Source organism: Rahnella sp. AA, assembly GCF_002834385.1.
Classification (GTDB): domain Bacteria; phylum Pseudomonadota; class Gammaproteobacteria; order Enterobacterales; family Enterobacteriaceae; genus Rahnella.
Genome location: NZ_PITQ01000002.1, coordinates 517,704 through 633,046, shown reverse-complemented (window position 1 = coordinate 633,046; position 115,343 = coordinate 517,704). Strand labels below are relative to the sequence as shown.

General features: G+C 51.3%; 105 protein-coding genes, 6 tRNA genes and 1 riboswitch (1 of these 112 only partly in view). Of the genes, 52 read left to right on the top strand and 59 right to left on the bottom strand.

Annotated elements, in window-relative coordinates; all coding sequences use genetic code 11:
• Window positions 1-540: 540 nt before the first annotated feature.
• The 4 genes from CWS43_RS07675 to CWS43_RS07660 form a co-directional block, all read right to left on the bottom strand.
• Window positions 541-2,163: a methyl-accepting chemotaxis protein gene (locus tag CWS43_RS07675; protein WP_101076311.1), complete on the bottom strand. Its 1,623-nt coding sequence runs from the start codon at window positions 2,161-2,163 to the stop codon at window positions 541-543.
• A 116-nt stretch (window positions 2,164-2,279) separates the two neighbouring features.
• Window positions 2,280-3,356 carry an alpha/beta fold hydrolase gene (locus tag CWS43_RS07670; RefSeq protein WP_101076310.1) on the bottom strand — a complete coding sequence of 359 codons (1,077 nt, stop codon included), beginning with the start codon at window positions 3,354-3,356 and terminating at the stop codon, window positions 2,280-2,282.
• A gap of 506 nt (window positions 3,357-3,862) precedes the next feature.
• Entirely contained in the window at window positions 3,863-4,750 is an 888-nt protein-coding gene (locus CWS43_RS07665; RefSeq protein ID WP_101076309.1) for a DMT family transporter, read from the bottom strand.
• Between the two features lie 56 nt (window positions 4,751-4,806).
• Window positions 4,807-5,829, bottom strand: coding sequence for an iron-containing redox enzyme family protein (locus CWS43_RS07660; protein ID WP_101076308.1), 1,023 nt, complete (start codon window positions 5,827-5,829; stop codon window positions 4,807-4,809).
• Between the two features lie 183 nt (window positions 5,830-6,012).
• A riboswitch (TPP riboswitch) is annotated at window positions 6,013-6,111 on the top strand.
• Between the two features lie 37 nt (window positions 6,112-6,148).
• On the opposite strand from CWS43_RS07660, the gene thiM reads away from it, so the two are divergent.
• Both thiM and thiD read left to right on the top strand, forming a co-directional pair.
• Window positions 6,149-6,955, top strand: coding sequence for a hydroxyethylthiazole kinase (thiM, locus tag CWS43_RS07655; protein ID WP_101076307.1), 807 nt, complete (start codon window positions 6,149-6,151; stop codon window positions 6,953-6,955).
• Window positions 6,955-7,755, top strand: coding sequence for a bifunctional hydroxymethylpyrimidine kinase/phosphomethylpyrimidine kinase (thiD, locus tag CWS43_RS07650; RefSeq protein WP_101076306.1), 801 nt, complete (start codon window positions 6,955-6,957; stop codon window positions 7,753-7,755). Before thiM ends, thiD begins: the two co-directional genes overlap by 1 nt.
• Before the next feature lie 7 nt (window positions 7,756-7,762).
• On the opposite strand, the gene CWS43_RS07645 is transcribed toward thiD, so the two are convergent.
• The 3 genes from CWS43_RS07645 to CWS43_RS07635 all read right to left on the bottom strand — a co-directional run bounded on the left by CWS43_RS07645 (window position 7,763) and on the right by CWS43_RS07635 (window position 10,326).
• On the bottom strand, window positions 7,763-8,611 hold the full coding sequence (locus CWS43_RS07645) for a hypothetical protein (RefSeq protein WP_101076305.1): 849 nt from the start codon (window positions 8,609-8,611) through the stop codon (window positions 7,763-7,765).
• Window positions 8,612-8,730: 119 nt separating this feature from the next.
• Entirely contained in the window at window positions 8,731-9,417 is a 687-nt protein-coding gene (locus tag CWS43_RS07640) for a GntR family transcriptional regulator (RefSeq protein ID WP_101076304.1), read from the bottom strand.
• 81 nt (window positions 9,418-9,498) lie between these two features.
• Window positions 9,499-10,326, bottom strand: coding sequence for an AraC family transcriptional regulator (locus tag CWS43_RS07635; RefSeq protein WP_101076303.1), 828 nt, complete (start codon window positions 10,324-10,326; stop codon window positions 9,499-9,501).
• 280 nt (window positions 10,327-10,606) lie between these two features.
• On the opposite strand from CWS43_RS07635, the gene CWS43_RS07630 reads away from it, so the two are divergent.
• Window positions 10,607-12,016, top strand: a complete 1,410-nt coding sequence (locus CWS43_RS07630) for an MFS transporter (protein ID WP_101076302.1) — start codon at window positions 10,607-10,609, stop codon at window positions 12,014-12,016.
• Window positions 12,017-12,044: 28 nt separating this feature from the next.
• Window positions 12,045-14,021: a glycoside hydrolase family 127 protein gene (locus CWS43_RS07625; protein WP_101076301.1), complete on the top strand. Its 1,977-nt coding sequence runs from the start codon at window positions 12,045-12,047 to the stop codon at window positions 14,019-14,021.
• 73 nt (window positions 14,022-14,094) lie between these two features.
• Here the strand turns inward: CWS43_RS07625 and CWS43_RS07620 are convergent, their stop codons facing one another.
• From CWS43_RS07620 to mdtD, 11 genes are all read right to left on the bottom strand, one after another.
• Window positions 14,095-15,384, bottom strand: a complete 1,290-nt coding sequence (locus CWS43_RS07620; RefSeq protein WP_101076300.1) for an MFS transporter — start codon at window positions 15,382-15,384, stop codon at window positions 14,095-14,097.
• 128 nt (window positions 15,385-15,512) lie between these two features.
• Window positions 15,513-16,526: a Zn-dependent oxidoreductase gene (locus CWS43_RS07615; protein WP_101076299.1), complete on the bottom strand. Its 1,014-nt coding sequence runs from the start codon at window positions 16,524-16,526 to the stop codon at window positions 15,513-15,515.
• An 11-nt stretch (window positions 16,527-16,537) separates the two neighbouring features.
• Entirely contained in the window at window positions 16,538-17,752 is a 1,215-nt protein-coding gene (gene rspA / locus CWS43_RS07610) for a starvation-sensing protein RspA (RefSeq protein ID WP_101076298.1), read from the bottom strand.
• A gap of 194 nt (window positions 17,753-17,946) precedes the next feature.
• Window positions 17,947-18,960, bottom strand: coding sequence for a 3-dehydro-L-gulonate 2-dehydrogenase (gene yiaK, locus CWS43_RS07605; protein ID WP_101076297.1), 1,014 nt, complete (start codon window positions 18,958-18,960; stop codon window positions 17,947-17,949).
• The gene (locus CWS43_RS07600; protein ID WP_101076296.1) at window positions 18,947-20,509 is read right to left on the bottom strand and encodes an MFS transporter; all 1,563 of its coding nucleotides are present in this window, start codon (window positions 20,507-20,509) and stop codon (window positions 18,947-18,949) included. The genes yiaK and CWS43_RS07600 overlap by 14 nt, the downstream gene beginning before the upstream one ends.
• Window positions 20,510-20,755: 246 nt before the next feature.
• The gene (gene yegS / locus CWS43_RS07595) at window positions 20,756-21,652 is read right to left on the bottom strand and encodes a lipid kinase YegS (RefSeq protein WP_101076295.1); all 897 of its coding nucleotides are present in this window, start codon (window positions 21,650-21,652) and stop codon (window positions 20,756-20,758) included.
• Window positions 21,653-22,022: 370 nt separating this feature from the next.
• On the bottom strand, window positions 22,023-23,408 hold the full coding sequence (gene yegQ, locus CWS43_RS07590; RefSeq protein ID WP_101076294.1) for a tRNA 5-hydroxyuridine modification protein YegQ: 1,386 nt from the start codon (window positions 23,406-23,408) through the stop codon (window positions 22,023-22,025).
• Window positions 23,409-23,599: 191 nt separating this feature from the next.
• Window positions 23,600-23,938: a YegP family protein gene (locus tag CWS43_RS07585; RefSeq protein ID WP_101076293.1), complete on the bottom strand. Its 339-nt coding sequence runs from the start codon at window positions 23,936-23,938 to the stop codon at window positions 23,600-23,602.
• Between the two features lie 153 nt (window positions 23,939-24,091).
• Window positions 24,092-24,811, bottom strand: coding sequence for a two-component system response regulator BaeR (gene baeR, locus CWS43_RS07580; RefSeq protein ID WP_101076292.1), 720 nt, complete (start codon window positions 24,809-24,811; stop codon window positions 24,092-24,094).
• Window positions 24,812-26,197: a two-component system sensor histidine kinase BaeS gene (gene baeS / locus CWS43_RS07575; RefSeq protein ID WP_101076291.1), complete on the bottom strand. Its 1,386-nt coding sequence runs from the start codon at window positions 26,195-26,197 to the stop codon at window positions 24,812-24,814.
• Window positions 26,194-27,669, bottom strand: a complete 1,476-nt coding sequence (gene mdtD, locus CWS43_RS07570) for a multidrug transporter subunit MdtD (RefSeq protein ID WP_101076290.1) — start codon at window positions 27,667-27,669, stop codon at window positions 26,194-26,196. Before mdtD ends, baeS begins: the two co-directional genes overlap by 4 nt.
• Before the next feature lie 262 nt (window positions 27,670-27,931).
• Here mdtD and CWS43_RS07565 point away from each other — a divergent pair, with 262 nt between their 5' ends.
• Window positions 27,932-28,885, top strand: a complete 954-nt coding sequence (locus CWS43_RS07565; RefSeq protein ID WP_101076289.1) for an aldo/keto reductase — start codon at window positions 27,932-27,934, stop codon at window positions 28,883-28,885.
• Window positions 28,886-28,976: 91 nt separating this feature from the next.
• Here the strand turns inward: CWS43_RS07565 and yegD are convergent, their stop codons facing one another.
• From yegD to tal, 3 genes are all read right to left on the bottom strand, one after another.
• Entirely contained in the window at window positions 28,977-30,329 is a 1,353-nt protein-coding gene (gene yegD, locus CWS43_RS07560; RefSeq protein WP_101076288.1) for a molecular chaperone, read from the bottom strand.
• Window positions 30,330-30,464: 135 nt separating this feature from the next.
• Window positions 30,465-32,459, bottom strand: a complete 1,995-nt coding sequence (gene tkt, locus CWS43_RS07555; RefSeq protein ID WP_101076287.1) for a transketolase — start codon at window positions 32,457-32,459, stop codon at window positions 30,465-30,467.
• A gap of 58 nt (window positions 32,460-32,517) precedes the next feature.
• On the bottom strand, window positions 32,518-33,468 hold the full coding sequence (gene tal, locus CWS43_RS07550) for a transaldolase (protein ID WP_101076286.1): 951 nt from the start codon (window positions 33,466-33,468) through the stop codon (window positions 32,518-32,520).
• Window positions 33,469-33,850: 382 nt separating this feature from the next.
• On the opposite strand from tal, the gene maeB reads away from it, so the two are divergent.
• The gene (gene maeB, locus CWS43_RS07545; protein ID WP_101076285.1) at window positions 33,851-36,130 is read left to right on the top strand and encodes an NADP-dependent oxaloacetate-decarboxylating malate dehydrogenase; all 2,280 of its coding nucleotides are present in this window, start codon (window positions 33,851-33,853) and stop codon (window positions 36,128-36,130) included.
• Window positions 36,131-36,175: 45 nt separating this feature from the next.
• On the opposite strand, the gene CWS43_RS07540 is transcribed toward maeB, so the two are convergent.
• The 4 genes from CWS43_RS07540 to amiA form a co-directional block, all read right to left on the bottom strand.
• Window positions 36,176-37,123, bottom strand: coding sequence for a nucleoside hydrolase (locus tag CWS43_RS07540; RefSeq protein ID WP_101076284.1), 948 nt, complete (start codon window positions 37,121-37,123; stop codon window positions 36,176-36,178).
• Window positions 37,124-37,265: 142 nt separating this feature from the next.
• A complete protein-coding gene (locus CWS43_RS07535; RefSeq protein ID WP_101076283.1) occupies window positions 37,266-37,715 on the bottom strand; it encodes a YaiI/YqxD family protein in 450 nt (149 codons plus the stop codon).
• Window positions 37,715-38,677, bottom strand: coding sequence for an oxygen-dependent coproporphyrinogen oxidase (gene hemF, locus CWS43_RS07530; RefSeq protein WP_101076282.1), 963 nt, complete (start codon window positions 38,675-38,677; stop codon window positions 37,715-37,717). The genes CWS43_RS07535 and hemF overlap by 1 nt, the downstream gene beginning before the upstream one ends.
• A 113-nt stretch (window positions 38,678-38,790) precedes the next feature.
• Window positions 38,791-39,675 carry an N-acetylmuramoyl-L-alanine amidase AmiA gene (gene amiA, locus CWS43_RS07525; RefSeq protein WP_101076281.1) on the bottom strand — a complete coding sequence of 295 codons (885 nt, stop codon included), beginning with the start codon at window positions 39,673-39,675 and terminating at the stop codon, window positions 38,791-38,793.
• Window positions 39,676-39,954: 279 nt separating this feature from the next.
• On the opposite strand from amiA, the gene CWS43_RS07520 reads away from it, so the two are divergent.
• A complete protein-coding gene (locus CWS43_RS07520) occupies window positions 39,955-40,380 on the top strand; it encodes a GNAT family acetyltransferase (protein ID WP_013574419.1) in 426 nt (141 codons plus the stop codon).
• A 66-nt stretch (window positions 40,381-40,446) separates the two neighbouring features.
• Here CWS43_RS07520 and CWS43_RS07515 read toward each other — a convergent pair whose 3' ends face one another.
• The gene (locus CWS43_RS07515) at window positions 40,447-40,845 is read right to left on the bottom strand and encodes a YgiW/YdeI family stress tolerance OB fold protein (protein ID WP_198555799.1); all 399 of its coding nucleotides are present in this window, start codon (window positions 40,843-40,845) and stop codon (window positions 40,447-40,449) included.
• A gap of 168 nt (window positions 40,846-41,013) precedes the next feature.
• Here CWS43_RS07515 and CWS43_RS07510 point away from each other — a divergent pair, with 168 nt between their 5' ends.
• The 23 genes from CWS43_RS07510 to CWS43_RS07400 all read left to right on the top strand — a co-directional run bounded on the left by CWS43_RS07510 (window position 41,014) and on the right by CWS43_RS07400 (window position 63,362).
• Entirely contained in the window at window positions 41,014-41,457 is a 444-nt protein-coding gene (locus CWS43_RS07510; RefSeq protein ID WP_101076279.1) for a DUF2919 domain-containing protein, read from the top strand.
• Window positions 41,458-41,604: 147 nt separating this feature from the next.
• Window positions 41,605-42,234: an RpoE-regulated lipoprotein gene (locus CWS43_RS07505; protein ID WP_101076278.1), complete on the top strand. Its 630-nt coding sequence runs from the start codon at window positions 41,605-41,607 to the stop codon at window positions 42,232-42,234.
• 106 nt (window positions 42,235-42,340) lie between these two features.
• A complete protein-coding gene (locus CWS43_RS07500) occupies window positions 42,341-43,240 on the top strand; it encodes a Dyp-type peroxidase (RefSeq protein WP_101076277.1) in 900 nt (299 codons plus the stop codon).
• 209 nt (window positions 43,241-43,449) lie between these two features.
• Complete coding sequence (locus tag CWS43_RS07495; protein WP_101076276.1) at window positions 43,450-44,472, top strand: sulfate ABC transporter substrate-binding protein; 1,023 nt, start codon at window positions 43,450-43,452, stop codon at window positions 44,470-44,472.
• Window positions 44,472-45,302 carry a sulfate/thiosulfate ABC transporter permease CysT gene (cysT, locus tag CWS43_RS07490; RefSeq protein ID WP_101076275.1) on the top strand — a complete coding sequence of 277 codons (831 nt, stop codon included), beginning with the start codon at window positions 44,472-44,474 and terminating at the stop codon, window positions 45,300-45,302. Before CWS43_RS07495 ends, cysT begins: the two co-directional genes overlap by 1 nt.
• Window positions 45,302-46,177, top strand: coding sequence for a sulfate/thiosulfate ABC transporter permease CysW (gene cysW / locus CWS43_RS07485; RefSeq protein ID WP_101076274.1), 876 nt, complete (start codon window positions 45,302-45,304; stop codon window positions 46,175-46,177). The genes cysT and cysW overlap by 1 nt, the downstream gene beginning before the upstream one ends.
• Window positions 46,167-47,261 (top strand): sulfate/thiosulfate ABC transporter ATP-binding protein CysA, encoded by a 1,095-nt coding sequence (gene cysA, locus CWS43_RS07480; protein ID WP_101076273.1) that lies wholly within the window; start codon window positions 46,167-46,169, stop codon window positions 47,259-47,261. The genes cysW and cysA overlap by 11 nt, the downstream gene beginning before the upstream one ends.
• A gap of 431 nt (window positions 47,262-47,692) precedes the next feature.
• On the top strand, window positions 47,693-48,043 hold the full coding sequence (locus CWS43_RS07475; RefSeq protein ID WP_101076272.1) for a hypothetical protein: 351 nt from the start codon (window positions 47,693-47,695) through the stop codon (window positions 48,041-48,043).
• A 393-nt stretch (window positions 48,044-48,436) separates the two neighbouring features.
• Window positions 48,437-49,153, top strand: a complete 717-nt coding sequence (locus CWS43_RS07470; RefSeq protein ID WP_157825358.1) for a type IV pilus major pilin — start codon at window positions 48,437-48,439, stop codon at window positions 49,151-49,153.
• 65 nt (window positions 49,154-49,218) lie between these two features.
• Complete coding sequence (locus CWS43_RS07465) at window positions 49,219-50,847, top strand: Tfp pilus assembly protein FimT/FimU (protein ID WP_157825357.1); 1,629 nt, start codon at window positions 49,219-49,221, stop codon at window positions 50,845-50,847.
• A gap of 43 nt (window positions 50,848-50,890) precedes the next feature.
• Window positions 50,891-51,505: a TcpQ domain-containing protein gene (locus CWS43_RS07460; RefSeq protein WP_232776744.1), complete on the top strand. Its 615-nt coding sequence runs from the start codon at window positions 50,891-50,893 to the stop codon at window positions 51,503-51,505.
• 23 nt (window positions 51,506-51,528) lie between these two features.
• Window positions 51,529-53,007, top strand: coding sequence for a type II and III secretion system protein (locus tag CWS43_RS07455; RefSeq protein WP_101076269.1), 1,479 nt, complete (start codon window positions 51,529-51,531; stop codon window positions 53,005-53,007).
• A gap of 6 nt (window positions 53,008-53,013) precedes the next feature.
• The gene (locus CWS43_RS07450) at window positions 53,014-53,565 is read left to right on the top strand and encodes a hypothetical protein (RefSeq protein WP_101076268.1); all 552 of its coding nucleotides are present in this window, start codon (window positions 53,014-53,016) and stop codon (window positions 53,563-53,565) included.
• Between the two features lie 7 nt (window positions 53,566-53,572).
• A complete protein-coding gene (locus CWS43_RS07445) occupies window positions 53,573-54,394 on the top strand; it encodes a hypothetical protein (RefSeq protein ID WP_101076267.1) in 822 nt (273 codons plus the stop codon).
• A complete protein-coding gene (locus CWS43_RS07440) occupies window positions 54,376-54,894 on the top strand; it encodes a hypothetical protein (protein ID WP_101076266.1) in 519 nt (172 codons plus the stop codon). Before CWS43_RS07445 ends, CWS43_RS07440 begins: the two co-directional genes overlap by 19 nt.
• Before the next feature lie 35 nt (window positions 54,895-54,929).
• Window positions 54,930-56,426 carry an ATPase, T2SS/T4P/T4SS family gene (locus CWS43_RS07435; RefSeq protein ID WP_369825853.1) on the top strand — a complete coding sequence of 499 codons (1,497 nt, stop codon included), beginning with the start codon at window positions 54,930-54,932 and terminating at the stop codon, window positions 56,424-56,426.
• Window positions 56,404-57,432, top strand: a complete 1,029-nt coding sequence (locus CWS43_RS07430) for a type II secretion system F family protein (RefSeq protein ID WP_101076264.1) — start codon at window positions 56,404-56,406, stop codon at window positions 57,430-57,432. Before CWS43_RS07435 ends, CWS43_RS07430 begins: the two co-directional genes overlap by 23 nt.
• A gap of 19 nt (window positions 57,433-57,451) precedes the next feature.
• On the top strand, window positions 57,452-58,579 hold the full coding sequence (locus CWS43_RS07425) for a hypothetical protein (RefSeq protein WP_101076263.1): 1,128 nt from the start codon (window positions 57,452-57,454) through the stop codon (window positions 58,577-58,579).
• Window positions 58,580-58,596: 17 nt separating this feature from the next.
• On the top strand, window positions 58,597-59,436 hold the full coding sequence (locus tag CWS43_RS07420) for an A24 family peptidase (RefSeq protein WP_232776729.1): 840 nt from the start codon (window positions 58,597-58,599) through the stop codon (window positions 59,434-59,436).
• 32 nt (window positions 59,437-59,468) lie between these two features.
• Window positions 59,469-60,176 (top strand): M23 family metallopeptidase, encoded by a 708-nt coding sequence (locus CWS43_RS07415; protein ID WP_157825356.1) that lies wholly within the window; start codon window positions 59,469-59,471, stop codon window positions 60,174-60,176.
• Window positions 60,177-60,361: 185 nt separating this feature from the next.
• Window positions 60,362-61,246, top strand: coding sequence for a cysteine synthase CysM (cysM, locus tag CWS43_RS07410; RefSeq protein WP_101076261.1), 885 nt, complete (start codon window positions 60,362-60,364; stop codon window positions 61,244-61,246).
• 102 nt (window positions 61,247-61,348) lie between these two features.
• Entirely contained in the window at window positions 61,349-62,032 is a 684-nt protein-coding gene (locus CWS43_RS07405; protein ID WP_101076260.1) for a response regulator transcription factor, read from the top strand.
• Window positions 62,013-63,362 (top strand): ATP-binding protein, encoded by a 1,350-nt coding sequence (locus CWS43_RS07400; RefSeq protein ID WP_101076259.1) that lies wholly within the window; start codon window positions 62,013-62,015, stop codon window positions 63,360-63,362. Before CWS43_RS07405 ends, CWS43_RS07400 begins: the two co-directional genes overlap by 20 nt.
• Before the next feature lie 82 nt (window positions 63,363-63,444).
• On the opposite strand, the gene crr is transcribed toward CWS43_RS07400, so the two are convergent.
• The 5 genes from crr to cysZ all read right to left on the bottom strand — a co-directional run bounded on the left by crr (window position 63,445) and on the right by cysZ (window position 68,413).
• On the bottom strand, window positions 63,445-63,954 hold the full coding sequence (crr, locus tag CWS43_RS07395) for a PTS glucose transporter subunit IIA (RefSeq protein ID WP_101076258.1): 510 nt from the start codon (window positions 63,952-63,954) through the stop codon (window positions 63,445-63,447).
• A gap of 48 nt (window positions 63,955-64,002) precedes the next feature.
• Window positions 64,003-65,730: a phosphoenolpyruvate-protein phosphotransferase PtsI gene (ptsI, locus tag CWS43_RS07390; RefSeq protein ID WP_101076257.1), complete on the bottom strand. Its 1,728-nt coding sequence runs from the start codon at window positions 65,728-65,730 to the stop codon at window positions 64,003-64,005.
• Between the two features lie 50 nt (window positions 65,731-65,780).
• Entirely contained in the window at window positions 65,781-66,038 is a 258-nt protein-coding gene (ptsH, locus tag CWS43_RS07385; RefSeq protein ID WP_013574433.1) for a phosphocarrier protein Hpr, read from the bottom strand.
• Between the two features lie 402 nt (window positions 66,039-66,440).
• Window positions 66,441-67,406 (bottom strand): cysteine synthase A, encoded by a 966-nt coding sequence (gene cysK, locus CWS43_RS07375; RefSeq protein WP_101076256.1) that lies wholly within the window; start codon window positions 67,404-67,406, stop codon window positions 66,441-66,443.
• A 221-nt stretch (window positions 67,407-67,627) separates the two neighbouring features.
• Window positions 67,628-68,413, bottom strand: a complete 786-nt coding sequence (gene cysZ / locus CWS43_RS07370) for a sulfate transporter CysZ (protein ID WP_101076255.1) — start codon at window positions 68,411-68,413, stop codon at window positions 67,628-67,630.
• Between the two features lie 223 nt (window positions 68,414-68,636).
• On the opposite strand from cysZ, the gene zipA reads away from it, so the two are divergent.
• The 3 genes from zipA (at window position 68,637) to CWS43_RS07355 (ending at window position 71,957) form a co-directional block, all read left to right on the top strand.
• On the top strand, window positions 68,637-69,620 hold the full coding sequence (gene zipA, locus CWS43_RS07365; RefSeq protein ID WP_101076254.1) for a cell division protein ZipA: 984 nt from the start codon (window positions 68,637-68,639) through the stop codon (window positions 69,618-69,620).
• Window positions 69,621-69,691: 71 nt separating this feature from the next.
• Window positions 69,692-71,713: an NAD-dependent DNA ligase LigA gene (gene ligA / locus CWS43_RS07360; protein WP_101076253.1), complete on the top strand. Its 2,022-nt coding sequence runs from the start codon at window positions 69,692-69,694 to the stop codon at window positions 71,711-71,713.
• A 1-nt stretch (window position 71,714) separates the two neighbouring features.
• Window positions 71,715-71,957 (top strand): DUF3820 family protein, encoded by a 243-nt coding sequence (locus tag CWS43_RS07355; RefSeq protein WP_101076252.1) that lies wholly within the window; start codon window positions 71,715-71,717, stop codon window positions 71,955-71,957.
• Window positions 71,958-72,011: 54 nt separating this feature from the next.
• On the opposite strand, the gene CWS43_RS07350 is transcribed toward CWS43_RS07355, so the two are convergent.
• Window positions 72,012-73,001, bottom strand: a complete 990-nt coding sequence (locus tag CWS43_RS07350; RefSeq protein ID WP_101076251.1) for a bile acid:sodium symporter family protein — start codon at window positions 72,999-73,001, stop codon at window positions 72,012-72,014.
• Between the two features lie 100 nt (window positions 73,002-73,101).
• On the opposite strand from CWS43_RS07350, the gene CWS43_RS07345 reads away from it, so the two are divergent.
• Complete coding sequence (locus CWS43_RS07345; protein WP_101076250.1) at window positions 73,102-74,028, top strand: LysR family transcriptional regulator; 927 nt, start codon at window positions 73,102-73,104, stop codon at window positions 74,026-74,028.
• Window positions 74,029-74,061: 33 nt separating this feature from the next.
• Here CWS43_RS07345 and CWS43_RS07340 read toward each other — a convergent pair whose 3' ends face one another.
• Entirely contained in the window at window positions 74,062-74,400 is a 339-nt protein-coding gene (locus CWS43_RS07340) for a FlxA-like family protein (RefSeq protein ID WP_101076249.1), read from the bottom strand.
• A gap of 102 nt (window positions 74,401-74,502) precedes the next feature.
• On the bottom strand, window positions 74,503-75,012 hold the full coding sequence (locus CWS43_RS07335; protein WP_232776795.1) for a nucleotidyltransferase family protein: 510 nt from the start codon (window positions 75,010-75,012) through the stop codon (window positions 74,503-74,505).
• Between the two features lie 296 nt (window positions 75,013-75,308).
• Here CWS43_RS07335 and eat point away from each other — a divergent pair, with 296 nt between their 5' ends.
• The 3 genes from eat to eutC are packed head-to-tail and all read left to right on the top strand — an operon-like array spanning window position 75,309 to window position 78,943.
• The gene (eat, locus tag CWS43_RS07330; protein ID WP_101076247.1) at window positions 75,309-76,718 is read left to right on the top strand and encodes an ethanolamine permease; all 1,410 of its coding nucleotides are present in this window, start codon (window positions 75,309-75,311) and stop codon (window positions 76,716-76,718) included.
• Between the two features lie 21 nt (window positions 76,719-76,739).
• Window positions 76,740-78,122 carry an ethanolamine ammonia-lyase subunit EutB gene (locus CWS43_RS07325; RefSeq protein WP_101076246.1) on the top strand — a complete coding sequence of 461 codons (1,383 nt, stop codon included), beginning with the start codon at window positions 76,740-76,742 and terminating at the stop codon, window positions 78,120-78,122.
• 11 nt (window positions 78,123-78,133) lie between these two features.
• Window positions 78,134-78,943, top strand: a complete 810-nt coding sequence (eutC, locus tag CWS43_RS07320; RefSeq protein ID WP_101076245.1) for an ethanolamine ammonia-lyase subunit EutC — start codon at window positions 78,134-78,136, stop codon at window positions 78,941-78,943.
• 87 nt (window positions 78,944-79,030) lie between these two features.
• Here the strand turns inward: eutC and CWS43_RS07315 are convergent.
• The 4 genes from CWS43_RS07315 to CWS43_RS07300 form a co-directional block, all read right to left on the bottom strand.
• Window positions 79,031-79,106 (bottom strand) — tRNA-Lys (locus CWS43_RS07315).
• 7 nt (window positions 79,107-79,113) lie between these two features.
• Window positions 79,114-79,189 (bottom strand) — tRNA-Val (locus CWS43_RS07310).
• 43 nt (window positions 79,190-79,232) lie between these two features.
• A tRNA-Val gene (locus CWS43_RS07305) sits at window positions 79,233-79,308 on the bottom strand.
• A 46-nt stretch (window positions 79,309-79,354) separates the two neighbouring features.
• Window positions 79,355-79,430, bottom strand: a tRNA-Val gene (locus CWS43_RS07300).
• A gap of 263 nt (window positions 79,431-79,693) precedes the next feature.
• Here CWS43_RS07300 and gltX point away from each other — a divergent pair.
• Window positions 79,694-81,112, top strand: coding sequence for a glutamate--tRNA ligase (gene gltX / locus CWS43_RS07295; RefSeq protein WP_101076244.1), 1,419 nt, complete (start codon window positions 79,694-79,696; stop codon window positions 81,110-81,112).
• 96 nt (window positions 81,113-81,208) lie between these two features.
• Here gltX and CWS43_RS07290 read toward each other — a convergent pair whose 3' ends face one another.
• Window positions 81,209-82,000 carry a formate/nitrite transporter family protein gene (locus CWS43_RS07290; RefSeq protein WP_101076243.1) on the bottom strand — a complete coding sequence of 264 codons (792 nt, stop codon included), beginning with the start codon at window positions 81,998-82,000 and terminating at the stop codon, window positions 81,209-81,211.
• Window positions 82,001-82,353: 353 nt separating this feature from the next.
• Between CWS43_RS07290 and CWS43_RS07280 the strand changes: the two genes are divergently transcribed.
• Window positions 82,354-82,429: transfer RNA gene (locus tag CWS43_RS07280), tRNA-Ala, on the top strand.
• A 72-nt stretch (window positions 82,430-82,501) separates the two neighbouring features.
• A tRNA-Ala gene (locus CWS43_RS07275) sits at window positions 82,502-82,577 on the top strand.
• Window positions 82,578-82,714: 137 nt separating this feature from the next.
• On the opposite strand, the gene CWS43_RS07270 is transcribed toward CWS43_RS07275, so the two are convergent.
• Entirely contained in the window at window positions 82,715-83,902 is a 1,188-nt protein-coding gene (locus CWS43_RS07270; RefSeq protein ID WP_013574449.1) for a NupC/NupG family nucleoside CNT transporter, read from the bottom strand.
• Between the two features lie 416 nt (window positions 83,903-84,318).
• On the opposite strand from CWS43_RS07270, the gene CWS43_RS07265 reads away from it, so the two are divergent.
• On the top strand, window positions 84,319-85,548 hold the full coding sequence (locus CWS43_RS07265) for an Nramp family divalent metal transporter (RefSeq protein WP_101076242.1): 1,230 nt from the start codon (window positions 84,319-84,321) through the stop codon (window positions 85,546-85,548).
• A gap of 68 nt (window positions 85,549-85,616) precedes the next feature.
• On the opposite strand, the gene CWS43_RS07260 is transcribed toward CWS43_RS07265, so the two are convergent.
• Together CWS43_RS07260 and mgrA are read right to left on the bottom strand one after the other, a co-directional pair.
• The gene (locus CWS43_RS07260) at window positions 85,617-86,024 is read right to left on the bottom strand and encodes a DUF2502 domain-containing protein (RefSeq protein ID WP_101076241.1); all 408 of its coding nucleotides are present in this window, start codon (window positions 86,022-86,024) and stop codon (window positions 85,617-85,619) included.
• A gap of 159 nt (window positions 86,025-86,183) precedes the next feature.
• The gene (mgrA, locus tag CWS43_RS07255) at window positions 86,184-87,173 is read right to left on the bottom strand and encodes an L-glyceraldehyde 3-phosphate reductase (RefSeq protein ID WP_101076240.1); all 990 of its coding nucleotides are present in this window, start codon (window positions 87,171-87,173) and stop codon (window positions 86,184-86,186) included.
• A gap of 327 nt (window positions 87,174-87,500) precedes the next feature.
• Here mgrA and CWS43_RS07250 point away from each other — a divergent pair, with 327 nt between their 5' ends.
• Window positions 87,501-89,159, top strand: coding sequence for an alpha-keto acid decarboxylase family protein (locus tag CWS43_RS07250; protein WP_101076239.1), 1,659 nt, complete (start codon window positions 87,501-87,503; stop codon window positions 89,157-89,159).
• Here the strand turns inward: CWS43_RS07250 and CWS43_RS07245 are convergent.
• Complete coding sequence (locus CWS43_RS07245; protein WP_101076238.1) at window positions 89,148-90,035, bottom strand: LysR family transcriptional regulator; 888 nt, start codon at window positions 90,033-90,035, stop codon at window positions 89,148-89,150. The two genes, CWS43_RS07250 and CWS43_RS07245, sit on opposite strands and share 12 nt — an antisense overlap.
• Window positions 90,036-90,168: 133 nt before the next feature.
• Here CWS43_RS07245 and CWS43_RS07240 point away from each other — a divergent pair, with 133 nt between their 5' ends.
• Both CWS43_RS07240 and CWS43_RS07235 read left to right on the top strand, forming a co-directional pair.
• Window positions 90,169-90,642, top strand: coding sequence for a multidrug/biocide efflux PACE transporter (locus CWS43_RS07240; RefSeq protein WP_101076237.1), 474 nt, complete (start codon window positions 90,169-90,171; stop codon window positions 90,640-90,642).
• A 127-nt stretch (window positions 90,643-90,769) separates the two neighbouring features.
• Complete coding sequence (locus tag CWS43_RS07235; protein WP_101076236.1) at window positions 90,770-91,468, top strand: aspartate/glutamate racemase family protein; 699 nt, start codon at window positions 90,770-90,772, stop codon at window positions 91,466-91,468.
• 5 nt (window positions 91,469-91,473) lie between these two features.
• Here the strand turns inward: CWS43_RS07235 and CWS43_RS07230 are convergent, their stop codons facing one another.
• Window positions 91,474-92,727, bottom strand: a complete 1,254-nt coding sequence (locus tag CWS43_RS07230) for an ion channel protein (RefSeq protein ID WP_101076235.1) — start codon at window positions 92,725-92,727, stop codon at window positions 91,474-91,476.
• A 319-nt stretch (window positions 92,728-93,046) separates the two neighbouring features.
• Here CWS43_RS07230 and glk point away from each other — a divergent pair, with 319 nt between their 5' ends.
• The gene (gene glk, locus CWS43_RS07225; RefSeq protein WP_101076234.1) at window positions 93,047-94,012 is read left to right on the top strand and encodes a glucokinase; all 966 of its coding nucleotides are present in this window, start codon (window positions 93,047-93,049) and stop codon (window positions 94,010-94,012) included.
• Window positions 94,013-94,049: 37 nt separating this feature from the next.
• Here glk and CWS43_RS07220 read toward each other — a convergent pair whose 3' ends face one another.
• The gene (locus CWS43_RS07220) at window positions 94,050-94,829 is read right to left on the bottom strand and encodes a LytTR family DNA-binding domain-containing protein (RefSeq protein ID WP_101076233.1); all 780 of its coding nucleotides are present in this window, start codon (window positions 94,827-94,829) and stop codon (window positions 94,050-94,052) included.
• A gap of 94 nt (window positions 94,830-94,923) precedes the next feature.
• Entirely contained in the window at window positions 94,924-96,627 is a 1,704-nt protein-coding gene (locus CWS43_RS07215) for a sensor histidine kinase (RefSeq protein WP_101076232.1), read from the bottom strand.
• A 114-nt stretch (window positions 96,628-96,741) separates the two neighbouring features.
• Here CWS43_RS07215 and CWS43_RS07210 point away from each other — a divergent pair, with 114 nt between their 5' ends.
• Entirely contained in the window at window positions 96,742-97,278 is a 537-nt protein-coding gene (locus CWS43_RS07210) for a GNAT family N-acetyltransferase (RefSeq protein WP_101076231.1), read from the top strand.
• A 120-nt stretch (window positions 97,279-97,398) separates the two neighbouring features.
• Window positions 97,399-98,643, top strand: a complete 1,245-nt coding sequence (gene alaC, locus CWS43_RS07205; RefSeq protein WP_101076230.1) for an alanine transaminase — start codon at window positions 97,399-97,401, stop codon at window positions 98,641-98,643.
• Window positions 98,644-98,707: 64 nt separating this feature from the next.
• Here the strand turns inward: alaC and CWS43_RS07200 are convergent, their stop codons facing one another.
• Together CWS43_RS07200 and CWS43_RS07195 are read right to left on the bottom strand one after the other, a co-directional pair.
• Window positions 98,708-99,550, bottom strand: coding sequence for an AraC family transcriptional regulator (locus CWS43_RS07200; protein WP_101076229.1), 843 nt, complete (start codon window positions 99,548-99,550; stop codon window positions 98,708-98,710).
• 21 nt (window positions 99,551-99,571) lie between these two features.
• A complete protein-coding gene (locus CWS43_RS07195) occupies window positions 99,572-100,198 on the bottom strand; it encodes a YbhB/YbcL family Raf kinase inhibitor-like protein (protein WP_101076228.1) in 627 nt (208 codons plus the stop codon).
• A gap of 239 nt (window positions 100,199-100,437) precedes the next feature.
• On the opposite strand from CWS43_RS07195, the gene CWS43_RS07190 reads away from it, so the two are divergent.
• A complete protein-coding gene (locus tag CWS43_RS07190; protein WP_101076227.1) occupies window positions 100,438-100,956 on the top strand; it encodes a cytochrome b in 519 nt (172 codons plus the stop codon).
• Between the two features lie 51 nt (window positions 100,957-101,007).
• Here CWS43_RS07190 and CWS43_RS07185 read toward each other — a convergent pair whose 3' ends face one another.
• On the bottom strand, window positions 101,008-102,813 hold the full coding sequence (locus CWS43_RS07185; protein WP_101076226.1) for a DUF4153 domain-containing protein: 1,806 nt from the start codon (window positions 102,811-102,813) through the stop codon (window positions 101,008-101,010).
• A 188-nt stretch (window positions 102,814-103,001) separates the two neighbouring features.
• On the opposite strand from CWS43_RS07185, the gene CWS43_RS07180 reads away from it, so the two are divergent.
• Entirely contained in the window at window positions 103,002-103,460 is a 459-nt protein-coding gene (locus tag CWS43_RS07180) for a nuclear transport factor 2 family protein (RefSeq protein WP_101076472.1), read from the top strand.
• 65 nt (window positions 103,461-103,525) lie between these two features.
• On the opposite strand, the gene csgG is transcribed toward CWS43_RS07180, so the two are convergent.
• From csgG to csgD, 4 genes are read right to left on the bottom strand one after another with little or no spacing between them, the layout of a single operon-like run.
• Window positions 103,526-104,359, bottom strand: coding sequence for a curli production assembly/transport protein CsgG (gene csgG, locus CWS43_RS07175; RefSeq protein WP_101076225.1), 834 nt, complete (start codon window positions 104,357-104,359; stop codon window positions 103,526-103,528).
• A gap of 32 nt (window positions 104,360-104,391) precedes the next feature.
• Complete coding sequence (gene csgF / locus CWS43_RS07170; protein WP_101076470.1) at window positions 104,392-104,784, bottom strand: curli production assembly/transport protein CsgF; 393 nt, start codon at window positions 104,782-104,784, stop codon at window positions 104,392-104,394.
• Window positions 104,785-104,844: 60 nt separating this feature from the next.
• Window positions 104,845-105,240, bottom strand: coding sequence for a curli production assembly/transport protein CsgE (gene csgE / locus CWS43_RS07165; protein WP_232776726.1), 396 nt, complete (start codon window positions 105,238-105,240; stop codon window positions 104,845-104,847).
• 4 nt (window positions 105,241-105,244) lie between these two features.
• Window positions 105,245-105,895 carry a biofilm master transcriptional regulator CsgD gene (csgD, locus tag CWS43_RS07160; RefSeq protein WP_101076224.1) on the bottom strand — a complete coding sequence of 217 codons (651 nt, stop codon included), beginning with the start codon at window positions 105,893-105,895 and terminating at the stop codon, window positions 105,245-105,247.
• An 870-nt stretch (window positions 105,896-106,765) separates the two neighbouring features.
• Between csgD and CWS43_RS07155 the strand changes: the two genes are divergently transcribed.
• From CWS43_RS07155 to csgC, 3 genes are all read left to right on the top strand, one after another.
• On the top strand, window positions 106,766-107,254 hold the full coding sequence (locus CWS43_RS07155) for a curlin (protein WP_101076223.1): 489 nt from the start codon (window positions 106,766-106,768) through the stop codon (window positions 107,252-107,254).
• Between the two features lie 49 nt (window positions 107,255-107,303).
• Window positions 107,304-107,774 (top strand): curli major subunit CsgA, encoded by a 471-nt coding sequence (gene csgA / locus CWS43_RS07150; protein ID WP_101076222.1) that lies wholly within the window; start codon window positions 107,304-107,306, stop codon window positions 107,772-107,774.
• Window positions 107,775-107,865: 91 nt separating this feature from the next.
• Window positions 107,866-108,195 (top strand): curli assembly chaperone CsgC, encoded by a 330-nt coding sequence (gene csgC, locus CWS43_RS07145; RefSeq protein WP_101076221.1) that lies wholly within the window; start codon window positions 107,866-107,868, stop codon window positions 108,193-108,195.
• A 12-nt stretch (window positions 108,196-108,207) separates the two neighbouring features.
• Here the strand turns inward: csgC and CWS43_RS07140 are convergent, their stop codons facing one another.
• From CWS43_RS07140 to CWS43_RS07115, 6 genes are all read right to left on the bottom strand, one after another.
• Window positions 108,208-109,233: a HoxN/HupN/NixA family nickel/cobalt transporter gene (locus tag CWS43_RS07140; protein WP_101076220.1), complete on the bottom strand. Its 1,026-nt coding sequence runs from the start codon at window positions 109,231-109,233 to the stop codon at window positions 108,208-108,210.
• A complete protein-coding gene (gene hypF, locus CWS43_RS07135; RefSeq protein ID WP_101076219.1) occupies window positions 109,223-111,544 on the bottom strand; it encodes a carbamoyltransferase HypF in 2,322 nt (773 codons plus the stop codon). Before hypF ends, CWS43_RS07140 begins: the two co-directional genes overlap by 11 nt.
• Before the next feature lie 66 nt (window positions 111,545-111,610).
• Complete coding sequence (gene fdhF / locus CWS43_RS07130; protein WP_101076218.1) at window positions 111,611-113,782, bottom strand: formate dehydrogenase subunit alpha; 2,172 nt, start codon at window positions 113,780-113,782, stop codon at window positions 111,611-111,613.
• A gap of 23 nt (window positions 113,783-113,805) precedes the next feature.
• Window positions 113,806-114,351 carry an electron transport protein HydN gene (hydN, locus tag CWS43_RS07125; protein ID WP_101076217.1) on the bottom strand — a complete coding sequence of 182 codons (546 nt, stop codon included), beginning with the start codon at window positions 114,349-114,351 and terminating at the stop codon, window positions 113,806-113,808.
• Window positions 114,352-114,567: 216 nt separating this feature from the next.
• Complete coding sequence (gene hycI / locus CWS43_RS07120; protein ID WP_101076216.1) at window positions 114,568-115,053, bottom strand: hydrogenase maturation peptidase HycI; 486 nt, start codon at window positions 115,051-115,053, stop codon at window positions 114,568-114,570.
• Window positions 115,046-115,343 carry the 3' portion of a formate hydrogenlyase maturation HycH family protein gene (locus CWS43_RS07115; protein WP_101076215.1) on the bottom strand. The gene runs 182 nt beyond the window's last position, so 298 of the gene's 480 nt are visible here — the last part of the coding sequence; its start codon lies beyond the right edge, outside the window — the gene reads right to left on this strand; its stop codon occupies window positions 115,046-115,048. The genes hycI and CWS43_RS07115 overlap by 8 nt, the downstream gene beginning before the upstream one ends.

The following is a 115,343-nucleotide window of genomic DNA, read 5'->3' as shown; positions in this document are numbered from 1 at the left end:
AATGTAGCCAGCCGAATGAAACCAACCCATCTGCAACCTGAAAGATGACGGATTAAAACGAAGTAAATCGGTAAATATGTTAGTAAGAAAATTAATTTAACAAGCTTGATCCTTATCAATAACTTTAGGGTTAGTATTATGAATATTCTTAATGCGTAATATTTCTGAAAGAGTGTAATTAATTATTTTTTGTTTTAATTGTTTGAATAAAAACGATTTTGTTGTGTGCGTGAAGGTTTTTTAACAGGCGGGATTATGAAGGTGACGGGGTGTTCCGGAATCTATGTGCATTGAGTGATTCGGGTTAAATAATCTCAATAATAGAAATGAAATAAGTTGTAATAATAAGATGCAGCGCTCATTCATACTGGAATTTTTGTTATAGAGAATATTATTCATTAAACACCGGTATGATAAGTGACGGCAATTATCACTGCCTCATGGCTATTTTTATTACCGATGAAGGATCCATTTTGAGGCCGAAATGATGACCAGACCTTAATCCACCAGTATGTGTGACAAGGTCTGGCCGTTTATGCACTAGTTCTGACTAATCAGTAGCATTTCTTGCGCCCCGGCGTTGATCTGACGACCATTTTCCGGCGTAGTTTTTGCGTTTGTCTGGAAACGTTTCACTGACTGCTGCAAATGCACCACCTGATGTTGCAGTGAGCTTGCGGCTGTTGCGACTTCGGAAACCAGAGAGGCGTTCTGCTGGGTCACGCCGTCCATCTGCTGAATAGCGATATTAATCTGGGAAATCCCGCGCGTCTGTTCGCCCGAGGCCAGCATCACTTCATCCATAATATCGACCACTTCTTTCACATCAACGGTGACTTCATTCATCGTGGTGCCGGCCACTTTTACCAGGCCTGCCCCTTGCTCAATACGGCTGAGAGAGTCATTGATCATGGTGCCGATCTCTTTTGCCGCCGTCGCACTGCGCTGAGCCAGCACGCGAACTTCAGAGGCTACCACGGCAAACCCCCGGCCTGCTTCCCCTGCACGGGCGGCTTCGACGGCGGCGTTCAGCGCCAGCAGGTTAGTCTGGAATGCAATGCTGTCGATGACGCCAACAATGTCACCGATTTTGGCTGAACTCACCTCAATCGAATTCATGGTGGCGACCACTTCAGACACCACGTTTGCCCCACGGGCCGCAGAGTCAGACGCTTTGAATGACAGTTTGTTTGCTTTACGAATGCTTTCTTCGTTGTTTTTAACCGTGGCCATAATCTGCTCCATGCTGGAAGCCGTCTCATCCAGTGAAGCCGCCTGTTGCTCGGTCCGGCTGGAGAGGTCGATATTGCCGGAAGCAATTTCTTCCACACCGGTTCCGATGGCATCCGTACTGTTACGGACGACCTGCACCATATTTTCCAGCCCATCGCGCATGCGTTGCACGGCGGCAAAGAGCTTGGCGATCTCGTTTTTCCCTGCGATATCAATGCGTGCCCGCAAATCGCCTTCGGCAATACGGTCGAATACGGTAATCGCATTGTTGAGCGGTTTGACGATCAGATTGGTCATCACTGACCATGCCAGCCCGGCCAGCGCCAGCGCGCAGGCAATCGAAATGTAGAGAACGTATTGCATGCGGTTCAGGCGATTGCTGGAATCATCATAAGCCACGTCAATACTTTTCAGCTTGTAGACCACCAGCGCCTTTGAGGCTTTATCGAACGCGCCATACAGTGCCGTTGATTTCCCGGCAAACTGACGATATTCATCCAGTTTACCGGCTTCCAGTGCGGTAAATGCCGGGCCAATAAACTCTTTCATCAGGGCGTCGCGTGTGGAGGCCATTTCTGCGGCAATGACCCGTTCTTCTTTGGATTGCGGATATTTAAGATAGTCCTGCCATTTCGCACTGGCGCTGTCTATCTTGCCACGGGCACGTTCCAGCGCGGCTTTAGCTTTTTCAGTATCACCGCTGCCCACCAGCGATTCATACAGACGCAAGTCAAGTCGTCCACGAAGCAGGAGTTCTGAACTTTCATTCAGAGCGACCAGCCCCGGCAAGACTTCAGTATCCACATGAGCGAACGATTTGTTCCCCGACTGCACGGCAACCAGCCCCAGAATGCCGACGAAGAGCAGCAATGCAGTCAGTGAGAAAATCATCATACTAAGTGCAGTTCGGATCTTTATTTTACGAAACATTGAATATTCCCTTTTACCGATAGAATCGTGAAATGGAGAGCGGTGTTGAAAGTAAAATCAGCAGAAAAACAAAAAACCAGGAAGCAACCTGCGTGACTTCCTGTCAGCAATGGAGATTAATTCTTTGCGTGCCCGCCAGAGGTGTGGGCTAAAAACGATTTCAGCTTTTCACTGTAGAATTTTGCTGACATCGTGGTGCCATGTCCGCTCGTCTCAGCGCTCGCCGGGATGAGGAACAGTTCAGCCTGTTTTATCTGGTTTAATTCCCCTTTCAGGATCCCTGTTTCGACCGGATTACGTTCGTCATCCGTAGAATTAATGATCAGCATCGGGGCGGTAATGTGGCTTAAGGCCGGAAGGGCATTAAAGTTAGCGGAAGCGTTCCAGATATAAATAAAGTCGTTGGCATCTGCGGTAACGGGGGCTGCGAGGCGCTCGTCAACCAGCTTATCGGCCAGGGCATGGGTGGGTGCTTTATGCTGATAGCCCAGCGTGCCACCGGTGGTAGCAATGCTGAACATAATGTTGGCGGTTTTCAGTGCCGGGGGTTGCTGGTGATAGTTACCGTCCGCCCAGGCGGGATCGTTTTTGATAGATTCGACCAGCATACGGCGCATCATCCAGTTACGGCCCGACAGTTCATTGGGCTGTGATGCCATCGGAACCAGCGCGTCCATCATTGACGGGTATTTTTCGCCCCATAACCAGGTTTGCATTCCGCCCATGGAATAACCCATCACCAGCCGTAAATGGGAAATACCCAGCCCTTCTTTAATTAAACGATATTGAGCGGTAACCATATCGTCATAATCGTAATGCGGGAATGCCATACGTAAACCATCTGAAGGTTTTGATGATTTTCCTGAACCAATACCTTCCGGGATGATAATAAAATATTTACTGATATCCAGTGCCTGTCCGGGGCCGAATAACTCACCGCCGAACCCCTGGGCTAATAAAGCGCTGACGGGCTGATTAGTACCGTGAAGTAATAATACCGCAGGTTTGCTTTTATCTCCGAGGGTAAAATAATGAATGCGCAGGTCATTTAACTTCTCACCGTTATTAAAGGTGAATTCTTTAGCGACCCAGTCGGCCTCTTTCGGGGGCGGAAATGAGCTTGCCGCCTGAACCAAAGGTGACATGGTTAACAGAATGGCGCAGGCCATCCCTGATATCATGCGAATGAACATAATAGAGACTCTTAAGTTATGTGCAGGTTTCGGGAGTTAGATATTAGTTTTAATTGATAAAAAACCCAATAAACATCAATATCATAAATGGAAAACAGCATTTTAAACTGTTTATTTGTCTTTCATGAATATATCATTTATTCAGTTTTTCTTATGTTGGTCTGCCACCCGAATAGATTTAACGTTTTAAGTAAAATGAATAACAAGAGTCTTTCTGCCGGGGTGACCGGAATTTCCATTAATATCTTTTTATCAGATATCGCTGCCTTAGTTGGCTGAAAACCTCGTATTATGTAGTAGTGATATTTGTCAAAGTAAATTCCTGAATTTACCTTAAGGGAAGAAGAAAGTTAATAAGTACAATTATGGTGTGATATAAAGCAAACCGGGGGGGCAGTTCGCTAAGTTAAATTATTCCCGTATCCGCTAAATAAATGGGGCAAGAACAAGACTTTCTTATTGCTGAACCCCGATTTGCTGTTGCAGGTACATCTGCTTTAGTCCCGCTAATTTTTTTTCGCCGAGCAACATACAATCCCGAAAATGATGAGCAACAGGGTGATGATGTGATAAGTCTCAAGCTTATTACCGAGAAAAACGATCCCCATGATACCGCCTGATACAGGGATCAGATGCGTGTAGATTTCACTTCGTGTGGTGCCAATCATCGAAACGCCTTTGCTCCAGAAGACGTAGGATAGCCATGAAGGGAATACGATCAAATAGAGGATCCCGACGATAACCTGTGGCGAGGCCTGGTAAATGACACCGTGGAAATCTTGCGCCAAAGCGGCATGCAATAGAAACATCGGTATCAGAATGAGGGTGCCGATCAGTGAACTAAAGGCGACAAACGAAGTGTTTTTCACTTCTTTATTTTTCAGCCGTAACAACGCGCAATAAAAAGCCCAACTCAACGCGGAAATAATCGTCAGCACATCGCCCCAACCAAACGTCTGTAAGCTGCCTGCACCTCTTGCATTGGAAAAGGCAAGGTAGATCACGGCTGCTGTGCTGGCGACCACGCCTGTAATATTGCGCAGGGAGATTCTTTCATTGAAAATGAAATGATTAATAAATAGCACCAGACAAGGCGTGCTGGATATATAAATAGCGGCATTAAGTGATGTTGTATATTGCAATCCGATGTATAAACTGAGAGGGAAACTGACCTGGCCTAAAAAAGAGAGTAAGGCGTTCATGCCTAAGTGATTACGCAGGGTGGGGAAATCATGAAGGAAGTTTTTCCAGTAAAATGCAAGCATAATAACAGTGGTTCCGCCCCAACGTATCAGGCTCAATCCATAGGGATCGACATATTGTACTAATATATGACCCACAACATAATTACCGCCCCAAAATATTGCTGCTAATGCCAGTAATAAATACGCCACATATCACCTCTTTCATGAATAGATAAAGCCCGGCAATTTTTGTCGGGCCATTTTGATTATTTTAGTGTATTCATTTTTCCCATGAGTTGATCATAGTAACGTTCGGCCGTACGTAATCTGAGCAAACATCCGATATAAAATTCTTTACGCGTTTCCGGGTATTTCTCTGCGATGACGTCAATGACATTGTAAAGCCAGTCGTCGCCGTGCTTGATGTCGATGGTAATATGCTCTGTATAATATTTTACATCTCTGTCTATAAGCCCCAACCGTAAGCACCCGTTCACTAATTTTTCGTATTGCGGCGGGTCCAGCACTTCTGTCATTGCCATGACGCCGAGCAATTTGTAGTAATGCTTACGGTTGACCGAACCGAGCATAAAGGCGTTGTGACCCGCCAATGCCTCGACGCCATACATATCGACATAATGGTTTTCAGGCAGCGTAATATCCTGTCTGGCTAATACATCTTTGTAGAGATTGACGTGAGTAAAAACATTGTCTCCGTGTCCAATCTCATCCCACAGGTTTTCACTGATGGTTCCACGCGTTTCTGGTTGTGAACCAATAAGGGTGTAGGCGACCAGATCAAAAAATATCAGGTTTAACGCACTGTCGCTTTTGAAGAAATAATAAAGCTGTTCAACTGAAGCGTCTTTTTCCAAAAATTCGAAAACCGGGTGGTGTGAAGCTCTGTGCTTATGCCATACCGTTTTTAAAAAATCGCCATAATGCGCAGAACTTTCGACTTCTTGTGGAATACTCAATCCGGAAAATTCATTGTCCAGCCAGCAACATTCAATTTTATCTTTGATCTCAAGTAAATTGCTATCATATTGCCGGGCCGCCGGGGCGGATAAAGGGTGGGCGAGCAGGCTTTGGTAAATAATAAACAGAGTATGTTGGATGATTTGCTGATCAGCGACAGAATTTTTTTGATAAGCGCGTTCAAGAATATAATCAACTTTCTCCTTTTCCGGGAACCTATCACTTTCTCCATTAATATAAGCCAGTAATGCTTTCGTAAACCCGTAATCGTCGTCGGCAAAAACGGGTTCAATTTTTCGAAGATTAAACATGCTATTTTCCTTTGTTAATAGGCTTACTTATTTTGTGGTTATGATGGGGCTGAAATTTGTGATATGTGTCACATAAAGACATTGCCAAATTAACAAAAAGGGCTGTTTCAATACGGTTCCGGAAGAGATACGGGCTTGTGCCAGCCTGCAGGTTCCCTTAATCTGGTCGAAGTAAAAATATTTACTCATGACTCGGGGTGCCCGCTGCAAAGCAGGGCTGAGATTTTACCCGTATTACCTGATCTGGATTATGCCAGCGTAGGGAAGTCAGGTATCTCTGCTCCCGATACCGCCTTCTTTCGCGCCGGTGGGGAGAACTATGAATACCCGACCTTCCGTGTTTCCCGGCGCTTTAGCCGCCACTTCATTGCAACAACTTCGTGCCTCTGCGCCACTGGTCCATTGCCTGACCAACGACGTGGTGCAATCCTTTACGGCAAATGTCCTGCTGGCGCTTGGTGCTTCACCGGCAATGGTGGTTGACTCTGCCGAAGCCGCGCAGTTCAGTTCGATTGCTGATGCTTTGCTGGTGAATGTCGGCACGCTGACACGTCCTCACGCTGATGCAATGCAGGCCGCTATTCATGCGGCGAACCTGTCCGGAAAACCCTGGGTGCTTGATCCCGTAGCCGTCGGCGGTTTGAGCTGGCGTACCGAATTTTGCCTCGAACTTATCAAACTTTCGCCAGCCGCTATTCGCGGGAATGCCTCTGAAATCCGTGCCCTTAGTGGCCTGAGTGCTTCCGGCCGTGGCGTAGACAGCGGCGATGATTCCCTGTCAGCGTTGCCAGCCGCGCAGCAACTGGCGCGTGAAACCGGTTCGATAGTGGCCGTCACCGGTGAAACGGATTACGTCACCGACGGGGAACGCAGCTGGTCGGTTCCAGGCGGACACCCGATGATGACCCGCATCGTCGGTACCGGTTGTTCATTATCCGCCGTCGTCGCCGCGTTTACAGCATTGCCCGGCGAGCGCCTGAATAACGTTGCTGCCGCGTGCCGCGTGATGTCTTGCGCCGGAGAACGTGCGTGCGCCGTGGTGAAAGGGCCGGGCAGCTTCACGCCGGAATTCCTGGATAATTTGTATTTAATGCGCGAAGCGTGGCTGAACGGGGAAAGCATGTGATGAAAAGAATTAATGCGCTGACCATTGCAGGCACGGACCCGAGTGGTGGCGCAGGAATACAGGCGGATCTGAAAACTTTCTCGGCGCTTGGCGCGTATGGCACCAGCGTGATTACCGCGCTGGTGGCGCAAAATACCCGGGGTGTGCAGTCCGTTTACAACATCTTGCCGGATTTCGTTGCCGCACAGCTTGATTCAGTGCTCAGCGACGTGAGGATTGACAGCACTAAAATCGGCATGCTGGCGAACAGTCAGATTGTTGAGGCGGTGGTCGAAAGGCTGAAATATTATCAGCCTCCTTTTGTGGTGCTTGATACCGTGATGCTGGCAAAAAGTGGCGATCCACTGCTGTTACCGGAAGCCGTAGACGCCGTGCGGCGCTTGCTTATCCCACGAGTTTCGATCATTACGCCAAATCTGCCTGAAGCGGCGGCTTTATTGGAATGCCCGGTGGCGGCGAATGAAACCGAAATGCGTGAACAGGGTGAAGCGTTGCTGGCGATGGGATGCGAGGCTGTGCTGATGAAGGGCGGCCATCTGAGCAATGAGGAAAGCCCGGACTGGCTGTTTATGGCGGATTCACGCGAGCGTTTTACCGCGCCACGCGTGAACACCCGGCACACGCACGGCACCGGCTGTACGCTGTCGGCGGCGCTGGCGGCTTTGCGCCCGCGCCACAATAACTGGGCTGATACCGTGCAGGAAGCTAAAGGCTATTTGCAACAGGCGCTGATGCAGGCCGACTCTCTGGAAGTTGGCCACGGCATCGGGCCGGTGCATCATTTCCACCGCTGGTGGTAAAAGCTGGTCAGGCGAGGCGCCGGGTTTCGCTCAGCGCCTCTTCTGCTTGCGTGAATTTCGCCAGTGCCTGCTGCAAATGCACCGCATCAAACGGGTTTAGCGGAAAGAATTTTGTATCTTTACGCGGGCGAAGCATCACACGGATTTTATCCGCTGAAATCCGTTCAAACAGATAACTGGCGATATCCTGATTCTCTTCATCTTTCCAGGAGAGCAGCAACGCAGCATGCTCGCCGCTGCGGCGTCCGATGAACTGCTCATGCAACCAAAGGCCTTCACATTCGCCGTCTTTCTGAAGTTTTTTACCGTTGAACCAGGCGGATTCTGCCACCGTCCATAATGCCTGCGGCGTTATTTGCTCATGCAACTGACGCCATAAAGGCTGGTTGTTATCCATCTGCCAGCAGGCCATCCCGAGATAATCATTCAGTTCACGCCAGTCATTTTCCAGAGACTCTTTCAGCTCTGGCTCCTGAATATGCATAAACTGCTGCAGGCCGGTAGCCTGTTCACCCAGCTTGTTATAGGCGATGACCGTCATGGTCCGTGGCGTGCGGCGGAACGTTATCCATAGCAGCAGTTTGGGGATACGGAACGTAATCGCCTGGACGGTGAGCTTGTAACGATTGCCACGGGACATGACCAGCCCGCTGGAGGTGCCACGCTTGTCCTGATAATTTCTCACCAGCACAACGCTGTTCTGACCCATCCAGCCCGTGACGTAATGCTCTTTTTCGCTTTCCGCCACATCCAGATCGCGCGCGATCTGGCTGATTTTCTCGACATCGAGCTGAGAGAGGGACAGTGACTGATCGGCACTGTAATAACTTTTTTTCAGGGCGGCTGCTGCAGGCATAACGATATCCACGAAATTGATGTGGTTTACAGCTTACCCTAAGTTGTCATACAAATTTTAGGGATCACCCGCAAAATTAGCATGAAGCCCGATATGCGGGGGGATTTGGAACGGGAAATTCATTCTGCATCAAACCAGTCGCTGTTTTGCTCGGCAATGGGGGTGATGGTGGAAATCATTTCCTGCAGATGAATGCGCATGGCTTCTTCAGCGGCATCAGGATCGTGTGCTTTCAGCCCGTCAAAAATGGCATAGTGCTGTGCAATCAGATTCTCGGGCGGCGAAACTTTGCTGAGCGTCAGGAAACGAACGCGATCCATGGTCGCCTTAATATGCTCGACGGTTTCCCACGCCAGGCGGCAGTCAATAATTTGCGCGATGGTGCGGTGAAATTCATCGTCGAGCAGCAGGAATTCCTGTGTTTGCTGGCTTTTAGCCGCCAGTGTCTGGCGCTCAAGATTATGTTCAAGAAGTGTCAGATCTTTCTGTGTTGCCACCATCGCCGCACGACGGACTACCGCGGTTTCGACCGCCTCACGAATGAAGCGCCCGTCTGCAACCCGCCGGGAAGAAATCTTCATCACATAGGTGCCGCGTTGCGGTAAAACCTGAACCAGCCCGGCTTCAGCAAGCTTAATGAAGGCTTCGCGGACCGGCTGGCGCGAAACATTAAAGCGTGTGGAAATTTCCTTCTCCGACAGGAATGCCCCCGGTGCGATGGCACAGGTGACGATATCCTGACGCAAGGTGCGATAAATCTGCTGATTAACCGGCACATTACTGAGAAATTCAAAGGAGTCTGCCATGGGCGAAAATCGTCTTTAAAGTCGGGAAACCTTAATACTAACATGAGTTTTCTCATGTTTTTGAGATTGTTAGCGCAAGAATTATTGAGAGTTAATATGCTCGCGGCAATATAGTTTTTTATAGGCCGCCGGCGTGATACCCAACAGTTTTCGAAATACCCGACGAAAATAGGCCACATCGTTAAATCCCGTCAGACGTGCGACGTCGGCCACGTTTCCGGTATTAGCCAGCAGCAGTTTCTCTGCGCCAGCAACCCGTTGTTTATGCAAAGCCTCTGTCAGCGTCATCTGAAAGGTCAGGCGGAAAACCCGTCCGAGATAATCGGCGTTACAATGAAGCCGTTCCGCCAGTTCCGATGCGCCCAGTGGCAAATGAAATTGTGTGGTGATCAGCTGACGGGCTTTGTAAGCCAGCGCCACACCCGGTCCATCAGGCTGCACGTTATCAGGCCAGGCGCGTGAAACCTCCTGTAAAAGCAAAATCAGAAAAATTTCCAACGAATTGCCGCCGCGCTCCTGCTCATATAAAAATAATCTGAACAGGGTTAACAGGGTTTCACTGTCCCTGACCTTGCAATGCTGTGGAATATTCAGCTGTAAAGAGGGACTATTTTGCTGATGTTTAATTGTTGCCTGATTTTTTACAATATCAAAATGCAGCCAGTAAAACTTTAATTCAGGATCAAACGCCGTTATCCCTTTATGTTCCCTGCCGGGAAACAGAAGTAAGCTTTCCCCTTCACTTAAATCAAAACGGGTATTCTCCTCCTGCAATGAAAGCTGGCCACGGATAACATAAATCAGCTCATGAGAGCTGAGTTTTCGGGTCGGATGTGTGCCCATTCCCCGTGAGATAAACAACCCGCCATTCTGAACCTTTACCGGATAATTTACTGGAAACGTAAGCATTTCTGGCCTCTGTAAAGCACTCTTTCAGGCGGTTAAAGCCTGAAGGTAGCACAAGGTGTGCTGGGCGCCAGCCGTGCGGAAAGAGGTTTTGATCTGCTTCACAGATTCTGTGTATGAGTCGGAATTGTCCCGTTTAACTACTTTTCCCTCCTCTTGTTGGTGTGGTTTTCCTGTGCCAGATTTACGACGTACCTTATTTCTCGAGGGGCTGATGTTCATAGTTAGCCTTATTTAACGAGTTCCTACAGCTTATAAAAAACGATATAAAAGCGAGGAAAAAATGCCAACAGATTCTGTTAATACCGGTTCATCGCCGGTAAGAGGCGAGGGCGGAATAATTTCTGCTAATGCCAAACTTTCTGTCAGTGAAAAAATTGGTTATGGATTAGGTGATGCAGGCGGGACAATAATTACCTGCCTGATCGGCAGTTTTCTGACGTTCTTCTATACCGATGTTTTCGGTCTGACACCGGCTATTGTCGGTACGCTGTTTATTTCGCTGCGCGTGATCGATGCGATTTCCGATCCCCTGATGGGCGTTCTGGCTGACCGCACACAAAGCCGCTGGGGGCGTTTTCGTCCGTGGCAATTGTGGATTGCGTTACCCATCGGCGTGGTGGGTTTCCTGACATTCAGCGTACCGGGATGGAGCGGTGACGCCAAAATTGCCTACGCGTTTTTCACCTATTTCCTGCTGTCCATTTCTTACACCGCGATTAACGTGCCGTATTGTGCACTCATCAACACCATGACAACGGATCACCGCGAGGTTATGTCCTGCCAGTCCTGGCGCTTTGTATTATGCGGTGTGGCCGGTTTTCTGGTATCGGTCGGGTTGCCGTGGCTGGTGCAGGTGTTGGGAAAAGGCAATGCGGCGGTGGGTTATCAGCAGGGCGTCGGGCTGCTGTGTGCGATTGCAGTAGTGATGTTTTTATGGTGTTTCTTCAGCGTGCGGGAACGTCTGCCGCTGGCGCTGCTCGGACAATTCAGCGTCCGCGAGCACATTCGCGGAATGCTGAAAAATGACCAGCTTTTGCTGGTGCTGCTGATGTCTTTCCTGCTGATCAACGTGTTTAACCTGCGCGGTGGCGGCTACATGTATTTCATCACCTATGTGCTGAAAGGCGGCGCGGGTTACGCCTCGATGTTCTTCGGTATGGTGACGCTGGCGTCGATCCTCGGTGCGGTTATCGTCAATCAGCTGACAAAATTTATCGACAGCGTGCGCCTGTACATGATCACTAATCTGGTACTGGCGGTATTTTCCTTATTGCTGTGGTTTGTTCCGGCGGGGGAGCAATATCAAACACTTTGGCTGGGCATCATCTTTGTGCACTGCGTGATCCTCGGTTTCACACTGCCGCTGCACTTTTCCATTATGGCCTTCGCCGATGATTACGGTCACTGGAAAAACGGCATCCGTTCTTCCGGTATGAACTTCGCCTTCAATCTGTTCTTTATCAAACTGGCATGGGCATCGAGCGCCGGGATCATCAGCTTGGTCTTCATTCTGGTGTCTTATCAGGCTGGCGCAGAGCACCAGACTGCCGCATCGTTGGGCGGGATAACTTTGCTGGAAACGTTGTTGCCTGCGGCGATGCACTTGCTGCTGGCGGGCACACTGATGTTCTGCAAACTCGATAACAAGCTTCTCTCACGGATGTCGGGAGATCTGGCCGCCAGAGTTTAATTTTACGACAATAATTTCAGGAGGTTGTATGCCGTTTTCTCCGGTTGATTCTTTAGAAGTGCCATTGCAGAAAGTGAATGTTTCGGACGCTTTTTGGCTTGAGTATCAGCGTCTGGTAAAAGATGTTGTGGTGCCCTATCAGTGGAAGGCGCTCAATGATGAAGTGGCTGACGCTGAGCCGAGTCACGCCATTGAGAATTTCCGTATCGCCGCCGGGCAGAGCGACGGCGAATTTTACGGGATGGTTTTTCAGGACAGTGACGTCGCTAAATGGCTGGAGGCCGTGGGCTATTTACTGGCGAAAACGCCGGACCCGGCGCTGGAAGAAACCGCTGACCGTGTCATCGAACTGGTCGGTACCGTTCAGCAGCCGGACGGTTATCTGAATACCTATTTCACGGTCAAGGAACCACAGCAGCGCTGGACAAATCTGGCGGAATGCCACGAGCTTTATTGCGCCGGGCATCTGATCGAAGCGGGCGTGGCTTACGCCCAGGCGACCGGCAAAACGCGTCTGCTGGAGATCGTGTGTAAGCTTGCCGACCATATTGGTGACGTTTTCGGGCCGGGTGAAAAGCAATTACATGGCTATCCCGGTCATCCGGAAATCGAGCTGGCGCTGATGCGTTTATACGAAGAAACCGGCGAAACACGCTATCTCGATCTCACGCGTTATTTTGTCGAACAGCGTGGGGCACAGCCACATTTCTACGATATTGAATATGCAAAGCGTGGCAAAACCTCGCACTGGAATACCTACGGTCCGGCGTGGATGGTGAAAGATAAAGCCTACAGCCAGGCGCATCTGCCGATAGCGTTGCAGACGACGGCTATCGGGCACGCAGTACGTTTTGTCTATCTGTACGCGGGTGTCGCGCATCTGGCACGGCTGAGCCAGGATCAGGAGAAGCGCGAAGTCTGCCAGCGCTTATGGGAGAACATGACCCAGCGGCAGATGTACATCACCGGTTCGATTGGTTCACAAAGCAGCGGCGAGGCGTTTTCGTCGGATTATGATTTGCCTAACGATACGGCCTATACCGAAACCTGCGCGTCGATTGGCCTGATGATGTTTGCCAACCGCATGTTGCAGCTCGACGCCGACAGCCGTTACGGCGATGTCATGGAGCGTGCGCTCTACAATACCGTGCTGGCCGGGATGGCGCTCGATGGCAAACATTTCTTCTACGTCAATCCGCTGGAAGTGCATCCGAAAAGTATCCCGTTTAACCATATTTATGACCATGTAAAACCGGTCCGGCAGCGCTGGTTTGGCTGCGCCTGCTGCCCGCCCAATATCGCGCGGCTGCTGGCATCACTCGGCCATTACATTTATACCCAACGCCCGGAAGGCGTGGATATCAATTTGTATATCGGCAGCGACGTTGAGGCGACGATTGGGGGAAAACCGCTGCGACTGAAACAATCCGGTGGCTATCCGTGGGCTGAAAATGTGTTGATTGAAGTGGACACTGATGCGCCTCTGGAGGCTACGCTGGCGCTGCGTTTGCCTGACTGGTGCGCCAGCCCGCAAGTGACGCTTAACGGTAAACCGCTGGAGCTGAAAGGACTGACGCAGCGTGGCTATTTACGCCTGACGCAGGAATGGCAGAAAGGGGATCGTATCGACCTGACTTTGCCGATGCCGGTTACGCGGGTGAAAGGCAATGCCCTGTTGCGGCATGTTGCCGGGAAAGTCGCAATACAGCGCGGTCCGCTGGTGTACTGCCTCGAACAGGCCGACAACGGCAGCGAATTACATAACATACGTTTGCCACAGGACGCGCAGTTCCGCCTGATTGCGGGCAGCGGAATATTTGCCGGTAAAACGCTGCTGCAAACGCAGGGAGAACGACGCACCTCAAATCACGCTGAGCAGCAACCGCTTTACCGTTTCAATCCGGCTGCTGAAGAGACCGCGCCACAGACCATGACGTTTGTGCCGTACTTTACGTGGGCTAACCGGGGAGAAGGGGAGATGCGTGTCTGGGTGGATGAAATTTAAGGCAGGATAACGCTTATCAAAAGCCCTCACTCCGGAAGAGGCGAGGGCTTTTGGGCTGAGTTAAATCATGGGATCAGCTATGGGACAGTTTTATCTTTGCGGAATGCTTTGGGGCTTTAATGACAAAGAACACCAGAATCGCGCCGAGTGCGGCAACGCCGCCTGCCAGAATAAAGGCGCTGTCGAAATGGCCGGTGTTTTGCACAATGAAGCCTGTAACAACCGGCCCGACGATGCCTGATACGCTGCCGACCAGATGGATAAAACCGCTGGTGCCGCCAACGCGGGATTTATGTACGACGTCCTGAATAATCGCCCAGTAAATTGCGCCGGTGGTATACAGGAAGAAAATAGAAACAGACATCAGTACCACGGCCGGAACCACGCTGGTGACGATACCGGCCAGCGCGACGCAAATGGCCGCGGCAGACAGGCTGAAGACCAGAATAATTTTGCGCGACAGTAATAAACGGCCGGTAATATTGAAAATTTTATCGGAGATATAACCGCCCAGTGCCAGACCAACGAACCCGACAATCCACGGAATAACGGTGGTCAGGCTCATTTCTTTAATATTCAGACCGTGAGCCTGAACCAGATAAGAAGGGAACCAGCTGAGGAAGAAGAACAAAATATAGTTGTAGCAGAAGAAGGCGAATGCCGTGACAAGAATAATCGGCTGACGTAAATAATATCCCAGCCCATGCGCGGCGTGCGCCAGATCGTCTTCTTCGCTGATATTTTCATTCTTCATCTCATCGACTAAACGTAATTCTTCCGGCGAGACGCGTTTACTTTTCAGCGGGTTATCCGCCACGGTAAAGAACCAGACTGCCATCCAGACAATCCCGATGGCAGCAATCACCATAAAGGCCGGGCGCCAGCCAAAAGACAGGGCCAGATATCCGACGATTGGCCCGGCGACCGCGCCGCCGAGCGGTGAGCCGGCACTAAGCAGCCCCATCGCGGTGGCCGCTTTTTTCTTCGGAAACCAGCCATTGATCATCTTATTGGCGGATGCGCATATCGGGCCTTCGGCCATGCCGAATAATACCCGCAGGATCAGCATGGAATAAAAGCCAGTGGCGATGGCGGTCATACCGCAAAATACAGACCACAGCCCGACGGCTAATCCCATCACCACCGTTGGCCCGAATTTATCGACGGCCAGACCGCCGATGAAATTGAATATGGCATAACCAAAGAAGAAACTGCCGAATATTATCCCGAACTGTTCAGGATTAATGGTCAGCTCTTTTTCTATCATCGGTACCGTAATAGACAGTGCCACACGGTCGAGATAGTTGATCATGTAAACCAGGAACAGCAGGAATACGATGATCCAGCGTAGGTTCTTAAACATAGGTAAGGTGCTCCACTTGGTGTCGTTTTAATAGTGTTGCGTTCTTTGTAGGTAGAATATGAGGTACGGTTTGCGGGAGGATTAAAAAACCCTCCCGCTGTTTCAAACAATTAAAATAAAAACGGTCTTCAGAACGTCAGCAGAACTTTGCAGCAGGATCGCTGATCTTTCTCAAACAGCGTCAGTGCGGCCTCTACTTCACTGGCGGGCATCCAGTGCGTCACTAATTTTTCGGGTGCGATCTTCCCTTGTTCCATCCACTCAATCACCTGCGGGAAGCGGTGGCTGTTGAGGCGTGATGAGAACAGTGAAATCTCTTTGCTGGTAATACTTTGCTGCGTGAGGGAACTCGGTTCGCCCGAGAAGCCCATCATGCCGATACGTGCGGCCGGTGAGGCCAGCAAAATGGCTTCTTGCAAAATCGCCGGATGACAGGCTGCATCAACGATCAGCGTCGGGAGTACCCCCTCCGCGGTCAGCACATCTGCCACACTGCGTTCAGCATTGTTGATGGTCCAGTCGGCACCGCTGTCGAGTGCCATATGCAGACGTTCTTCAATGCGATCCGCGACGATCACCTGCTTCACGCCATACACGCCTTTCAGTACCTGGATCACCGTCAGCCCCATCGGGCCTGCGCCGTAAACCAGCGCAGTGTCCTGAGGTGTCGGTTTTAAAAAAGCGGTGATATTGGCTGCGATAGTAAACGGCTCGACCATGCTGGCGAGTTTGTCTGGAATGGCAGCGGGCACCGCATAGGCATTTTTCGCCGGGGCGCACGCGTAGTCGCTGAACCCTCCGTCACGGTGGACACCGATCACCTGCAATTTCGTGCATACGTTCGGCCTGCCAATAGAGCATGGATAACAGTGCCCGCAACTGACCACCGGATCGATGACCACACGTTCACCGATGCGTGCCGTGTCCACACCTTCGCCGACGCTGTCGATGTGGCCAAAGAATTCATGGCCAATCACCCGTGGGTATTTCGCAAACGGGTTGTGACCGTGGTAGATATGAACATCTGAACCGCAGATGCCCGCATAACTTACCCGAACTCGTACCTCGCCGGCGGCAGGTACCGGCAAAGCACGTTGCTCGATGACTAATTTCCCGGGTTCTTGTATAACGACGCTGTTCATTATTTGTTCCCTTACCAGTTCCACAAAGTACCGTCTTCCAGACGGGCCACCGGCAGATAGGCCGGTTCGTACGGATATTTCGCGGCGAGTTTTTCGTCAAACTCTATGCCCAGGCCAGGTTTATCACCAGGGTGCATATAGCCGTTGTCGAAGGTCCAGTTATGCGGGAACACTTCCAGCATCTGTTCGGAATAGCCCATGTATTCCTGCACGCCAAAGTTCGGTACCCACAAATCGAAGTGCAGGGCGGCCGCCATGCAGACTGGAGAGAGATCTGACGGGCCGTGTGAGCCGGTGCGAACCTGATAAAGCGACGCAAAATCGGCGATGCGGCGCATCCCGGTGATGCCGCCCGCGTGGGTCAGCGTGGTGCGGATATAGTCGATCAGCTGTTCTTCGATAAGCTGTTTGCAATCCCAGATACTGTTGAAGACTTCGCCGACGGCGATTGGCGTGACCGTGTGCTGGCGGATCAGGCGGAAACATTCCTGGTTCTCAGCCGGTGTCGGGTCTTCCATCCAGAACAGGCGATATTCTTCGATGCTCTTGCCAAAACGCGCCGCTTCGATGGGCGTCAGGCGGTGATGCATGTCGTGCAGCAGATGTTCGTCAAAACCGAATTTATTGCGCACGGCTTCAAAGAGTTTTGGTGTGAAATCGAGGTATTTTTCCGTGGACCACAGCTGTTCTTCCGGCCAGTTGCCTTTGGTCGCAGGCTCATAGGCAAGACCTTTACCTTTCGCCATGCCGTAAGTGGTTTTCATGCCAGGCACGCCGCACTGGGCGCGAATCGCCTTGAAACCTAACTCTTTATGTCTGGCGTAATCATCGAGCACTTCGTCAATGGAATGGCCGGTGGTGTGACAGTAAACCATTACGCCGGTGCGCGACGCGCCGCCGAGCAACTGATACAACGGCATATTGGCGGCTTTCGCTTTGATATCCCACAGCGCCATATCGACCGCAGAGATGGCAGACATGGTGACCGGGCCACGACGCCAGTACGCGCCTTTGTAGAAGAACTGCCAGATGTCTTCAATCTGGTGTGCGTCGCGCCCGATAAGCTGCGGGCAGACGTGGTCTTTAAGATAAGACGCGACCGGCAGTTCGCGGCCATTGAGCGTAGCGTCACCGATACCGGTCAGCCCGCTGTCAGTAGTGATCTTCAACGTAACAAAGTTGCGTCCCGGGCAGGTGACAAAAACTTCAGCATTCACGATTTTCATCGGTTACGACCTTTTGCAGTAAAAGTAGGATGCATTTTCTTTGGTTATAAATACGACTAATTGATACTACCATACAAGTATGTTGATCATTTTTTGCCGGAGACGATCACACTTTCTTCGGGGGGAGTTTCGCCGATCCAAAAGAAAACGCCTGTCATTGACAGGCGCTAATCAACCGGCCAGTAGGGAGTGAATCATTCCGCCAGCTGCATCACTTCATCCCATACCGCCTCATCTGCCGGTATGCCAAGGCGCAGGTTTTCCTGACGATTGAGTGCTGCCGTTTGCCCCGGATAACGGACATCCCGGCTGTTTTCAGCAGGTTCTGACTGGTTGACATACTCTGCGACGCCATCGGCCATGCGGTTTGTGAATTCAGCCCCGCCCAGCTGTGAAGGATCAAAAACCATAAAAATCTGGCTGGCACCGGTACAGCTGCCTTCGCCAATTTTGTCGATTTCATGGGTCGGCGAGCCGGCGGATAACAGTGCCGCCATGGCGTCGAGCACGATTGCCAGTCCTGAGCCTTTCCAGTAACCGGTGGGTAAAATACGCATGGAAGCCTCAATCGGGCCGGGTTCATCGGTCAGATGCCCGTCTTTATCGTAGCCGCCGGGGAAGGGGAGTTTTTCATTTTTAAGCCGTGTGACCTGCAGCTTGCCGTAAGAATACTGTGACATCGCCATGTCCAGCACAATCGGGCCTTTGGCTCTGGGAACGGCCATGACAAACGGGTTATTGCCGATGCGGGTATTTTTACCGCCCCAGGCGGGCATGCAGGATTCTGTATTGGTCCAGCAAATTGCGGCCATGCCACGTTCTGCGGCGTACCAGCCATAACTGCCGCCACGCATCCAGTGGCTGCTGTTTTTCAGTGCCACAATTCCCACGCCCTGTTCTTTTGCCATTTCCATCGCTTTGCCGACGGCAAACAGTGCGTTAGTGATGCCGATGCCCCGGTTGCCGTTGTAAATGGCGATGGCGCCGAGTGATTTTTCCAGCTCGGGTTTAGCGTGAATATTAACCCAGCCCTTACGGACATAATCAACAAAGCGCGCCACCCGGTTAAGACCGTGGGATGAAATGCCGTCACAGCTGGATTCTGTATGGATCCGTGCGCAAATCCGCGCACTTTCGTCATCAAGGCCAGCTTTTTGCAAGGCGCGTTGGATTGTCTGTTGCATAAGGCTGAATTCAATTCTTTGCATTGTCGGCTCCGGTGGAAAGTTCAGGTGAGGTCAGCGGGGAATATTCTTCTGTCTGACTAAGAATATTGTTATCGCCCCAACATTTTTCGTAAGGCCAGCCGGTCAGTTGTTCGGCGATTAAACGTGTTTCCGGCGTCACATCATATTTACTGCCACCGGCTTTCAGGCGTTCAATTTCATTGACCAGCAGGGAATGGTTATGGCGGGTAAGGCGAAACTTCATGGAGCTGTAAAGGCCAATCAGCAGGAAAACGACCGAGCCTGCGCCAAATACCAGCGTAATTCCGTATACCGCTTCCGTGGGCTGTGTTGCGCTTTTCGGCGTAAAACCATAATGTTGCAATAACAGGCCTACGGTAAATAACGCTACGGCCTGAACGGCTTTGCGCACAAATGTCATCACGCCAGCGAAAATACCTTCGCGGCGCTTTCCGGTCAGCATTTCATCGACATCAGGAATAAAGCTGTAGATATTCCAGCAGACATAACTGGTCCCGGAACGTCCCACGCCCATTAAAATAACGGAGAGGTAAATCAGCGCCATATTAAAAGGCAGTTGCAGCAGATGAATGGATAAAAATAACCCGACGCTCGCCAGCATAAAAAGTTGTGCTATGCGATACGATGCGCCATTGCCTAATTTCATACACAGGAAAATAAATAAGGCCACGCAGACAAACTGAATCAGCGTCATGAGCGTCATGGCATTAGACGCTGTCACGGCGTTTTGCCCGAGGACAAAAATAATGTAGTAAGCAAGGACTGCCCCGAGGACATCCAGCGCGACGTAGCCGCCCAGATACATCCCGACGTGCTGGCGGAATGTCCGCACTTTCATGGTCGAAACCAGGGATTTAAACAGGTGCTTCATGTCACGGCGAAAAGACAATTTCGGCGTGGCCACATCAACGGGGATAGGACGTTCCCAGGTGTAGAAGTAGAGCAGCAGGATCACCACGGCGAACAGCACGCCAAATATCACGCCCATAATCAGAAATGATGAAGACGAATCTTCCCCGAGATACGCAATAATACGTCCCGGAAGCCAGGCGGCTAATATCGCAGCGCCGGTTGAAAAGAACATTCTGACGCCGGTGAGTTTGGTGCGCATTTTAAAACTGGAGGTCATTTCAGCCGCCAGTGTTTCATAAGGCACAATCGCCAGAGTATAAGCGGCGTAAAATAAAATATACGTCAGCAGGTAATACCAGAATCCCATGCCGCTGACCCACATAATAATGTAGGTCACCATAATCAGCGGGGCACCAAATAAGAAGAAAAACCCACGCCGGCCATACTTTTTACCCAGCGGGTTGCGGTAAAAATTATCGGTGACATATCCCATCAGCGGATCGAAAAATGCATCCAGTAAACGGGCGGAAGCAATAACGGCACCGGCCTCAGCCGGGCTTAATCCGGCGTAGGTGGTATAGAAAAACATAATCCATAAACCTAATACTGCAAAACAACCGCCGCCGAAGAAATCTCCTCCGCCGTAGGCCAGCATATTTTTTACCGATATCGGTCTTTCTTTATGATGGTTAATCATAATGTCCCCAACTTGACGGGTATAAATAAGGGTTTAGCCCACGGAAACTCACGGAGATATAAATACCTCTGGCGAATTACTCAGTGACATCGGCAAAGTAAAATTAGATAACACCTTGCTACCATACAAGTATGCTTATGCCGTTTTATCAGCAGGGATCACAAAAACAAAGGCAGAACACTCCTGTACTGCAAAGCAGATCACAGTACAGAGAATGAACAGGCAGGACAGGAGAAGGGCAGGGGATTAGCCGAGTAATTCGCAGTTTGGTGGTAAACGGCACTGAATCGCGTTAGGGAGAACGTCAATGCGGAACTGTTTTCCGGTCAGCGGCTCGCCGTCGAGATTGAATGTCATATCGTGCGGCGCGTTGATTTCCAGCCACGGCAGGCTGGCGGAAACGATGTTCTTGTTCTCTTCGTTGTTGATCAGGCTGCGCAGGAAAGAAGGCAGCAGTTCTTCGGAGGTCAGCAAACGCAACTGCAATAATCCGTCGTTAATCAGCGCATCCGGGCAAATTTGCTGCCCGCCGCCGGCCTGACGGCCATTGCCTATACCGATAACCAGCGCGTCACCCTGCCAGCTAAAATCCGGCCCTGTGATTTCACAGCTGTCCGCTTTCAGCGTATCAAGGCGCAAAAGTCCGTGGATAAAATAGGAAACCCCGCCGAGTGCGGCTTTCAGTTTTTCCGGCGTTTCGGTGGTGATCCGCGTGCCAAATCCGCCGGTCGCCATATTAATGAAGAAGTGCTGATCGTTTACTTTCGCCAGATCGATATCCACGACGCGACCTTTCACCGCCAGCTGTAAGGCCTGCTCCGGCGCAAGAGGAATATTGCCGGCTGTGGCAAAATCATTCGCCGTTCCCAGCGGTACAATGCCCAGTACCGGGCGTTTCCCTTCGAGTTGCGCCAGCGCACCGGCGACTTCGTTGACCGTGCCATCGCCGCCACCGGCAATCACCGTCTCGCAGCCCAACTCTACGGCTTCTGCCACATAGCGCGCGGCGTCTCCGTGTTCCCAGGTGACGCGCACGCCGAGTTTCACGCCTTCATCCCGCAGCGCGCCGACGGCTTCCCGCAGTTCTTCATTCCCTGCACCTTTTCCGTTTAAGATCAGCAGTGCAGCGCCCGTGTCCGTCATATCATCTCCTTATCATTCATAGACTTTAACAATAGATGATAACAACCGTATTTGACTATCGGATTAATCACTTAATAATTTAATCGCCTGTTAAATAATTACCGTTAAATTTATTCAAAAATGACGTATTTCTCTGATGAGGTTTTATTAAATTGAAGGGAAGAGGAAACGTTATTCTTCTCAATAACAGGAAAAACGAAAGGCGTTTTATACAAAAAGAAAAGCCAGCTCAAGGGAGATTGAGCTGGCCAAGGAGGTGGTTCCTAGTGTAGTCCGGTGCTTTATTTTGCATTCGAAGTAAATTGCGAATGCATATTAGCCAGCTCCACCCAAAATAGATGTGATCGATTTCTTGTTTTAGAAGAAATCCCTATTTCGCGTGCGGATTACGTGTATCGGTTTCTTCCAGGTTTCGCAGCAAAATGGCAAATTCCAGGCTCACGTCCTCCGGTAACGCCACATAAACGATGTGCCCGTTACCCGGCGCGACTTCCGTCGGCTGGCCTTTTTTGTTGCGCAGCGCTTCAAGCTTGAACTGAATATTGCCCTGCGGCGTCATCATTTCGACGCTGTCGCCGACGCTGAATTTATTTTTTACGTCGATTTCAGCCCAGCCATCTACGCGGTTGCCGGTGAATTCACCGACAAATTGCTGACGGTCGCTGACGGAAAAGCCGTATTCGTAGTTTTGCTGTGCGTCATGAGTATGGCGGCGCAGGAAACCTTCGGTATAGCCGCGATGTGCCAGGCCTTCCAGCGTGGACAGCAGTGTCGGGTCGAAAGGTTTCCCGGCAACGGCATCATCAATGGCGCGGCGGTAAACCTGTGCGGTGCGCGCGCAGTAATAGAAGGATTTGGTGCGGCCTTCGATTTTCAGCGAGTGCACACCCATTTTCGTCAGCGTTTCCACATGCTGGATGGCACGCAGGTCTTTCGAATTCATGATGTACGTGCCGTGTTCGTCTTCGAAAGCGCTCATGTACTCGCCGGGGCGCATGGCTTCTTCGAGCATAAACACTTTATCCGTTGGCTGGCCGAGGCCTAAGGTGGGTTCTGCAGTTTCTACCTGTTGCACCGGGATCGGTTCGTACTGATGCACGATATTGCCAATCGCGTCTTCTTTGCCTTCCTGAACCTTATATTCCCAGCGGCAGGCGTTGGTGCAGGTTCCCTGATTAGGGTCACGCTTATTGATATAGCCGGAAAGCAGGCAGCGGCCTGAATAGGCCATGCACAGCGCGCCGTGAACAAAGATCTCGATTTCCATATCGGGCACCTGACTGCGGATTTCGGCGATCTCTTCCAGCGACAGCTCGCGTGATAAAATTACGCGCGTCAGCCCCATTTGTTTCCAAAACTTCACCGTTGCCCAGTTCACCGCGTTTGCCTGCACCGACAGATGGATATCCATCTGCGGGAAGGCTTCACGAACCATCATAATCAAACCGGGATCGGACATGATCAGCGCATCCGGCCCCATATCGATCACCGGCTGTAAATCACGGATGAACGTTTTCAGCTTAGCGTTGTGCGGTGCAATGTTCACGACCACATAGAATTTCTTACCCAGCGCATGGGCTTCGTTAATGCCGGTTTCCAGGTTCTGGTGATTAAATTCGTTATTACGCACACGCAGGCTGTAACGCGGCTGGCCGGCATATACGGCATCTGCGCCATAGGCAAACGCGTAACGCATATTTTTCAGGGAGCCGGCAGGGGAAAGGAGTTCCGGAACAAAAGAATCGCGGGTAAACATAGTCAATCTCAGTCTGATCACAGGTCAGGGCCGTCCCGGATGCGGGGCGACGAAAGGCCAGAATTGTAACCTCTGAGTTGATCAAAATCAGCCAGTTTGTGTGGGTATTGTGGGGATATTTAGGCTATTCAGGAGCCAGATCAATTTCCTGCGCCGCTCCTGAACAGCTAAAAACAGAAATCATGTGGAAACTATTGGGTCAAATCACGGATGTCAGTGCTCGGGCCGTTTTTCACCACCGACTGTATCCCTTTCTTCGATGCACTTTCCGTGGTGTACATTTCACTGACGCCAATAACCTGGTGGTTTTTTGCTTTCAGCACAAAATAAAATTGCCCGTCTTTCGACGGTTTGGTTTCGTACTGCGCTTCGTCCGGTGCGTTGGTCTGAACCGATGAGATCCCGTTTTCTGCCGACGCTTTACTGGCATACATTTCACTGGTGAGAATAATCTCTCCATTGCCGGCCTTCAGGTTAAAGTGAAACTGTCCATTCTTCGCTTTTTTCAGATCATAGTGACCAGTAGCCATAAAGCTAATCTCCATCAGAAAGGGTTTTTCCAGAGATAAGTGTAGTAAATGGAAACTTTTTCGCGGCGATGGGGGAGATTTAAGACATAAAATGTGAACTGGCCGACAGACTTTCAGTAACTTTACAAAACTGAATTGCCGGCCAGTGAGGCACTAGGCTAAATGGCAAGGCTCCGCTTCCCAACGGTATCCCACACCATAGACGGCGCGTATGAACGCTTTCTCACCATCCAGTGATTCGAGTTTACGACGCAGGTTTTTGATGTGGCTGTCGATCGTGCGGTCAGTGACCACCCGGTAGTCGTCATAGAGATTATTGAGCAGCACTTCGCGGGTAAATACATAACCCGGTTTTACCGATAACGTTTTCAGCAGACGGAATTCAGCAGGCGTCAGCTCCAGCTCGTGCCCCAGGAATGTTGCCTGAAAGCGGGCTTCATCGATGTGCAGGCCGGTATCTTTTGCAACGTGTTCTTCCACGCGCACGCAGCGACGCAGGATCACCTTCACGCGCGCCACCACTTCACGCGGGCTGTAAGGTTTGCAGATGTAATCATCGGCACCAATTTCCAGCCCGAGCAGGCGGTCGATTTCTTCGGTTTTCGCCGTCACCATCATAATGGGGACATCGGAAAACTGACGGATATCGCGGCAAATCGATAGCCCGCTGCTGCCCGGCAGCATCAGATCTAACAAAATCATCGCGGGTGGCTGGTTTTTGACCTGTGCAATGACGTCGTGCCCGTCTGGCAGCCATTGAGTGGCATAACCCGCCGCGTCGAGATAGTCGATCAGCAACTGGGCGAGCTTCGGTTCATCTTCCACGATCAGAATTTTTAACGGCGCAGGGCCGGACAGTACAGAGTCGTTCATTCAGTTTCTCAGGCTATGTGGAATAGAAAGCGGCAGGATAAGCGTGATACGAACGCCACCCGCGGGGGAGTGACTGGCGCTGATCTGCCCGCCGTGAGCTTCGACGATATTCTGGCAAATGGCCAGGCCTAAACCTGAGCCACCGCTGGCACGGTTACGCGAGCCTTCAGTGCGATAAAACCGTTCAAAAATACGAATGAGCTGCTCGTCACTGATGCCTGGCGCACTGTCCTGAAAGATCAGATGCAGTGATTTCTCACGTATTTCTCCCAGGATTTCCAACCCCCCATTAGGGTCAGTATAGCGCAGACTGTTTTCCAGCAGATTATTGAAAAGCTGTGATAAACGCTGGGGATCGCCAAACACTTCGGCGCTTTCCGGCAGATGGCTGGCGAGTGTGAGCTGTTTGCTGTGGAAACGGTCGCGAGAGCCGGCTTCCGCCAGCTGAATCAGATGCACCACGTCCGTTTCGACTTTGCGGTACGCCAGCGCACCGGCATCCGACAGCGAAAGCTGGTGCAAATCATCCACCAGTTTTGTGAGGATCGAGACTTCAGATTGCAGGGACTCCAGCGACCCCATCGTCATTTTGCGCACGCCGTCCTGCATCGCTTCCAGCTCGCCGCGCAACACCGCCAGCGGCGTGCGCAGTTCGTGGGAAATATCAGCCATAAAGGCGCGGCGCATCTGCTCGTTTTTTTCCAGCGTCATCGCCAGCTGGTTAAAGTCCTGCGCCAGTTTGCCCAGTTCGTCTTCGCTGTCGACTTCAACGCGCGTGCTGAAATCCCCGGCAGCCAGCTGATGCGTGCCGTTGACCAGACGTTTTACCGGTGCGAGCATGCCGCGTGACAACATCCAGGTCACGGCGGCGGCCAGCAGGGCGGTGAACGCGACAATTATCCAGCTGGTCTGGCTTTGCTGGCGCTCAAAGTTGATATCTGCATCGCGGGTCAGGCGCTCGGCGGGGGTAGAGATCACCGAGCCGATAACCACACCGTCAACGGTCATTACGCGGCGCGGGCCTTGTAAATCCGGCGGAACCGGCTGGTCATAGCCGCCGATCCGATGGTCGTGGCTGTCGAGGATCCAGAATTTTGTCCGCCAGCCCTGTGGCGGCATTTTCGGACTACTGTTTTGTTCAAATGACCGCATGATCTGATAAATAAGCCGGTCATTGTTTTCCAGAAAATCCCAGCTGCCGTGCTGCTTATACTGCTCCTGCAACGCATCTGCCAGCAGTTCGACGCGCTGCTCATTGCTCTGGCGAATGTAATCGATAAAGCCGCGTTCAAAACTCATCCGCACGCCCCAGTTCATGGTGATTAACACCAGTGCGCAGGTGCAGAAGATGGCCATAAACAGCTTGGCGGTGATACCAGGTTTCATGATTTTCTCATCGGGTCAGGAGATCCGGCCGCAGCACGGCGGCGATCGATAACGGCATTTTTCTGCATGTCCGGCGGTACTTTCGAAAAGATCCAGGCGGGCAGGGCAATCACCAGTGCCATCGACATATAGCAATAGAGAAATGCAGAATGCATGGTGACGCTGCCAGGCGTAATGGCCTGCTGATGTGCGAACAGGCCAATCAGCAAACCGGCCACGCTGACACCCAGGCTCATCGATAACTGCATGATCATCGACAGTAAACTATTGCCACTGCTGGCAAGACGTGGCGGGAGATCTTTCAGCGTCAGCGTATTCATGGAGGAGAAACGCAGGGAATTTACCATTCCCTGGAAGAACAGAACAATCGGGATCATCCAGACAGCTCCGTAGATCGCAACCAGCGGGAAGATTAATGTAATCAGTGCCAGCAACAACGTCGCCGTAACCAACGCAGCGCGATAACCCAATTGATTCACCAGCCGCACCACGACCCGTTTCATCCCCATGCTGCCAAGCACCATCGGGATCATCATCAGCCCGGCGTGAAAGGGGGTAAATCCCATCCCGAGTTGCAGAAAGACCGGTGTCATAAACGGCAACATTCCGCTACCAATGCGCCCCAGCAGGCTACCGATCAGGCCGATTTTAAACGTCGGGGTGTGAAACAAACGCAGGGAAAACAACGCAGACAGATTGCCACGCGCGTGCATCCAGTAAATGCCCAGCGAGCCTAAACCGGCGACCACCAGCAGGGCTAATTCCAGCACGCTGAGGCCCATGCTGCGGCTGCCTTCCAGCGCCAGCGTGAGCGTTGCCATACAGACCGCCAGCATGACAAAGCCGCTGATATCAAAGCGCCGCGTCTGCATTTTGTAATTCGGCATAATCATCAGCGTGGCAATACAACCGGCCAGACCGACCGGCAGATTGATCAGGAAAATCCAGTGCCAGCTGGCGTACTGCACCAGAAAACCACCCAGCGCCGGGCCGAGCAGCGGGCCGACCTGGCCGGGCAGCGTGACCATCGTCATCGCCGCCATGTATTCGCTGCGCGGAACGATTTTCAACACCGTCAGCCGCCCGACGGGCACCATCATCGCGCCGCCAATCCCCTGAACGATACGTGACAGTACCAGTTCGCGCAGGCTGTCCGATTGTGCACATAAAAGCGAGCCGACCGTGAACAGCACGATGGCCGAAAAGAACACCCATTTCACCCCGACTTTATCCGCCAGCCAGCCACTGGCGGGCAGCATGACGGCGACGGTTAGCACATAAGCCACAACCACCGAATGCATATGCAGCGGGTTTTCACCCAGGCTGTGCGCCATAGACGGTAGCGCGGTATTGACGATGGTCGTATCGAGAGCCTGCATAAAAAAGCCAAAAGCGACAATCCAGAGTTGCCAGCGTACCGAAGGCGGCAGAGGCGCAGAGGGGGGTAAGGTATCAATATTTTCAGATTTCATGAGTCATCGCATCAGCACAATCAATGTCGCGGTATTTCAGGGGGGAACTCCACCTTCAAACCCGGCTTACAGTGTAGCCAGAATGTTTAAGCAGAAAATGGAGGAAATAAGGAGAGTCTTTCCCACTTTTTGACAATTCTTCTGACAATAAAGAATAGCTTTCAGCCTGACATTTTATATCAAAATGCTAAGGTTGACCTTTGATCACAAATAGTTCGCTCGCAAAGTAAGTTTAATCTGACCTTATAAAAGGGAGAGAATGATGAGTAAAAGAGAACTGGGCCGTTCAGGTATTCAGGTGCCGTTACTGACTTTTGGCGGTAATGTATTTGGCTGGACTGTCGATCAGGCGGCCTCTTTTAGCCTGCTCGATGCCCTGCTGGATCACAAACTGAACTTTATTGACACTGCTGATGTGTACTCGAGCTGGGTTGAAGGCAATAAAGGTGGCGAATCGGAAACCATTATCGGCAACTGGCTGAAAAAAACCGGCAAGCGCGACAAGATTATTCTGGCGACCAAAGTCGGTAAACCGATGGGGGAAGGGAAAGTCGGCCTGTCGCCACGCTATATCAAAGAAGCGGTGGAAGCCTCTTTGAAACGCCTGCAAACCGACTATATCGATTTGTATCAGTCACATGACGATGATGCGGATACGCCGCTGGCCGAAAGCCTGGCCGCGTTTGATGCTCTGATCAAAGAAGGCAAAGTGCGCGCTATCGGCGCATCCAACTACAGCGCGCCACGTCTGGCCGAAGCGCTGAAAGTCAGCCAGGAAAACGGGCTGGCGCGTTATGAAACGTTGCAACCTCAGTACAATCTTTACGACCGCAAAGTGTATGAAGAAGCGCTGGAAAAAGTCGTCACGGACAACGGTCTGGGCGTGATCAACTTCTACGGGCTGGCTGCCGGATTCCTGACCGGGAAATACCGCACCAAAGCTGACGCCAGCAAAAGTAAACGTGGCGAAAGCGTGGTTGCACGTTGCCTGAACGAACGTGGACTCAAAATTCTTAAAGGGCTGGATCAGGTGGCGGAAAAACACGGCGCACAGCCGGGGCAGGTTGCACTGGCGTGGCAAATCGCCCGTCCGAGCATCACATCGCCGATTGTCAGCGCGACCTCGCTGCAACAGCTCGATGAACTGGCGCAGGCCGCCACGCTGAAACTCGATGATGCCGATATCCGTACGCTTAACGACGCCAGCGCGTGGTAATGAAGTCTTTATAAAACGGAATTTGCCGTATCGCCATAAACAAAAAAACCGCCTTAACGTCAGGCGGTTTTGATTTTTATGAAGCCGTAAATTAACGGAACAGCGTTTGTGCCCAGCGCGCCAGACCGGCGGTTACCGAGCCAAAATCATTGCCCCCGACCAGCGGGATCCCCGGCAACTGTGCCTGCAATGCGGCACGTAAAAGCGGTGAACGGGCGCTGCCACCGGTCAGATAAATCACATCCGGCTTAATTTCGCTGCTGGCCAGTGCCAGAGCAACCTGTTCCTGAATGCGTTCCAGCGGCTGAGAAATCGCGTCACTCAACTGCTGCTGGCTGATGGTTTCGGCCAGACCAGACTCAATGAAGTCCATTGCCGCCGTCACGCTTTCGCGCTCGGAGAGGGCAATTTTACTTTCTTCGGCAGCACGTACCAGGCGGTAGCTCAGGCGCTGTTGCTGTACTTTCAGCAGGCGCTTAATGAGATCCGGCTGCGCGGCGTCGCGGATCAAATCACGCAACATGCGGCCATTTGCCACGCTGTAGAAATCCAGCTGTGCAGGAACATCATTGGTTGCAACCGCATTCCAGTAAGGTAGTGCCGGGATCGCGATACCTTTTTGCGTTTCGCTGCCCATGCCGAACTGGGGCGTCAGTTGTTTAAACGCGGTCATGATGTCCAGGTCGTTACCGCCAACGCGGCAACCACTGTGGCCGAGCAGGCTGTTCTGGCGTTCCGCTTTATCACGCCACTGCGGGCCCATCAGCAGTACGGAACAGTCGGTGGTTCCCCCGCCGATATCCACGACCAGCACCGTTTTTTCTTCGGTGAGTGTCGCTTCGAAATCCAGACCTGCCGCTACCGGCTCGAACTGGAATGCGATATCACGGAAGCCGGCGCGTTCAGCGGCGCGTTGTAAAATGCCCTGCGCCTGGCTGTTCGCCTCTTCACCGCCCATGCCCTGGAAGTTAATCGGGCGGCCAATCACCGTTTGCTCAATGCTTTCCTGCAAAACAGATTCTGCCTGACGTTTGATGTGATACATCATCGCGCAGACCAGATCTTCGAACAGGGCAATCTGCTGAGGCTTCAGGCCGTTTGCGCCAAGAAACGATTTCGGAGAGCGAACGAAATACACTTCTTCCGGATCTTCCATGTAGGTTGCCAGTGCCTGCAAACCGAAGTGCACGCTGTTAGCGTTAACCGGAATATCTTCCTCGCGGTTAAAGCTGATACTGCGGCGCAGCAGCGCCAGATTTTCATCACTGCCTGTTGGCACCTGTCCGTGGCGGTTCAGCCATTCGCTGACAGCTTCACGGGTTGGTGCACAGAGCATGGAGGGTAAATAAGGATCATTATTTTCTAACGCCAGAAGGTGGGCGTTATTATCGCGCATCACTGCCACTGAGCAATTCGCTGTACCGTAGTCAAATCCAATAAACATTATTGATCCCCATGCCAAAGAAGGGACGGGACTTTACCCGAGAGGGGGGCATTCATCAAGCAGGAAGGGGGGGATGTGAGATTTTTAGCCAGCATTCCCCCTCTCTTGTTACAGCGAGGGGGAATGTGTCGGGGGTTACTTCAGCAACGCCAATGCTTTCGCAACCACGTTATCCACGGTAAAACCGAATTCTTTGAACAGCAGTTCCGCCGGAGCGGATTCCCCGAAGGTGGTCATACCGACAACGTCACCGTTCAGGCCGACATACTTGTACCAGTAATCTGCGATACCCGCTTCCACCGCCAGACGCGCGGTCACGGCTTTTGGCAGCACAGATTCACGATACGCCGCGTCCTGTTTGTCGAAGGCATCGGTTGACGGAATGGAAACTACGCGCACTTTGGTGCCTGCAGCCGCGAGTTTATCTGCCGCTTCAACGGTGATGCCCACTTCTGAGCCGGTCGCAATCAGGATGATTTCCGGCGTGCCATCGGAATCTTTCAGCACGTAACCGCCGCGGGCCACGTTTGCCAGTTGTTCGGCGGTGCGTGGTTGTTGCGTCAGGTTCTGACGGGAGAAGATCAGCGCCGACGGGCCGTCTTTGCGCTCAATGGCATACTTCCAGGCGATGGCTGATTCGACCTGATCGGCAGGCCGCCACAGGCTCATGTTTGGCGTCACACGCAGGCTGGCCATTTGTTCAACCGGCTGGTGCGTCGGACCATCCTCGCCCAGACCGATGGAGTCATGGGTGTACACGAATACGTTGCGGATTTTCATCAGTGCCGCCATACGCACCGCGTTACGGGCGTATTCGACGAACATCAGGAAGGTCGCGGAATAAGGCAGGAAACCGCCGTGCAGCGTGATGCCGTTGGAAATCGCTGTCATCCCAAATTCGCGAACGCCGTAATGTATGTAGTTACCGGCCAGATCGTCACCGAGCGATTTCGAACCGGACCACATGGTCAGGTTGCTCGGAGCCAGGTCAGCGGAACCGCCGAGGAACTCAGGCAGAATTTTACCAAAGCGTTCCAGCGTATTTTGCGAGGCTTTACGGCTGGCGATATTCGCCGGATTAGCCTGCAATTCTTCGATAAATTTCTGCGCTTCGGTTTCCCAGTTAGCCGGCAGTTCACCGCTGACACGACGTTCAAATTCAGCCGCCAGCTCAGGATGATCTTTGGCATAAGCCGCGAATTTATCATTCCACGCTTTCTCTTTGGCTTTACCGGCTTCTTTGGCATCCCATGCGGCATAAATATCCTGCGGGATTTCAAACGCCGGATAATTCCAGCCCAGCGCCTTGCGGGTTGCCGCCACTTCGTCTGCGCCCAGCGCCGCGCCGTGCGCATCGTGCGTACCGGCTTTGTTCGGGGAACCAAAGCCAATCACGGTTTTGCACATCAGCAGGGAAGGCCGGTCGGTGACTTTGTGGGATTCTTCAATGGCCGCTTTAATGGCATCTGAATTATGGCCGTCAACGCCACGGATCACGTGCCAGCCATAGGCTTCAAAACGTTTTGCCGTGTCATCGGTGAACCAGCCTTCAACGTGGCCGTCGATGGAGATGCCGTTGTCGTCATAAAACGCGGTCAGTTTGCCGAGTTTCATGGTACCAGCCAGCGAACAGGCTTCGTGGGAAATGCCTTCCATCATGCAGCCGTCGCCCATAAAGGCGTAGGTATGGTGGTTCACAATGTCGTGGTTATCACGGTTGAACTGCGCGGCCAGTGTGCGTTCTGCAATCGCAAAACCAACGGCGTTCGCGATACCCTGGCCGAGTGGCCCGGTGGTGGTTTCGACGCCTGGCGTGTAGCCGTATTCCGGGTGGCCCTGCGTTTTGGAATGCAACTGGCGGAAGTTTTCCAGCTCTGTCATCGGCAGGTCATAGCCGGTGAGATGCAGCAGGCTGTAAATCAGCATCGAACCGTGGCCGTTGGACAAAATGAAACGGTCGCGGTCTGCCCATTTCGGATTGGCCGGGTTGTGATTCATGTAATCACGCCACAGCACTTCAGCGATGTCCGCCATGCCCATCGGGGCACCCGGGTGACCGCTGTTGGCTTTCTGCACCGCGTCCATGCTCAGTGCACGGATAGCATTGGCTAGCTCTTTACGAGAAGGCATATTTTTCTCCGGTTAATGGCCGTTGTTTTAAACACCGGCCATTGAAAAAAGGTAGGGATTACAGTTGAGCAGACAACATGTCTTCAAGCTTTTTCTGATCGACGGCAAACAGGCGGATGCCTTCGGCCAGTTTCTCGACGGCCATGGCGTCCTGATGATGCTCCCAGAGGAATTCAGCCTGAGTCAGCGGTGCAGGTTTTTTACTGCCCTGCGACGAAGGTTGTAACTTGCGTTCAACCGGCGCGCTGCTGGCTTTAAGCTCTTCAAGCAGGTTTGGCGAAATGGTCAGGCGGTCACAACCGGCCAGCGCCAGAATTTGTTCCACTTTACGGAAGCTGGCGCCCATGATCACGGTCTTGTAGTCATGCGCTTTGTAGTATTCGTAAATCTCACGGACCGATTTCACGCCCGGATCTTTCTCAACGTCATACGCGGCGTTCGGCTCTTTGGCTTTGTACCAGTCATAAATGCGGCCCACAAACGGCGAAATCAGGTAAACCCCCGCTTCGGCACAGGCACGCGCCTGAGCAAAGGAGAACAGCAGCGTCAGGTTACAGTTGATACCTTCTTTTTCCAGCGCTTCGGCGGCTTTGATGCCCTCCCACGTGGAAGCCAGTTTGATCAGGATGCGTGATTTATCGATACCCTGTTCCTGATACAGACCAATGAGCTTACGGGCTTTGGCGATGCATTTTTCGGTGTCAAATGACAGGCGGGCATCGACTTCGGTCGAGATGCGCCCCGGTACGCTTTTCAGAATTTCTGCGCCGATGTTCACGGCCAGCTTATCGGTGGCATTAATGACCTGATCGTCTTTGCTGCCCCCTTGTTTACGGGCATAAGCGACGGCGTCTTTGATCAGGTTTTGGTATTGCGGCAGGTCTGCGGCTTTGAGGATCAGCGAAGGATTGGTGGTCGCATCCTGAGGCTCGAAATGACGGATAGATTCAATATCACCACTGTCGGCAACGACGGTCGTTACCTTTTTAAGTGCGTCTAACTGGTTCATCTCTTAGCTCCTTGGCGAAAAAAACGATACAGCAATAAGGTCGTACGACTCTATTTCGTTGGGCTCCTACCCTGCATCATTCTGTTAACAAACTGAATGCGCTTTTTCTGATTGTTGCGATGGGTCATAACAATGACGGCCCCTGTTGCAGCTCAGACTGCGGGGCGAAAGAAGAAAGCGCAAGGTCAAACTTTAAGCTTAGTCGAATTTTGCGAGACGTCTTCCGTGAACAAAAAGCAACCAATGTAACGGCTAAGTTTTAGTCGTGATTTGCCTTAGGGCGTGGCAGGTTATCTATACTGTCATCGGGCAACCCTGATGGTGGTGTTTTGCCTGCTTCTTCTGCCTCTACAAAAATAAGAAACAAGAAAAGGACCCTACGATGGACGAACAACTCAAGCAAAGCGCACTCGATTTTCATGAGTTTCCGGTGCCCGGAAAAATTCAGGTTTCGCCAACCAAGCCTCTGGCCACGCAGCGCGATCTGGCGCTGGCGTACTCTCCGGGCGTGGCGGCGCCCTGTCTGGAAATCGCCAAAGATCCGCTTGCGGCCTATAAATACACCGCGCGTGGAAATCTGGTTGCGGTGATTTCCAACGGTACGGCGGTTCTCGGGCTGGGCAATATCGGGGCGCTGGCCGGAAAACCGGTGATGGAAGGTAAGGGCGTTTTGTTCAAGAAATTTGCCGGTATTGATGTTTTTGATATCGAAGTGGACGAGCTTGATCCCGACAAACTGATCGAGGTGATCGCCGCGCTTGAACCGACGTTTGGCGGTATCAATCTCGAAGACATCAAAGCGCCTGAGTGTTTTTACATCGAGAGCAAACTGCGCGAGCGGATGAATATTCCGGTGTTTCATGACGATCAGCACGGGACGGCAATCATCTGTACGGCGGCGGTGCTCAACGGTTTACGCGTGGTCGGGAAAGATATTTCGGACGTGCGGCTGGTGGTGTCCGGTGCCGGTGCGTCGGCCATTGCCTGCCTGAATTTGCTGGTGGCGCTGGGGCTGAAACGCCACAACATCACGGCCTGTGATTCCCGCGGCGTGATTTATCAGGGCCGCGAAGAGAACATGGCCGAAACCAAAGCGGCCTATGCCATTGAGGATAACGGACAGCGCACGCTGGCGGATGCGATCCCTGGTGCGGATATTTTCCTCGGCTGTTCCGGCCCCGGCGTACTGACGCAGGACATGGTGAAAACCATGGCGAAATCCCCGTTGATTTTGGCGCTGGCAAACCCCGAACCGGAAATCCTGCCGCCGCTGGCAAAAGCGGTACGCCCGGATGCCATTATCTGCACGGGCCGTTCGGATTACCCGAATCAGGTGAACAATGTCCTGTGCTTCCCGTTCATTTTCCGTGGTGCGCTGGACGTCGGGGCCACGACCATCAACGAAGAAATGAAGCTGGCCTGCGTGCACGCGATTGCCGATCTGGCGATGGCGGAGCAAAGCGATGTAGTCGCGTCGGCTTACGGGGAAGAAGAGCTTTCGTTTGGCCCGGAATACATCATTCCCAAACCTTTTGACCCGCGCCTTATTGTGAAAATTGCGCCAGCGGTGGCGAAAGCGGCAATGGATTCGGGCGTGGCAACGCGGCCAATTCTGGACTTTGATGCCTATGTCGAAAAGCTGTCGGAGTTTGTCTACAAAACTAATCTGTTTATGAAGCCGATTTTCTCTCAGGCCAAAAAAGACGCCCGTCTGGTGGTGATGGCCGAAGGGGAAGAGGAGCGCGTTTTGCAGGCGACGCAGGAGCTGATTTCTCTGGGATTGGCAAAACCGATTCTGGTCGGGCGGCCAAGCGTGATCGAGATGCGTATTAAGAAACTCGGTTTGCAGATCGAAGCAGGCCGGGATTTTGAAGTGGTGAATAACGAATCCGATCCGCGTTTCAACGAATACTGGCGTGAATACTATGAGTTGATGAAACGGCGCGGCGTCTCGCAGGAGCAGGCGCGGCGGGCGGTTATCGGCAATCCGACGCTGATTTCCGCCATCATGCTGCTGCGCGGCGAGGCTGACGCAATGATTTGCGGAACGGTCGGCACTTATCACGAGCATTACGATATCGTCGAAAAAGTGTTCGGGTTCCGCAAGGGCGCACACGTTGCCGGTGCGATGAACGCGTTGCTGCTGCCCAGCGGGAATACGTTTATTGCCGATACCTACGTCAATGATGATCCGACCGCCGAACAATTGGCCGAAATCACGCTGATGGCGGCGGAAACGGTACGGCGGTTTGGTATCGAACCGAAAGTGGCTCTGCTCTCGCATTCCAGCTTTGGCACGTCCGACAGCCCGGCGGCGCTCAAAATGCGCCGCACATTGGAGCTGGTCAATGTGCTGGATCCTGAGTTAGAGATTGACGGTGAGATGCACGGAGATGCCGCATTAATGGAAAGCATCCGTCATGACATCATGCCGGACAGCCCGCTGAAGGGGGCTGCTAACATCCTCATCATGCCGAATATGGAATCGGCACGCATCAGTTACAACCTGCTGCGTGTGTCGTGCTCTGAAGGGGTAACCGTCGGACCTGTGCTGATGGGCGTATCGAAACCGGTGCATATTCTGACGCCGATTGCTTCGGTCAGACGCATTGTGAATATGGTCGCACTCGCTGTAGTAGAAGCGCAAACCGAACTCTTGTAAATGACAAAGCGGGCATCAAAGGGTGCCCGCTTTTTACCGCTTGACTCAGTATTTCACTTCGCCGATACGTTCGAGCGCATCGACGATTAAATCCCAGAAACGCTGATGATCGAGCTTAACCGCGACCTGCGTGTGGCAATCCGATGGCGGCGGTGAACGGAAGTCCGCTACCGTCATACCAAGCGTGAGTGTACCGGTAAGCTCAATATCAACCGGGACTTTTTGTACGGTCATAACGTTAGGGTCGATAACATAGGCCACCGCGCACGGATCGTGAACCGGCGGGGAATCAAAGCCCTGGCGGTCTTTGTAGCTCAGGCCGAAGAAATCGAGCAACTCACCCACAAACTTCGCCGGTTGCGTGCCGACGGCGGCAATTCGCGCAGCCACTTCAGGTGTCGCTAATGCCTGATGTGTGAGATCTAACCCGACCATGGTCAGCGGCCATTTTTCGTTGAAAACGATGTGCGCGGCTTCGGGATCAATCTTGATATTGAATTCAGCCACGGCGCTCCAGTTACCCACATGGTAACCGCCGCCCATCAGTACGACTTCTTTCACGCGTTCGGCGATGCGCGGCTCTTTTCGCACGGCCATGGCGATATTGGTCAGGCCGCCGGTCGGGACCAGCGTGATGGTTTTTGGCGGATGCGACATGATCAAATCAATGATCAGATCGATGGCATGAACGGGTTCAAGCGTGATGGCCGCTTCCGGTAAAACCGGGCCATCAAGGCCGGATTCTCCGTGGATTTCGCCGGCCACTTCGATTTGCCGTACCAGCGGGCGGGTGGCTCCTGCGGCAAACGGGACGCCGGTCAGGTTGATGACGCGGGCAACGGCCAGCGCATTACGGGTGACTTTTTCCAACGTCTGATTGCCGACCACGGTGGTGACGGCGAGCAGTTCGATATCCGGATTCCCGTGGGCGAGTAACATCGCGATGGCATCGTCGTGCCCCGGATCGCAATCCAGTATGATCTTTTTGGCCATTATTCCCTCTCTTATCAATTCCCTAAATAATTCGAGTTGCAGGAAGGCGGCAAGCGAGCGAACCCGATGAGCTGACATGAGTCAGTGATTCGGGTGAGTGAACGTAGCCAACGCATCTGCAACTCGAAGTATGACGGGGATTTTAGCGTTTGGCCTGTTGCAGCCACTTATCCAGTTCATTGGCGAATTGCTGGCGGTCACGTTGATTAAGCGCAGGCGGTCCGCCGGTTTGCACGCCGCTGGCGCGCATGGTGTCCATGAAATCGCGCATGTTCAGGCGCTCTTTGATGGTTTCCGTAGTGTAACGCTCGCCGCGCGGGTTCAGCGCTACGCCCCCTTTTTCGATGACTTCCGCCGCCAGCGGAATATCCGCAGTGACCACCAGATCACCGGGTTCGGTGCGTTTGACGATTTCGTTATCGGCGACGTCAAAACCCGCTTCGACGCGCAGGGTTCGCAGGAATTTCGACGGTGGTGTGCGGATCGTCTGGTTCGCCACCAGCGTCACCATCATGCCGGTGCGTTCGGCGGCGCGGAATAGCACTTCTTTGATTACGTTCGGACAGGCATCGGCATCAACCCAGATTTGCATCAGCGTTTCTCCCCGTTCAGCCAGTCGCGAACCGGCAGGAAATCGGTGTACAGCGCGGCTTCCGGGCTGCCCGCTTCCGGCTGATACCCATATTCCCAGCGAACCAGCGGTGGCATGGACATCAGAATCGACTCCGTGCGTCCACCGGTTTGCAGGCCGAACAAGGTGCCGCGATCCCACACCAGGTTGAATTCTACATAACGGCCACGGCGGTAAAGCTGGAACTGGCGCTCACGTTCGCCCCACGGAATGGCTTTGCGTTTTTCGACGACCGGCAGATAGGCGTCGGTGAAGCCGTTGCCCACGGCTTGCATAAATGCAAAGCAAGTGTCGAAATCAGGCGTATTCAGATCATCAAAGAATAGCCCGCCGATGCCGCGCGCTTCGTTACGGTGTTTGATAAAGAAGTAATCGTCACACCATTTTTTGTATTTCGGATACACGTCGTCGCCGAACGGCTGACAAAGTTGTTGTGCGGTCTGATGCCAGTGGCGTGCGTCTTCTTCAAAACCGTAATAAGGCGTGAGGTCAAAACCGCCGCCAAACCACCAGACAGGTGCTTCACCGGGTTTTTCCGCAATAAAGAAACGCACGTTGGCGTGGCTGGTGGGCACGTAAGGATTGAGCGGATGAATGACCAGCGAAACGCCCATCGCCTGGAAACTGCGACCCGCCAGCTCCGGGCGATGCGCGGTGGCTGACGCGGGCAACGTGGCACCGGAAACGTGCGAGAAATTCACACCAGCCTGTTCGAAGACTGCGCCGTTGGTCAATACCCGGCTCTGGCCACCACCGCCTTCTTCGCGAACCCACTGGTCTTCGGCAAACTGGTTTTTACCGTCGGCTGCAGCCAGTTGTCGGCAAATGTTGTCCTGCAAACTGAGCAGGAAGGTTTTGACTTGCTGGATGTCAGGGATTGATTGGTTCACGGGCAAACTCACAGACGTTGACTGAAAAGACATTCAGCGCCTTGCGGGCGCTGAATGATAGAAAAGTGGCTGTTATTATATACCCAAAATCATTCGAGTTGCAGGAAGGCGGCAAGCGGGAGCATCTGCGGCCCGAAGGATGAAGGTTATCGTGGCTTACGCTCGTTGGCGTCGAAATAACTGAAGAAATTTACGATGCCTTGTGAGATAGCCTGAGCAATCTCACGGCGGAAAGCGGTCGTGCTGAGTAACTGTTCTTCCTGATGGTTAGTGATAAACGAGGTTTCTACCAAAATCGAAGGAATTGATGGCGATTTCAGTACGGCGAACGCGGCCTGTTCTGTCTGCTGGCTGTGCAGATGGTGGATCGGGCGGATCCGGTCGAGTACGTGATGGCCGAGCGTCAGGCTATTTTTGATGGTGTCAGTTTGCACCAGATCAAACATGATTTGTTGCAGGTAATTGTTGTCTTCCTGGGCATATTTCGCGCCAGCGACCAGGTCGGCATCGTTTTCTTTTTTCGACATGTAGCGCGCCATTGCGCTGCTTGCACCGCGGTTGGACAGCGCAAAAACGGAAGCGCCGGAAGCGCTCGGGCTGGTGTAGCCATCAGCATGAATTGACACGAATAGATCTGCCTGATGCTGATGTGCCAGTTCAACGCGCTGATACAGTGGAATAAAATGGTCGGAGTCTCGGGTCAGCCTGACTTCAATATGGCTTTGTTCGCCAAGGAATTCACGCACGTAGTTAGCAATCTCCAGCACCACGTGTTTTTCTTCTGAACCTTCATGGCCTACAGCCCCGGAATCGATGCCGCCGTGGCCGGGGTCAATCATCACCAATTTTTTCGAGCCTGGCGGTTTGGGGGCTGGTGCGGATTTTGTAATGTGTTCCTGCTGAGCCGCGCTGGCGGAGCGGGAGCCAAACGCGGCAATCGCTAAACCGAGCCCGGAAAGCAATAACTGGCGACGAGTCGCGGCGGCAGGAAGAGGCTGGAAATGCAGAAATTTGTTCAGAGGATTTAACATCAGTCCATTACCGTCATAAAAAATGCAGAATGCCCTATGTTATAGAGTATCTTTTTTATAGTTTCGATCTGATAACTATTACTTTTTATGAATATTGTGTCGTATATGAATATATTGGCGAGTAAATATTCGTTTAGATAATGATTTGCCTCTTCTTTTATATGCTTGCTGATCGGCTGGCAAGAGAACCGTAAACTGCACAATCTGCTATTTTGGTGTTGCGTATCAAGCAGATCACGCGATAATTACATAAACCCCTATTAACAGCGGCGAACAGTGATGGAAATTCGCGTATACCGTCAAGAAGATTTTGAAGAAGTCCTGACCCTCTGGGAACGATGTGATTTGCTGCGCCCGTGGAATGACCCTGAACTGGATATTGAGCGCAAAATAAACCACAGCCCGGAGTTCTTTCTCGTGGCGGAAGTGGGTGGTGAAGTGGTGGGTACTTTGATGGGCGGGTACGATGGCCACCGTGGTTCTGCGAACTATCTGGGGGTTCATCCGGATTACCGCGGGCGCGGGATAGCCAATGCACTGGTCAATCGTCTTGAAAAGAAACTGATTGCACGCGGCTGCCCTAAAATGAATTTAATGGTGCGTGCCGAAAATGATGCGGTAGTCAGCATGTACGAAAAACTGGGTTACGAGATTTCAGATACGTTATTGCTCGGCAAGCGTCTGATTGAAGATCAGGAATACTGAACCCGGTTTTCCCGAATAAAAGCCCCGACGGATTCATCACTGTCGGGGCTTTTTTACATTCAGAGTTTACTGGATGATTTTGACGGTTTTTACGTCTACCTCAACAGAGTTCCAGTCTTTATCGACTTTGCCTTCAATGCGGATTTTATCTTTTGGCGAGACGTTTTGCCCCTGCCAGCGTTTACCGTCAATTTCGACATTGAGGGTGCCAGTATTATCGCGGAAAATGTATTTATCATGATCGACACGTTGATCGAGGAAACCCTCGAGCATGATCCATTGATCATCTTTCATTGTCTGTGCATCTTTCACCGTACTGAGCGGTGTGGTACCAGTGAAACCACCCTGAGTGGCTGGCTGCGTTTGAGCCTCTTGCGCCGACGGGCCGTTAAATCCTCCCGACTGTTCTGCAAAAGCCGCTGTCGAGCAAAGTGCAATGAGGGTTGCCAGAGTAATCTTCTTCATCATAATAGGTCGTCCTTAAATTAACGTTTCCAGGGTGCCGGCAATTATGACACCGTTATTAGTGTTGCCGTCCTGAGAAACAGTAAAGCAGATTGTTCTTAACAGTTTCTTAAGCTGTGTTGATTATTGTTTAATTTCACTTTATCTGAAGGAATGTGTTCCCATTTTATGAATCCGGATGATTATAACGATCACGGTGTGTTGCGGTTACCACTGTGGTTCTGGACGATCTTAATTTTACAAGCGCGAACCTGGCTACTTTTTGTCATGGCCGGTGCGTCACGCCAGCAGGGCAGTGATTTACTGAAGCTGTTTTATCCTGACCCGCAGAGTTTTTGGTCTGGCATGCTGCTCGGATTACCCCCTGCGCTGGTTTTTCTTCTCAGTGGTCGTCGCCACGCCTGGCCACGTATCTGGCAGGCTGGTTACTGGCTATTGCTGGCAGGAATGTTCGTCACTTTTGCCTTGCAAGGATTAGGGCTCTGGCAAAGCACCGATACGATTTCGGGTGTCGATATCGTTCTGGCTCTGCTGGATGCGGGCGCACTGGCCTATTGGTTGTTAAGCCGCCGTTTACGCGCCTGCTTTGATGCCGCTTGTCGCCTTGCCTGACCTATATTCCCTGGTCGGGCTGAACTTTTTCGCAAAGCCAGTACTCGAACTGGCGCTAAACAATAATTGTTAAATAATAAATTCACTGCCGGTTTATCCGTCAGGCCACACCGGCCAACGGGAACGGGGAGTAAAGGAGTGTATCGAATGACTGTTCGCCTACGGGTTCGCCCGGTTTTGCTGGTACTGCCGCTGATCCTTTCGGGCTGCTCGTCGATGTCAAATATGTCATGGCCCAGCTTTTCATGGTCGAGCATGAATCCGCTTAACTGGTTTAGCAGCAGTCTGACGGTCAGTGATAAAGGTGTTGGCGGTATTACGGCGGGTACGGCACTGACAGAAACGGCCATCAAAGAAGCACTGAATGGCGACTACAGCCTGCGTAGCGGTATGTCGATGAGTGACGGAAAGATGCTGAGCTTTTTCCAGGCGATGGATGGCAAAGACGTAAAAATGTCGATCAGCGGTGAGCCAAAAGGCAACGTGCAGCGTGTTGACGTGGTCGATCCTAAAGTCGAAAGCGAATGGGGCGTTAAAATTGGTACTCAGTTCAGCAGCCTCTACAGCAAAGCATTTGATGTATGCAGTAAAGGTGAGGGCGATGATGCCCAGAACGTAGAGTGTAAAGCACCGCAAAGTTCTCACGTTACGTATGTCTTCAGCGGCATCTGGCATGGCCCTGAGGCGCTGATGCCTTCTGATGATGCGCTGAAAGACTGGAAGGTTAGCAAAATAATCTGGCGCGCCAATCCTATTCAGGCAACGTCAGCGCAATAAACCCCCACTTTTTAGTCTGCAAAATCCTCAATGCCTTGCCTTCGCGCAAGGCATTTTTACTGACATCCGGTATGATATCTCTGGTCAAATAAACGAGGATGATAAGATGACTCAGGTTCAGAGCGGCATTTTGCCCGAACATTGCCGTTTCGCGATTTATATTGAAGCGAAAGCTCAGGGTGACCTGGATGCGCTGCGGCAGGGTTGCCATGCATTTGTGGCCGTACTGGAAGACATGCAGAAAAAATTTCCCACCGACCATCTTGGCGCCGTCGTGGCGTTTGGTCACGATGTCTGGCGCGATTTATCCGGCAACCAGGGCGCAGACGAGCTGAAGTCTTTCGCCCCGTTGGGTAAAGGCCTGGCTCCGGCGACGCAGCGTGATGTGTTATTGCATATTCAGTCACTGCGCCACGATGTTAACTTTGCACTTGCACAGGCCGCGCTGAAAGCGTTTGGCAGCGCGATTGTGGTTGAAGAAGAAACCCACGGTTTCCGCGCCCTGGAAGAGCGTGACCTCAGCGGTTTTGTCGACGGCACCGAAAATCCGAAAGCCGACGCCCGTGCGCAGGTTGCCATCATTCCCGAAGGTTCTGTGGACGCAGGCGGAAGCTACGTGATGGTTCAGCGCTGGAAACATAATCTGGTGCAATGGGAGCGTTTCTCCGTACAGCAGCAGGAAGAAGTGATTGGCCGCACGAAAGATACCGATGAAGAATTGGATCCGGAAACGCGCCCTGAAACTTCCCATGTCAGCCGCGTGGATCTGAAAGAAGAAGGCAAAGGCCTGAAAATTCTCCGCCAGAGCCTGCCTTACGGCACCGCCAGCGGCGAGCACGGCCTGTATTTCATCAGCTATGCCGCGCGTTTGTGGAACATTGAGAAACAACTGCTCAGTATGTTTGGCGATCTGGATGGCAAGCGTGATGCGATGCTGCGCTTCACCCGCCCGGTAACAGGCAGCTATTATTTCGCACCTTCCCTGACCCGTCTCCGGGAACTCTAAATCCCGCAGCGCGCCCTGTTTTTGGGCGCGCTGTTGTACCCCCTTGCATTTCTCCCCCTAGTTGTTAATGCCTTATAGCTTTTCATGCTTGAAAATCACCAAATGGTATATAAAACCGTTACAGCCTGACTGCCAGTTATAAATACACTGTGTGATATTGAGCGGCTATTATTTGCGTCGCATATCGGTTCATTCACCTAAGGCTGAGCATGAAAACGACTGGTTTTGCTGGAAATTTGCTGAAAGGTTCACTGGCTGCACTCTTGCTGACCAGCGGGGCGGCGTCTGCCACCGAATTGCTGAACAGCTCCTACGACGTCTCTCGTGAGCTTTTTGCCGCGCTGAATCCGCCGTTCCAGAAACAGTGGGCGGATCAGAATAGCGGCGACAAGCTGGATATCAAACAGTCGCACGCCGGTTCTTCGAAACAGGCACTGGCCATTCTGGAAGGTCTGAAAGCGGATGTAGTCACCTACAACCAGGTGACGGACGTCCAGATTCTGCATGATAAAGGCAATTTGATCCCCGCTGACTGGCAAAGCCGTCTGCCGAATAACAGCTCCCCATTTTATTCGACCATGGCGTTTCTGGTGCGCAAAGGAAACCCCAAAAATATCCACAGCTGGGATGATTTAGCGCGTCCCGGTGTCGCGCTGGTATTCCCGAATCCCAAAACGTCCGGGAATGGCCGCTATACCTATCTCGGTGCGTGGGGCGCTTACAACATCGAAGACAACAAGAATACCGCACAAACCCGCGCGAAAATGGCGAGTTTCCTGAAGAACGTGCAGGTGTTTGATACCGGTGGCCGCGGCGCAACTACCACGTTTGTAGAGCGCGGTCTGGGTGATGTGTTAATCAGCTTTGAGTCAGAAGTGAATAATATCCGTAAACAGTATGGCGATGATAAATACGAAGTCATTGTTCCGAAAGTCGACATTCTGGCTGAGTTCCCTGTGGCCTGGGTCGACAAAAATGTCGAGAAAAACGGCACGGAGAAAGCAGCAAAAGATTATCTGAATTACTTGTGGAGCCCGCAGGCGCAAAAAATTATCACCAGTTTTAATTACCGCGTGTATGACAAAACGGCGATGGCGGCGGTAAAAGGGCAGTTCCCGGAGACTCAACTGTTTAAGGTTGAAGATCAATTTGGTGGCTGGCCGCAGGTGATGGAAACCCATTTCAGTACCGGCGGTGAGCTGGACAAACTGTTAGAGCAAGGTCACCAGTAATGTTGTTGACGAGCAAACGCGTATTACCCGGATTTACCCTGAGCCTCGGCAGCAGCCTGCTGTTCGTCTGTCTGGTTTTATTACTGCCGCTGAGTGCGCTGGTGATGCAACTTTCCCAAATGACGCTGGCGCAATACTGGGATGTCATCACCAATGGTCAGGTGGTGGCGGCTTATAAAGTCACGCTGCTGGCGGCGGGAGTAGCGAGTATTTTCAACGGATTATTCGGCATGCTGATGGCGTGGATCCTGACGCGCTATGAATTCCCGGGCAAAAGCCTGATTGATGGCCTGATGGATTTGCCTTTCGCTTTGCCTACTGCTGTCGCTGGTCTGACGCTCGCGGGGCTGTTTTCCACCACGGGATTTTACGGCCAGTGGCTGGCGCATTTTGATATCAAAGTGGCTTATACATGGCTGGGTATCGCTGTGGCGATGTCATTTACCAGTATTCCATTTGTGGTGCGTACCGTGCAGCCGGTGCTGGAAGAGTTAGGCCCGGAATATGAAGAAGCGGCTGAAACACTGGGCGCGTCCCGCTGGCAGAGTTTTCGCCGCGTTGTGTTGCCTGAAGTGATGCCTTCTCTGCTAGCGGGAACGGCGCTGTCATTCACCCGCAGCCTGGGGGAATTTGGCGCGGTCATTTTCATCGCCGGGAATATTGCCTGGAAGACCGAAGTGACCTCGCTGATGATTTTCATCCGCTTGCAGGAGTTTGACTACCCGGCGGCCAGCGCCATTGCGTCGGTGATCCTTGCGGCGTCGCTGCTGTTGCTGTTCGCGATTAACACCTTACAGAGCCGTTATGGCCGTCGTCTGGGAGGCCAGTAATGTCTGATATTCCGGCTTTTGAAGGCGAAACCCGCCAGCGTATCGACTGGGTTAAATGGCTGCTTATCGGCACCGGCGTGCTGATTTGTATCCTGCTGCTGGTGATCCCGATGATCAGCATTTTTGTGCTGGCGTTTTCCGATGGTATCGCAGCGGTCTGGAAGAATCTGTCGGATTCCGACATGTTGCATTCCATCTGGCTGACCGTGCTGATGGCGCTGATTACCGTGCCGGTGAACCTGATTTTCGGCACGCTGCTGGCCTGGCTGGTGGCGCGCTTTAACTTCCCGGGGCGTCAGCTGCTTCTGACACTGATCGACATCCCGTTTGCCGTCTCGCCGGTGGTGGCCGGTTTGCTGTATCTGCTGTTCTACGGCACCAACGGCCCGCTCGGCGGCTGGCTCGATGCGCACAACATTCAGTTTATGTTCGCGTGGCCGGGCATGGTGATGGTGACGATTTTCGTGACCTGCCCGTTTGTTATCCGTGAGCTGGTGCCGGTGATGCTGAGCCAGGGCAGCCATGAAGATGAAGCCGCGGTGTTGCTCGGGGCGTCCGGCTGGCAGATGTTCAGCCGCGTGACGTTACCCAATATCCGCTGGGCTTTGCTGTACGGCGTGGTGCTGACCAATGCCCGTGCGATTGGCGAGTTCGGTGCCGTGTCGGTGGTGTCCGGTTCTATCCGTGGCGAAACCTACACGCTGCCTTTACAGGTTGAATTACTGCACCAGGACTACAACACCGCGGGCGCGTTTACTGCCGCCGCGCTGCTGACCCTGATGGCGATTGTCACACTGTTTCTGAAAAGCGGCCTGCAATGGCGTCTGAAGCGCCACAACGACCGTCTTGAGCGGGAGGAAAATCATGAGCATTGAAATTAACGGTATCAACAAATACTTTGGCCGCACGAAGGTGCTCAATGATATTTCGCTCGATATTGTTTCCGGTGAGATGGTTGCGCTGCTCGGGCCATCCGGCTCCGGCAAAACGACTTTGCTGCGCATTATCGCCGGGTTAGAGAATCAGAGTTCCGGGCATTTGAGCTTCCACGGCAAAGATGTCACGCGCCTGCATGCGCGCGACCGTCAGGTTGGCTTCGTCTTCCAGCATTACGCATTGTTCCGCCATATGACGGTGTTTGACAACATTGCGTTTGGTCTCACCGTTCTGCCACGCCGTGAGAGACCGAATGCTGAAGCTATTAAGCAGAAAGTGACTAAATTGCTGGAAATGGTGCAGCTTAGCCATCTGGCGAACCGTTATCCTGCACAGCTTTCCGGTGGTCAGAAACAGCGTGTCGCGCTGGCGCGTGCGCTGGCCGTGGAGCCGCAAATCTTGCTGCTTGATGAACCTTTTGGCGCGCTGGATGCACAAGTGCGCAAAGAACTGCGCCGCTGGTTGCGTCAGTTACATGAAGAGCTGAAATTCACCAGTGTGTTCGTGACCCACGATCAGGAAGAGGCGATGGAAGTTGCAGATCGCGTGGTCGTGATGAGTCAGGGAAATATTGAGCAGGTGGGCGCGCCGCAGGAAATCTGGCGTGAACCGGCGACCCGTTTCGTGTTGGAATTTATGGGCGAAGTGAATAAAATCGGTGGCGAAATTCGCGGATCACAGCTGTATGTGGGGCCGTACCATTGGGCACTGGAAAACCCACCTTTGCATCAGGGCAATGTGGATTTGTTCCTGCGCCCCTGGGAAATTGAAATAACATCACAAAGTACAGCGCGTTGTCCGCTTCCTGTGCGGGTGCTTGAAGCAAGCCCGCGTGGTCATTTTTGGCAGTTGATTGTGCAGGCAGAGGGTTGGCATAACGAACCACTTTCCGTTGTGCTTTCTGAAAATCGTACGAATAAGACACCTCAACGCGGTGATTATTTTTATGTAGGCGGGCTAAATGGGCGCCTTTATGCGGGGGACCAACAGCTACAATCCATTGAGCTGGCAAAGAGTGCCTGATTCCTATTAGTGACAGAAAGTAGCATTCAGCTACTTTCTGTGCCCCTGGTTATCCATTCCTTCCTATCTGTTGACTCTTAAGGCTCAACCTCAATAATTGGGTTATATAAAACCTAATTCAATCTATCATCATAATTTATTTTAAGAATACGTCTTTGTTTTTACTCTTACCAATAAGTTTGTATTATAAGAGTTGTTTTTCAAGTTTTGAAAAGATAAATATATAATTAATTAAACCCAAATAAATGTGTTTTTTATATGTATATTGAAAATTAATAAGCTATATTTTTGTGTTGATAATTGTCTTGAAAAAGAAAATGCAGTATGTATACTCCCCAAGCATTAGGTGTGTTGGAACTGTGCAATTACTAAAATTTAGGTATCCCAAATTATAGAAATGCATAAGTCATGGATGTCGCGTTGAGGTTAGTATGAAAAAGTTATTTATTCTATTTGTATGTTGTTTTGGCTTTTTATCGGGCTGCGCTAATAAATCACTGCCCATTCAGCAGCAATCTAAACCAGGAAGCCAGGCCTGCTTAAAAGAGTTTACTGCTCTGGGGAAACTTGATCCTGCTGCATATTTAATGTATTCGAAGCAATTTGCAGAGCTGAATAAGAGTTATGCTACTTTCAAATCAGAAGGCGATAATTTAAATAAAGATGCGAAAGAGGTTCTCGGGCTTGAACTGGATGCAAAGTTGCAATTAGTCTGCGCCAGAGTTAAAAATGCAGCTTTCCACAGCATGCAGAATAGATCTATTGCCTTAAATAATCTCTGATAATTTTTCATGGCAGTGAGTGGCGTCCTTAGTTTATTTTAAACGAAAATCCCCGGTGCGTTATGTGATGCGCTGGCTATGATGTTACCAAAAATAACTATACCCTCATCTCAGAGATGGGTATAAATCATTATGTTGGAATCAATCCAGTAATTAAAAAACCTACCAGAGAATAGAGTGGGTTAAGAATAAGAAGTAAAGAGTAGGTAGTAAGTAGTGAAAGCAGTAATGGTTTGTATCAATAGTAGGGTCTTAATGTGGGCGGTTTATAAAATAATTTGCCTGAATTCCTTCTATTCTGATGAAATGAATGACGAATAGGTTATGACTGCAGAACTGTTTTATTCACATGCTACATAAGAAATAAAAAACTTTTATATTATGGAAAATATTATGAATAATTTTGTATGGAAAATGAAAGCTAAAGCAAAGCGTTTCGCTGAACTTAAAAAACAACGCGGTATGAGCTTGCTGGAAGTTATCATTGTCTTGGGCATTATCGGCACCATGGCAGCAGCGGTCGTTATTCTGGCACAGCGTGCATTCAGCAGCCAGGACATTACCGATCTGGTGGATAACACCAACTCAATACGTGTTGCTGCGGGCAATGCTTACCATGATGAAGGTATCTATCCAACGGAAGTCGGTAATGCAATTAATCTGACACCAGCGACTATTTCAACCCTTAAAGGTGCTGAAGCGCCTATGGTAGCGACTCTGGTTCAATTGGGGCAACTTAGCGCATCAGAAATCAAAAACGGTATCTCCGGTGACTACTTCCAGATGCAGGGCGTGAAACTCACTACAGATGCGGAGGCCGATTCCACTAAAGGCTTCATTCTTGATATCAACGGGCTGGATGCAGGGGAATGTCGTAGCGTGCTGACTCAACTGGGTAACCAATGGGACTATGTTGAAGTTTCAACAGCGGCAGCGGGTGCTAATCCAGAGGTGCCAGGGGCTCTTGATACAGATCTTGCTGCTGCAACGGCAGTTGAAGGTGTTCTGAGAAGTCTGGTTGCAGGTGGTGACGCTACCATTACTCCTGAACGTGCCGCACAAGCATGTAATGATAACTCAGATAACGCCGTTATCTTAGGCAGCAAATAAATGTAGTTTTCCCCTCCCTGTACAGGGAGGGGATTATCGTAGCAATAATAAAAGGTAGACATCCGGTGCGAAAGGGAAATTCTGGTTTTTCACTTCTGGAAATAATCATCGTTTTGGCACTGATCGGCATAATGTTAGTCATGCTGGCGCACTATAAAAAGAAACAAATTGATGAGGCAGCGCGCCAGATAATTGCGAATGCTGTGGTACAGGAAATGTACGGTGTATTAAAGTTTGTTAATGAAGATGAAATTGCGATGGATAACTCCGCAACACCATTAACGAATCCACTATATACACTGGATAAAGGTAGCGTCGATTCATACAAGAATGTCTATTACAAACGTGTGAAAAATACGGGATTACTTGATTCAGTACAAACAACAGATTATTTAGCGTGGAAAGGTACAAGCTCAAAGCGCGCCTATTTTACGAATAAAAGTTGTGACGGTTCTACCGGAGACCCGACGAAAGGGCAAGTTAACCGAAACTTTGAACAGGATTATATCCACTGTAAATTAATACCGATTGCTGAAAACGGAAGTATGCAACTCGAACGTGTGGATTTAGTGGGAAGTGCTACTGAAGCTCTGGCTGTCGATCGGGTAGATTTTTTTGTCAAATTCGTTCCAGATGTTAAAACAGATTATTTATTTTTCGAAAATTATAAACCCGCTTTTGATCTGGCCATGGCAAATTATAAATTTAACTATAAACAAGCTGTCGTGGTGAGCCGGGTCAGGGGGGGAGCAGATAAAGATTGGAAAATTGTACTTGTCAGCAAAGCTGGAACAAACCAGGCAATAGATTTTGGTACGGTAGCTTCACATACTGGTGATCTGAAGAATTCTCAAAGTGTTGATTATGCTATCCGCTTTAGTTTTGAAACGGGTATAGGTAAATATGCAAAATCTGATGGTTCAGTCGGTGTCGATAAGATGTGCTGGAATATCAACACCCGAATGACCGGGCCATGCATAGAAGCCAACAATACTGACCGGCTGCAAATTTACAGCGGGACGGGAAGTTCGACGAATAAGCCTGGTCTGTGTTGGGATTCAAATGCTAACAAAAGTTTGCCCTGCCTTTCTGTCTCAGAAGGTGACAGTACCGGTGTTAATGGTGATGACCAGACCATGCATCTGACTACCGAAAAAGACAATAAGACGGTTACCGGGACTTTAATGGCGAATATTATTGTTGAAAACACAGGTAACGTTGACAGCAAGGGGCAGCCCGAATTACTGACCGTTCCGGTAATTGAATATCGTGCTTTTGGCAACGATTTTGATGATGCGAAAAAAGATACGGACTATTCGGGTAGCGTTAGTTCCGAATCCGGCACCATGACCGTAAATGTACAAAAATGCCCGGTAGCGCCAGGCGGAAGGGCAATGTACCCGAGGCTGGTTGCCGCTATTTCATCTGTGGGCGCCGATGTGGGCCTGGATAGTGATGAAGCTAAAAGTGAAAGCGACTTTTCAAATTTGGCACAAAACCGAACAAACCTGGGGGCCGTTGGGCGCTTAGCGGGTGTCGCTCTGCAGGTTAATTTAAACAGTGAGACGACATCCTGGACAGTCAGTGCATCGTCTGCGATCTACGATAATTTAACTGGCACTGGGATCAATTTAATTAACTCAAAATCAATATCAGTTGTCCTGACATCCTGGTGCAGCACGACAAAACAATAATTTCTTAAATTAAATCGACTGAGATAATTCAGTTTCAACGGAAATGAACGATTCGGGTATGTTTATGAGCATAAGGGACGCACAAAAATTACAAATAGCAATTGGCTACTGTTTGCTATTGTCATCAGTACCTGCGATAGCCACTGAAACAGGGTTAACTGCAGCACAGGTTCGTGATCCTTTTAGTGATAGCCGGAGCACTGATAATCAGACTGATTATCCTTCGGTATTGATGGCACCAGAATTCGAGTCAAACGTTACGAAAGCTGTAACACCCTCTCCTGTAACCACTGGAGCAGCGCCCGCCAAGGCTCAGGTATTAAAGACGCCTCTTGTGCCGGCCACATCTACAGCGGCGCCTTTGGTGAAAAGTTATGGGCTGACAACACCAGCCTCCACCAGTCCCTTTCCGCGAGCACTGGTATTACATGAAAATGTTTTGCTGAGTCAGGGGTTGAATCAGTGGGCAAAAGATTCGGGCTATAAGATGCTTTGGAACAGCTCAAAAGATTATCTCATCTACAGCACTATCACTTTTACGGGTAGTACAACAGATGATGTGCTTGGTGATCTGGGGAAATTATTTTCTTCAGAGAATTACGGTCTGGTTATAAAACTGTATCAAAAAAACAGAGTACTCATTGTTGATGAGCAGTGATACGCGAAATTAATGGAATGACTATGAAAACAAAAATTGGAATTTACTCGCTACTGTTTATTTTACAGGGTTGTACCTCTATTGACCAAAAGTATAATGCAGAGACATTAACCGACGGTAAAGATGGAAAATTGACTACACCGGATGATGTAAAAACGCGTCCATATCAAAAGTTTGATACTGCATTTCTCGGAAAAAAAGTCGACTATAATTCAAAGACTCAGGAACTCCTGGCAAAAAAGGTCAACATTCAGTCCTATGAACAAATGGATTTGAATACATTGATGAATGCCGTGTCAGAACAGACCGAAATTAGCTTCAGGCTGAATTATTCGGTACCAGGAACTGGCACATTAAAAGTTGATGAAATGAATGATCCGAAAAATGATACCCGGGGCGTGAATTTCAATGGTACTTTTGAAGAGTTTATGCGGTATATCGCGGCGTTGTATGATGTCAATACTCAATTAGATGACAACAATGTTCTGAAATTAGATCTCTACAGTTCTTATATTATTAAGATGGATTTTTATGGTGAAAATACCAAAACTGAATCCAGCCTTGATATCGCAGGAAACGCTTCTACCTCAAGCGGTGGGTTAAAAGGAAAGTCGGAAACTAAGTTTGATTCGTCTTACTGGGATGACGTCGATGATATGGCACAAAAGTACATATCCAGCGGCGTGTACACTATTTTCAAAGATGCCTCTATTCTGACGTTTTCCGGAAGACCTTCAGAGTATCGGGCATTAAATGATGTTCTTAATAAATATCAAGTAGATAATAATAAGCAGTTTGTTGTTACTTATAAAATATTTACCTTAGATAAAAATAAAATTAAAGATTTGGGGGCTGGAGCCACCATGCAGTACAAAGAAGGTGGAACAACCTTAAAAATTGATACTAACAAGGTCTTAAGCAATATGGATGGCGGTATGTCATTTGGCCGTAATTTTTATGCTGGTTCAGACCATTCACTTAATGTCAGCGCCCAGATGAACGCCTTGTATGAGATTACAGGGAATAAAGTTATTCAAAGTGGAACATTCGTGACACGCAATGGTGTCCCGATTCCATTAAATATGACTCAAACTCAGAACTATGTCTCTGGTCGCACTACCACGACAAATGACCTTACTGCAAATGAAGATATTGCGATCGAAACTTCTGAGTTAGTTACCGGTACTAGTTTTATTATTACTCCTCGTTTGCAAACCGATGGAAGAATAGAGGTGACGAGTGGTTTTACTAAACGTTACCTGAATGAAATTCAGACCTTTGATTTGGTCCAATTGCCTAAGACAACGACAACAGAAATGTATAATACGACAATGGTGTCAGCTGGAAGTTTGCTAACGGTTGCTAAATATGAAGCGCAAGAATCAAATGATGGTCACACGTACTTAATGCTGGGGGCCGATGCATCGAATAGTGAGTCTAATGTCACTGTCGTTGCTGTAGTCGGTATTGATTATTACCGGGCACCGACTTCGGCTAAGTGATCACTTATGATTGATTATTTATTCAGCCATAACATATTAACTGGTTTGTTCTGGGAGTCGGACTCTGCAGAGGGTAAAGGCTCTAATTACCAACAGTGGTTAAATAGAATCCGTAAAACACACAGCCAGCTGGTTTACACCACTGCGGATGGCGGATTACTTAAAGGGTATTCTGAAAGAAAATTTTCAGACCTTGAACCTTTTGCGATACTCGTCAGAAATGAATTAGGCGATGGCGTGTATCATTTCACTGCGGAGAATGACGGTGATGATGTTTATTTTCTTATCGTCAGAGACAATAAAATAATCGGTGGCAGTGACAAGGTAGTAACAAGGGGTTTTTTCGATGCCTTAATCAGCGAATTATCTGAAGGAGAGTTTGCTGAGCTGGGAATTAAAAAAATTAGCGAATCCTGGATAGAGAGTATCTCAGCGTTATGCCAGCAACGACAACTTGTCATTAAACGCAAACAAAAGTTATTTGTAATTGGTGTCGCTGCAGCAAGTGTGTTCTTGCTGGTTATTCTGGCTGTGTTGCTTAATATGATGCTTTCTTAGGTGATTTATGAACAAAGGATTGTATTTTTGGAAGACGAGCCGTATCCCCGGTAAAAAACAAGGGATTATACTTGCGGTATTACTTGCAATTATTCTTGGCTCTGTGTCTGGCTGGTATTATTTGGTTTATATCCCTCATAAAAAACATGATGAAGAAATACAGAAAAAGAAAGCTGATGTGGCGAACAAGATTAAAAAAATAGATGATTTCTATGAAGGGCAGTTAAAAGGCGGTGGGATTGAACAGTTCACCCAACTTCTGAATGAAATTTATCAAAGCAGGATGATTCTCGGATTGACATCATATGATGAGAAGTTGATTACCTGTAAACCAGATAGCTGTACTTTTGGATATGAGATATTAAAATCACATGTTTTTAATGTTCAGAAGAAAATTTTCTGGGGTAAGGAGTACTCGGCGAGTTTCTCTAATAAAGGGATTAATTTCTCCGGGATCCCATCAAATTTAAAAGATAATACCACGTTAACGAATTATCGTAAAAAACGAGATGTTGCTGCCGTAGATTGTGGGCGCTTACTTAATTACATTTATGCTTTTAACTCAATCAGTGATAAGTCAGATCAAATTATCATCGCGAAACCACCGGCATCTTCAGTACTTGATGTCGAGAGCGAGGTTAAATCGCAGAAAAAAAGTTATGGATTACTTTTCAGTACCTGGTCGATGAATGCCAAAAATGATCCTATTCATATCATGAGCATTTTTGAACGTCAGGCATTCAAAGAAAGTTTTATTATTAAAGGTATGGAACTTAAATCCAAAGCATTAAAGATTACAGGGAGTTTTGTATGCAAAAGTGGAAAGTAACGCTGTCAGTTCTGCTGATTTTAGGTTTTGTCTCTTCAAAGGTAAGTGCTGAAACCCAGACACCTGCAAGTAATATTATGACTAAAAAAGCGGAGCAGGAGGAATTACCTGTTCCTGTTCAGGATCATATGATTGAAATGATGCAAGATGACTTCTCATTTCAAAATCAGAAGCGTGCGTTAGCTAATGAACTTGAATTAGAACAATTGCGTAGCGCCATTCAAAAAGTTAAGGGTGTTACTGCCCCGGTACAAGAAGTGCATGTAGAAGCTGCACCGGTCAGAGAGAATTTACCTGATGAGAATAAAGTGGTTGAAACTGTAGCATTGCCGAAGGTGCTGTTAGTTTCTGAAATTGGCGGGATATCGCGCGTTGCCATTACGTCTAACAACGTTGTCAAACTGGTTAAGCTTAACGAAAAATTCACGTTAGATGGGCATGATTTTATTGTTGCTAACTCAGGGCATAATATGCCTTCAGTTAAGGAAGTTCACCCGTGAGTCTTGATTTTCTTTGTATCGAAAATGATTCCGTCATGACCGGAGAATGGCGGTTTGTTGAGTATGAAGAAGATTTAATTACAGGGTCTATTGATGAAAGTGAATATTTAATAATTCGCCAGCCATTATTAGAGAAACTAACCACATTAGACAGTGATATATACAGGTTAAATTCTCTCTATGGCTGTAATATTTCCGGCGTTGCCAGGATCTCTGAGGATGACTATTATCGCGTTCTGGAACAGTCATCGGTTAATAAAAAGAGATTAAATCTCACAGATAACAGTGAGATCCAGAATGCTCTGGAAGGTATCCTGCTCAGTGCGGTTAACTTAGGGGCCAGTGACCTTCATATCACACGCAACGATAATATTGCACAAATAGAATTGCGGGTAAACGGTGTACTAAGCACTTTTATGCAAATGAAAGCGGACAAGTGTGATGAACTGGTCTTTGTGCTTTATAACGTAGAGGCAAACACCAAAGATACGACCTGGAACCGTGCGATACCCCAGAGTGCAAATATACTTTATACGCTTGCAAATAGAAACTATCGTTTTCGTTATGCGCATTTCCCAATTTTTGGTGAATCAGCGGGTTGTTATCATGCCGTGTTACGTATTATTGCTTCCGGAATACAGAAAGCCGCTGTTGCAAGTCTGGACAAATTAGGTGTCTCAGATGATGAATTATCAGATATTAAAAAAATATTAAGCAACCCTTATGGGGCTTATATTATCGCCGGGACGACCGGTTCGGGTAAATCAACGACGCTGAAAAACCTGATGGAATGGCTGCAAATAAATCGTTACGACGATAAGGGCTGCTTTTTAACTGTTGAAGATCCCGTTGAATATCAGATTTATGGCGCTAAGCAAAGTTCCGTTCTCAATGCGGATGGCGGTGGGTTTCATATGGCGATCAAATCAGCACTTCGCCGTGACCCGGATGTGCTGATGGTGGGGGAGATTCGTGACAATATTTCGGCGAATGCTTTGGCCGGGGCTGTAGAAAGCGGGCACTACTGTTTCACAACAGTTCACGCCGGCAATATTGTTTCACTTTTACAGCGCTTATCTGCCTTAGGGATCACCAGTGATAAATTGTCCACACCGGGTTTTGTTGCGGGATTGCAATGTCAGAAACTGATCCCTGTGATTTGTGATCATTGTAAGGAAAGCAAAAGCATTACCATTCTGGATAAAAAGTTTTCTGTTTTCACCCGTCATCATGATGGGTGCCCTAAGTGTAAATTTACCGGGATTTCCGGGCGTCAGCTTGTGCTGGAATATATGCGGCCAGGTTATGACGAGCTGGAAGCTATTTCTAAGCAGGAATGGCTAAGGGTCTATACAATCTGGCGCGCAAAAAGAAAAATGATGCCTTCTTTATCTGAAGGATTTGAAATAAAAGAAAAAGTTATGGCCAAAGTTCTTTTGGGAAAAGTATGTTCTGCGTGGTTTGACATGGAATTTGGTTCTTTAGAAAACGAAGCGCTGGAGGTGATCCTTGAGAAAATTCAGCAAGTCTAACCGGTTATATTTGTATCAGTTTTGTGCTGATATGATTAATGCGGATTTACCACTTTATGAATCTTTACTCAAACTCGAGAGTGATGGCAAAAAACTTCTTGGGAAAGGTTTTATCGTAAAACTCAATTTTTTAATTGATAAAATGAAAGCCGGTATTTCAATCGCTTCCGTGTTCCAGGGGTTAGTCCCGCAGGATGAATTGAGTGTTATCCACGCTTCTGAGCGAAGCGGTGGTCTTGCGGATGGTTTCCTGACATTAGTCAGCATGATTAATTATAATGACATATTACGTAAGCAGCTTATTTCAGCCATAACATTTCCAATCATTATGCTTTGCATGGCACTTATCGTGATCACCGGTTATGCCCTGAAAGTATTTCCTGCATTTGAAAAAGTTGTGCCGGTTATTCATTGGCCGAAAATAACGCAGTTGCTGTTTGCATTTGGGAATGCACTTTTTCATGGTCTGTGGTTTATTATTTTAATGTGTGCGATTGCTATTTTCTTCTTGCTACGTTTTCTGATGGGGAACTTAACAGGCATCTTTCGCGATAAATATTTAGACAAAATACTGCCATTTTCCACATTCAAACAAATAGCGGCTTCTGTGTTTTTGAATAACTTAGCCAGGATGTTAAAAAACAACATTCCGATTAACGACAGCCTGAATATTATTGCTTTGAACTCTAATCGCTGGCAGAAATCGCATGTGAATTCTATGTTGAGTAAAATGACGTCTGGCGCCAATTATGGTGACTCATTAAATACGGGGCTTTTTGGCGCAGAAGAGTTACTCAATATTACGCTTTATTCAAGTTTGCCGTCATTCAACGAGGTGCTCACGGCCGTTTCTGAACGGTCGCGTGTAAAAATCCAGGAATACATAAAGAAAATATCGGGGTTATTAAAGTCGCTATCTACTTTAATTCTTGGTGGTTGTGTTATCTGGGTATTTTTAGCGCTGTATGCCCTGACCGATGCGTTGTCTAAAATGTCGCAGTATTAATTACAAAGGATGTAAAGTCATGAAAAAAATTAAAGTACCTATGTTAAAAATAACATCAGTTCTCTTAGGGTTAGGCATGTGTAGCATAGGCTATGCCGCTGAGAAAAGTACGACTGATGAGAGCGGTGGTAGTTTTAAATACGTTGAACCAACGGGGGGGTACTCCAATGGCAAGTGCCCATCACCGTACGATCCTTTGAAAATAGTGTTGATAAATAATACTGATCCTGCAAACTTTGCTAATGGTAATGCTAATGCCGTCTGGGCCAATATATATTATGTAGGTTTAGATAATAGACCATACTATGGCAACTATTTGGGATATAATGCTCAAAAGAATACACCAACATTCCCTGCCGAAGTTAAGGGCGTTCCAACCCCTTCAGGGAAATATTACTCCTATAAAAATAGCGATGTCTCAGGGCCTATTGTCGCTTCTACATTTTATTCGTCAAACCCCGGCGTAGAATTCGGTGGAACCTATCCAGCGAGAAGTTGGAGTTACAACCCTGGGGGATTACCGCCGAAAGGATACGATGGATATGATGGAGGAACTGTACAATCTGGCGAAAGTTACGATGACCTGGTAAAAAATCCAACATTTGGTTCTTATACAAAAGTCTTTACCATTAATAGCTTAATTGATGGCAACAATCAAATGGATTACAAAAGTCAGAATGATGTTATTTTGCCAATGCGGAGTTTTTCCAGAATAAGAATAGAAGTTCGCGTTGGGTTAGATAAAAATCCGGTAGATATGACTTCTGATACAGGTCTTTATGCTGTAAGTGCAATTGTAGCAAGATGGGAAGCTTATGCAGTCAATGATAATAATGGTACGGTATTAAAAGTTGTAGATAGTTGGGTAAAAACAAATCTTGAAGGTAATGTAACTCTCTCTGGCGATGGATTTGCCGATGACTCTATGAAGCGTAATGGGACAATTAATATTTTGCCAGCTGACGCCTTGGTTATTAATATGAAAGGCTCGTGGAAATTCCCCAAAGATTCTGATGGTAAGACGAATAGTAAGTTTTTTGATGGAAGCAAAATTACATTAAGTCGTCTGAAGATACGCCAGCCAACTGAAACCGATGGCAGACCTATGTCCTCGGCAAGTGCTCAACCTTTAGTAACCTGTGACTAACGAGATAGAGGTTTTTTGTGGCCGAATTTATATTATTTTCCAGTTATCCAATACTGGCATTAATAGTCGGGCTGGTTATTGGGAGTTTCCTCAATGTGGTGATCTATCGCCTGCCATTGATGATTTTATCCCAATATGATGAAGAGGAGAGTATTAAGCCAGTGAATCTCTGGTGGCCACCTTCTCATTGCCCGCAGTGTGAAAAACCAGTGTTGAAACGGGATAATATACCGGTCATCAGTTGGCTTTTGCTGAAAGGGAAATGTCGGTTTTGTAAAACTGACATTTCCCCACAGTATCCGATCACTGAAGGCGTGGTGGGTTTGTGGTTTCTTTTTATGTCGATGTATTTAGTCCCCCGCGTTAGCGTGACTGAGTTTGTGTTCTGCATGGGATTTTTTTGCATCTTATATACGCTGGCTGCAATTGATGTCAAAACTCTTTTTCTGCCTGACCCTCTGGTATTTATGCTGCTTTGGGGCGGTATTCTGGCTTCAGTGTTTGGCATTATCCCCGTGAAACCACAACAATGTATTTTAGGTGTGGTTGTTTCCTGGGGATTAACATACACCGTAATGGTGCTCTATGAGAAACTGCGGCATAAAGAGGGTTTAGGCTACGGTGACGTGAAATTATATGCAGCCGTTTCTGCATGGTTAGGATTAGATTTTCTACCGGAACTTATTTTAATCTCGGCAGTGCTGGGTGGTTTCTTCTATCTGGTTATGTGGGGATATTATGAAAAAGTCCTGCGCGTTTCAGAAAGCCCGTTAGTCAAAGAAAATAACTATATTCCTTTTGGCCCGGCGATTGCGGTTGCAGCATTAATTCTTTTCCATGTGAGCGTTGTGTCGTGATAAAGATTGGGCTGAAAAGTTTATGGATGATCATGATCTGTTCGCTGTCAGCCTATGCAAGTGTTCAGACGGACCCGGCAGACGGTGTTTCGCCGCTTCGTTACAACGGCCTGCTCTCATTTAGCGCGCCGCTAACCATTCCGCTTCGGGTGACCTCGGGTTTTGGTCAGAGGTTTCATCCGGTGACTTTGCATTATGCCGGGCATAACGGCACTGATTTTGCGGCACCTCTCTACAGCCCTGTCCTCGCGGTTGAAAGCGGGCAGGTGACTAAGTTGGGCAGTGACCCGATTTCAGGCCGCTATCTGGTGATCAAGCACCAAAATGGCTGGGTGAGTAAATATCTGCACTTAAGCGTGTTTGACGTGCGGCTTAACCAGCGTGTGGAAAAAGGTCATGTGATCGCACTTTCTGGCGCTTCGGGCAGAACCACCGGGCCCCATTTGCACCTGGAGATCAGCTACCGGGGGCAGTTGCTGGATCCTGCGCTTGTTTTTTCGCCTTCTCCATATCGTCGTAATGTTCAGGTCCCCTTGCCGAAAAAGGATCGCATTAAGAAGGAGCCTGCTGTCCCTGAGGGGCCGCGCATTGTGTTTATCGTTCAACGTGAGGGTAAACCCAGAATTGGTATAAAGAAGGGCAACAAGCTTGTTTATGCGAAACCAGGTGACAAGGTTTTCAATGAATTCAAAGTGGTAAGCACGGGGAAACGTTACAGCCTGCAACGGTCAGGTCACTAATTTTCAGTTCGTTGATCCCGTTCATCCCCGATAAGGCTGACAACTGTTTGCCAATCATTCTTCCTGCTGTTAATTTTTCTTCAGTAGCAGGCTTAAAAGCGGCCATTAGGTCGCTTTTTTTACGTCTGAATCCTCTTAACTTCGTATTGGCATAGTCAATAACGCCCGGTAATAAGGCAAATATTGTGAGTACGCTCGAACATTACATCGGTAATACACCGCTGGTGAGATTACAGCGGTTACCCAAAGATCTGGACAGCGAAATTTGGGTCAAGCTGGAAGGTAATAACCCAGCCGGTTCGGTAAAAGATCGCGCGGCATTGTTTATGATTGAACAGGCGGAAAAGCGCGGCGAAATCCGCCCGGGTGATACGCTGATTGAAGCCACCAGCGGTAATACCGGGATCGCGCTGGCCATGATTGCCGCGCTGAAAGGTTATAAGCTGAAATTACTGATGCCGGAAAACATGAGCCTTGAACGACAGGCGTCGATGCGGGCTTATGGCGCAGAGCTGCTGTTGGTCAGCCGTGCACAGGGCATGGAAGGCGCGCGGGATCTGGCGCTGGATATGGAAAGGCAAGGGCTGGGAAAGGTGCTGGACCAGTTTAATAATCCGGACAACCCGCTGGCGCATTTCACCACCACCGGCCCGGAAATCTGGCAGCAAACGCACGGGCGGCTCACGCACTTTGTTTCCAGCATGGGGACGACGGGCACGATCACCGGCGTCAGCCGCTTTTTGCGCAGCCAGCATGCGGGCGTGCAGATTATTGGTCTGCAACCGGCCGAAGGCAGCAGCATTCCCGGCATCCGCCGCTGGCCACAGGCCTATCTGCCCGGCATTTTTAATCCTGAGCTGGTGGACGAGGTGATGGATATGGGGCAAGGCGAAGCAGAAGACACCATGCGCGCACTGGCACGCGAGGAAGGGCTCTTTTGCGGTGTGAGCTCTGGCGGTGCTGTAGCAGGCGCGCTGCGCGTTGCCAGAAGCCATCCGGGCAGTGTCGTGGTGGCGATTATCTGCGATCGCGGTGATCGTTATTTATCGACTGGCATTTTTGATGTCTAATTCTATATTCATCTGTTGAATGTAAAATTAGAGTAAAAGCGGCTGCGTAATGCAGGCTTAGTGGTAAAAATGACCAAAATTTTAGCCAGGCGGAAATAAAGAATGAAAATTTTGTTAGTCGATGACGACCTCGAGTTAGGCACCATGCTCAGTGAGTACCTGATCGCAGAAGGCTTTGACGCCTCTCTGGTGCTGACTGGTAAGGCGGGCGTGGAAGGTGCGATGTCTGGCGAATACACCGCAATGATCCTCGACATTATGCTGCCTGATATGAGCGGCATTGATGTGCTGCGTCAGGTGCGCAAAAACAGCCGCCTGCCAATCATCATGCTGACGGCCAAGGGCGACAATATTGACCGTGTTATCGGCCTGGAAATGGGCGCTGACGATTACATGCCAAAACCGTGCTATCCGCGCGAACTGGTGGCACGCCTGCGCGCGGTGCTGCGTCGTGTGGAAGAACAGCAGGAATCGCATTCCGACTCCTCATCGGTTAACTACGGTGATCTGACGCTGAATCCGGCGACCCGCAGCAGTGAATGGCGCGGTGTTCCTTTCGACCTGACGGCCTCTGAGTTCAATCTGCTGGAGCTGTTGTTGCGTTCCCCTGAACGTGTGGTGTCGAAGGATGAACTGTCGGAAAAAGGTCTGGGGCGTCCCCGCGAAGCTTACGACCGCAGTATTGATGTACACATCAGTAATATCCGTCAGAAACTGGGGTCACTGGAAGGTGGCGATATTCTGACTATTGAAACGGTGCGCAGCATTGGCTATCGGATCCGCTAAGCGCTTGCGCGGAAGGCTATTCTGGAAAATCCTGCTGGGATTCTGGTTTACCTTCGTGGCAATCACTCAGGGGCTCTGGGTGGTTTTTGCGTTTTATAATCCGCATGAACCGCCGGAAAGCGGCATCGCCCGGCGTTTTGTGAAACTCCAGATTACCTCGGCGGTTTCCACGCTCCATTCCGGTGGTCTGCCGGCGTTAAACGCCATGATGGCCGACTGGCCGGAAGATGACCGTCAGTTCTTCTCGGTAGCGCCTTCACTGCTCCCTGCGCAGGGCAGCACGATGCAGGATCTGGAACCGGGTAAGATCCCGCATGAAGTGGTGGAGTTCGTGCAGGGGCCGGACGGCCAGGGTTACCGTCTCCGTTACGACGTCGCCGGACTGATGGACGAATACCGGCCAAGACGACACAAAGAGTTGCTGAACATGCCGCCGCCGTTACTCTGGCTTGGCGGGTTAGGCGGGCTGTTATTCAGTTTGGTACTGGCCTGGAATCTGACAAGGCCGATGCTGCAAATGCGAAAAGCGTTCGGGCGGGTTGCACAGGGCGATTTATCGGTGCGTCTGTTTTCCAGTATGGGCAAACGGCACGATGAGCTGTCCGAGGTGGCGCGTGATTTCGACTCGATGGCCGAGCGCTTACAGGTGCTGGTGAAAGCGCGTGAAGAGCTGCTGCACGACGTTTCGCATGAGCTGCGTTCCCCTCTGGCCCGTTTGCAACTGGCGATTGGCCTGGCGCGGCAAAATCCGTCTAACGTTGAATCTTCACTGAGCCGTATCGAGCATGAAGCAGGGCGTCTGGATAAGATGATAGGCGAGCTGCTTGCGCTGTCGCGAACGGAAAGCAGCGAAATACCGGATGAAGAGTATTTTGATATCTATGGCCTGGTAGAAGCCGTTGTTAACGATGCCCGTTATGAAGCCCAACTGCCGGGTGTTGAAATTGCTTTGTACCCGGAGGCACCGGACGAAATGGACTACACGGTGAAGGGAAATGCCGAACTGATGCGGCGAGCCGTTGATAATGTGGTGCGTAATGCGCTGCGTTTTTCCGCCCGCGGGCAGACTATCACCGTTTCGCTGGCGCAGATTGAGCAGTATCTGCAAATTGAAGTGGCCGATCAGGGGCCGGGCGTGGAAGAAGATAAGCTGTCGAGTATCTTTGACCCGTTCGTGCGGGTCAAATCGCCGCTGTCTGGCAAAGGCTACGGCCTGGGGCTGGCGATTACCCGTAAGGTAATGCTGGCGCATGATGGCAAAGTTGATGCTCGCAATGCGCAGCCCCACGGGCTGGTGATAAGCCTGATGGTGCCGCACTGGAAGAGTTAAACGTTCAGCCTTACAAGATATTCAGGCAATAAAAAACGGCGCATTGAGCGCCGTTTTTTTACTTCTGATTTCGTCGGGCTGATTACTTCTTGATACGGATGATTGGGGTTTCGCCCACAGTCACGCTACCGGTCAGTTTAATCAGCTCTTTGATCTCGTCCATGTTAGAGATAACCACCGGAGTCAGGGTAGACTTCGCTTTCTCTTCCAGCAGAGCCAGATCAAACTCGATAACCAAATCGCCTTTCTTCACACGTTGGCCTTCTTCAGCGATGCGTTTAAAGCCTTCGCCTTTCAGTTCAACGGTGTCGATACCGAAGTGAACAAATAACTCGATGCCACTGTCAGATTCGATTGAGAAAGCATGATTAGTTTCGAAGATTTTACCGATAGTCCCATCAACCGGAGCAACCATTTTGTTGCCAGCAGGCTTGATAGCAATACCGTCGCCGACGATTTTCTCAGCGAAAACGACGTCAGGCACGTCTTCAATATTGACAATTTCACCAGACAGCGGCGCTACAATTTCAATGGTGCCAACGTCTTTTTTATCATCCGAAACCAATGATTTCAGTTTATCGAACAAACCCATGATCTTCTCCTAAGCATTAATTTGGGCAGCTTTACCAGCATCGCGCAATTAGCAGAGTGTTTTTTCTTCAATGAACTTGTTAACCAGGTTCATCAACTCTTGCGCCGTAGGTTGGGCCAGGGCCTGATCTGCCAGCGCTTTCACATCTTCGAAGTTTGTATTGCGAATAATTTTCTTGATGCGTGGGATAGAGATAGCACTCATGCTGAACTCATCTAACCCCATGCCCAATAGAAGAAGTGTAGCACGTTCGTCACCGGCTAGCTCGCCGCACATCCCAGTCCATTTACCGGCAGCATGAGATGCGTCAATAACTTGTTTAATTAAACCAAGTACAGACGGAGACATTGGGTTGTACAGATGAGAAATCAGCTCGTTACCGCGATCCACTGCCAAAGTATACTGGGTAAGATCGTTTGTACCAATACTGAAGAAATCGACTTCTTTCGCCAGATGATGAGCTATCACGGCAGCAGCCGGAGTTTCAACCATCACGCCAACTTCGATGGTTTCATCGAATGCCTGGCCTTTTTCACGCAGCTCAACTTTCAGCATTTCGAGTTCTGCTTTCAGTTCACGCACTTCTTCAACAGAAATGATCATCGGGAACATAATACGCAGTTTGCCGAACGCAGAAGCACGCAGAATGCCTTTCAGCTGGTCGTGAAGAATTTCTTTACGGTCCAGACAGATACGGATTGCACGCCAGCCCAGGAACGGGTTTTCTTCTTTTGGCAGGTTCATGTACGGCAGGTCTTTATCACCGCCGATGTCCATGGTACGTACGATAACCGCCTGTGAACCCATCGCTTCAGCAACGGCTTTATACGCCTGGAATTGCTCTTCTTCGGTAGGCAGGCTGTCACGGTCCATGAACAGGAATTCTGTACGATACAGGCCGACACCTTCAGCGCCATTGCGCTCTGCACCCGCGACGTCGCGCACGGTACCGATGTTGGCACAAACTTCAACCTGATGGCCATCAAGCGTGATAGCAGGCAAGTCTTTCAGTTTGGTCAGTTCGTCTTTTTCAGAGATGTACTGGTTCTGAACCGCTTTCAGCTCATCAATAACGTCTGCTGTCGGGTTGACGTAGATTTTATTGTTTACCGCGTCGAGGATCAGATAGTCATCATTTTTAACTTGTTTGGTCACATCACTGGTGCCGACGATGGCAGGCAGTTCCAGTGAGCGGGCCATGATTGAGGTGTGAGAAGTACGGCCACCCAAATCAGTGATGAAGCCCAGAACTTTGTTCAGGTTCAGCTGTGCGGTTTCTGAAGGGGTCAGATCGGTTGCCACCAGGATAACTTCGTCCTGGATAGAGCTCAGATCAACGATGGTCATGTCCAGAATGTTGCGCAGCAGACGTTTACCGATATCGCGTACGTCAGCCGCACGTTCTTTCAGGTATTCATCGTCAAGCTCTTCCAGGGCTTTCGCCTGGCCTTCAATGACAGAGAAAGCCGCAGCGTCAGCAGAGGCATGCTCGTCTTTGATGAGGGCTATGATTTCCTGTTCAAGCTCTTCGTCTTCCAACAACATGATGTGGCCTTCGAAGATGGCTTCTTTCTCTTCACCGAAGGTCTCACCGGCTTTGGTCTTGATCACTTCCAGCTGAGCAGAGGCTTTCGCACGGCCCGCAAGGAAACGTTCAACTTCCTGATCAACCTGATCAGGAGAGATTTTTTTCCGGTTGATGACAATCTCATCTTCTTTCAACAGAAGTGCTTTGCCGAAAGCGATACCGGGAGATACTAAAATGCCTGAAATCATAACCCTACCTTTCTCTTGACTGGTTTAAACTATATAAGAGCGGCTGTGTGTTACTCGAGCTCTGCCATCAGTTTTACCAAGTGTTCAACGGCTTTCTGCTCGTCTTCACCTTCAGCTGAGAGGGTCACAACGGTGCCTTGGGTCAGGCCCAGAGTTTGCAGTTTGAACAGGCTTTTAGCACTGGCGCTTTTACCGTTTGATGTCACGGTGATGTCAGAAGCAAAACCTTTGGCTTCTTTCACAAACTGTGCAGCAGGGCGAGTGTGCAGACCATTAGGAGCGGTAATAGTAACTTCTTGCTGGAACATTGTTGTTTCCCCAACTTATTAAAGTAATGTTGTGGAGCTAAAGTTTAGCCTATGGGCCTTACTTTAGCCTGTAGAGATTCGCGCCTGACTATGGTTCAGGGGCAGGTTCAGATGCAACAGGAAAGAGAAAATAGCGCACTCAGCGATAAAACACTTTGCCCTAGATCCAAGCTTTCTTGTTATTCCCCCATTATGCCGTCTTTTACCCTCATGTAACAAATCGGTAAATCGATTCAGCGGGGTGGCATCAAGCGAGCGATTAATTTCGAGCATCGAAATAATTGTCCGGTTAAATACTAAACCTGGCGACGAAAATCAATGGCAGAGTGGTGTAAACTTTGACGCAGTCCACAAAAAAGCACCCCTTGAGGTGCTTTTTTAGACGCTTTTAAGGATGTGGCATTATTGTTGCAATTCTTTTTCGGTGAACAAATCTGCAAACAATGCGGTACTCAGATAGCGTTCGCCGGAAGACGGTAGGATAACCACGATAGTCTTATCTGCAAATTCCGGTTCTTTAGACAGTTTTACTGCGGCCTCGACGGCTGCACCAGAAGAAATCCCAGCCAGGATACCTTCTTCTTCCATCAGACGTCGTGCCATCTGGATAGATTCGTCATTGGTGATCAGTGTGACACGATCCAGCAATTCCAGATCCAGGTTGCCCGGGATAAAACCGGCACCAATACCCTGAATTTTATGCGGGCCCGGCTTCACTTCTTCGCCGTTCAGCGTTTGGGTGATAACCGGAGAGTCAGTAGGTTCAACGGCGACCAGCTTCACGCTGCTTTTTTTGCTTTTCAGGTAGCGGCCAGTACCGGTGATGGTACCACCAGTACCGACACCTGCAATCAGCACGTCAACTGCGCCGTCGGTATCTTCCCAGATTTCCGGGCCAGTGGTTTGTTCGTGGATAGCCGGGTTCGCCGGGTTGCTGAACTGCTGAAGGATCAGATAACGATCCGGATCGCTGGCCTGAATTTCTTCAGCTTTTGCAATCGCGCCTTTCATGCCTTTTGCACCTTCTGTCAGCACCAGGTTGGCACCGAGGGCTTTCAGCAATTTGCGGCGTTCAACGCTCATGGTTTCGGGCATGGTCAGCGTCAGTTTGTAACCGCGCGCAGCGGCAACGTAGGCCAGCGCAATCCCGGTGTTACCGCTGGTTGGTTCAACCAGTTCAATATCTTTAGTCAGAATGCCACGTTTTTCGGCATCCCAAATCATGTTTGCGCCGATACGGCACTTGACGCTGAAGCTCGGGTTACGCGACTCGACCTTAGCCAGGATGCGACCATTACCGATACGGTTCAGGCGAACCAGTGGCGTATGGCCAATTGTTAATGAATTGTCTTCATAGATCTTGCTCATAACCCGTCCTTTAACTGTATGAAATATTCACGGTGTGAAGCTTTCAACACTATGAAATTAGTGGGAATCAGAAAAGCATACGCGAACCGCTTTCCCAGTGAAGTAAGGTTTTGGTATTTGGTATATCGATACGTTATTAAGAAATAAGTTTGAGGGAGAAATGTCAAGCGTAGCAAGCAGCCGCCCGCAGGCGGCTGAAGGTCACGACGGCGATCGCGACCTTATTTTCTGATGCTATTTACATCGATATCATTTTTCACATAGACGCTGCGATAGCGATCGCACCACATGGCGGTCGCCCCGCAAACAGCCACCGGCAGGATAACGAGATTCAGCACCGGGATCATCGTAAACAGGCTGACCAGTGAGCCGAACTGCATATTGTCGATTTTGTTGCTGCCTAGTGAACGGCGCATATCTGCGAAACTGACTTTGTGGTTATCGAAAGGATAATCGCAATACTGGATCACCACCATCCAGGCACTGAAGAAAAACCACAGCACCGGGGCGATGGTCTGGCCGATAATCGGGATAAAGTACAGCGCAAAGAGCAGCAGGGCGCGGGGCAGGTAATACGCCAGTTTCTGCCATTCGCGTTTCATGATGCGCGGCAGATCTTTCATGATGTCCCAGATGCCGCTGTCCGGCAGCGGTTTGCCTGTCAGGCGTGCTTCAAGCTGTTCTGCCAGCAATCCGCTGAACGGTGCGGCTATCCAGTTGGCAAGGGTGCTGAAGAAGTAGCTGAACACCAGCAGCACGGAAAGCACGACAACCGGCCAGACCAGATAATCCAGCCAGCTGAGCCAGCCCGGGACTTTACTCATCATCGCCGGGATCCATTCTCCCAGTTTGGTAAACAGCCACCAGAATGCGCCGCCCATCAGGACAACGTTCACGGCCAGCGGTAAAATCACAAAACGTCGTATTCCGGGTAAGGAAATGAGCGTCCAGCCCTGTCTGAAATAATGCACGCCGTTTTCTTGTCTGGCGCTTTGCGATGAAGTCATAAACGAAATTTTCTCTCTGAGTTGAATGACATGGGCTATCATATCGGTATGATTTTCCACTGGCTAGCGGTGGATTGGCTGAAAAAACAGCAAAAAAAGGTGCAGCTACCCTATTTATTAGCAGAAAGTAGAGTCGAGACTTGCACTTATCTACGTGGGCAAATAGAGTTAATATTGTGAATGTTTGCCGTGGTGGCAATGAATTGGAACAACAGAGATAGCAATGATGCAGGATTTGCGTCTGATATTAATCGTTGTTGGCGCGATCGCCATAATAGCGTTGTTGTTACACGGTTTGTGGACCAGCCGTAAAGAACGCTCTTCGCTTTTCCGCGATCGTCCAGCTAAACGTGTGAAAAAAGAACGGGAACAATCTCCGCCAGAAGACTTTGTCGATGGGGTGGGAGAAGTGCGCGTGCGTCCTGCCTATCCTCAGGATGAACCAACTTTAGGCCAGTATGATGAGCCAGAGCAGGCTGCACCATCACGTCAGCCGCAGGTTCCCCCTGCGCAGCCAGCGCCTGCACCGGTCTCTCGTTCTCAACAGCCAATGCAGCCCCAGCAACCTGCTGTGCAAGACGATCCGCTGTTGAGCGGCTATTCCGCTGCGGCACCTGAGGTCACATCGCGTCGTGAGCCTGTATCTGATTTTGCGCCAGAAGTGAGGCAACAGCCTCCGGTACCGCCACAGGAAATCCATGCGGATGTGGCTCCTGCTGCAAAAGCAGAGCCTCAGTCAGCCCCTTTCGCCCCAGCTGAAGAAGCACCGGCCGAGAAGGCAAAACTGAAAGAAACTGTTCTGGTTCTGCACGTTGCAGCACATCAGGGCGGGGTGATTGGCGGTGAAGTCTTGCTTAACAGCGTGCTTCAGGCCGGTTTCCAGTTTGGCGCTATGAATATTTTCCATCGTCACGTCAGCCCTGCAGGCAGTGGCCCGGTGTTGTTCAGTCTGGCCAATATGGTCAAACCTGGGTCATTTGATCCTGACAATATGTCCGACTTCTCCACGCCGGGTGTCACGTTGTTCATGATGGTGCCATGCTATGGCGATGCCCATCAGAATTTCAAATTGCTGCTGCAGTCAGCCCAGCGCATTGCTGATGATGTTGGTGCAATGGTGCTTGATGATGAGCGTCGTATGATTACGCCGCAGAAGCTCGAAACGTATAAAGCGCGGATCCGCGAGGTCCTCGAAGCGATCGCCTGATGCAGGTGTTCGTGAAATACCCTTTCCTCTAACCCCCGCTTGCCGGGGGTTTTTTATCTCCACGGTGAGTCATGGCCACTATCGAAGAACAGATCAATCATTTACGCACTCAGCTGCGCCATCACGAATATCAGTACCACGTTCTGGATGCACCGGAAGTCCCTGACGCTGAGTATGACCGCCTGATGGGGGCGTTGCGTGAGCTGGAAACCGCGCACCCGGAGCTGGTGACCGCAGATTCTCCGACACAACGTGTAGGCGCGATGCCGCTTTCCGCTTTTGAGCAGGTGAAGCATCAGGTGCCGATGTTGTCGCTGGACAACGTATTTGATGAAGAAAGCTATCTGGCGTTTTATAAGCGTGTGCAGGACCGGCTGAAAACGGCTGAGCCATTGACGTTTTGCTGTGAGCTGAAACTCGACGGCCTGGCCGTCAGCCTGCTGTATGAAAATGGCGAACTGGTGCAGGCAGCCACGCGTGGTGACGGTACAACCGGTGAGAACATCACGGCCAATGTGCGCACCATCCGCGCCATTCCGCTGCGCCTGCACGGTGACAATATCCCGGAGCGGCTCGAAGTGCGTGGCGAAGTCTTTATGCCACAGCCGGGCTTTGAAGCAATGAACGAAGAAGCACGTCGTACCGGTGGCAAAGTGTTTGCCAATCCGCGTAACGCGGCGGCCGGTTCTTTGCGCCAGCTTGACCCGCGTATTACGGCTAAACGCCCGCTGACTTTCTTCTGCTACGGCATCGGCGTGCTTGAGGGCGGTGAACTGCCTCGCAGCCATTTCGAACGCCTGCAACAGTTAAAAGCCTGGGGTTTACCGGTCAGCGACCGTGTCCGTGTGTGCACCGGCAGCGACGACGTACTGGCGTTTTACCGTCAGGTGGAGCAAGAGCGCCCGTCACTCGGTTTTGATATCGACGGTGTGGTGGTCAAAATTGATTCTCTGGATATTCAGGAAACGCTGGGCTTTGTGGCGCGCGCACCACGCTGGGCCACGGCGTTTAAATTCCCTGCTCAGGAACAGATTACGCTGGTCAAAGACGTTGAGTTTCAGGTCGGGCGTACCGGTGCGATAACGCCGGTTGCCCGCCTCGAACCGGTGCTGGTCGCCGGTGTCATGGTCAGCAATGCCACGCTGCACAATGCGGACGAAATTGAGCGCCTTGGCCTGCGCATTGGCGATACGGTGATCGTTCGTCGCGCCGGGGATGTTATCCCTCAGGTCGTGGGCGTGGTGCTGGATGAGCGTCCGGATGATGCGCGTGAAGTGGTTTTCCCCACACATTGCCCGGTTTGCCATTCAGACGTCGAGCGTGTCGAAGGCGAAGCCGTGGCACGCTGTACTGCGGGTCTTATTTGCGGTGCTCAGCGTAAAGAGGCGCTGAAGCATTTCGTCTCGCGGCGTGCGCTGGACGTTGACGGCATGGGCGATAAAATTATCGATCAGCTGGTCGATAAAGAGTACGTCAAAACCCCGGCTGACCTGTTCCGCCTGACGGCAGGCAAGCTTACTGGCCTGGATCGCATGGGGCCAAAATCAGCGCAGAACGTCGTGAATGCGCTGGAAAAAGCGAAAGAAACCACGCTGGCGCGATTCCTGTATGCGCTGGGTATCCGTGAAGTGGGAGAAGCCACAGCAGCCAATCTGGCAGCGCATTATGGCTCCGTCGGCGCACTGAAAGCTGCGGATATTGAATCGCTGAAAACCGTGCCGGACGTCGGTGATGTTGTGGCGAAACACGTTGTGAATTTCCTGTCTGAAGAACATAACCAGCAGGTGATCGACGAATTGCTGAGCCCGGAAATTAACATTCACTGGCCGGAAGTTCAGGTCATTGTGCCGGAAGAAATCGACAGCCCGTTCGCCGGTAAAACCGTGGTGCTGACCGGATCGTTGTCTATTTTGTCGCGTGATGAAGCGAAAGATCGTCTGACCGCGCTGGGGGCAAAAGTGTCCGGCAGCGTGTCGAAGAAAACTGACCTGGTGATCGCCGGTGAAGCGGCGGGTTCAAAACTGGCGAAAGCGCAGGAACTGGGCATTGAAGTCATCGACGAAGCGGAGATGATCCGCCTGCTGGGCGACTAAAATGGAAAAAGAAGATCTGATTGAAATCGCCAATACGGTGATGCCTTTTGGTAAATATGCCGGAAGAGTGCTGATTGATTTACCTGAAGAATACTTACTGTGGTTCGCCCGCAAAGACGAGTTCCCGCAAGGGAAACTCGGCGAACTGATGCAACTGACGCTGGCGATTAAAAGCGAAGGGCTGCAAAGCCTGATTAATCCGCTGCGCCGCAACGGGCCGGGTTTAGGCGGCACGGACGAATAACAACGTTTCATCCTGATAATAAAGGCGCTGATTTCAGCGCCTTTATTTTTGACATTACTCCGTCACCTGCGCCTGCCTGAGCGCCACTTCCTTTTGTTTTTTCTGATAGCGTTTCGCCAGCACCGCACAGGTCATCAGCTGCACCTGGTGGAAAATCATCAGCGGCAGCACCATCATCCCGATTGCACTGACCGGGAAAAGGATATTGGCCATCGGAATACCGTTGGCCAGGCTTTTCTTGGAGCCGCAGAACACAATGGTGATTTCATCCGGTTTACTGAATCCCAGCCAGCGAGCCATGTACGTGTTAATGACCAGAACGAAGGCTAGCAAGACCAGACTGAAAGCCACGATAAACAGCAGGGAACCGATGCCCACCTGATGCCAGATCCCCTGCGTGACGGCTTCACTGAACGCGGAGTACACCACCAGAAGGATCGACGTCTGGTCGGTTTTGCCGATCATCTTACGGTGACGCTCCACAAAACCGCCAATCAGCGGACGCAGCAAATGCCCGGCAATAAACGGCACCAGCAGTTGCAGCACAATATGCCCGACCTGCTCCAGCCCGTTGCCCGTTTCCCCCTGAACATGCATCAGCAAACTGACCAGCAGCGGCGAAACAAAAATGCCCAGCAGGCTGGACGCTGAGGCGCTGCACACCGCCGCCGCGACGTTTCCGCCCGCCAGAGAAGTGAATGCGATAGCTGACTGCACGGTCGCCGGCAGGATACACAGATACACAAAACCGCTGTAAATCTGCGGGCTGACGTCAACCGGGTGCCACCACTGGAAGAGCAGGCCGAGGATCGGGAACAAAATGAAGGTGCTGAACATCACCCACAAATGCAGTCGCCAGTTATTGCTACCCTGGAAAATAGCTTCGCGGGAGAGTTTTGCGCCGTGCATGAAAAACAGCAATCCGATGGCGAAAATAGTCAGATTATTGAAAAAGGCGACGAACATCCCGCTGGCCGGGAAAAAAGTCGCCAGCAGCACGGTAGCGATTAGGGTGAGGGTAAAGCGATCGGGTAAAAAGCGCATAACTTTTTCTCTGATTAAGTCGTATTGGAATACGGCTATTCTGAGCGTTTGCGATACAATTAAAAAATTGATTTATTTAATCCATTAATGCAGAAAATTCATGAATTATTCTCTCAGGCAACTTCGTGTATTTGTGGCGATTTCACGTTACGGCAGTTTTAGTCGTGCGGGCGAGGCGATTGGGTTGAGCCAGTCGGCTATCAGCCACAGCATGAAAGAGCTGGAAGCTGAAATGGGCGTGCGTTTACTGGACCGCACTACGCGGGAAGTTGTGCTGACCGACGCCGGGATGCGTCTGGCAAATCGCGTGGAACCCTTGCTCGATGAACTGCATGCCATGCTGCTGGATACCCGCAGTTTTGGCACCCAGCATAATGGCCGTGTGCGGATTGCCTCCAGCCAGACAATCTCTGCCCAGCTCATGCCGCAATGTATTGCCCGCGGCGAGCAGCAGTACCCGGATATTCGCGTATTGTTGCGTGATCAGGCGCAACAACTGGTGCTGAGTAGCGTGAGAAATGCGGAAGTGGATTTTGGCATTGTCATCGACCCAGGTGAAAGTACCGATCTCGATTGTGAGCCGATTCTGCACGAGCCTTTTTTATTGCTGTGTCGGGAGGACCATCCGTTTGCCGGGCTACCCGTCGTGGAATGGCAGGCACTGAACGGCAGTAAACTGGTGCTGCAAGATTACGCGTCGGGCAGCCGTGTGTTGATCGACGGGGCGCTGAAATCACAGAAAGTGAAAGCGGAGATAGCGCAGGAAATCGGTCATCCGGCGACGTTATTTCCGATGGTGGAAGCGGGAATTGGGATCAGCGTTTTACCCGCACTGGCGCTGCCAATGCCGGAGGGTAGCCCGTTGGTGATCAAGATATTAGTGCCTGAAATCAACCGTGTACTGATGTTAGTCAAGCGCAAAAACCGGTCGTTATCGCCCGCCGCTCAGGCGATCTGGCAGGTAGTTAAAGAGCAGGCTATCTTACTGAAGGAAAAACGCAGCCAGCAGGGAATGTTTGGGGCCTGATCCCTTGCTGGCTGTTTCAGACAGTCACTGCGATTACACGTAAATATCAATAGAGTTCGTATCAGATGGTTTGTTGACACCTTCTTTCTTCACTTCAGCGGCAGCCTGTTGTTGTTGCTGTTGTTGAAGCGCTTTCTGGGCTTGCTGCTGTTCGATTTGCTGAATTTGCTGTTGCAGCAATTCGATTTGCTGTTGCAGAAGTTCCTGTTGTTGCTGGACGTCAGAAGAACTGCCGCCGGAGCTGCTCAGGCTTTTGACCTGTTCAGTCAGCTTTGCAATCTGTTTAGTTAACTGAGCAATCTGGCTGGAGCTGCTGGCGTCACTGGTGGACGCTGAGCTCACCGAACTGCTGGTAGCGCTGATAGTCGTCATAATACCTCACTTAGTTATCATCAATTTTTGCACGTAAGAATGCTTAACAGGTATCGGCAGCTATCAGCCCGGCTTTATTGGTTTTTCATATTCCTTACAGTGTTAACGGATTTCTTGCACTTCCAGTTTGGGCCACAGTGTCAGCCAGCCTTTGTCGCGTACCCGCTGCGCGAAAACCGCAGGGATCGCATGGCGCGGATTCGGTGTGATACTGAAGGAGAAAAGCGCATCCAGCCCCAGCGGTGCATTCAGTTCGATCTGCCCGTCAGCGTTCATTCTTGCGCCGATGGCCGTTTCCACTTCCACCCAGTAGCTCATGGCTTGCGCACTGGATGTATAGGGCCTGTGGCCGTGACGTTCATGCATGCGGGCCTGGTTTTTCACAGACCAGGGCAAATCTGGCGAGCGCGCTCTCAGACGTTGTTCCAAACGTTCGTCGTTCTGTGCTGTGCAGTCTTCAGGATTGAAATACACCAGGTCGATGTCATTGACCGGTGTCGCCCGAGCATAACCGTGCAGCCGGTCCCAGACCAGATTGCGGACAAACCCTGCCGCCAGCCACGCATCGTTCAGCGCCAGTTCACGCGCCTGCTCCAGCGCCTGTAAATGCATCGGCTCTTCCCGGAGCCAGGTAATAATTTGCTGTTCTTTTTCCTTCACGAACGACCTCCTTTTTATCTGATGCCAAATTGTAGCGCGTGTGGATGACATTTTCCCCACGCACCGTTTCGGGCAATCGCCTTTCTTTGTACGCGCCAAAATGAAGCAAAAAGGCCATCGGCCTGGCTACAGGCCGCGCTGGCTCAGCATTTCTTAAGTGGTACAGCCTTTGCAACAACCCCAGCGGGCAGGGCTGTTGAAGTACTCTTCAAACAATAATTGCATTATCACCGGGCAGGGGATCACCTATGCAAACCACGAAAGTCACACCCGTTTTAAAACGAACGCTGGGCAGTTTTAAACTTTGGGGCATTGCCGTCGGGTTGGTTATTTCCGGCGAGTATTTTGGCTGGAGCTATGGCTGGGCGCAGGCCGGTACACTCGGATTTCTGATCACTGCGCTGGTCATTGCCGCTATGTATTGTGCCTTTATTTTTAGCTTTACCGAACTGACCACATCGATTCCTCATGCGGGCGGGCCATTTGCTTACGCTTACCGCGCATTCGGCCCGACCGGGGGATTTGTCGCCGGATTCGCCACGCTGGTGGAGTTTGTTTTTGCTCCGCCTGCGATTGCTATGGCGATAGGCGCGTATCTCAACGTGCAATTCCCGGCGATTGAGCCTAAATGGGTGGCCGTTGGCGCGTATCTGGTCTTTATGGTGCTGAATATTCTGGGCGTCAGCATTGCAGCAACGTTCGAATTACTGGTGACGTTACTGGCGATATTCGAATTGCTGGTCTTTATGGGCGTCGTGGCGCCGGGATTTGAGATGTCGAACTTTGTACACGGCGGCTGGGCGGGCAGAGATACCTTCAGCCCGGCGGCATTCTCCGGCATTTTTGCCGCCATTCCTTTCGCCATCTGGTTCTTCCTGGCGATTGAAGGCGCGTCCATGGCCGCTGAAGAAGCCAAAGATCCGCAGCGTACTATTCCGAAAGCGTTTATCGGCGGGATCCTCACCCTGACGGTTCTGGCACTCGGCGTCATGCTGTTTGCCGGCGGCGTGGGCGACTGGACCAAGCTTTCGAATATCAACGACCCGTTACCGCAGGCGATGAAACTGATTGTCGGCAATAACAGCGGCTGGCTGCACATGCTGGTCTGGCTGGGATTGTTTGGTCTGATTGCGTCTTTCCACGGCATCATCATGGGTTATTCACGGCAGATCTTTGCGCTGGCGCGTGCGGGCTATCTGCCTAAACGACTGGCCAGCGTCAATGCCCGTTTCCAGACGCCGCATCTGGGCATTATCGCGGGTGGCGTTGTCGGGATCGCCGCTATCTTCTCTGATTCCCTGATTGTGATTGGCGGGCAACCGCTGACAGCAAATATCGTGACAATGTCGGTGTTTGGCGCGATTGTCATGTACATCATTTCGATGGCGGCGTTGTTCAAGCTGCGTCGCAGTGAGCCGAACCTGATCCGCCCGTTCCGAGCGCCACTTTATCCTTTTGCGCCGGCACTGGCGCTGGTGCTGGCGGTCGTCTGTCTTATCGCTATGATCTACTACAACACCTTACTGTTTTTGATCTTCGCCGCCATGATGTTGCTGGCTTACGCCTGGTTCCGCATCACGCATCAGGCCCGTACTGATGCTGCTGAGGATCCGCAATTACGCGGGCTGCGGCCTGTTCCGGCGAAAAGTGGCAAATAACCTGGCCAGATAAGGAGCGTTATGTTTCAGACGACATTAAGTCACCGAAGTTATCAGTTTAAAGATCTCCGTGAACTGATGGCGAAGGCGTCACCTGCAAGGTCTGGTGACTACCTGGCCGAAGTGGCTGCTGCCAGTGCAGAAGAACGTATGGCGGCGAAAATGGCGCTGGCTGACGTTCCGCTGAAGACGTTTTTGCAAGAATTGCTGGTGCCGTATGAAGAGGACGAAGTCACACGGCTGATTATTGATACGCACGATGTCGCGGCGTTTGCCGCGATTTCTCATCTCACGGTGGGCGATTTCCGCGACTGGCTGCTGAGTGAAAAAACTGACAGCGCCACGCTGGCCGCCGTGGCAAAAGGGATTACGCCGGAAATGGCGGCGGCGGTCAGCAAACTGATGCGCAATCAGGATTTGATTCTGGTCGCTAAAAAATGCCGGGTGATTACCCGGTTCCGTAATACCATCGGGTTGCCGGGGCATATGAGCGTGCGCCTGCAACCTAATCATCCTACCGATAATTTACAAGGCATTGCCGCCAGCATGCTCGACGGTTTGCTTTACGGCTCCGGCGACGCGGTGATTGGCATTAATCCCGCCAGCGACAGTTTACCGCTGCTGGAAAATCTCAATTACATGCTTGATGACATCATTTCGCGGTTCGAAATCCCGACGCAATCCTGCGTACTGACGCATGTCACTAACACCATCAAGCTGGTCGAGCGCGGCGCGCCGGTCGATCTGGTCTTTCAGTCGATCGCGGGAACCGAAGCGGCGAACAGCGGTTTTGGCATTAATCTGGCGCTGCTGGCCGAAGCGCAACAGGCGGCGCTCAGCCTGAAACGCGGAACGCTGGGCGATAACGTCATGTATTTCGAAACCGGGCAGGGCAGTTGTTTGTCAGCCAATGCGCATTTCGGTGTCGATCAGCAAACCTGCGAAGCGCGCGCGTATGCCATTGCGCGGCATTTTTCGCCGCTGCTGATCAATACCGTGGTCGGTTTCATCGGGCCGGAATATCTGTATGACGGTAAGCAAATTATTCGTGCCGGGCTGGAGGATCATTTCTGCGGGAAACTGCTGGGTGTGCCGCTGGGGTGCGATGTTTGCTATACCAACCATGCAGAAGCCGATCAGGACGATATGGATACGCTGCTGACGCTGCTGGGCACCGCCGGGCTGACGTTCCTGATTGGCGTGCCGGGCGCGGATGACATCATGCTCAATTATCAGAGCACCTCTTTCCACGACGCGCTGTACATCCGCGAACTGCTGGGGCTGAAACATGCACCGGAGTTTGCGGTCTGGCTGGAGAAAATGAAAATAATTGATCCGCAGGGCACGTTGCAGGACGCCCGTGCATCTCATCCGTTACTGCGTCAGTTGCCGCAATTAAGCTGAGGCCCGTTGTGATGAATAAAGAAAAAGGGCAGCAATTATCGCCGCTGGTGCATGAAAATCCGTGGGAAACGCTACGGCAGTTCACGGCGGCACGTATTGCGCTGGGGCGAACCGGTTCAAGCCTGCCCACCGATGAATTGCTGCGCTTTGGTTTAGCGCATGCGCAGGCGCGTGACGCCGTACATCAGCCGTTCGACAGCCAGTCGCTGGAACCTGAGTTGTATGCGATGGGGTTGGAAACGCTGACGGTTGCCAGTGCGGCACCGGACAGAGCGACTTATCTGTGCCGGCCTGATCTGGGTCGTAAACTTTCTGAAAGTAGCCGCCAGGCGTTGCAACACCTAAAACCTGAGCCTGCAGATATTGTGCTGGTGGTGGCGGATGGTTTGTCGTCCAAGGCGGTGCATCGTCAGGCGGTGCCGCTTATCGCGGCCTTATTGCCGTATTTGCGCACGCTGGAACTGAGGCTGGGGCCAGTGGTGCTGGCGCACCAGTCACGCGTAGCGCTGGGCGATGACATTGCGCAGGTGATGAAAGCCAAAGCGGTGGCGATTCTGATTGGTGAACGTCCGGGTTTGTCTTCACCGGACAGTCTGGGGATTTATATGACCTGGGGCCCGCATACCAAAAGGCTGGAATCAGAACGCAATTGCATTTCAAACGTGCGCCCGGAAGGGCTGAACTACCCGCAGGCGGCATTTAAACTCGCGTGGCTGCTGGAACAATCTTTCCACCGCCAGTTGTCCGGGGTGAATCTGAAAGATGAAAGTGATAATCCTGCGTTGCACGGTAAAGTCGTGCCGATGTTTAAACTGGAATAGTGGGAGAAATTTTGGAAATACAGGCGGGAGTTTAGAAACATAAAACGCAGAAACGAAAAAAGCGCCTAAAGGCGCTTTTCTCTGAATTGGTGGGCCGTGCTGGATTCGAACCAGCGACCAATTGATTAAAAGTCAACTGCTCTACCAACTGAGCTAACGGCCCGCAGAAGTGGTGGGCGATGACGGGCTCGAACCGCCGACCCCCTCCGTGTAAAGGAGATGCTCTACCAACTGAGCTAATCGCCCACTTCTGGGTACTTCCCCATGTAAGAAGAAACTTGCTGAGAAATGGTGGGCGATGACGGGCTCGAACCGCCGACCCCCTCCGTGTAAAGGAGATGCTCTACCAACTGAGCTAATCGCCCATTTCTCAATTCTTCCTACTTATCACAACGCGGCACTCTTAAAGAGTGGTGGGCGATGACGGGCTCGAACCGCCGACCCCCTCCGTGTAAAGGAGATGCTCTACCAACTGAGCTAATCGCCCCCGTCGTGATGGAGTCGCATTATAGGGATACTTGAAATAACGTCAACGCTTTTTAAAAACAAAAATGATCGTTCGGCTTATTTTTAGTCAACCTGGCGCGTTTCTCGCCCGCGTAGTCGATTCTTTACGCATTCATGGCCTTAAACAAGGTCACTGCCCCTGTATCAGCGTTGAGGAATCAGGGCAGAGTGGTAGAATGTCAGCCACTTTTTGTTAATTGATAGCGACGTTATTCAGCGTTGCGTTATTAAGGTTGCACCCAGATGAAAATCAAAACCCGTTTTGCCCCAAGCCCGACCGGCTATCTGCACGTCGGCGGCGCCCGTACCGCGCTCTATTCCTGGCTCTTTGCCCGCAACCTTGGCGGTGAGTTTGTGCTGCGTATCGAAGACACCGATCTCGAACGTTCCACTCAGGAAGCGATCGACGCGATTATGGATGGCATGAACTGGCTGAATCTGGACTGGGATGAAGGCCCGTATTTCCAGACCAAACGTTTTGACCGCTATAACGCGGTGATTGATGAAATGCTGGAAAACGGCACGGCGTATAAATGCTATTGCTCTAAAGAGCGTCTGGAAGCGTTGCGCGAAGAACAAATGGCCAATAACGAGAAGCCGCGTTATGACGGTCGTTGCCGCGACAGCCACGAACATCACGCCGCTGATGAGCCTTGCGTCGTGCGTTTCCGTAACCCGCAGGAAGGTTCTGTTATTTTTGACGACCAGATCCGCGGCCCGATCGAATTCAGCAACGATGAGCTGGATGATCTGATCATCCGCCGCACCGACGGTTCTCCGACTTACAACTTCTGCGTGGTGGTGGATGACTGGGATATGGAAATTACCCACGTCATTCGTGGCGAAGACCATATCAACAACACCCCGCGTCAGATCAACATCCTGAAAGCGCTGGGCGCACCGGTGCCGGTTTACGCGCACGTTTCCATGATTCTGGGCGACGACGGTAAAAAACTGTCCAAACGTCATGGCGCGGTCGGCGTTATGCAATATCGCGATGACGGTTATCTGCCGGAAGCGCTGCTGAACTATCTGGTGCGTTTGGGCTGGTCCCATGGCGATCAGGAAATCTTCAGCCGCGACGAAATGAAAGCGCTGTTCTCTCTGGAAAACGTCAGCAAATCTGCCAGTGCGTTCAACACTGAGAAACTGCAATGGCTGAACCATCACTACATCAATACGATGGATCCGCAGTATGTCGCGACGCACCTGCTGTGGCACGTTGAGCAGGCCGGTATCGAAACCCGCAACGGCCCGCAACTGTTCGAAATCGTGACCTTGCTGGGCGAACGTTGTAAAACCCTGAAAGAAATGGCGGAGTCCTGCCGTTACTTCTACGAAGATTTTGCAGAGTTCGATGCTGATGCGGCGAAGAAACACCTGCGTCCTGTGGCTCGTCAGCCGCTGGAAGTGGTTCGCGCGAAACTGGCTGCGATTACTGACTGGACGGCTGAAAATATTCACCATGCAATTCAGGGCACGGCGGATGAGCTGGAAGTCGGGATGGGTAAAGTCGGGATGCCACTGCGCGTTGCTGTTACCGGTGCCGGTCAGTCTCCGGGCGTTGATGTAACGGTTCACGCTATCGGCCAGAGCCGTGTGCTGGCGCGTATCGATATGGCGTTAGCCTTTATCGCTGAGCGTGAAACCCAGCAGCAGTAAGTTTTCTATTGATTCACTCTGCGGGGTGATGAACTAAAAAAAGCCAGCGCGGGAAACCGGCTGGCTTTTTTAATGCGTAAAAAACGTCAGAGCGAATTAACGTTGTTCAGTCACAGGTGCTGCAACGGTAGGGCGGTAGGCCAGGAAATACATCAGACCCACGAAGCCCGCGCCGCCGACCGCGTTGCCGAGAAATACGGCTGCGAAGTTCGGGAAGTACTGTGACCAGCTCAGCGCACCGGCAAAAATTGCCGCAGGCACGATGAACATGTTTGCAACGACGTGTTGGAAGCCGATAGCCACAAATGCCATCACCGGGAACCACATCCCGATCACTTTGCCGCCAACTTCTTTACTGGCGAAAGCCAGCCAGATAGCCAGACACACCAGCCAGTTACAGCCGATACCGGAAATGAAGGCGTGCATAAAGTCGGCATTCACTTTCGCGGTGGCGGTGGCGACGGTTTTGCTCAGGAACGCGCCTTCGGTCAGGCCGAGAACGTGACCGAAAAAATATGCCACGGCCAGGCTGCCCAGCAGGTTAGCGAGGGTGACCCAGAACCAGTTGCGCAGAACGGCGTAGAGGCTGATCTGACGCGCAAACCAGGCGATAGGTAAGGTCATCATGTTACCGGTCAGCAGTTCTCCCCCTGCTAAAACGGTCAGAATGATACCTACCGGGAATACGGCAGCGCCCAGCAAGTTACTGAATGAACCCCAGGATGCAGGTAACGTCCCTATTACGTGCAAATCCAGCAGGAAACCGGTGGCGATGAATGCGCCAGCCAGGAAGCCCAAAATTAACAAATTCAACACGGAAGCATGGCTTTTATTAACGCCCGCCGTGACAGCGATGGATGCGATTTCTTTAGGTGAATACAAGGACATGGGATAGCTCGAATGTTGTAAGTTATGATTAATGCGCGAGCAGTCTATTCTGAGATTTCTCTCAAAACAAGACGATTTTCATAGTCTGCTAACATTCTATTAATTATTCAGACATAGATGTTAAGAAAATGCTTATGCAGATCAAAAAGCTAGTCTGAATGCGGGCTGGCGGGCAAATTGTAAAACAATGCATCCTGCGGAGAATTTCCGTCAGGGCAGGGTCTTTTTCCCTGTGAAATGCGAGATTTGGCGGCTTTTTCAGCGCTTGATTCCAGAAACGGATTTAGCCGTTGACAGGCCAGACTGCGTTTCATATTATGCGCCCCGTTCACCCGTTTTTACGGGCGTGAATTGGGGGTATAGCTCAGCTGGGAGAGCGCTTGCATGGCATGCAAGAGGTCAGCGGTTCGATCCCGCTTATCTCCACCAACTTCCTTTCCAGAGTAAGTTGGCTGTTTCCTTCCAGAGGAAACAAAAAAGAAAATGTGTACGACCTCGTGTGGGGGTATAGCTCAGCTGGGAGAGCGCTTGCATGGCATGCAAGAGGTCAGCGGTTCGATCCCGCTTATCTCCACCAAATATTAAAGAAACCCGCTTCGGCGGGTTTTTTGCTTTCTGTCATATTCCTTTCGGTTCTGCCCCTTTCTGCTCCCTGAATTGCAGGCGTAAAAAAAGGCGCCGGAGCGCCTTTCTTTGTCGTTCTGTTGTGCTTGCTTACGCCAGTACCAGACCCGCGATAGAAGCTGACAACACGCTTACCAGCGTTGAGCCGTACAGCAGTTTCAGGCCGAAGCGTGAAACCACGTTGCCCTGGTGTTCGTTCAGGCCTTTGATAGCGCCGGCAACGATACCGATAGACGAGAAGTTCGCGAAAGACACCAGGAACACGGACAAGATGCCCACGCCGCGTGGTGACAGTTCGGTCGCTACTTTTTGCAGATCCAGCATCGCAACGAATTCATTGGAAACCAGTTTGGTTGCCATGATGCTGCCGACCTGCAAGGCTTCGTGGCTTGGCACGCCCATCATCCATGCAAATGGATAGAAGACATAACCCAGCACGCCCTGGAAGGTGATACCGAACACCACGTCGAACAGCGCATTCAGGCAGGAAATCAGTGCGATGAAACCAATCAACATGGCTGCAACGATGATCGCAACTTTGAAACCGGCCAGGATGTATTCACCCAGCATTTCAAAGAAGCTCTGACCCTGATGCGTGTTACCGATTTGCAGGTCTTCTTCTGAATCAACTTTATAAGGGTTGATTAACGACAGTACGATGAAGGTACTGAACATGTTTAGCACCAGCGCAGCAACAACGAAGCGTGGTTCCAGCATGGTCATGTACGCACCCACAATCGACATAGAAACGGTCGACATAGCTGTGGCTGCCATGGTGTACATACGTTTTTCAGACATTTTGCTCAGAATATCTTTATACGCGATAAAGTTTTCTGACTGACCCAAAATCAGGGAGCTGATGGCGTTGAAAGATTCCAGTTTTCCCATGCCATTAATTTTCGACAAGACCGTACCGATGATACGGATGACGAAAGGCAATACGCGAATGTGTTGCAAAATACCGATCAGCGCAGAAATAAACACGATCGGGCACAAGACTTTCAGGAAGAAGAACGCTAATCCTTTATCGCTCATGCCTCCAAATACGAAGCCGGTCCCTTCCGCAGCGAATCCTAATAATTTCTCAAACAAGTCGGAGAAGCCTTTCACAAAACCCAAACCAACAGAAGAGTTCAGGAAGAAGTAGGCTAATAAGACTTCGATGACCAAGAGCTGAACGATGAAACGTAAACGGATATTCTTCCGGTCACGGCTCACCAGTAAAGCGAGTGCTGCAACAACGGCCAACGCTAATACAAAGTGCAATATTCGGGACATGGGTGCTCCAAATTAGAGGCAGGCTATATTTCGACGGACATTTTATGTAACGCGTACATTTAAAACGTGAAGTCGATTGCAAATATAGAAATTACAGACACGAATTGCAACAAATCGTAGCTCATCACACAAAAAATCAAGATGTTAAGAAAAATAAGCGCAAGTGGATTTCTTGTGCTAGTTTTACCATGTGCCGTAATGCGTTCTGAATCTGTCCCGTTAATGTCTGTTTTAGGAACAAGCGTTCTGCCAGGTTTTCTGAAAGCCGACAGAATGATTAACCACTCAGTGATCACTTTGCCGCTTACGCTACTGCCTATCAGAGAAATTACTCAGATCATTCTAAATGCACTTGATAATCATTATCAATTAGATATGATTTACGTAAGCGTAACAATTGTAAGGGTTAACTGAATATGCTGAACAGCCGGGCCGAATCTACAGGCCGCGCGTCCAGAAAGATGAAGCTTTCATTGATGGGGCCTGCGTTTATCGCTGCCATCGGTTACATCGATCCGGGCAACTTTGCGACGAACATTCAGGCCGGTGCATCTTATGGCTATCAGCTGTTGTGGGTTGTGGTCTGGGCCAACGTCATGGCGATGTTGATCCAACTGCTGTCTGCTAAGCTCGGTATTGCCACAGGTAAAAACCTGGCTGAACACATTCGCGACCGCTTTCCGCGTCCTGCCGTCTGGGCCTACTGGGTGCAGGCGGAGATTATTGCGATGGCGACCGATCTTGCCGAATTCATCGGTGCGGCGATCGGTTTCAAATTGCTTCTCGGGGTTTCGCTGCTTCAGGGCGCGGTGCTCACCGGGATTGCCACCTTTATTATCCTCGGGCTGCAAAAACGCGGGCAAAAACCGTTAGAACTGGTTATCGCCGGTTTGCTGTTGTTTGTCGCCGCCGCTTATATCGTTGAGCTGTTCTTCTCGCAGCCGAGCATGGTAGCGCTGGGTAAAGGCATGCTGATCCCTGCGCTGCCGACCAGTGATTCCGTCTATCTGGCCGCCGGTGTGCTGGGTGCGACCATCATGCCGCACGTCATTTATCTTCACTCTTCGCTGACCCAGCGTGCAGGAAAGGCATCGAAAGAACAGCGCTATTCTGCGACAAAGCTGGATGTCGGTATTGCCATGACGATCGCGGGTTTCGTCAATCTGGCTATGATGGCGACTGCCGCTGCTGCATTTCATTTCAGCGGGCACAGCGGCATCAGTGAACTTGATGAAGCCTATCTGACGCTGCAACCGCTGCTCGGCCACGCTGCTGCGACGACATTCGGTCTGAGCCTCGTGGCTGCCGGTTTATCCTCTACCGTGGTGGGCACGCTCGCCGGGCAGGTGGTGATGCAGGGGTTTGTGAAATTCTATATTCCGCTGTGGGTTCGCCGGTCGGTGACGATGATGCCGTCTTTCATCGTGATTCTGATGGGGCTGGATGCCACGCGGGTTCTGGTGATGAGCCAGGTGCTGCTGAGTTTCGGGATTGCGCTGGCATTGTTGCCGCTGCTGGCATTTACCGGCAACCGCAGTCTGATGGGGGACATGGTGAATACCAAAACCGTTCAATGGGCAGGGCGCATCATTGTGCTGGTGGTGATCAGCCTGAATGCCTATCTGCTGGTGGGTATGCTGAAATAGTCTTTCTTCGAAAGCAAAGGAAAACGGGACAGTTTGCGCTGTCCCGTTTTTTTTTGATATTTGTCCCATCAGTGATGGTGATCTCCGTGGCGGTCATCATGCCCGCGACCGCGATCCGGTCCACGCCCGTGGTCATAATGCGGGCGTCCATGGTCGCCATGATAATAGCGCGGCGGTGGCGGCATCGGGCGGCGTGGGGGATGGCGATGGTTCCACCAGCCCTGATCGCGCCAGCGGTAGCCGTCCCAGTAATCCCCGCGCGGGCCACGGTGACCATAATTGTGGCCACGGTAACTGTTCCACCAGCTCGGGTTGCGCCAGTCGTATCCATCCCAGTAATAACCACGACGGTCACGGTCACCAATACTGATGGAAAGACCGGGTGTGTTGAGGCTAAAGTTGCTGGCCTGCACGGCAGGCGCTGCGGCAGGAAGCAAAGCGAACAGTAATGTTCCGAGAAGTATTGGCTTAATCATAGACGGCCCCAGATTCCTTATAATTTATGCTGACAGTTATAAAAGGAACAGGGGCCAGGTTCTATTGCTTACAATCCTGTTTTGATTGATTTACGCGGCTTAACGAAATTCTTACGTATCCTCCATGAATGCGTATTTTTCAATCATTAGGGTAACCGCTTACACTAGAATAGCTTCGATCGCTGCCAGCTCTTCCGGGCTGAAATGGCGGTTGGAAACCATGCCAACAGCGTCGTCGATCTGGCTGGTTTTGCTGGCACCAATCAGCACAGACGTCACGCGATCGCCGCGCAGAACCCACGCCAGTGCCATCTGGGAAAGCTTCTGTCCGCGCGACTGCGCAATGTCATTCAGCTTACGCACTTTCGCCAGTTTCTCATCCGTCAGCTGATCGGCTGTCAGAAATTTACTGCCGCTGGCCGCGCGGGAATCTTCAGGGATCCCTGCCAGATAACGGTCCGTCAGTACGCCGCCGGCCAGCGGTGAGAAGGCAATAGAACCCACGCCACTATCCGCCAGCGTATCGAGCAAATCAGCCTCAACCCAGCGTTCGAACATCGAATATTTCGGCTGATGGATCAGGCACGGTGTGCCGAGCTGTTTGAGGATTTCAAACGCTTGTTTAGCGCGTTCAGCCGGATAATTCGATAAACCGACGTACAGCGCTTTACCCTGGCGTACGATCAAATCCAGCGCAGCCATGGTTTCTTCCAGCGGCGTGTCCGGATCCGGGCGGTGATGATAGAAGATATCCACGTAATCCAGCCCCAGGCGCTTCAGGCTCTGGTTCAGGCTGGCAACCAGATATTTTTTCGAACCCCAGTCGCCGTAAGGGCCGTCCCACATGGTGTAACCGGCTTTGGACGAGATGATCAGCTCATCACGATAAGGCAGTAAATCTTCCTGCAAAATACGGCCAAAATGCTGTTCGGCAGAACCCGGAGGCGGGCCGTAATTATTGGCGAGGTCAAAATGGGTGATCCCGTGGTCGAAAGCGTGGCGGATAAGTTTACGGCCATTTTCAAAGTGGGCGTTATCACCGAAGTTATGCCACAGGCCCAGTGAGACAGCCGGCAGTTTGAGGCCGCTCTGGCCGCAGCGACGATATTCCATGTTTCCATAACGGGTTGGACTGGCTTGATACACCATGAGAGTCCTTATAATAAATTCACGAGTGGGCAGAAGGTAATAAACATCATAAAAAACGATTTTAGTGTATGCGCTTTCACAAGCATTTCCAGCTATTCAGATCACATCCGGAACAATCCTTAAGCCCGCGATCGTTGATTACTGTGACTATTCTTCCTTTGTATTACCTTAACTGCTGAATCGATCTCCCTGCGTGATCTCAGTGCACTGCTGTAACTCTGCGTTTCCACGGTCTATTTTGAATAATAAATATCCTATTCCCTTAATTGGAGTAATACTTAAGTCAGCGGGATTAACTGTTTCTATATTATTTAACAGAGGATCGTCATGGATAATGAATATACCGTAGGTGACTATCTCTTAGACCGCTTATCATTTAGCGGGATCTCCGAGCTGTTTGGCGTGCCGGGTGACTACAACCTGAAATTTCTCGATAGCGTCATTAACCATCAGCAAATTACCTGGGTGGGTTGCACCAACGAATTAAATGCCGCCTATGGGGCAGACGGCTATGCCAGAACTAAAGGTATTGCCGCTTTGCTGACAACCTTCGGCGTGGGCGAGCTGAGCGCCCTGAACGGGATAGCCGGTAGCTACGCCGAATATGTTCCGGTGGTGCATATTGTGGGCGCGCCACCGCTTTCCTCCCAGCGTAAAGGCGAATTGCTGCACCACACGTTGGGCGACGGCGATTTCAGTCATTTCATCCGTATGTCACAGCCGGTCAGTGTTGCACAGGCTTCACTCACGCCTGAAAATGCGCTGGCCGAAATTGATCGCGTGATTGAAGAAGTCATGTACACCTCGCGTCCGGGATATTTGTTATTACCGAGTGACGTGGCCGCGCTGCCGGTCACCCCCAAAGCGCACGCCCTGCCTGCACGCCAGCCGCCATTCTCGCCTTCATCGCTGGAAGCTTTTGTTGCTGCGGCAGAAACCTGGCTACGCGGCGCAAAACGAGTTTCCGTGCTGGCCGACTTCCTGGCGGACCGTTTCCGTGTGAAACAGGCTCTGGAACAGTGGATGGAAGAAGTGCCATTGGCACATTCCACGCTGCTGATGGGGAAAGGATTATTCAACGAACAGCAGGTCAATTTTGCCGGGACGTACTCCGGTGCCGGTAGCGCCCATTCAACCAAAGAAGCAATTGAAGGCGCGGATGTCGTGATCACCGTCGGGGTGAAATTTACGGATACCATCACCTCGGGTTTCACCCAGCAACTTCCCGCGGGGAAGTGTATCGATTTGCAGCCTTTTTACGCCCGCGTCGGCGATCAGATTTTCCATCAGCTCCCTCTCGAAAAAACGGTCAGCGTGATGCACCGCCTGACGGCTGAGCTGGCCTCAGGCTGGCCACCGTATACGGTAAAACGCACCGCGCTTCCCTTGTCCCACGATAGCAGCCTGGGGCAATGTGCGTTCTGGCAGCAGATTCAGGATTTCCTGCAGCCGGGAGATGTCCTGGTCGCTGAACAGGGCACCGCCTGTTTCGGCGCGGCGGCGCTGAACCTGCCGGAAGATTGCCTGTTTGTGGTCCAGCCTTTGTGGGGGTCGATTGGTTTTACGCTGCCGGCGGCTTTCGGTCTGCAAATTGCCGTTCCCGATCGTCGCGTCGTGCTGCTTATCGGCGACGGGTCAGCACAGCTGACCCTCCAGGGGCTCGGTGCTGCCATTCGTTACGGTCTGCCGCCGATTATTTTTGTCATCAATAATGAGGGTTATACGGTTGAACGGGCAATTCACGGCGAAACACAGCGGTATAACGATATTGCGCAGTGGAACTGGACGCAGTTCCCGGCAGCATTTGGCGGCAAAGAAGTGTTCAGTGCGCGGGCCGATTCACCGCAGGCCCTGAAAGCGGCGATAGAAAAAGCCAGCTCTCAGCGCCAGATGGCCTGGATCGAAGTCGTGTTACCGAAAATGGACATCCCCGAGCTGCTGAGTTCGGTGACCAGGTCTCTGGCAAAACGCAATTCAGGGCAATGAATCGTCGTCTGTTTCCGGCGGGTCAATCAGCTGGTCGATAAACCAGCTTCCCGCCGGGCCGGGCTGATTATTTTTACTCCACACGGCATCAACGGAAATCTTCTTCGGCCATCCGCGCAGTGACAAACTGACCAGCTTGTCGTGGCCGAACTGCTGCACAAGCCAGTGCGGCAGCGTCGCCCAGCCAAACCCCTGTTCTGCCATTTCCAGCAACATCAGATAACTCGGCGCTGACCAGATCTGCCCCTGTGCCCGGGGCATTTCACGGCGGCTGTAGGGCTGCAGACACAGCTCGCGAAACGTGTGTAACTGCTCGGGTTGCAGATTTTTAATTCTCGCCAGCGGATGCTCCCTGCTGCAAAAAATCGACATATCGGTTTGCTCGGGTAACCGCGCCGCGCCGATATCCGGCGGATAACTCGCCTGCGCCTCCACCATGCCGATGTGCGCGCGACCTGACTGCAACAGCTCGATGACGTCCTGATCTTCGGCAATCTGACACTCAAATTCGATATCCGGATAACGGCATTCAAACCGGCGCAGCAAAGCCTCATGATGCGTCGGCTGATAAGTGTCGGAAAGCACAAACGTCAGGCGGGTTTCCGGCTGCGTGGATAAACGCACGGCCAGCTCATCGAGGCGCTCGCTGGCGGCCAGAATGGCCTGAACGTGGCTCAGTACGCGCTGCCCGGCAGGCGTGAGCACCGGATGGCGGCTCTGGCGGTCAAACAGCGTTACGCCTAAATCCACTTCCAGATTGGCAATCGCCGTACTGACGGTTGACTGACTTTTGCGCAATTTACGCGCGGCGGCGGAGAAAGATCCGGCGTCAGCTGCTTCTACAAACGCAACCAGGGCTTCCGGTGAATAGCGCATAAGCAACTCTCCTGTGATTTTAATCCATCTATTTTATCGATGTTTACTATCTTTCATCCATCTTATTTAGTGATGATAATGCCCGCCTGTGACAACCGTCCCCCATTAATTATCAGGAATCAGGCAGGTTTTTATGTCTAAGCAAACACGCAATTCATCTCAGAAAACATTGGGCGAGCGCATCTTCCATGCCGTCGGCTTCGAGGCGCTGGCCGTCCTGATCTCCGCCCCGGTAGCCGCATGGGCACTGAATAAACCGATCTGGGAAATGGGCGCGCTGGCAATCATGCTGTCGACGACGGCAATGGTGTGGAACATCATCTACAACACTTTCTTCGACAAATTCTGGCCGGTCACCCGCGTGGTGCGAACGTTGAAAATCCGTATTGCTCACGCGCTGGGTTTCGAGGGCGGGTTCATTCTGATTGGCCTGCCGGTTGCCGCGCTATGGCTGGGTATCGGCCTGCTCGACGCGTTTATGCTGGAAATCGGGTTCTTCCTGTTTTTCCTGCCGTACACTGTGGCGTATAACTGGCTGTACGACACGCTGCGCCAGCGCTGGATGCAGCGCCGCGAAATGGTTCAGGATTGCCCGGCTAAACATTAATCCCCGCTGGCATTCGCCCGAAAAAAGCCCGCAGACATTTTCTTTGTTTGCGGGCTTTTTGTCGGTTATGGTTTTGTCACGCAGACGCATTACACAAAATAATGACGCAGACAAAAGGGATGCAGAAATGAAAACGTTAGGGCTGATTGGCGGCATGAGCTGGGAATCCACGGTGCCGTATTACCGCATGATTAACGAACACGTTAAACAACAGTTGGGCGGATTGCATTCAGCCAAACTGTTTCTCTACAGTGTCGATTTTTACGAAATAGAGAAACTGCAAATGGCGGGGGACTGGCAGCAGGCGGGGGAAATCCTGGGTAACGCGGCAAATTCACTGGCACGTGCGGGGGCGGAAATCATTGTGGTGTGTACTAACACCATGCACAAAGTAGCGGAAGATATTGAACGTATCGGCGGTCTGCCATTACTGCATATCGCCGATGCAACGGCTGGCAGAATTAAAGAACAGGGCTTGCGCAAAATTGGCCTGCTCGGCACCCGTTTCACCATGGAACAAGATTTTTACCGCGGGCGCTTGCAGGAGAAGCATCAGATTGATGTGGTTACGCCGGATGAGGCCGACCGTGCGATTGTCCACCGCATTATTTATGAGGAGTTGTGTCTGGGCGTCATTAACGACGCCTCGCGTGAAGAATACCGCCGGATTATTGCGAAGCTGGAACAACAGGGTGTAGAGGGGATTATTCTCGGCTGTACCGAAATCACCCTGCTGGTCGGTGCCGAAGATGCTAACGTACCTGTTTTCGACACCACCGCCATTCATGCGCTGGCGGCGGCGGAATTTGCACTAAAACAGGATTGACCTTCTTAAGGATCCTGTCGCTGTAACCGCTGTTTCGCAACCTGCATCAGCGGTTTACCTGCGAGTATCAGCCAGGCCGGCAGCATGACGATGCACAGTAAAGGCAACAGCTTCAGGCCCGGCACAACGGCGGCGGCCATAAACAGGCTGAGCCAGCCGTCGCGGGTGACAACCAGCACCATGCCCATCACCGCACAGGAAACTGTGACGGCTGCCGGCACGTCGGGTGCATATTCATGCAACATCAGGCCCAGTGACACCCCGACAAATACCGCCGGGAAAATGCGCCCGCCGCGGAAACCGCAGGCGGCTGCCACAACGAGAGCCGCGAGCTTTGTCAGGGTAATCGCCAGCAGTGGCCCCATCTCAAACAGATGGTTGGAATGCGCCAGCTCTTTCATTTCATCCAGCCCTTTGAACAGGGTAATTTCCCCGCCCACCAGCGCCAGCAGCCCCAGAACAAACCCGCCAATGCCGAGCCTCAGTATCGGATTGTGGATGCTGTTAAATGCCCGGTGGATATACGGAAACAGCCAGACGGCAATCATCCCCAGCGCAATGGAGATCAGTACAACGACCGAACCGCTGAACACATCAATCAGGCTTGAGGTGTTATAAGGCGCAATGTTGAGTGAAAAATCAGGCTGGAAGAATTGATCCGTGGTGATCGCCCCGGCGCCCGCTGCGACCAGAGGAGCAAAAAGCCTGTCCCACAGTGGTACATCTTTATTGGTGCCGAGCGTTTGCGAGAAAATAAGCGCTGCCGCAACCGGCGTGCCGAACAGTGCGCCAATCGTCCCTGCTGCCGCCAGAATAACCCAGTCAGTTGTGGGGACTGCGGGCATCAGGCGAGCGCCAAGTGCCGCCACCAGCGCAATGTTAATGACGGTAATCGGATGTTCCGGCCCCAGGCTGACACCCCCCGCCAGCCCCAGCATGAGCGCCAGTGCCAGCCCCGGTAAGGCGTTGACCGCCACGGGTGCACCAATCAGTGATTCCGTCGCCGGATCCGGCCCTGCATGGCCTGGCATATACTTAATGAGGGCTCCGACGCCAATCCCGGTCAGTGTCAGCATAAAGAGCGTCCAGCTGGCGGATTCTGTGTTGATGTTTAAAACCGCAGGAATGTTTTGCCATAACAGGTTCTGCAGCGCGCCAGAAATCATCATAACAAAGACAAGGATCAGGCTGGACAGCACGCCGATAACGACGGCAGGCAAGGCAAAAGCCAGCATGATTCTGGCACGGGGATGGAACATGCAAGGATTTCCTTATTTGTAATTTTGTTTGCCCTAATAGCTTAGATGAAACCCGGCAAAGTCTGTTTGCTGGCAGTCGACATTATTTTGTGTGACATACCGCATAAATGTGCGTTGGTTCAAAACTGCGTTGCAGCGTATAGCAATTACCGCTATTTTGCCCACACGAATCTGTAAGCTTTGCCCCCTTGGCAGGCTTTCGCCAGTCGCTTTAATTGACGATGACAGCTTACATCGTGGCGACCGGCAGCGTACTCTTTAGCACAGCCACTTTAGCGCGGATGCGCAGTATAACGAATTTACTTTTGCGGAGAATAACATGACCAAATACTCCCTGGTGGGCGATGTCGGGGGCACTAATTGCCGTCTGGCGCTTTGCGCTTTAGATAGCGGCGAGATTTCACAGTCTAAGACCTTTTCCGGGCTGGATTACGACAGCCTTGAAGACGTTGTGCGCGAGTATCTTGCGAGCCAGCATCAGGAGATTGAGGATGCGTGTATTGCCATCGCCTGCCCGATTACCGGTGACTGGGTGGCGATGACCAACCACACCTGGGCTTTCTCCATTGCGGAAATGAAAAAAAACCTGGGCCTGCAACATCTGGAAGTGATCAACGACTTCACGGCCGTATCGATGGCGATCCCGATGCTGAAAGAACAGGATCTGTTGCAGTTCGGTGGCAAAAAAGTGCAGGACGGTAAACCGGCAGTGATTTACGGCGCGGGCACCGGGCTTGGTGTTGCACATCTGATCCATGCCAACAAACAGTGGTTGAGCCTGCCGGGCGAAGGCGGTCATGTTGATTTCGCGCCAAACAGCGAGGAAGAAGACATCATTCTTGAACAGTTGCGTACCGAGATGGGGCATGTTTCTGCGGAGCGTATTCTTTCCGGGCCAGGGCTGGTCAACCTGTATCGCGCCATCGTTAAGTCAGATAATCGTGTGCCGGAAAACTTCAAACCTAAAGATGTCACCGAACTGGCGCTGTCGGACGAAAACGTCGACTGCCGCCGCGCACTGTCGTTATTCTGCGTCATCATGGGGCGTTTTGGCGGTAATCTGGCGCTGAATATGGGCACGTTCGGCGGTGTGTACATCGCGGGCGGGATTGTTCCGCGCTTCCTGGAATTCTTCAAAGCCTCCGGTTTCCGTGCGGCGTTTGAAGATAAAGGGCGTTTCAAAGATTATCTGATGGATATTCCGGTGTTCCTGATCACCCACGATCAGCCGGGATTACTGGGCGCGGGAGCTTACCTGCGTCAGTCGATAGGTTTGACGATTTAATATTTACGGCCTCCTTTGTAAGAAGGAGGCCGTAACATCAGAACCGCATTAACTGCCTGAATTCCTTCACCTTGCTTCGGCTGACCGGCACCTCGAAATCTAAATCGCTTAACCGCAGAATGTAGGTGTTGTTAAACCACGGTACAATCTCGCGGATCTTCGACAAATTCACGCAGTATGAACGATGGCAACGGAAAAAATGCTCCTCCGGCAGGCGGTTGCAGAGCTCGGTGATGTTCATCGGCATGGTGAATTCTTCTTTGCGGGTATAGACCTGCGTGACCTTTTCCTGTGCAGCCGCGTAATAAATATCGTTGATGTCTGTGACGATAATGCGCTCATCTTTAATCAGATTAATGCTGTGGCTGATACGGCCCGTACCGGCGGCGCTGCTCGTTACCGGCTGCATCTCTTCCGGCTTGTCTGTCATTTCTTTCCCGGTCTGTTCTTTATCCCGGCGAAAATGTGACTCCAGCTTTTGCAGCATAGTGACAATACGAGATTCGTGATAGGGCTTCAGGATGTAGTCAAAGGCTTCAATTTCAAAGGCTTCGGCTGCATGCTCTTTGTACGCGGTGATAAACACGATGTAGGGTTTATGGGCGAACTTACTGATATTTTGCGCCAGCAACACGCCGTCGAGCGAAGGGATACTGATATCGAGAAAAATTGCATCCACTTCATGCGATTGCAGATATTTAAGGACATCCAGCCCGTCATCAAATATCGCCTCGACGCTGATACTGCTGTGAGTGTTAATCAGATAACTCAGCTCTTCCTGAGCGGGCACTTCATCTTCGACGATAATAGCTTTCACGGAATTATCCCCCGGTGCGATCGCCCGAAAAGCGGGCGGCAGATTAAAAACGACAAAAATTTCTGATGATTCGGTTTTTTTAGCACACAGCGTGTCAGGCTATTTTGCTCTCCGGGGCGGCGGTGACTTGCGGTTGAGTGCGTGTTATCAGAAACGAAATATCTGTACCAGGCTCAAGGCGGCGAATATCCAGACCCTGACCATACAGCAACGAAACCCGGTGGTGCACATTCAGTAAACCGATCTTATTCCCCGGCATTTCATTACGTGCCACGCGGTCAATGGTTTCCTGATTAATACCATGACCGGTGTCCTTCACCGAAACCTTGATCCCCTCAGCCTGATGCTTGACTGAAATTACGACAACCCCTTTACCGCTACACTTTTGGATCCCGTGGACAATCGCGTTTTCTACCAGTGGCTGAATCAGCAGGCTGGGGATTTTAACCGAGATATCGTCATCAATATCGTAGATGACGGTCAGTTTGCTGCCAAAGCGTGCCTGTTCGATGGCGATGTAATCCTGCACCTGATGTAACTCTTTTCGCAGGTCGATCAGCTCGTCGTTCAGCTCCAGGTTATAACGCAAGTAACGGGAAAGATTGATGATTAACTGCCGCGCAACGTCAGGACGAACGCGAATGGAAGACGAAATGGCATTCAGCGCGTTAAACAGGAAATGCGGATTGATCTTGCTTTGCAGCGCACGCATTTCGGCTTTATTGGCCATCTCGCGCAACTGCTCGGTACGTGAAACTTCCATCTGGGTCGACATGATTTGCGACAGCCCGATGGCCATCACCTTCAGCGAATACGTAATACGGTGTGGATCGCAGTAATAAATTTTCAGCGAGCCGGTCACTTCGCCTTTTTCCCACAGGGGGATGATGATCAGCGAATGAATCTGCGGCGTGCGGTGCATTTCATCGTTGTTCTTGACGGTAATCTGGCCACTTTCCAGCGTGGCCTTCGTCATCTCACTGAGCGTTTCGTGGCCGATGTTGTACTCTTCGGCTCCGACACCGACATACGCCAGAATATTTTTGGTATCGGTAATCGCCACCGCATCAGCATCGATATCATCACGAATAATACTGCAAATACTGGCCAGCGACTCGGCATTGATATTACGAAAATAGGGCAGCGTTTTATTAGCGATATCCAGCGCCAGCCGCGCCTGCCGGGCGGCGATGACCTCTTTTTCATCCTCGACGCTTTGCACCAATATCACGATGAGGCCAATCGAACTGGCACCCAGGATCAGCGGTGCGGCGATATTCATCACGATATCCAGCCCGAGTGAAAACGGGCGGGCCATCAGTAGAATCAGGATCATGGTCAGCGTTTCGCACAGCATTCCGCCGATAATACCCACTTTCCAGTGCAGCGTTTTTTTGACATTTTTATTGATATAGCCTGACAGGAAACCGGCGGTAATACTGGTGATCAGGCAGGGAATTGACGTTGGCCCGTGAATGTCGATAAGAAAACGGTGAGTGCCTGAAATCACACCTGTGATGATCCCGACCCACGGCCCGAACAGGATACCGCCGGACATGATAGCGATGGTCCGTACGTTGATCAGCGAGCCTTCAACGTTGATCCCGGAGAGCGTGCCGAAAATGGCAAACAGAGAGAAAATGGCTGTCACCGCCGCCAGTTCCAGCGCCGTATGGTTATCATTTTCTTTATGCAGCAGTTTACGGAACAGCGGGGTACGCGTGAGGAAAAACAGGCAGATAAGCATCAGTGCTGCACGGTCAAAGACCGCCAGCAACATATCGAACATGTGAGGCATGGCAGATTAGACTCTTTGCACGATTTAAAGAAAGGCGTGCCAAATGGATTCAGCGGTTATTATATGTAAAAGGTCAGACTTTCACCATCAGCAGACACAGGAGAGCCATCAGAAATGATTTCGTTATCAACGCCGCGGCTGGTCATGCAGCCTGTACAGCCCGACGACTGGACATTTTTCTTGCGGCTTTACCAGGCCCCGGAAGTCATGCGCTTTATCGGTGATATTGAAACACCCGCACAAATTCACAGCCGGTTCGAACAGCGTCTTGGTGACTGGGATCGCTACTGTGATTTCTGGTTATGTTTGCTCATCCGTGAAAAAGAGACCGGTGCCGCCGTGGGTCTCACCGGGTTTTTCCCTGACTGGCGGCCTTATCAGCAGGGTGAAGTCGGCTTTATTCTGGCACCGGAACATCAGCGTAAAGGGTATGCGGTGGAGTCATTACGTGAAGTGCTGAATTTTGCATTCAACCACTGCGGCTTCCATCGTTTACAGGCCAATGTGCTGGAAGGCAACGATGCATCACGCCGCGTGCTGGAGAAATGCGGCTTTCAGTTCGAAGGGCGGTTGCGTGACAGCTACAGGATTGGCGAGGAGTGGAAAAACGACTGGCTGCTGGGGTTGCTGGCGGGCGATCCGCGCCCTTAGTTAAAAAAATGTTGCTCACTCTCTCGACAGCCATTTTGCTCTGCGTTATGTTCGTTGAAGGCCGCAAAGCGGCCAGCGTCGCTCGGACGGTCCGGGCGCTTACGTATCCCAGAGGAAATTATGGCTGATTCCAGTTCACCCCGTCGTTTTTCACGTATCGATCGTCTTCCCCCTTATGTTTTCAACATTACTGCTGAACTGAAAATGGCCGCACGCCACCGTGGCGAGGACATTATCGATTTCAGTATGGGGAATCCTGACGGCCCCACGCCGCCACACATCGTGGAGAAACTGGTGCAGGTTGCGCAGCGTGAAGACACGCACGGGTATTCGACATCTCGTGGTATTCCGCGTTTGCGCCGGGCGATTTCCCGCTGGTACGCCGATCGTTATCAGGTAGAAATCGATCCGGAAAGTGAGGCTATCGTCACCATCGGGTCGAAAGAGGGGCTGGCGCATCTGATGCTGGCGACGCTCGATCACGGTGATACCGTTCTGGTGCCAAACCCAAGTTATCCGATCCACATTTACGGTGCAGTGATTGCCGGTGCGCAGGTACGTTCCGTGCCGCTGGCGGAAGGTGTGGATTTCTTTGCCGAGCTGGAAAAAGCTATTCGTGAAACCATTCCTCGCCCGAAAATGATGATTCTCGGCTTCCCGTCTAACCCGACGGCGCAATGCGTAGAACTGGATTTCTTCGAGCGGGTGGTGGCGCTGGCAAAACAATACAACGTGCTGGTGATCCACGATCTGGCCTATGCCGATATCGTCTACGACGGCTGGAAAGCCCCGTCGATCATGCAGGTGCCGGGTGCGAAAGACATCGCCGTGGAATTTTTCACGCTGTCAAAAAGCTACAATATGGCGGGCTGGCGTATTGGCTTTATGGTGGGCAATCCTGAGCTGGTCAGTGCGCTGGCGCGTATCAAAAGTTACCACGATTACGGCACCTTCACCCCGTTACAGGTGGCGGCGATTGCGGCGCTCGAAGGTGACCAGCAATGCGTGAAAGACATTGCCGAACAGTATCGCCAGCGCCGGAACGTTCTGGTTCGCGGTCTGCACGAGGCGGGCTGGATGGTGGAAAATCCGAAAGCATCGATGTACGTCTGGGCCAAAATTCCGCCAGCGTACGCCCATTTAGGGTCGCTGGAATTCGCGAAGCGACTGCTGGCTGACGCGAAAGTTTGTGTTTCGCCGGGCATCGGTTTCGGTGATTACGGTGATACGCATGTGCGTTTCGCGTTAATCGAAAACCAGGACCGCATCCGCCAGGCCGTACGCGGCATTAAAGCGATGTTCCGCGCAGACGGCCTGCTGGCACCGAAAAAAGCCGGCAGCGAACCGCCCGCTGAGTCCGAATAATTTTCTGAAGCAGTGAAAGCCGAATGTATGAAAGCCAGTCATCTCAGATGACTGGCTTTTTTTATCAACGAATGGCCGAGGGCGAACAGCCAAACCGCTGCCTGAACCGCAAAGAAAAACGCGAACTGGCGCGGTAGCCGCAGGCATCCGCTATTTGTGAAAGGCTCCAGCGCGTGGTTTGCAGCAGGGTCATGGCATGGTGCATGCGGATATCCTGCAATAATGTCCGGAAACTAATCTGCTCTTCCACCAGCCGCCGCCGCAGCGTGGCTTCACTCATTGCCAGCTGCTGGCTGGCATTTGCCGCCGTCCAGGCAAATTCTGGCGCGGAAGACAGCAGCGTGGTCAGCCGGGTCCCCAGCGGTTCACCGGCGCGTGGCATGAATAAAATCCCGCGCTCCGCCAGCGCAATCAGTACGCCGGTCAGGCGGTTCTGTTGTACCGCAGTGCTGGCGGGGTTGCTGATCGCGCGAAGGCAGTAATCCAGCGTTTCCTGCAATTCATCATCCAGCGGAATAATTTGGAAACCATTAAGCGCCGGCAAAGGGGTCAGCAGCGGGGCGTTATCACGGTAAAATCCGGCGATCAGCGACGGTGAGAACCCCAGAAACAGCGATGAGAAAACCCCGGTTTCGGCATCGGGCATCTTGCTGACGTGTGCCTGAGTGTGTTGCGAAATCACCATCAGATGGGGCGAGTTCCCCAGCATCTCCGGGGGCTCGTGCTCCAGGCGTAGCGTCAGTTGCCCGGAATGAACCCGCAGCAATGATGGCTCAAAAAAACGAAAATTAGACGCCTGATGAGGTTGTTGCAAAAAAGGCTGTGCCAGAGAAAAAAGCCGGTCGTGGTTGACCGGCAACTGGTCAGGCAGAAGATTTCCTGCATTGCTGTGGTTTTCAGGCTGCACGGTGTCTCCTGCCAGAGGGCATTAATTCAGGTTCGGGTTTAACGTATAGGTCCCGGTCAGGCTGGCTTGTGCCAGAACGTGACCTTCGATGGCTGCAAGAACATCCGGGCCGTAGAATTTATCCTGCAATTCCAGTGCAGGGATATCCAGCGCATACAGCGTAAAGACGTAATCGTGCACGAGTTCATCATTCCACGGCGGGCAGGCGCCGTCATAACCGTAATAATCGCCACCCATATTTTCATCATCGCCAAACCAGGCGGTGTAACCGTTGATGCCGTGGCGCATTCCGGCTTCAGCAGGCAGAGCAGGCTTGCCATGTGGCGTCACGCTGTCGCTGTGGCTGCCTGCGGCAATCTCACGGGTGTCTGCGGGAATATTGACAAGCAACCAGTGGAACAAATCGATACGCGGTAACGACGCTGAAACCACTTTACCTTCCTGATTGACGTCATCCGGCCGGCTTGGAACATGCGGATCCACGCACACCAGTGCAAACGAACGGGTGTTTTCCGGCACGTCGTGCCATGCCAGATGCGGGTTTTTATTGCTGGAAAGCGCCAGATGGTTTTTTTCATCTTTTACGGCAAAAGCAAACTCGCCGGGCATGGGTGAACCGTTCTCAAAACTTTGGCTGATCAATTTCATTGGATAATCCCCGTAAGGTCATTATGTGTCAGTGTGAATGGATTATAAAGGGATGTGAGGGACAGTGTGGGACATAGCCAGTCATATTACTCACTTTTCCGCTCATATTGACCGGATGTGTCAATTCATGTCTGGGGGAGACGGCTGAACAGGAATATCCACAAAGTCTGCGTAATTCCTCTCTATACTCACTCCGAGACCTTTTAATGAATATTTATCCTCCGGCCAGGAAATTGCTCATGAAAACCCGCTATTCGCTGTCCCAGATAAGCCTGCACTGGGCAACGCTGTTGCTGATTATTCTGACTTATGCGGCCATGCTGACCCGCGACGACTTCCCCGAAGACAATCAGCCACTGGTGCGTTTGCTGCATTTTAATTTCGGCATTTGTGTCTGGTTACTGATGTTCATTCGTATTTTTTTGCGTACCCGCCACGCAACCCCGGTCATCACGCCTGCATTGCCGCGCTGGCAAATCGCCGCCTCTCATGCAGTACATGGTGTGTTGTATCTGTTGTTTCTTTCCCTGCCCGTGCTCGGTGTTTTGACACTGGAATTTGGCGGCCGTGACTGGTATTTATTCGGCTGGCACGTGCCGCAGTTTGTCACGCCGGATCCCTCCGTCCGGCGCACCGTGCGAACGGCACATCAATTTCTGGCGAACTTTGGTTATTACCTGATTGGATTACATGCACTGGCGGCGATTTATCATCATTATTTTCGAAAAGATGACACCTTACAGCGCATGATGCCTTAATGATGAATTCACCGGCAGGCCGTGAGGTCTGCCGGTAAAAGCACGCTAAGGCTATTCTTCGTCGCGGTTGTAATGAACCACGCGGCGTTTACCTTCTATTTGTATATCCGCCCATTTGCGGGGGACCGGTTTGACTTCCCCGTTGCGCAGGGCCTGAATCAGCGCTTCGCTGTCCTTTTCCTGATACAGATAAAGCTCGCCCGCTTGCGACCACTTTCCGTCCTGACGGCTGTAAACGCGGCAGTTAACGGAGGGAATATCCGCGGTATTACAGAAGAAAACTTCTTTTTGTTTGTCGCCGTTTAAATCCGGCGTATTGATGATGCAGGCGTTCTGCAGGCTCAGACAATCGCGCAGCGTGTTGCGGTACTGTTCCAGATCTGGCAGGGCCTTCCACCAGGAATCATCGGGCTGAACTGCGCCTTTCGCCAGCAAAATCATCTTCTTCGCCTCTTCAATCCGGTAGCTTTTCGCCAGTGCGTCGGCATCTTTGTCGTTGTAAGAGCCCCAGCGGGATGTCTGCGCCTGAATTTTTTTCAACGCAACCAACAAACGTGGATCAGCCGTAAAGGCAGGGTGCTGTTCCAGTTTGCTCAGTGCGTCATTACCGCGACGTCCTGTTTCGAAGCGCAGCATTCTCAGGTCGAGATCTTTCGCCTGCGTTTTTCCACTGTCCAGACGGGCAATCTGGTTATTCACGCTGATACGGTAAGGATCGAGAACCGGGCTGTTAGCCGCAATCACCAATATCACGATCAGCAGGGATAGCGGTTTATTGAACTGCGTGATCCGCGGCAGCCAGCCCGGATGCTTGTCGATCACCGAAAAGCTGTAGCAAAGTGAAGCGGTCAGCGTGACGACGATGATCAGTACCGCCCACAGGCGCTGTGGCGTCCAGCCATATTGAGAGATGCGTAGCCCCGTGGCATACAGTGCCAGCGCGGCATACACCGGCAGCAATAAGATCGCGGCGTTGACCATGAGCCGGATAAAACGAGGGTAAGGTTTCTCCGTGCTATCCGTTTCACGTACCACGTTGACCAGCAACAGAAGGCTCAGTGCCATAATGGTCAGCAAACTGGCCGCAGACCAGGTGAGCGAAAGCGCGGTCAGGCCCGTGAACGGCAACGCAAGCAGGAAAATGAGCGCGACAAATGCCACCAGTGGCAGCAAGCCTTTCAGGATGAAGCCGATGATATTGCGTGTGGTGTTCATCAGTGAAGGCTGTGTGCGGCAGGTGACAATACTCACCCCCAGCAACAGCCCGTAAACCAGCCACATAAACACGGGTGTATCAAAAAACAGTGTGTGGAAATACTCAATGCCGATCAGCCTGAACAACGCTGCACAAAGCGCCATTACGCCCAGCGCCAGCAGCATCAGCAGCACGGTCAGCATCGCACACAGCGTATTCTGGCTGTAGCAGGCAGACAGATTGGCGTAGCGGTAACGGGTTTGTGCCGGGAAGGCTTGCACCTGCAACCACGGCAGAATAAAGAACACCAGAAGTGCCAGCGACAAATAGAACGCCGGGATCACGGCATTCACTGACGTACCGAAAAGGTTGCTTTTTGCCCAGGCCGCCATGCCTGCCAGCAGCAGCGTGATGAGCGCCATACCTCCCCAGAAACGGCGGTTACCCAGCTCCGCAACTGATAATGAAATTAGCACCGGTAATACCAGTGCCATAGTTTGTCCGTAAATATTATGGGTAAAGCCGGTAAATTTCGGCGAATCGTACCCGGAGATAAAGAAGTACAGCAGCAATCCCTGTAGCAGACATATTGCGATGATCAGCCAGCGGCCAGATGGCGAAACAGGCGGCATTTCGCGACCTGTTCTGGTGAATTGAGACATCCGTGACTCTCCAAGAGTGTAAGAGGAAGTAATGGTAAAAACTCCTGCCAGTGTAGTGGGTTCCGCTCCTGAGTGCAGAAAACTCTTCATATGGCATGAGGCATGGTTTTGTGAGCCTTACCGCATAACTGGCAAAATCAGATGCAGTTACTAGGCTTAATGATTGGATGGAGAATTTCGAGGTGAAAATGTCAGCACACGAACTGAAAGAGAAACGCATTGAAATCGTTAAGAATTTTTACGCCAAATTGGATCAGGCAGACGCATCGTTATTGGATCTTTTTGCAGAGGATGTCGTGCTTTTCTTCCCTAAATTTGGCACCGCGCAGGGAAAGTCATCGCTGGGCGAACTGGGAAAACGCTTTGCGCTTGAAATCGACAAAATCCAGCATATTCAGGATGCTTTTCAGTTCCTGAGTGAGGGCGACACGGTCGTGCTGGAAGGGCAGATGCGCGGCGTGATGCAAAATGGCGATCGCTGGCCGACCTCCGAGGTCCGGAGCCATCATTTCTGCACCGTGTTTGTATTTGAAGATTTGCTGATCAAACGGCTGAGCATTTATCTGGATCCTGATTTTAATCTTGAAGATAAAAAGCGGGTTAACAATTACCGCCAGACCGTGAAAGCCGAAGAAAATAAATCCTGATACGGTTTTAAAAAAAGAAGGGGGAGGGTTTCAACCAACCTTCCCCCTTCGCCAACCGCCGCCCATCAGGATTCGGCAGGGACAACGCTGTTTTTGTAGCGTTGCAGAACCGGTGAATTCACCTCTGAAGGATTCTGCAATTGCCACAGATTACGATCGATGCCGTCATTGACCAGATAAATGACCCCGGATTCAATGGCCGACATCAGGCACAACATCACTGGCTCGTTGGTGGTATAGCCCAGTTCGCCTTCCAGCAGACGCTGATAGTCGATAAAGCGGAATACCCCGGCCTGGACTTCATACGACAAGATGGTCTTACTGGTATTAACAGACGACAGAACTTCCCCGGTATTGACGTCGACAGCACGCAGGTTCACGGCTATCTGGTCTAACTGGTATTGCGTACTGGCGCCGATGCCAAAGTAGCGCGCCCCCACGCCGCCCGATTTCACATTGCTTTCGTAACCGATAATCGAGCCTTCAATCAGGATATTTGCCGCCACCAGTGACGAAAGGGGTCTCTGGTTATTAATGGCGACACTGCCATTTTCCTGCGCTGCACGGATAATTTTGCGTTCGTTCAGCAAATTTTGCAGGCCCTGACGTTCCAGGGGGATAAACCACTTCGAATCTTTCAACGCGGATACCAGCATTGCCGTGGCGCTTTGCGGCACCGCCGTTGAGAAGTTACTCGCCGGATACGGTTTGAACTGGCCGGTTTCATCCTGGATATTGTAAACCGAGACGAAAACACGTCCCCGTGGTGACGGGAGATGCGTCAGATCCGTATAACTTTGTGCTCGCGGCAGTAATGTCGGTTTGGCGGCTTCTTTAGGTGGCGCTGTGAGACACCCGCTCAACACAAAGACTGCGATGAGTAATAAATAGCTGCGCATGATGTTGTTCCTGTTTTTATTGGTCATAGGAATCAATTGGTTGTACTAGACAAACCCTGAACCTGAATAGTGGACACTTTGCCGGTTTTGCGGTCGGTGACGTTCATGACCAGCTGCCCGTCGGTATTCTGGATATCCACAATAAAGTCCTGCGTGACCAGCCGCCCCGGTTTGCCCTGATTAATGTTGCCCATCAGGCTGCTGAGCAATTGCGACTGAATCGATGCCGTGAAGTTATCCAGCGCCGATGTACTGCTTGAGCCAAAGTCATAAGCGTTCGGATCTTTATAAGAATTCTGCGCCTGAGCCTCATTGAGCAGAAACGCGCCATTATTCGGGTTGCCGCCGAAATTCGGGTTAATAAATTGGAAAACCATATTGCCGCCCCAGGAAACCGGGGACGCCGTCAGCAATGCCAGCAGCATGACTGAGCGCGAAGCAGAGACAGGAATATTCACGATGCTCTCCTTAGAAGAAGCTGTGCATTAAAATTCGTCATGGGCGAGATCCCCGGTACCCAGTAATGCTTTGTCTAACTGGCGTCGCGATAATGCTTCGGTCACGCCTGCGATGGCGGTATCGACGTCCTTATTAAAATTGCGACGGTTCGGAAACAACAGCGTTTGATAAATGGTGTCCTGACCTATTTTTATGGTGATCCAGCTGCCCCAGCGGGCACTGGGTCTTTCTGAAATCGTGATGGTTTCCGGATAGTTCTGTTCCCATCTGCCCGTGAAACCGCGGTAAAAGTCGTGGCCCACCGACGTGACCGTACGGTCGGTGATGAGTCCGGGATCTTTTATATCCGCAGCCTGAACCTGCAGGCAGGTCGCGCAAAGCAGCGCCAGCCAGAGCCAGAAGCTCTTTATGCAAATAGTCATAATGTCAGCGCTTGAGATTGTCGTTCGCCCAGGAAGCCGCCTGAGTACGGTTTTTTACCGAGATTTTTCTAAATAAATTATAGAGATGCGTCTTTACGGTGTTTTCACTGATAAACAGCAAACGTGCAATTTCCGTGTTTGAAGCCCCTACACGTAATTTATTGAGGATCTCTTTTTCGCGATGGGTCAGGCCGGTATCTTCAGAATGAAGGTGACGGAAGGCACCGGACTGATTGATCAGGTAGCTGGCAAAGCCTTGAGAGAAATAGCATTCTCCGCGGATTACGCTTCTGATACCTTCCACCAGATTTTCCTCATCGGTAGAAAGATAAAAAACGGCGCTGATCCGCGGCCAGGTTTCGATTTCACGAAAGTGATAGTTATCCGGTGTATTTAATAATAATAATTTGACGCTGTCGTGATAACGGTTAACCGCTGATTGCCAGACTTCAATTGTCCGCCTGTCAGCTTCCATCATATCGAAGAGAATTAAAGTCTGATGAAGATATTGTTCATCAAGTGATTTATGAATGTTATGTAACCGGGTGTTCACGCAAAGCTGTTGTTTTAATTGTTGCAATAAAGCACTGGCCTGTAATGATGGTTTGGTCACTAATAAAAGAATATTATTATTGATTGCTGCTTCATTACTCATAATGAAACCCGCCCTGATTTTTATAGCCACAGCCCGCCATTGCCCGGAAATAAAAGGCAGGTAATAGACTGAGATTTTATTTTGCTAAATCTATAGCTGTATGTTTGCTGTGTATATCTGAAAGTAGCAAATAAACACAACCTGATGCACATAATATTTCAGGTCACTTTATGTGCGGTACAGACTCAATTTAGCTTTTGGTTTCTCTTACGCAAGGCTTATTTATGTTTCAAAATGTAACTCAAAATTTATAAACTTTTCTTAATGTATTTGTATTGACGTGACACTGCCTTCTTAAAGAATGCTTAAGTAAGCTCTTTACACATTCTTAACGTTTGGTCTTGTTAAGGTTGCAAATTTACCGAAGATTCGTTCCCAATAACGCGCCAAATACAGCAACAAGTTGCATGATTCTTCTTTAATAACTCAAATAACGGCATCTGTTATAATTGATTTTACTTAGGTGAGCTGCGATAAAAGCCCTTTCTGGCTGGCGTGGTGCGGCGTTAAAGCAGGCTGAACGGGCTTTGATGTACAATGTTAAGGTACGGAAATGTGGTGAAGATCTCTTTTAAGGCAATTTATCCGCCGGTAAATATTAGGAATAGTTGCATTTGTGTGATTATTTAAACGGGTGTTTTCTGTCACTTTAGGATTAATGCCATAGGGTCGATTAGCAGTGCTGACCTTTCACTGAAACATTCTGGTCAATCCGCATGAGAAGCGGTGACTCATACTTTTTAATGAAGACGGTAATTAAAATACGACGTGCGGGTGAGTTCCTTATTTTTGGCAAACACCATAATCAATTCGTCAACAGCAATAAACCGGTGATCAAATACTGTTACCGGCGATATACAGGGTGACGAAATGAAAAAGACTTTACTGACCCTGGCATTACTTTCAGTATCCTGGGTCGCTCAGGCGCAGCAATCAGATATGGCGTTTTCGGAAATGAATCTGGACAGTCCGGATCAGTATTTTGCTGGCGCAAGAAGTTCATCGGGGAATTCATCAGTCATTTATCAGAGCGGTAATAATAATCTGGCCTCAACTAATCAGTCGGGGGGCGGAAGTTCCAGCAATATCCGGCAATTAGGGACAGAGAATACGGCAATGGTAAATCAAAGAGGTAATGGAAATAACGCAGATATTTCCCAAAGCGGTAGCGACAACTTTGCTTATATATCGCAAAGCGGCGGCGCGGACGCTTCCATTACGCAACAGAATTTTGGCAATACGGCTTACATTCTGCAACAGGGCCGGAGTGTGACGGAAATTCGCCAAAATGGTACGAACCAGAGCAGCGGTGTCGTACAAAACTCGTCAGGAATGGCGATTAGAGTGACACAGCATTAACAAACATGCGTTTTTATGACATCCGATATTAAACCAATGGGGTAGCATCATGAAACTTTGGAAAATTGTGGCAGTCTCCGCTTTAGTCGTCAGTGGCAGTGCGTTTGCCGACAGTAATAATTTTGGCAATGGCCATGGCAATGGCGGTGGTTCGTCTACCGTCCCGACTTTCTCGACCACACAGTGGAATTCTGAAATCCAGATCTATCAGGAAGGCACCGGTAACTATGCCAATGCTGATCAAAGCGGGGTGAAAAACTCTCTGACTTCGATTAATCAGAACGGTTACCACAACGCGGCTACGACTTCACAAACGGGCGATAAGAGCCTGATCAGCATTGTCCAAAAAAATGGCGGTTATAATACGGCCAATGTGAATCAGAGTGCTGATCTCAGTAAGGTTCTGGTTTCTCAGTCTGGCTGGGGCAACTTGTCTCAGAACACCCAGAGCGCTAACGGTAGCCTGACCAGCGTGACTCAGGTGGGTACAGCAAACCTGGCTTATACTAATCAGCACTGATGAAGTGGCCTCCCTGCGAAGGGGGAAGAGCTAAAACATAAACAGGGCGCCAGCCCTGTTTTTTTTCGATGTATGCCGGAGGATAAAGGTTATGCATTTGCTTCTGATTGCTGCCGTGATGTCCAACCAGCTGTGGTTTGATACGCACCACGATGCGCAGAATTATGTGGTTACACCGATGGTTAATCTCACCCGGGACTGCGCCTGCCAGGTTGCGGTCTCTGTGTCACAGGAGGGGGTTGCGGGTTCCAGCACCAGCCGCCAAAGCCACAATGTCAATCTTGCCGCTAACCAGCCCCAGCCTCTGGGGCAGATGCGTTTTGTGATACAACCGGGCGGGCGGACTCAGATAATGATTACGGTCACCGACGGCGATAAACTGCGTCTGGAAAAGCAGCTTACCCTGCCGGATGACGCCTGATCGCCTGCCGGCTTATACCGCCAGATTGTCATATCCTTTGCGGCGATAATTCAGCGCAGATATGCCCCAGAACACCACGAAAATCCCTACGGCGGCGTAACCGACGCTGCCCATGTTGTCATTCAGATGCCCGACAATTGCCCATAACCCGCCGTGCAAATCCAGCTTATCGGCCATCAGGCCCAGTGCTTCAAGCCCGCCAATAAACAAGGCGATGATCACGCTGGTGGCGGTGATGGTCATATTGTAATAGAGCTTGCGAACGGGTTTATCAAAGGCCCATCCGTATGCGCCGACCATGACAAAATTGTCCAGCGAGTCGACAAGTGCCATGCCACTGGCAAACAGGGCCGGAAATACCAGAATGCTCCACACTGACATCCCGGAAGACGCGCCCGCCGCCGAAATCCCCAGCAGACCGATTTCGGTTGCGGTATCAAACCCCAGCCCGAACAAAAAACCCACCAGATACATTTGCCAGCTTTTATTCACCAGATTAAAGGCAAAGCCGAAAAGACGGCTCATGATCCCGCCCTGCGCAGCCATCATTTCTGTGGATTCCTGAACATTTTTGCCCTGTTTGAGGGTCTGAAAGCGGCGATAGACATCACGCAAGATAAGCGCGTTGAGGAGCGCCATCATCAGCAGAAACAGCGCCGAAACCAGCGTGCCGATGGTACTGCCGTAATCATGAAGCCAGCCGATTTTGTTGCCAAACACCAGAGAAGTCGCGGCAATCGCTACACAGGCCAGCACGACAATGCTCGAATGACCGAGTGAGAAAAAGGCACCGACGGCGACCGGGCGTTGCCCCTGTTGCATCAGCTTGCGAGTGACGTTATCGATAGCGGCAATGTGATCGGCATCGACGGCGTGCCGCAGGCCGTAGCCGTAAGCCAGCAACGCTGCCGCAACCAGTGCCGCATTGTGGTGAAATACCACCAGCGCCCAGCCCCAGGAAAGCAAATTCACCGCCAGTAGCCCGATTAAAAGCCAGAATGCGCGGCGATGTGTGTGAAAAAAGTCTCTATTGATCATGAGGATCCTTACCTTTTAAATCAGAGGTGGGATATTGAAGGCGGGCACAGGCGATCACTGCCTGACCCAGCGCCAGACCGCCGTCGCCTGCCGGTATGCTTTGTGGCATCAGCACGCGAAGGGGCGTTAAATAGTGGTGTAAAAGCCGGCGCAGTAACCGGTTATGCAGCACGCCGCCGCCCAGAGCGACCGTGCGGGTGCCGGTTCTCACTGCGTGAAAACGGGCGAGGGCAGCAAAGCCCTGAGCCAGTGCATCGTGAAAGGCGAAAGCCTTCGCCGCGGGCGCAGCCTGCCAGTCAAGCCACTGCTGCCAGAAAATTGCTAAATCGAGAAAAGTGCCCGCCGGCGTATGGTTTAGCGGCAGCGTCACCGGATGTGAAATGCCGTCAGCTTCCTGAGCCAGCGCTTCCAGCCGGCAGGCTGCCTCACCTTCCCAACTGAGTTGTGCGGGGGCACAATCAAGCGCAGCGGCAACCGCATCGAATAAACGCCCGCAGGAAGATGCCTGTGGTGAATTGATTCCGGCAGTCATGGCTCTGGACAACGGTAACCAGGGAAACCCTTGCAGCACCTGTGCTTCGGGACGGGTCTGCCAGTCCGGTACGAACGCCTGCCACTGCGCCAGCAAATTACGCCAGGGTTCCGCAGCTGCGCGATCGCCACCGGGTAAGGCAACGGCGGGTAATCCACCTAAATGTGCGCAGTGAAGATAATCAACCTGTAAACATTCACCGCCCCAAAGCCCGCCTTTCTCGCCGTAACCCAGTCCATCGAGCGCCAGCCCGATCACTTTGCTGCCGTCCAGCGGCCAGTGGTGTTCAGCCAGACAGGCCGCAATATGGGCATGGTGGTGAAATACATCAACGACCTTTAGCCCGTGGTTCCCGGCCTGAATATGGCTGACATAAGCCGGGTGGGCATCGCGGGCAATGACCTCTGGCGTACAGTCATAGAGATGCTGAAAATGTTCGATCGCCCGCTGTTGCTGTTCTGCAATATCACTTCGCGCCAGTGAACCAAAATGCGGGCTGAGAATGGCCTGATCGCCCCGCACCAGACAAAAAGTATTTTTGAGATCACCGCCCAGTGCCAGCAAGGGTGGCTGAAGGTCGAACCCGACGGGGAGCGTGATGGCATCCGGGACGTAACCCCGCGCACGGCGCAGCATTTCCACACCCCGGGGGAGCAGGCGTACGAGGGAATCATCCGCACGCTGAACAATATCGCGATCATGCAGCAACCACAGATCGGCAATCCCCCTGAGCTGCTGCAATGCTTCTGTATTGGTCAGCGCCGGTGCGCAATTTGTCGCATTGCCGGAGGTCATCACCAGCGGCGTTTTGCAGGCCTGCATCAGCAAATGATGCAGGGGCGTAAAGGGCAGCATCAGCCCGACTTCACTCAGCTCTGGCGCAATCGCAGCACACAAAGGCGACACTGTGCTTTTTGCCGTCAGCACAATCGGCGCGGCGGGCGAGCTCAGCAGCTCACGCAACGTAAATTGCGGATTTTCATCGCTGCACTGCGCCAGCCAGCTGATATCCGGCAACATCACCGCCAGCGGTTTTGTCGGGCGATGTTTACGTTCTCGCAGGCGCATAACCGCACTTTGCTGAGTGGCATCACAAGCCAGATGAAAACCGCCCAGCCCTTTGATGGCGACAATTTCCCCCGCCCGTATTGCCGTGACCGCATAGTCAAGTGCCGCGCCATCCTGTGCCAGCGTCCCGCCATTTTGCCCTGTAGCACTGACTCTGGGGCCACAGCGCGGGCAGGCGACCGGTTGCGCATGGAAGCGCCGGTCGGCAGGGTTTTGATATTCCTGCTGACATTCAGGGCACAAGGCAAATTCCGCCATGGCGGTAGAAGGCCGGTCATATGGCATGCTGCGGATCAGCGTAAAACGCGGGCCACAGTGTGTGCAGTTAGTGAAGGCGTAGCCGAAACGGCGATCGGATTTGCGGATAATATCCTTCAGGCACTCAGGGCAGGTTGCTGCGTCGGGCACAACCTGAGTATCCATCCGGCTCTGACGGCTGTCAGTAATGGTGAAATTCTGTGGCGGAACCGGCCAGTCGAAAGTGTCAACACTTACGCTGTCAATACGCGCCAGAGGCGGGCAGTTGCGCTGCAATTGCCCGATGAATACGTTAATGTTTACCGGCTGAAGCAGCCTGATTTCTACCCCTGCGCTGTCATTAGAGACTTCGCCACGAAGCCGCAGGCTGTCAGCCAGTTGCCAGATGAAAGGCCGGAAACCGACGCCCTGTACCTTGCCGCAAATACGGATGCGCAGACCAGAGTCAGACATGAAACCTCCTGGCGTTTCGAAGGGTGTAAGGAGTGTTGCTCCTCCTTCTCAGGAGGAGCGAAAAAACTAAATCTCCACCACCGGGATCACATCTTCAACGGCGCTGCGCAGGCGCGCTTTCATGTCGCTGTAAGTCTGATGCGCGTAATTTTCTGCCCAGCGTTGATCGGCGATCTGTTCGACTTTAACCGCGCAATATTTTGTTTCCGGCGTTTTGGAAATCGGATCCAAATTATCCTGCGTTAATTCATTACAGGCACCAATCCACCACTGGTAGGTCATGTATACCGCGCCAAGGTTGATACGCTCGTTATAATTGGCGCGGGAAATGACTTTGCCCCGGCGGGAAGCGACCCAAACCAGCTGTTGATCACGGATGCCCAGAGCCTGCGCGTCAATCGGGTTCATCTGCACAAAGCCCGGTTCGTCTGCCAGCGTTTGCAATGCGGCGCAGTTCCCGGTCATGGAACGACAGGAGTAGTGGCCGACTTCGCGCACGGTACAGAGCACCAGCGGATAATCGCCGTCCGGCACTTCAGCTGGTGCGCGCCACGGTGCAGCAAACAACTGGCCTTTGCCGGTTGGCGTGTCGAAATGGTTATCCGCGTACAGGTATTGCGTCCCCGGGCTTTCAAGGGTGGTACAAGGCCACTGAACATGCCCAAGTTCACCCATTTTCTCGTAAGTCGCGCCATAGAAGAGAGGGCACAGGCTGCGCATTTCGTCCCAGATTTCCTGGTTATCGTTGTAATGCATCGGATAACCGAGTTCGGTCGCCAGCAGGCTGATAATTTCCCAGTCGCGTTTGACATTGTATTTTGGCTCGATGGCCTTCTCAAAACGCTGGAAGCCACGGTCTGCACAGGAGAATACGCCGCCGTGTTCGCCCCATGAGGTGGCTGGCAAAATCACGTCCGCCTGTTCGGCGGTTTTCGTCATGAAAATATCCTGAACCACCACAAATTCCAGTGCTTCAAAGCCTTTGCGCACCAGGCCCAAATCGGCCTCAGTTTGCAGCGGATCTTCACCCATGATGTAGTAGGCCTTTACGTGACCTTCTATTGCCAGATGCGGGATTTCAGTGATGCGGTGGCCCACTTCGGCGTCCATCTGGTTGACATCAATGCCCCAGGCATCGGCGAATTTCGCACGGATTTTAGGGTCCGTGACGGACTGGTAGCCGGGGAATTCGTTTGGCAGCACACCCATGTCGCAGGCACCCTGCACGTTGTTCTGGCCGCGTACCGGGCCTACGCCCACGTTAGCGCGGCCAAGATTACCGGTGAGCAATGCCAGCCCTGCGAGCCCTTTGACGACGTCAACGGCCTGGCCAAATTGCGTCACGCCCATTCCCCACATAATGGTGGCGGAAGGTGCGGCGGCGTAAGTGCGCATTGCCTGGCGGATTTGCTGTGCGGAAACGCCGGTCTGTTCTGCTACCGCTTCCGGTGAGTAATCTGCCACATTTTTACGGTATTCTTCGAAGCCTTCGGTGTACTTAGCCACGTAGTCGTGGTCATACAAATCTTCTTCGATTAACACATGCGCGAATGCATTCACCAGCGCCATGTTACAGCCATTTTTTATTTGCAGATGCTGATCGGCGATACGTGCGGTTTCAATACGGCGAGGGTCACAAACAATAATCTGCGCCCCTTTTTCTTTGGCTTTAATGACGCGGCGCGCGACGATCGGGTGTGAATCCGCGCAGTTATAGCCGATGACCAGCAGGCACTTGGAGTTTTCGATATCCCCGATAGAGTTACTCATCGCGCCATTGCCCAGCGTGGCCTGTAAACCGGCCACTGACGGGCCGTGACAGACGCGGGCGCAGCAGTCGACGTTATTGGTGCCGATCACCGCACGGGCAAATTTTTGCATCACATAGTTGGTTTCATTGCCGGTACCACGGGAAGAACCGGTGGTCATAATGGAACGCGGGCCATGCTTTTGTTTGATTTCTTTCAGGCGTTTTGCGGTGTAGCTGATGGCTTCATCCCAGCTCACGGCTTCGAATTTTCCCCCTTTCTGACGGCGGATCATCGGTTGTGTCAGACGCGGTGTCAGCAGCTTAGTGTCATTGAGAAAATCCCAGCCGTAATAGCCTTTCAGGCACAGTTCGCCCTGATTGGTGACGCCGTTAGCGGCTTCAGCGCGGATGATTTTTCCGTTATCCACTACCAGATTCAGTTTGCATCCGGCCCCGCAGTACGGGCAGACAGTGGTGACTTTTTTCATGTGTTTATTTCCTCTATCCGGGGTTAAAACAGCAGTGGAGATGTGCTGTCGAGCGCAGCGCGGCGGCGTTTTTCTGCGTTCATTTCCTGTAGCTGGTTACGGTCGATGGCGTAAAGTGCCTTAGTCGGGCAGATTTCCATGCAGGCCGGGCCTTCGGCGCGGGTATGGCACAGGTCACATTTGTGTGCTTCGGCTTTATCCGAAGTCGCGACCATCGCAGCGCCGTTCTGGCGAAAAATCGGTTTGGTGACCACTTCCATCGCGCCGTACGGGCAGGCGACAACGCAGGTTTTACAGCCGATGCAGCGTTCCTGCATCACCTGCACATGGTCTCCGGTACGAAGGATGGCACCGTTAGGACAGACGTTTGCACATGGCGCATCTTCACACTGGCGGCACATGACGGGAGTGCTCAGATTGACGCCTTTGATGACATGCAGACGCGGCGCGAACGTGGCGGCGTTGAGCAGAGAGATATCCTGTGACTCGCTGTGAGCCATCACACAGGCAATTTCACACGTACGACAGCCGATGCATTTTTTAGGGTCGGCGATGATAAACCGGTTCATCTAAATCTCCTGATTCCGGATTTTCTTATGGAGCCGGATGACACCGGCCTGACGACATTGCTGTAGGGCTTATACATAAAGCGTGCCAGTTTCTAATTCTAATATTTATCTATATAATTCATTTGGTTAACTTCGTATTATTTTGCGGTGACGAAAATTGTCGCTGACGTCCTGTCCGCTTCGTCACCGCATCGACAGTTATGTCGATGGCGGCTGTCAGGCCACCTCCGCCTGGAAAGGCGCAATGCCTAATCCCTGTTCCAGCGCAGGTAACAACTGATGCAAACGGTTCACCGCCTGTTCAACGGCTGCGCTCATCGGGTAGTAAAACGCCACGACGTCTGGCTGGATGCCGACAAAGGTGATTTGCGCAATGTCTTCACGGAGCTGCTGGATTAAAAAAGTCAGCGGCAGATTGTGGGTGGTCATCATGAACATTTCGCCGATGTCATTTTCGTCAATAATGCGCATCTCGCCGGGGGCCAGCCCCATGTCAGTGGCATCGACAATTACCAGATGTTCCGGCTGCAATTCGCGTAAGAAGCCGATGTCGTTTTCCGGTGCCGCGCCACCGTCCACCACCGTCCAGCCAGGCAGCGGGGTTTCAGCACACAACTCAGCCAGCCGCGGGCCGGCTCCGTCGTCACCCATCATGCTGTTGCCCACGCACAACAGTGCGTAGCGGGAAGATAAATCAGGCATCGTATCTCCTGACCATCAGGTACATCGCAGGGTCATTTTCAATTTGCGTCAGCAGGGCGATAAGTGCATCGCTCCAGCCCTGCTGCTCCGCGTTCATTTGTGTGCGGGAATCGCGTAATGCGAGCGCCAGTAAATGCGTGTGGCTGCTGTCGATATTGATTTCACCGAAACGCTGAACGCCAGCCAGCTTGCGGTGTGCTTCGCTGTTTTGTGGCAAACAATCAATCCATTGCAGGTAGCCGTCGAGCGGGCATTCCAGACGTGATTTCAGGCAGTCGATCACCCCGAGG

Excerpts from the sequence above, each read along its gene's own strand:
- CWS43_RS07675 (WP_101076311.1), bottom strand. The coding sequence starts at position 2,163 with ATGTTTCGTAAAATAAAGATCCGAACTGCACTTAGTATGATGATTTTC.
- CWS43_RS07670 (WP_101076310.1), bottom strand. The coding sequence starts at position 3,356 with ATGTTCATTCGCATGATATCAGGGATGGCCTGCGCCATTCTGTTAACC.
- CWS43_RS07660 (WP_101076308.1), bottom strand. The coding sequence starts at position 5,829 with ATGTTTAATCTTCGAAAAATTGAACCCGTTTTTGCCGACGACGATTAC.
- thiM (WP_101076307.1), top strand. The coding sequence starts at position 6,149 with ATGAATACCCGACCTTCCGTGTTTCCCGGCGCTTTAGCCGCCACTTCA.
- thiD (WP_101076306.1), top strand. The coding sequence starts at position 6,955 with ATGAAAAGAATTAATGCGCTGACCATTGCAGGCACGGACCCGAGTGGT.
- CWS43_RS07645 (WP_101076305.1), bottom strand. The coding sequence starts at position 8,611 with ATGCCTGCAGCAGCCGCCCTGAAAAAAAGTTATTACAGTGCCGATCAG.
- CWS43_RS07640 (WP_101076304.1), bottom strand. The coding sequence starts at position 9,417 with ATGGCAGACTCCTTTGAATTTCTCAGTAATGTGCCGGTTAATCAGCAG.
- CWS43_RS07635 (WP_101076303.1), bottom strand. The coding sequence starts at position 10,326 with ATGCTTACGTTTCCAGTAAATTATCCGGTAAAGGTTCAGAATGGCGGG.
- CWS43_RS07630 (WP_101076302.1), top strand. The coding sequence starts at position 10,607 with ATGCCAACAGATTCTGTTAATACCGGTTCATCGCCGGTAAGAGGCGAG.
- CWS43_RS07625 (WP_101076301.1), top strand. The coding sequence starts at position 12,045 with ATGCCGTTTTCTCCGGTTGATTCTTTAGAAGTGCCATTGCAGAAAGTG.
- CWS43_RS07620 (WP_101076300.1), bottom strand. The coding sequence starts at position 15,384 with ATGTTTAAGAACCTACGCTGGATCATCGTATTCCTGCTGTTCCTGGTT.
- CWS43_RS07615 (WP_101076299.1), bottom strand. The coding sequence starts at position 16,526 with ATGAACAGCGTCGTTATACAAGAACCCGGGAAATTAGTCATCGAGCAA.
- rspA (WP_101076298.1), bottom strand. The coding sequence starts at position 17,752 with ATGAAAATCGTGAATGCTGAAGTTTTTGTCACCTGCCCGGGACGCAAC.
- yiaK (WP_101076297.1), bottom strand. The coding sequence starts at position 18,960 with ATGCAAAGAATTGAATTCAGCCTTATGCAACAGACAATCCAACGCGCC.
- CWS43_RS07600 (WP_101076296.1), bottom strand. The coding sequence starts at position 20,509 with ATGATTAACCATCATAAAGAAAGACCGATATCGGTAAAAAATATGCTG.
- yegS (WP_101076295.1), bottom strand. The coding sequence starts at position 21,652 with ATGACGGACACGGGCGCTGCACTGCTGATCTTAAACGGAAAAGGTGCA.
- yegQ (WP_101076294.1), bottom strand. The coding sequence starts at position 23,408 with ATGTTTACCCGCGATTCTTTTGTTCCGGAACTCCTTTCCCCTGCCGGC.
- CWS43_RS07585 (WP_101076293.1), bottom strand. The coding sequence starts at position 23,938 with ATGGCTACTGGTCACTATGATCTGAAAAAAGCGAAGAATGGACAGTTT.
- baeR (WP_101076292.1), bottom strand. The coding sequence starts at position 24,811 with ATGAACGACTCTGTACTGTCCGGCCCTGCGCCGTTAAAAATTCTGATC.
- baeS (WP_101076291.1), bottom strand. The coding sequence starts at position 26,197 with ATGAAACCTGGTATCACCGCCAAGCTGTTTATGGCCATCTTCTGCACC.
- mdtD (WP_101076290.1), bottom strand. The coding sequence starts at position 27,669 with ATGAAATCTGAAAATATTGATACCTTACCCCCCTCTGCGCCTCTGCCG.
- CWS43_RS07565 (WP_101076289.1), top strand. The coding sequence starts at position 27,932 with ATGAGTAAAAGAGAACTGGGCCGTTCAGGTATTCAGGTGCCGTTACTG.
- yegD (WP_101076288.1), bottom strand. The coding sequence starts at position 30,329 with ATGTTTATTGGATTTGACTACGGTACAGCGAATTGCTCAGTGGCAGTG.
- tkt (WP_101076287.1), bottom strand. The coding sequence starts at position 32,459 with ATGCCTTCTCGTAAAGAGCTAGCCAATGCTATCCGTGCACTGAGCATG.
- tal (WP_101076286.1), bottom strand. The coding sequence starts at position 33,468 with ATGAACCAGTTAGACGCACTTAAAAAGGTAACGACCGTCGTTGCCGAC.
- maeB (WP_101076285.1), top strand. The coding sequence starts at position 33,851 with ATGGACGAACAACTCAAGCAAAGCGCACTCGATTTTCATGAGTTTCCG.
- CWS43_RS07540 (WP_101076284.1), bottom strand. The coding sequence starts at position 37,123 with ATGGCCAAAAAGATCATACTGGATTGCGATCCGGGGCACGACGATGCC.
- CWS43_RS07535 (WP_101076283.1), bottom strand. The coding sequence starts at position 37,715 with ATGCAAATCTGGGTTGATGCCGATGCCTGTCCGAACGTAATCAAAGAA.
- hemF (WP_101076282.1), bottom strand. The coding sequence starts at position 38,677 with ATGTCTTTTCAGTCAACGTCTGTGAGTTTGCCCGTGAACCAATCAATC.
- amiA (WP_101076281.1), bottom strand. The coding sequence starts at position 39,675 with ATGTTAAATCCTCTGAACAAATTTCTGCATTTCCAGCCTCTTCCTGCC.
- CWS43_RS07520 (WP_013574419.1), top strand. The coding sequence starts at position 39,955 with ATGGAAATTCGCGTATACCGTCAAGAAGATTTTGAAGAAGTCCTGACC.
- CWS43_RS07515 (WP_198555799.1), bottom strand. The coding sequence starts at position 40,845 with ATGAAGAAGATTACTCTGGCAACCCTCATTGCACTTTGCTCGACAGCG.
- CWS43_RS07510 (WP_101076279.1), top strand. The coding sequence starts at position 41,014 with ATGAATCCGGATGATTATAACGATCACGGTGTGTTGCGGTTACCACTG.
- CWS43_RS07505 (WP_101076278.1), top strand. The coding sequence starts at position 41,605 with ATGACTGTTCGCCTACGGGTTCGCCCGGTTTTGCTGGTACTGCCGCTG.
- CWS43_RS07500 (WP_101076277.1), top strand. The coding sequence starts at position 42,341 with ATGACTCAGGTTCAGAGCGGCATTTTGCCCGAACATTGCCGTTTCGCG.
- CWS43_RS07495 (WP_101076276.1), top strand. The coding sequence starts at position 43,450 with ATGAAAACGACTGGTTTTGCTGGAAATTTGCTGAAAGGTTCACTGGCT.
- cysT (WP_101076275.1), top strand. The coding sequence starts at position 44,472 with ATGTTGTTGACGAGCAAACGCGTATTACCCGGATTTACCCTGAGCCTC.
- cysW (WP_101076274.1), top strand. The coding sequence starts at position 45,302 with ATGTCTGATATTCCGGCTTTTGAAGGCGAAACCCGCCAGCGTATCGAC.
- cysA (WP_101076273.1), top strand. The coding sequence starts at position 46,167 with ATGAGCATTGAAATTAACGGTATCAACAAATACTTTGGCCGCACGAAG.
- CWS43_RS07475 (WP_101076272.1), top strand. The coding sequence starts at position 47,693 with ATGAAAAAGTTATTTATTCTATTTGTATGTTGTTTTGGCTTTTTATCG.
- CWS43_RS07470 (WP_157825358.1), top strand. The coding sequence starts at position 48,437 with ATGAATAATTTTGTATGGAAAATGAAAGCTAAAGCAAAGCGTTTCGCT.
- CWS43_RS07460 (WP_232776744.1), top strand. The coding sequence starts at position 50,891 with ATGAACGATTCGGGTATGTTTATGAGCATAAGGGACGCACAAAAATTA.
- CWS43_RS07455 (WP_101076269.1), top strand. The coding sequence starts at position 51,529 with ATGAAAACAAAAATTGGAATTTACTCGCTACTGTTTATTTTACAGGGT.
- CWS43_RS07450 (WP_101076268.1), top strand. The coding sequence starts at position 53,014 with ATGATTGATTATTTATTCAGCCATAACATATTAACTGGTTTGTTCTGG.
- CWS43_RS07445 (WP_101076267.1), top strand. The coding sequence starts at position 53,573 with ATGAACAAAGGATTGTATTTTTGGAAGACGAGCCGTATCCCCGGTAAA.
- CWS43_RS07440 (WP_101076266.1), top strand. The coding sequence starts at position 54,376 with ATGCAAAAGTGGAAAGTAACGCTGTCAGTTCTGCTGATTTTAGGTTTT.
- CWS43_RS07435 (WP_369825853.1), top strand. The coding sequence starts at position 54,930 with ATGACCGGAGAATGGCGGTTTGTTGAGTATGAAGAAGATTTAATTACA.
- CWS43_RS07425 (WP_101076263.1), top strand. The coding sequence starts at position 57,452 with ATGAAAAAAATTAAAGTACCTATGTTAAAAATAACATCAGTTCTCTTA.
- CWS43_RS07415 (WP_157825356.1), top strand. The coding sequence starts at position 59,469 with ATGATCTGTTCGCTGTCAGCCTATGCAAGTGTTCAGACGGACCCGGCA.
- CWS43_RS07405 (WP_101076260.1), top strand. The coding sequence starts at position 61,349 with ATGAAAATTTTGTTAGTCGATGACGACCTCGAGTTAGGCACCATGCTC.
- crr (WP_101076258.1), bottom strand. The coding sequence starts at position 63,954 with ATGGGTTTGTTCGATAAACTGAAATCATTGGTTTCGGATGATAAAAAA.
- ptsI (WP_101076257.1), bottom strand. The coding sequence starts at position 65,730 with ATGATTTCAGGCATTTTAGTATCTCCCGGTATCGCTTTCGGCAAAGCA.
- ptsH (WP_013574433.1), bottom strand. The coding sequence starts at position 66,038 with ATGTTCCAGCAAGAAGTTACTATTACCGCTCCTAATGGTCTGCACACT.
- cysK (WP_101076256.1), bottom strand. The coding sequence starts at position 67,406 with ATGAGCAAGATCTATGAAGACAATTCATTAACAATTGGCCATACGCCA.
- cysZ (WP_101076255.1), bottom strand. The coding sequence starts at position 68,413 with ATGACTTCATCGCAAAGCGCCAGACAAGAAAACGGCGTGCATTATTTC.
- zipA (WP_101076254.1), top strand. The coding sequence starts at position 68,637 with ATGATGCAGGATTTGCGTCTGATATTAATCGTTGTTGGCGCGATCGCC.
- ligA (WP_101076253.1), top strand. The coding sequence starts at position 69,692 with ATGGCCACTATCGAAGAACAGATCAATCATTTACGCACTCAGCTGCGC.
- CWS43_RS07355 (WP_101076252.1), top strand. The coding sequence starts at position 71,715 with ATGGAAAAAGAAGATCTGATTGAAATCGCCAATACGGTGATGCCTTTT.
- CWS43_RS07350 (WP_101076251.1), bottom strand. The coding sequence starts at position 73,001 with ATGCGCTTTTTACCCGATCGCTTTACCCTCACCCTAATCGCTACCGTG.
- CWS43_RS07345 (WP_101076250.1), top strand. The coding sequence starts at position 73,102 with ATGAATTATTCTCTCAGGCAACTTCGTGTATTTGTGGCGATTTCACGT.
- CWS43_RS07340 (WP_101076249.1), bottom strand. The coding sequence starts at position 74,400 with ATGACGACTATCAGCGCTACCAGCAGTTCGGTGAGCTCAGCGTCCACC.
- CWS43_RS07335 (WP_232776795.1), bottom strand. The coding sequence starts at position 75,012 with ATGCATTTACAGGCGCTGGAGCAGGCGCGTGAACTGGCGCTGAACGAT.
- eat (WP_101076247.1), top strand. The coding sequence starts at position 75,309 with ATGCAAACCACGAAAGTCACACCCGTTTTAAAACGAACGCTGGGCAGT.
- CWS43_RS07325 (WP_101076246.1), top strand. The coding sequence starts at position 76,740 with ATGTTTCAGACGACATTAAGTCACCGAAGTTATCAGTTTAAAGATCTC.
- eutC (WP_101076245.1), top strand. The coding sequence starts at position 78,134 with ATGAATAAAGAAAAAGGGCAGCAATTATCGCCGCTGGTGCATGAAAAT.
- gltX (WP_101076244.1), top strand. The coding sequence starts at position 79,694 with ATGAAAATCAAAACCCGTTTTGCCCCAAGCCCGACCGGCTATCTGCAC.
- CWS43_RS07290 (WP_101076243.1), bottom strand. The coding sequence starts at position 82,000 with ATGTCCTTGTATTCACCTAAAGAAATCGCATCCATCGCTGTCACGGCG.
- CWS43_RS07270 (WP_013574449.1), bottom strand. The coding sequence starts at position 83,902 with ATGTCCCGAATATTGCACTTTGTATTAGCGTTGGCCGTTGTTGCAGCA.
- CWS43_RS07265 (WP_101076242.1), top strand. The coding sequence starts at position 84,319 with ATGCTGAACAGCCGGGCCGAATCTACAGGCCGCGCGTCCAGAAAGATG.
- CWS43_RS07260 (WP_101076241.1), bottom strand. The coding sequence starts at position 86,024 with ATGATTAAGCCAATACTTCTCGGAACATTACTGTTCGCTTTGCTTCCT.
- mgrA (WP_101076240.1), bottom strand. The coding sequence starts at position 87,173 with ATGGTGTATCAAGCCAGTCCAACCCGTTATGGAAACATGGAATATCGT.
- CWS43_RS07250 (WP_101076239.1), top strand. The coding sequence starts at position 87,501 with ATGGATAATGAATATACCGTAGGTGACTATCTCTTAGACCGCTTATCA.
- CWS43_RS07245 (WP_101076238.1), bottom strand. The coding sequence starts at position 90,035 with ATGCGCTATTCACCGGAAGCCCTGGTTGCGTTTGTAGAAGCAGCTGAC.
- CWS43_RS07240 (WP_101076237.1), top strand. The coding sequence starts at position 90,169 with ATGTCTAAGCAAACACGCAATTCATCTCAGAAAACATTGGGCGAGCGC.
- CWS43_RS07235 (WP_101076236.1), top strand. The coding sequence starts at position 90,770 with ATGAAAACGTTAGGGCTGATTGGCGGCATGAGCTGGGAATCCACGGTG.
- CWS43_RS07230 (WP_101076235.1), bottom strand. The coding sequence starts at position 92,727 with ATGTTCCATCCCCGTGCCAGAATCATGCTGGCTTTTGCCTTGCCTGCC.
- glk (WP_101076234.1), top strand. The coding sequence starts at position 93,047 with ATGACCAAATACTCCCTGGTGGGCGATGTCGGGGGCACTAATTGCCGT.
- CWS43_RS07215 (WP_101076232.1), bottom strand. The coding sequence starts at position 96,627 with ATGCCTCACATGTTCGATATGTTGCTGGCGGTCTTTGACCGTGCAGCA.
- CWS43_RS07210 (WP_101076231.1), top strand. The coding sequence starts at position 96,742 with ATGATTTCGTTATCAACGCCGCGGCTGGTCATGCAGCCTGTACAGCCC.
- alaC (WP_101076230.1), top strand. The coding sequence starts at position 97,399 with ATGGCTGATTCCAGTTCACCCCGTCGTTTTTCACGTATCGATCGTCTT.
- CWS43_RS07195 (WP_101076228.1), bottom strand. The coding sequence starts at position 100,198 with ATGAAATTGATCAGCCAAAGTTTTGAGAACGGTTCACCCATGCCCGGC.
- CWS43_RS07190 (WP_101076227.1), top strand. The coding sequence starts at position 100,438 with ATGAAAACCCGCTATTCGCTGTCCCAGATAAGCCTGCACTGGGCAACG.
- CWS43_RS07185 (WP_101076226.1), bottom strand. The coding sequence starts at position 102,813 with ATGTCTCAATTCACCAGAACAGGTCGCGAAATGCCGCCTGTTTCGCCA.
- CWS43_RS07180 (WP_101076472.1), top strand. The coding sequence starts at position 103,002 with ATGTCAGCACACGAACTGAAAGAGAAACGCATTGAAATCGTTAAGAAT.
- csgG (WP_101076225.1), bottom strand. The coding sequence starts at position 104,359 with ATGCGCAGCTATTTATTACTCATCGCAGTCTTTGTGTTGAGCGGGTGT.
- csgF (WP_101076470.1), bottom strand. The coding sequence starts at position 104,784 with ATGCTGCTGGCATTGCTGACGGCGTCCCCGGTTTCCTGGGGCGGCAAT.
- csgE (WP_232776726.1), bottom strand. The coding sequence starts at position 105,240 with ATGACTATTTGCATAAAGAGCTTCTGGCTCTGGCTGGCGCTGCTTTGC.
- csgD (WP_101076224.1), bottom strand. The coding sequence starts at position 105,895 with ATGAGTAATGAAGCAGCAATCAATAATAATATTCTTTTATTAGTGACC.
- CWS43_RS07155 (WP_101076223.1), top strand. The coding sequence starts at position 106,766 with ATGAAAAAGACTTTACTGACCCTGGCATTACTTTCAGTATCCTGGGTC.
- csgA (WP_101076222.1), top strand. The coding sequence starts at position 107,304 with ATGAAACTTTGGAAAATTGTGGCAGTCTCCGCTTTAGTCGTCAGTGGC.
- csgC (WP_101076221.1), top strand. The coding sequence starts at position 107,866 with ATGCATTTGCTTCTGATTGCTGCCGTGATGTCCAACCAGCTGTGGTTT.
- CWS43_RS07140 (WP_101076220.1), bottom strand. The coding sequence starts at position 109,233 with ATGATCAATAGAGACTTTTTTCACACACATCGCCGCGCATTCTGGCTT.
- hypF (WP_101076219.1), bottom strand. The coding sequence starts at position 111,544 with ATGTCTGACTCTGGTCTGCGCATCCGTATTTGCGGCAAGGTACAGGGC.
- fdhF (WP_101076218.1), bottom strand. The coding sequence starts at position 113,782 with ATGAAAAAAGTCACCACTGTCTGCCCGTACTGCGGGGCCGGATGCAAA.
- hydN (WP_101076217.1), bottom strand. The coding sequence starts at position 114,351 with ATGAACCGGTTTATCATCGCCGACCCTAAAAAATGCATCGGCTGTCGT.
- hycI (WP_101076216.1), bottom strand. The coding sequence starts at position 115,053 with ATGCCTGATTTATCTTCCCGCTACGCACTGTTGTGCGTGGGCAACAGC.